At 44.0% G+C, this 115,343-nt stretch carries 97 protein-coding genes, 5 tRNA genes, 3 rRNA genes, 1 pseudogene and 1 riboswitch (1 of these 107 cut by a window edge); of the genes and pseudogenes, 73 read left to right on the top strand and 33 right to left on the bottom strand.

Features of this window, described 5'->3' with window-relative positions; all coding sequences use genetic code 11:
- Window positions 1-518: the 5' portion of a glutathione peroxidase gene (locus BS333_RS12585; RefSeq protein WP_021710741.1), read on the bottom strand. It extends 211 nt beyond the left edge of the window; only the first 518 of its 729 coding nucleotides appear in the window; its start codon is at window positions 516-518; its stop codon lies beyond the left edge, outside the window.
- Between the two features lie 164 nt (window positions 519-682).
- Between BS333_RS12585 and oxyR the strand changes: the two genes are divergently transcribed.
- Entirely contained in the window at window positions 683-1,570 is an 888-nt protein-coding gene (oxyR, locus tag BS333_RS12580; protein ID WP_021710740.1) for a DNA-binding transcriptional regulator OxyR, read from the top strand.
- A gap of 173 nt (window positions 1,571-1,743) precedes the next feature.
- Here oxyR and BS333_RS12575 read toward each other — a convergent pair whose 3' ends face one another.
- Window positions 1,744-4,290, bottom strand: a complete 2,547-nt coding sequence (locus BS333_RS12575) for a penicillin-binding protein 1A (RefSeq protein WP_021710739.1) — start codon at window positions 4,288-4,290, stop codon at window positions 1,744-1,746.
- A 180-nt stretch (window positions 4,291-4,470) separates the two neighbouring features.
- On the opposite strand from BS333_RS12575, the gene pilM reads away from it, so the two are divergent.
- The 14 genes from pilM (at window position 4,471) to rplI (ending at window position 15,646) form a co-directional block, all read left to right on the top strand.
- The gene (pilM, locus tag BS333_RS12570) at window positions 4,471-5,445 is read left to right on the top strand and encodes a type IV pilus biogenesis protein PilM (protein WP_021710738.1); all 975 of its coding nucleotides are present in this window, start codon (window positions 4,471-4,473) and stop codon (window positions 5,443-5,445) included.
- The gene (locus BS333_RS12565; RefSeq protein WP_033004161.1) at window positions 5,429-6,004 is read left to right on the top strand and encodes a PilN domain-containing protein; all 576 of its coding nucleotides are present in this window, start codon (window positions 5,429-5,431) and stop codon (window positions 6,002-6,004) included. The genes pilM and BS333_RS12565 overlap by 17 nt, the downstream gene beginning before the upstream one ends.
- Complete coding sequence (locus BS333_RS12560) at window positions 5,997-6,590, top strand: type IV pilus inner membrane component PilO (RefSeq protein ID WP_021710736.1); 594 nt, start codon at window positions 5,997-5,999, stop codon at window positions 6,588-6,590. The genes BS333_RS12565 and BS333_RS12560 overlap by 8 nt, the downstream gene beginning before the upstream one ends.
- Window positions 6,580-7,095: a pilus assembly protein PilP gene (locus tag BS333_RS12555; protein ID WP_021710735.1), complete on the top strand. Its 516-nt coding sequence runs from the start codon at window positions 6,580-6,582 to the stop codon at window positions 7,093-7,095. Before BS333_RS12560 ends, BS333_RS12555 begins: the two co-directional genes overlap by 11 nt.
- Before the next feature lie 34 nt (window positions 7,096-7,129).
- Complete coding sequence (locus BS333_RS12550; protein WP_033004167.1) at window positions 7,130-8,851, top strand: type IV pilus secretin PilQ; 1,722 nt, start codon at window positions 7,130-7,132, stop codon at window positions 8,849-8,851.
- A gap of 188 nt (window positions 8,852-9,039) precedes the next feature.
- Window positions 9,040-9,558, top strand: a complete 519-nt coding sequence (gene aroK, locus BS333_RS12545; RefSeq protein WP_021710733.1) for a shikimate kinase AroK — start codon at window positions 9,040-9,042, stop codon at window positions 9,556-9,558.
- 30 nt (window positions 9,559-9,588) lie between these two features.
- Window positions 9,589-10,689 carry a 3-dehydroquinate synthase gene (gene aroB, locus BS333_RS12540; RefSeq protein ID WP_021710732.1) on the top strand — a complete coding sequence of 367 codons (1,101 nt, stop codon included), beginning with the start codon at window positions 9,589-9,591 and terminating at the stop codon, window positions 10,687-10,689.
- Window positions 10,690-10,740: 51 nt separating this feature from the next.
- Window positions 10,741-12,270 carry an SPOR domain-containing protein gene (locus BS333_RS12535; protein WP_021710731.1) on the top strand — a complete coding sequence of 510 codons (1,530 nt, stop codon included), beginning with the start codon at window positions 10,741-10,743 and terminating at the stop codon, window positions 12,268-12,270.
- A gap of 78 nt (window positions 12,271-12,348) precedes the next feature.
- A complete protein-coding gene (locus BS333_RS12530) occupies window positions 12,349-13,188 on the top strand; it encodes a Dam family site-specific DNA-(adenine-N6)-methyltransferase (protein WP_021710730.1) in 840 nt (279 codons plus the stop codon).
- A gap of 100 nt (window positions 13,189-13,288) precedes the next feature.
- On the top strand, window positions 13,289-13,960 hold the full coding sequence (rpe, locus tag BS333_RS12525; protein WP_021710729.1) for a ribulose-phosphate 3-epimerase: 672 nt from the start codon (window positions 13,289-13,291) through the stop codon (window positions 13,958-13,960).
- Between the two features lie 255 nt (window positions 13,961-14,215).
- On the top strand, window positions 14,216-14,605 hold the full coding sequence (rpsF, locus tag BS333_RS12520) for a 30S ribosomal protein S6 (RefSeq protein WP_010443890.1): 390 nt from the start codon (window positions 14,216-14,218) through the stop codon (window positions 14,603-14,605).
- Window positions 14,606-14,613: 8 nt separating this feature from the next.
- Window positions 14,614-14,916, top strand: coding sequence for a primosomal replication protein N (gene priB / locus BS333_RS12515; protein WP_021710728.1), 303 nt, complete (start codon window positions 14,614-14,616; stop codon window positions 14,914-14,916).
- 16 nt (window positions 14,917-14,932) lie between these two features.
- A complete protein-coding gene (gene rpsR, locus BS333_RS12510) occupies window positions 14,933-15,160 on the top strand; it encodes a 30S ribosomal protein S18 (protein WP_000090472.1) in 228 nt (75 codons plus the stop codon).
- Between the two features lie 33 nt (window positions 15,161-15,193).
- Complete coding sequence (rplI, locus tag BS333_RS12505) at window positions 15,194-15,646, top strand: 50S ribosomal protein L9 (protein WP_021710727.1); 453 nt, start codon at window positions 15,194-15,196, stop codon at window positions 15,644-15,646.
- Between the two features lie 164 nt (window positions 15,647-15,810).
- On the opposite strand, the gene BS333_RS12500 is transcribed toward rplI, so the two are convergent.
- Window positions 15,811-16,575 (bottom strand): DUF481 domain-containing protein, encoded by a 765-nt coding sequence (locus tag BS333_RS12500; protein WP_021710726.1) that lies wholly within the window; start codon window positions 16,573-16,575, stop codon window positions 15,811-15,813.
- Window positions 16,576-16,845: 270 nt separating this feature from the next.
- On the opposite strand from BS333_RS12500, the gene BS333_RS12495 reads away from it, so the two are divergent.
- The gene (locus BS333_RS12495; protein ID WP_021710725.1) at window positions 16,846-18,246 is read left to right on the top strand and encodes a replicative DNA helicase; all 1,401 of its coding nucleotides are present in this window, start codon (window positions 16,846-16,848) and stop codon (window positions 18,244-18,246) included.
- 4 nt (window positions 18,247-18,250) lie between these two features.
- Complete coding sequence (gene alr, locus BS333_RS12490) at window positions 18,251-19,336, top strand: alanine racemase (protein ID WP_021710724.1); 1,086 nt, start codon at window positions 18,251-18,253, stop codon at window positions 19,334-19,336.
- Between the two features lie 177 nt (window positions 19,337-19,513).
- Here alr and BS333_RS12485 read toward each other — a convergent pair whose 3' ends face one another.
- Window positions 19,514-19,933, bottom strand: coding sequence for a secondary thiamine-phosphate synthase enzyme YjbQ (locus tag BS333_RS12485; protein WP_021710723.1), 420 nt, complete (start codon window positions 19,931-19,933; stop codon window positions 19,514-19,516).
- A gap of 388 nt (window positions 19,934-20,321) precedes the next feature.
- Between BS333_RS12485 and pgi the strand changes: the two genes are divergently transcribed.
- Window positions 20,322-21,974 carry a glucose-6-phosphate isomerase gene (pgi, locus tag BS333_RS12480; RefSeq protein ID WP_021710722.1) on the top strand — a complete coding sequence of 551 codons (1,653 nt, stop codon included), beginning with the start codon at window positions 20,322-20,324 and terminating at the stop codon, window positions 21,972-21,974.
- 97 nt (window positions 21,975-22,071) lie between these two features.
- Here the strand turns inward: pgi and BS333_RS12475 are convergent, their stop codons facing one another.
- Both BS333_RS12475 and zur read right to left on the bottom strand, forming a co-directional pair.
- The gene (locus tag BS333_RS12475) at window positions 22,072-22,533 is read right to left on the bottom strand and encodes a chemotaxis protein CheX (RefSeq protein WP_021710721.1); all 462 of its coding nucleotides are present in this window, start codon (window positions 22,531-22,533) and stop codon (window positions 22,072-22,074) included.
- Window positions 22,534-22,552: 19 nt separating this feature from the next.
- Window positions 22,553-23,008, bottom strand: coding sequence for a zinc uptake transcriptional repressor Zur (gene zur, locus BS333_RS12470; RefSeq protein ID WP_021710720.1), 456 nt, complete (start codon window positions 23,006-23,008; stop codon window positions 22,553-22,555).
- Window positions 23,009-23,740: 732 nt separating this feature from the next.
- Between zur and dusA the strand changes: the two genes are divergently transcribed.
- The 16 genes and pseudogenes from dusA (at window position 23,741) to BS333_RS12390 (ending at window position 38,594) form a co-directional block, all read left to right on the top strand.
- On the top strand, window positions 23,741-24,742 hold the full coding sequence (dusA, locus tag BS333_RS12465) for a tRNA dihydrouridine(20/20a) synthase DusA (protein ID WP_033004166.1): 1,002 nt from the start codon (window positions 23,741-23,743) through the stop codon (window positions 24,740-24,742).
- 160 nt (window positions 24,743-24,902) lie between these two features.
- A complete protein-coding gene (gene pspG, locus BS333_RS12460) occupies window positions 24,903-25,121 on the top strand; it encodes an envelope stress response protein PspG (RefSeq protein ID WP_021710718.1) in 219 nt (72 codons plus the stop codon).
- 94 nt (window positions 25,122-25,215) lie between these two features.
- Window positions 25,216-25,878, top strand: a complete 663-nt coding sequence (locus BS333_RS12455; protein WP_021710717.1) for a TIGR04219 family outer membrane beta-barrel protein — start codon at window positions 25,216-25,218, stop codon at window positions 25,876-25,878.
- A gap of 148 nt (window positions 25,879-26,026) precedes the next feature.
- Entirely contained in the window at window positions 26,027-26,257 is a 231-nt protein-coding gene (locus BS333_RS12450) for a hypothetical protein (RefSeq protein ID WP_021710716.1), read from the top strand.
- A gap of 111 nt (window positions 26,258-26,368) precedes the next feature.
- On the top strand, window positions 26,369-28,240 hold the full coding sequence (locus tag BS333_RS12445) for an assimilatory sulfite reductase (NADPH) flavoprotein subunit (protein ID WP_021710715.1): 1,872 nt from the start codon (window positions 26,369-26,371) through the stop codon (window positions 28,238-28,240).
- The gene (gene cysI, locus BS333_RS12440; protein WP_021710714.1) at window positions 28,240-29,976 is read left to right on the top strand and encodes an assimilatory sulfite reductase (NADPH) hemoprotein subunit; all 1,737 of its coding nucleotides are present in this window, start codon (window positions 28,240-28,242) and stop codon (window positions 29,974-29,976) included. The genes BS333_RS12445 and cysI overlap by 1 nt, the downstream gene beginning before the upstream one ends.
- Window positions 29,969-30,748, top strand: a complete 780-nt coding sequence (locus tag BS333_RS12435; protein ID WP_021710713.1) for a phosphoadenylyl-sulfate reductase — start codon at window positions 29,969-29,971, stop codon at window positions 30,746-30,748. Before cysI ends, BS333_RS12435 begins: the two co-directional genes overlap by 8 nt.
- Window positions 30,749-31,384: 636 nt before the next feature.
- Window positions 31,385-32,937 (top strand): 16S ribosomal RNA (locus tag BS333_RS12430).
- 90 nt (window positions 32,938-33,027) lie between these two features.
- Window positions 33,028-33,103 (top strand) — tRNA-Glu (locus BS333_RS12425).
- Window positions 33,104-33,122: 19 nt separating this feature from the next.
- Window positions 33,123-33,198 (top strand) — tRNA-Lys (locus tag BS333_RS12420).
- 29 nt (window positions 33,199-33,227) lie between these two features.
- Window positions 33,228-33,303 (top strand) — tRNA-Ala (locus BS333_RS12415).
- 70 nt (window positions 33,304-33,373) lie between these two features.
- Window positions 33,374-33,449: transfer RNA gene (locus tag BS333_RS12410), tRNA-Val, on the top strand.
- Between the two features lie 336 nt (window positions 33,450-33,785).
- Window positions 33,786-36,675, top strand: a 23S ribosomal RNA gene (locus tag BS333_RS12405).
- A gap of 110 nt (window positions 36,676-36,785) precedes the next feature.
- Window positions 36,786-36,902, top strand: a 5S ribosomal RNA gene (gene rrf, locus BS333_RS12400).
- Together the 16S, 23S and 5S rRNA genes with 5 tRNA genes alongside form the textbook arrangement of a ribosomal RNA operon.
- A gap of 65 nt (window positions 36,903-36,967) precedes the next feature.
- A tRNA-Asp gene (locus tag BS333_RS12395) sits at window positions 36,968-37,044 on the top strand.
- Between the two features lie 512 nt (window positions 37,045-37,556).
- A pseudogene (locus BS333_RS12390) lies at window positions 37,557-38,594 on the top strand (IS630 family transposase).
- Window positions 38,595-38,869: 275 nt separating this feature from the next.
- Here BS333_RS12390 and BS333_RS12385 read toward each other — a convergent pair.
- Window positions 38,870-40,168, bottom strand: a complete 1,299-nt coding sequence (locus BS333_RS12385) for a cation:proton antiporter (protein ID WP_021709255.1) — start codon at window positions 40,166-40,168, stop codon at window positions 38,870-38,872.
- A gap of 190 nt (window positions 40,169-40,358) precedes the next feature.
- Between BS333_RS12385 and metH the strand changes: the two genes are divergently transcribed.
- Window positions 40,359-44,039, top strand: a complete 3,681-nt coding sequence (metH, locus tag BS333_RS12380; protein ID WP_021709256.1) for a methionine synthase — start codon at window positions 40,359-40,361, stop codon at window positions 44,037-44,039.
- Window positions 44,040-44,109: 70 nt separating this feature from the next.
- On the opposite strand, the gene lysC is transcribed toward metH, so the two are convergent.
- Entirely contained in the window at window positions 44,110-45,459 is a 1,350-nt protein-coding gene (gene lysC, locus BS333_RS12375; protein ID WP_021709257.1) for a lysine-sensitive aspartokinase 3, read from the bottom strand.
- Between the two features lie 122 nt (window positions 45,460-45,581).
- A riboswitch (Lysine riboswitch) is annotated at window positions 45,582-45,760 on the bottom strand.
- A 250-nt stretch (window positions 45,761-46,010) separates the two neighbouring features.
- Between lysC and BS333_RS12365 the strand changes: the two genes are divergently transcribed.
- Window positions 46,011-47,150, top strand: a complete 1,140-nt coding sequence (locus BS333_RS12365) for a pyridoxal-phosphate-dependent aminotransferase family protein (RefSeq protein ID WP_021709258.1) — start codon at window positions 46,011-46,013, stop codon at window positions 47,148-47,150.
- A gap of 36 nt (window positions 47,151-47,186) precedes the next feature.
- Here the strand turns inward: BS333_RS12365 and BS333_RS12360 are convergent, their stop codons facing one another.
- The 4 genes from BS333_RS12360 to BS333_RS12345 all read right to left on the bottom strand — a co-directional run bounded on the left by BS333_RS12360 (window position 47,187) and on the right by BS333_RS12345 (window position 53,807).
- Window positions 47,187-48,974: a PglL family O-oligosaccharyltransferase gene (locus BS333_RS12360; RefSeq protein ID WP_050567981.1), complete on the bottom strand. Its 1,788-nt coding sequence runs from the start codon at window positions 48,972-48,974 to the stop codon at window positions 47,187-47,189.
- 65 nt (window positions 48,975-49,039) lie between these two features.
- Complete coding sequence (uvrA, locus tag BS333_RS12355) at window positions 49,040-51,862, bottom strand: excinuclease ABC subunit UvrA (protein ID WP_021709260.1); 2,823 nt, start codon at window positions 51,860-51,862, stop codon at window positions 49,040-49,042.
- Between the two features lie 145 nt (window positions 51,863-52,007).
- Window positions 52,008-52,880 (bottom strand): UTP--glucose-1-phosphate uridylyltransferase GalU, encoded by an 873-nt coding sequence (galU, locus tag BS333_RS12350; RefSeq protein WP_021709261.1) that lies wholly within the window; start codon window positions 52,878-52,880, stop codon window positions 52,008-52,010.
- 282 nt (window positions 52,881-53,162) lie between these two features.
- Complete coding sequence (locus BS333_RS12345) at window positions 53,163-53,807, bottom strand: LuxR C-terminal-related transcriptional regulator (RefSeq protein ID WP_033003608.1); 645 nt, start codon at window positions 53,805-53,807, stop codon at window positions 53,163-53,165.
- A 292-nt stretch (window positions 53,808-54,099) separates the two neighbouring features.
- On the opposite strand from BS333_RS12345, the gene BS333_RS12340 reads away from it, so the two are divergent.
- From BS333_RS12340 to tldD, 25 genes are all read left to right on the top strand, one after another.
- Window positions 54,100-54,639: a single-stranded DNA-binding protein gene (locus BS333_RS12340; RefSeq protein ID WP_021709263.1), complete on the top strand. Its 540-nt coding sequence runs from the start codon at window positions 54,100-54,102 to the stop codon at window positions 54,637-54,639.
- 560 nt (window positions 54,640-55,199) lie between these two features.
- Complete coding sequence (gene csrD / locus BS333_RS12335) at window positions 55,200-57,209, top strand: RNase E specificity factor CsrD (protein WP_021709264.1); 2,010 nt, start codon at window positions 55,200-55,202, stop codon at window positions 57,207-57,209.
- A gap of 11 nt (window positions 57,210-57,220) precedes the next feature.
- Entirely contained in the window at window positions 57,221-58,672 is a 1,452-nt protein-coding gene (locus tag BS333_RS12330; RefSeq protein ID WP_021709265.1) for a hypothetical protein, read from the top strand.
- Entirely contained in the window at window positions 58,665-59,315 is a 651-nt protein-coding gene (gene gspM / locus BS333_RS12325) for a type II secretion system protein GspM (RefSeq protein WP_021709266.1), read from the top strand. Before BS333_RS12330 ends, gspM begins: the two co-directional genes overlap by 8 nt.
- Entirely contained in the window at window positions 59,305-59,640 is a 336-nt protein-coding gene (locus BS333_RS12320; protein WP_050567979.1) for a hypothetical protein, read from the top strand. The genes gspM and BS333_RS12320 overlap by 11 nt, the downstream gene beginning before the upstream one ends.
- A 19-nt stretch (window positions 59,641-59,659) precedes the next feature.
- Window positions 59,660-61,285 carry a pilus (MSHA type) biogenesis protein MshL gene (gene mshL / locus BS333_RS12315; protein ID WP_021709268.1) on the top strand — a complete coding sequence of 542 codons (1,626 nt, stop codon included), beginning with the start codon at window positions 59,660-59,662 and terminating at the stop codon, window positions 61,283-61,285.
- A gap of 41 nt (window positions 61,286-61,326) precedes the next feature.
- A complete protein-coding gene (locus BS333_RS12310; protein ID WP_021709269.1) occupies window positions 61,327-62,172 on the top strand; it encodes an ExeA family protein in 846 nt (281 codons plus the stop codon).
- A complete protein-coding gene (locus BS333_RS12305) occupies window positions 62,157-63,260 on the top strand; it encodes a tetratricopeptide repeat protein (protein WP_033003593.1) in 1,104 nt (367 codons plus the stop codon). Before BS333_RS12310 ends, BS333_RS12305 begins: the two co-directional genes overlap by 16 nt.
- Window positions 63,257-64,981 (top strand): GspE/PulE family protein, encoded by a 1,725-nt coding sequence (locus tag BS333_RS12300; RefSeq protein WP_021709271.1) that lies wholly within the window; start codon window positions 63,257-63,259, stop codon window positions 64,979-64,981. The genes BS333_RS12305 and BS333_RS12300 overlap by 4 nt, the downstream gene beginning before the upstream one ends.
- 9 nt (window positions 64,982-64,990) lie before the next feature.
- Entirely contained in the window at window positions 64,991-66,214 is a 1,224-nt protein-coding gene (locus BS333_RS12295) for a type II secretion system F family protein (RefSeq protein ID WP_021709272.1), read from the top strand.
- Between the two features lie 487 nt (window positions 66,215-66,701).
- On the top strand, window positions 66,702-67,193 hold the full coding sequence (locus tag BS333_RS12290; RefSeq protein WP_021709273.1) for a prepilin-type N-terminal cleavage/methylation domain-containing protein: 492 nt from the start codon (window positions 66,702-66,704) through the stop codon (window positions 67,191-67,193).
- Between the two features lie 57 nt (window positions 67,194-67,250).
- On the top strand, window positions 67,251-67,490 hold the full coding sequence (locus tag BS333_RS12285; protein ID WP_033003594.1) for a hypothetical protein: 240 nt from the start codon (window positions 67,251-67,253) through the stop codon (window positions 67,488-67,490).
- 84 nt (window positions 67,491-67,574) lie between these two features.
- Entirely contained in the window at window positions 67,575-68,060 is a 486-nt protein-coding gene (locus BS333_RS12280; protein WP_021709275.1) for a type II secretion system protein, read from the top strand.
- A complete protein-coding gene (locus BS333_RS12275) occupies window positions 68,057-68,626 on the top strand; it encodes a type IV pilus modification PilV family protein (protein WP_021709276.1) in 570 nt (189 codons plus the stop codon). The genes BS333_RS12280 and BS333_RS12275 overlap by 4 nt, the downstream gene beginning before the upstream one ends.
- Window positions 68,626-69,342 carry a PilW family protein gene (locus BS333_RS12270; RefSeq protein WP_021709277.1) on the top strand — a complete coding sequence of 239 codons (717 nt, stop codon included), beginning with the start codon at window positions 68,626-68,628 and terminating at the stop codon, window positions 69,340-69,342. Before BS333_RS12275 ends, BS333_RS12270 begins: the two co-directional genes overlap by 1 nt.
- Window positions 69,332-69,766, top strand: coding sequence for a hypothetical protein (locus BS333_RS12265; protein WP_021709278.1), 435 nt, complete (start codon window positions 69,332-69,334; stop codon window positions 69,764-69,766). The genes BS333_RS12270 and BS333_RS12265 overlap by 11 nt, the downstream gene beginning before the upstream one ends.
- 6 nt (window positions 69,767-69,772) lie before the next feature.
- The gene (locus BS333_RS12260) at window positions 69,773-74,110 is read left to right on the top strand and encodes a DUF6701 domain-containing protein (RefSeq protein ID WP_021709279.1); all 4,338 of its coding nucleotides are present in this window, start codon (window positions 69,773-69,775) and stop codon (window positions 74,108-74,110) included.
- Window positions 74,111-74,262: 152 nt separating this feature from the next.
- On the top strand, window positions 74,263-75,306 hold the full coding sequence (locus tag BS333_RS12255) for a rod shape-determining protein (protein WP_021709280.1): 1,044 nt from the start codon (window positions 74,263-74,265) through the stop codon (window positions 75,304-75,306).
- Window positions 75,307-75,457: 151 nt separating this feature from the next.
- Window positions 75,458-76,360: a rod shape-determining protein MreC gene (gene mreC, locus BS333_RS12250; RefSeq protein ID WP_021709281.1), complete on the top strand. Its 903-nt coding sequence runs from the start codon at window positions 75,458-75,460 to the stop codon at window positions 76,358-76,360.
- Window positions 76,350-76,838, top strand: a complete 489-nt coding sequence (gene mreD, locus BS333_RS12245; protein WP_021709282.1) for a rod shape-determining protein MreD — start codon at window positions 76,350-76,352, stop codon at window positions 76,836-76,838. The genes mreC and mreD overlap by 11 nt, the downstream gene beginning before the upstream one ends.
- A 4-nt stretch (window positions 76,839-76,842) precedes the next feature.
- Entirely contained in the window at window positions 76,843-77,412 is a 570-nt protein-coding gene (locus BS333_RS12240) for a Maf family protein (protein ID WP_033003595.1), read from the top strand.
- A 17-nt stretch (window positions 77,413-77,429) separates the two neighbouring features.
- A complete protein-coding gene (gene rng, locus BS333_RS12235; RefSeq protein WP_021709284.1) occupies window positions 77,430-78,899 on the top strand; it encodes a ribonuclease G in 1,470 nt (489 codons plus the stop codon).
- Window positions 78,900-78,911: 12 nt separating this feature from the next.
- Complete coding sequence (locus BS333_RS12230) at window positions 78,912-82,841, top strand: YhdP family protein (RefSeq protein ID WP_021709285.1); 3,930 nt, start codon at window positions 78,912-78,914, stop codon at window positions 82,839-82,841.
- A gap of 28 nt (window positions 82,842-82,869) precedes the next feature.
- The gene (locus BS333_RS12225) at window positions 82,870-83,700 is read left to right on the top strand and encodes a carbon-nitrogen hydrolase family protein (RefSeq protein ID WP_021709286.1); all 831 of its coding nucleotides are present in this window, start codon (window positions 82,870-82,872) and stop codon (window positions 83,698-83,700) included.
- A gap of 2 nt (window positions 83,701-83,702) precedes the next feature.
- The gene (gene tldD / locus BS333_RS12220; RefSeq protein ID WP_021709287.1) at window positions 83,703-85,148 is read left to right on the top strand and encodes a metalloprotease TldD; all 1,446 of its coding nucleotides are present in this window, start codon (window positions 83,703-83,705) and stop codon (window positions 85,146-85,148) included.
- 72 nt (window positions 85,149-85,220) lie between these two features.
- Here tldD and BS333_RS12215 read toward each other — a convergent pair whose 3' ends face one another.
- Window positions 85,221-86,597, bottom strand: a complete 1,377-nt coding sequence (locus BS333_RS12215; protein ID WP_021709288.1) for a PhoH family protein — start codon at window positions 86,595-86,597, stop codon at window positions 85,221-85,223.
- Window positions 86,598-87,170: 573 nt separating this feature from the next.
- Here BS333_RS12215 and rapA point away from each other — a divergent pair.
- Entirely contained in the window at window positions 87,171-90,080 is a 2,910-nt protein-coding gene (rapA, locus tag BS333_RS12210; RefSeq protein WP_021709289.1) for an RNA polymerase-associated protein RapA, read from the top strand.
- A 201-nt stretch (window positions 90,081-90,281) separates the two neighbouring features.
- Here rapA and BS333_RS12205 read toward each other — a convergent pair whose 3' ends face one another.
- Window positions 90,282-91,547, bottom strand: coding sequence for an NRAMP family divalent metal transporter (locus BS333_RS12205; protein ID WP_021709290.1), 1,266 nt, complete (start codon window positions 91,545-91,547; stop codon window positions 90,282-90,284).
- A 281-nt stretch (window positions 91,548-91,828) separates the two neighbouring features.
- On the opposite strand from BS333_RS12205, the gene rluA reads away from it, so the two are divergent.
- Window positions 91,829-92,581 (top strand): bifunctional tRNA pseudouridine(32) synthase/23S rRNA pseudouridine(746) synthase RluA, encoded by a 753-nt coding sequence (gene rluA, locus BS333_RS12200; protein ID WP_021709291.1) that lies wholly within the window; start codon window positions 91,829-91,831, stop codon window positions 92,579-92,581.
- A 32-nt stretch (window positions 92,582-92,613) separates the two neighbouring features.
- Window positions 92,614-93,576, top strand: a complete 963-nt coding sequence (locus tag BS333_RS12195; protein WP_021709292.1) for a D-2-hydroxyacid dehydrogenase — start codon at window positions 92,614-92,616, stop codon at window positions 93,574-93,576.
- A 62-nt stretch (window positions 93,577-93,638) separates the two neighbouring features.
- On the opposite strand, the gene yjgA is transcribed toward BS333_RS12195, so the two are convergent.
- Window positions 93,639-94,166 carry a ribosome biogenesis factor YjgA gene (yjgA, locus tag BS333_RS12190; protein WP_021709293.1) on the bottom strand — a complete coding sequence of 176 codons (528 nt, stop codon included), beginning with the start codon at window positions 94,164-94,166 and terminating at the stop codon, window positions 93,639-93,641.
- A gap of 110 nt (window positions 94,167-94,276) precedes the next feature.
- Between yjgA and pmbA the strand changes: the two genes are divergently transcribed.
- On the top strand, window positions 94,277-95,620 hold the full coding sequence (gene pmbA, locus BS333_RS12185) for a metalloprotease PmbA (RefSeq protein ID WP_021709294.1): 1,344 nt from the start codon (window positions 94,277-94,279) through the stop codon (window positions 95,618-95,620).
- 88 nt (window positions 95,621-95,708) lie between these two features.
- Here pmbA and mgtE read toward each other — a convergent pair whose 3' ends face one another.
- The 12 genes from mgtE to BS333_RS12130 all read right to left on the bottom strand — a co-directional run bounded on the left by mgtE (window position 95,709) and on the right by BS333_RS12130 (window position 104,635).
- A complete protein-coding gene (gene mgtE, locus BS333_RS12180) occupies window positions 95,709-97,064 on the bottom strand; it encodes a magnesium transporter (protein ID WP_021709295.1) in 1,356 nt (451 codons plus the stop codon).
- 51 nt (window positions 97,065-97,115) lie between these two features.
- Window positions 97,116-97,274, bottom strand: a complete 159-nt coding sequence (locus BS333_RS22065) for a hypothetical protein (RefSeq protein WP_156007094.1) — start codon at window positions 97,272-97,274, stop codon at window positions 97,116-97,118.
- Window positions 97,275-97,289: 15 nt separating this feature from the next.
- Entirely contained in the window at window positions 97,290-97,565 is a 276-nt protein-coding gene (locus BS333_RS12175) for an HPr family phosphocarrier protein (protein ID WP_021709296.1), read from the bottom strand.
- Window positions 97,562-98,431, bottom strand: a complete 870-nt coding sequence (gene rapZ / locus BS333_RS12170) for an RNase adapter RapZ (RefSeq protein ID WP_021709297.1) — start codon at window positions 98,429-98,431, stop codon at window positions 97,562-97,564. Before rapZ ends, BS333_RS12175 begins: the two co-directional genes overlap by 4 nt.
- Window positions 98,432-98,445: 14 nt before the next feature.
- A complete protein-coding gene (gene ptsN / locus BS333_RS12165) occupies window positions 98,446-98,892 on the bottom strand; it encodes a PTS IIA-like nitrogen regulatory protein PtsN (protein WP_021709298.1) in 447 nt (148 codons plus the stop codon).
- Window positions 98,893-98,894: 2 nt separating this feature from the next.
- The gene (gene hpf, locus BS333_RS12160; RefSeq protein ID WP_021709299.1) at window positions 98,895-99,182 is read right to left on the bottom strand and encodes a ribosome hibernation promoting factor; all 288 of its coding nucleotides are present in this window, start codon (window positions 99,180-99,182) and stop codon (window positions 98,895-98,897) included.
- Between the two features lie 23 nt (window positions 99,183-99,205).
- The gene (locus BS333_RS12155; RefSeq protein WP_021709300.1) at window positions 99,206-100,678 is read right to left on the bottom strand and encodes an RNA polymerase factor sigma-54; all 1,473 of its coding nucleotides are present in this window, start codon (window positions 100,676-100,678) and stop codon (window positions 99,206-99,208) included.
- A 49-nt stretch (window positions 100,679-100,727) separates the two neighbouring features.
- Window positions 100,728-101,453, bottom strand: coding sequence for an LPS export ABC transporter ATP-binding protein (gene lptB, locus BS333_RS12150; RefSeq protein WP_021709301.1), 726 nt, complete (start codon window positions 101,451-101,453; stop codon window positions 100,728-100,730).
- Window position 101,454: 1 nt separating this feature from the next.
- Window positions 101,455-101,949: a lipopolysaccharide transport periplasmic protein LptA gene (gene lptA / locus BS333_RS12145; protein WP_021709302.1), complete on the bottom strand. Its 495-nt coding sequence runs from the start codon at window positions 101,947-101,949 to the stop codon at window positions 101,455-101,457.
- Window positions 101,930-102,493: an LPS export ABC transporter periplasmic protein LptC gene (lptC, locus tag BS333_RS12140; protein WP_021709303.1), complete on the bottom strand. Its 564-nt coding sequence runs from the start codon at window positions 102,491-102,493 to the stop codon at window positions 101,930-101,932. Before lptC ends, lptA begins: the two co-directional genes overlap by 20 nt.
- 85 nt (window positions 102,494-102,578) lie before the next feature.
- Window positions 102,579-103,550, bottom strand: a complete 972-nt coding sequence (locus BS333_RS12135; protein WP_021709304.1) for a KpsF/GutQ family sugar-phosphate isomerase — start codon at window positions 103,548-103,550, stop codon at window positions 102,579-102,581.
- A 119-nt stretch (window positions 103,551-103,669) separates the two neighbouring features.
- Complete coding sequence (locus tag BS333_RS12130) at window positions 103,670-104,635, bottom strand: calcium/sodium antiporter (RefSeq protein WP_021709305.1); 966 nt, start codon at window positions 104,633-104,635, stop codon at window positions 103,670-103,672.
- A 381-nt stretch (window positions 104,636-105,016) separates the two neighbouring features.
- Between BS333_RS12130 and mlaF the strand changes: the two genes are divergently transcribed.
- The 8 genes from mlaF to BS333_RS12090 all read left to right on the top strand — a co-directional run bounded on the left by mlaF (window position 105,017) and on the right by BS333_RS12090 (window position 110,525).
- Window positions 105,017-105,820: a phospholipid ABC transporter ATP-binding protein MlaF gene (mlaF, locus tag BS333_RS12125; protein WP_021709306.1), complete on the top strand. Its 804-nt coding sequence runs from the start codon at window positions 105,017-105,019 to the stop codon at window positions 105,818-105,820.
- Window positions 105,810-106,601 carry a lipid asymmetry maintenance ABC transporter permease subunit MlaE gene (mlaE, locus tag BS333_RS12120; RefSeq protein ID WP_021709307.1) on the top strand — a complete coding sequence of 264 codons (792 nt, stop codon included), beginning with the start codon at window positions 105,810-105,812 and terminating at the stop codon, window positions 106,599-106,601. The genes mlaF and mlaE overlap by 11 nt, the downstream gene beginning before the upstream one ends.
- Before the next feature lie 2 nt (window positions 106,602-106,603).
- Window positions 106,604-107,101, top strand: coding sequence for an outer membrane lipid asymmetry maintenance protein MlaD (mlaD, locus tag BS333_RS12115; protein WP_021709308.1), 498 nt, complete (start codon window positions 106,604-106,606; stop codon window positions 107,099-107,101).
- A gap of 3 nt (window positions 107,102-107,104) precedes the next feature.
- On the top strand, window positions 107,105-107,743 hold the full coding sequence (gene mlaC / locus BS333_RS12110; protein WP_021709309.1) for a phospholipid-binding protein MlaC: 639 nt from the start codon (window positions 107,105-107,107) through the stop codon (window positions 107,741-107,743).
- Between the two features lie 2 nt (window positions 107,744-107,745).
- A complete protein-coding gene (locus BS333_RS12105; RefSeq protein WP_033003598.1) occupies window positions 107,746-108,066 on the top strand; it encodes an STAS domain-containing protein in 321 nt (106 codons plus the stop codon).
- 3 nt (window positions 108,067-108,069) lie between these two features.
- On the top strand, window positions 108,070-108,324 hold the full coding sequence (ibaG, locus tag BS333_RS12100) for a BolA family iron metabolism protein IbaG (protein WP_021709311.1): 255 nt from the start codon (window positions 108,070-108,072) through the stop codon (window positions 108,322-108,324).
- Between the two features lie 10 nt (window positions 108,325-108,334).
- Window positions 108,335-109,603, top strand: a complete 1,269-nt coding sequence (gene murA, locus BS333_RS12095) for a UDP-N-acetylglucosamine 1-carboxyvinyltransferase (protein WP_021709312.1) — start codon at window positions 108,335-108,337, stop codon at window positions 109,601-109,603.
- 196 nt (window positions 109,604-109,799) lie between these two features.
- On the top strand, window positions 109,800-110,525 hold the full coding sequence (locus tag BS333_RS12090; RefSeq protein ID WP_021709313.1) for a 1-acylglycerol-3-phosphate O-acyltransferase: 726 nt from the start codon (window positions 109,800-109,802) through the stop codon (window positions 110,523-110,525).
- 160 nt (window positions 110,526-110,685) lie between these two features.
- Here the strand turns inward: BS333_RS12090 and BS333_RS12085 are convergent, their stop codons facing one another.
- From BS333_RS12085 to arcA, 6 genes are all read right to left on the bottom strand, one after another.
- Window positions 110,686-111,075: a RidA family protein gene (locus BS333_RS12085; RefSeq protein WP_021709314.1), complete on the bottom strand. Its 390-nt coding sequence runs from the start codon at window positions 111,073-111,075 to the stop codon at window positions 110,686-110,688.
- 151 nt (window positions 111,076-111,226) lie between these two features.
- Complete coding sequence (pyrI, locus tag BS333_RS12080) at window positions 111,227-111,688, bottom strand: aspartate carbamoyltransferase regulatory subunit (protein ID WP_021709315.1); 462 nt, start codon at window positions 111,686-111,688, stop codon at window positions 111,227-111,229.
- A gap of 16 nt (window positions 111,689-111,704) precedes the next feature.
- Window positions 111,705-112,634 carry an aspartate carbamoyltransferase gene (pyrB, locus tag BS333_RS12075; RefSeq protein ID WP_021709316.1) on the bottom strand — a complete coding sequence of 310 codons (930 nt, stop codon included), beginning with the start codon at window positions 112,632-112,634 and terminating at the stop codon, window positions 111,705-111,707.
- A 90-nt stretch (window positions 112,635-112,724) separates the two neighbouring features.
- Window positions 112,725-112,820, bottom strand: coding sequence for a hypothetical protein (locus BS333_RS12070; RefSeq protein ID WP_010450401.1), 96 nt, complete (start codon window positions 112,818-112,820; stop codon window positions 112,725-112,727).
- 85 nt (window positions 112,821-112,905) lie between these two features.
- On the bottom strand, window positions 112,906-113,910 hold the full coding sequence (locus BS333_RS12065; RefSeq protein WP_021709317.1) for an ornithine carbamoyltransferase: 1,005 nt from the start codon (window positions 113,908-113,910) through the stop codon (window positions 112,906-112,908).
- A 145-nt stretch (window positions 113,911-114,055) separates the two neighbouring features.
- Window positions 114,056-115,276, bottom strand: coding sequence for an arginine deiminase (gene arcA, locus BS333_RS12060; RefSeq protein ID WP_021709318.1), 1,221 nt, complete (start codon window positions 115,274-115,276; stop codon window positions 114,056-114,058).
- Between the last annotated feature and the right edge of the window lie 67 nt (window positions 115,277-115,343).

Here is a 115,343-nt window from a genome sequence, read left to right as displayed (position 1 = left end):
ATCGACTCTTGTGCTTGGTAATCCGGTGCGATGTAGTTGAGCATAGTGTCGGCATCAGAAACTTTAAACGGGTCGCCTGGCTCGTTTGGTTCAATGAACATTTTTTCTACGATGCCATTTTTGACCAGCATGCTGTAGCGCCATGAACGTTTGCCAAAGCCTAAATCATTTTTATCAACCAACATGCCCATGCCATCGGTGAATTCGCCATTACCATCAGGAATGAAAGTGATGTTTTCCGCTTCTTGGTCTGCTTTCCAAGCATTCATAACAAACGTGTCATTAACTGAGACGCAAAGAATATCGTCGACGCCATGCTCTTTGAAGACAGAAAACAACTCATTGTAACGAGGCAAATGGCTTGAAGAACAAGTTGGAGTAAAAGCGCCAGGTAAACTGAAGACAATCACGGTTTTGTCTTTAAATAGCTCATCAGTAGTAAGGTTGACCCAAGCATCGTCTTGACGAGTTGGGAAAGTCACTTGTGGGATGGCTTGGCCTTCTTTTGAAGTAAACATAAATATTTTCCTTTGGTTATTCATCGGTAATTCGGGTTAGAGCTTAGCTTGCTTTGCTCAATAATTTCGTTTTGTTGCGCTCATTATTGAAAAAATCCTTTGATAGTTCTAATCATTTGATGCTATGGTTTTGATAGGCAATTTCTATTTTATAAGTGAGAACGATGAACATTCGAGATTTTGAATATTTAGTCGCACTTGCGGAACATAAGCACTTTCGTAAAGCTGCTGAAGCCTGCTTTGTGAGCCAACCTACATTGAGTGGTCAAATCCGTAAGCTAGAAGAGCAGCTTGGAACAACGTTGTTAGAAAGAAGCAGCAGAAGGGTTTTATTTACGGACTCCGGATTGGAGTTGGTTGAACAGGCTAAGCGTATTTTAAATGAGGTCAAAACGTTTAAAGATATGGCCAGTGGGCAAAGTGGTTCTATGACAGGACCGATGCATATTGGCTTTATCCCGACGGTTGGGCCCTATCTCTTACCTAAGATTGTGCCTCAACTTAAAGAAACTTTTCCTGATTTGGCTTTGTTTCTCCATGAAGCGCAAACGCATCAATTGGTCCGTCAACTAGAAGAAGGCAAATTGGATTGCTTAGTCCTTGCCTCAGTCGATGAGACGGCACCGTTTAGAGAAATTGAGGTGTACAGCGAACCTTTGAGTGTGGCAGTACCTTGTGATCATGAATGGGCAGGAAGAGACAGCATCGATATGCTTGAACTGAATGGCAAAACGGTTTTAGCTTTGGGAGATGGCCACTGTCTTCGAGATCAAGCTCTGGGCTTTTGTTTTGCTGCAGGGGCCAATGACGACGAACGCTTTAAAGCGACCAGCTTAGAAACATTACGTAATATGGTTGCGGCTGGAGCTGGGATTACTCTCTTGCCACAGTTATCGATTCCGGCAGAAAGAACCAAGGATGGCGTATGCTATTTACCCGCTGTGAACCCAACGCCTTCGCGTCAATTGGTTTTGGTGTATCGACCGGGCTCACCACTTCGTGAACGCTTTGAAACGTTAGCAGCGGCGATCAAAGGGATCTTAGATGATTAACTGAGTCATGTCTCTAGCTAGGTAAGAGGCTGAGTGTGGTGGCACACAAGAGATGCGAGTAACAAACAATTAAGGGAGCCAAAACGGCTCCCTTAAATTCTATAGGCCAACAACTTGATGTTGCTGGGGGTAATCGACGTGTTGTACTGAGACTTCGTCGCGAGCAGTAAGCGTTAGAAGAGTTCTTCTGAGCTGCCACTGCCTCCAGAATAAATATTGTCTTCTAAACCATGTCTGAAATATTTTGTTGGTTGGGTACCTTTCTCAAAATATTCAAAGGTAGTTGTCCCATCTATTTTATCCGTGAGTAAACCACTCTTGCGGTCGATACGAACGCGGATTATATCATTTGGCATACGTTTGCTCTGCTCTGGTTTGCCATCTAACGCAACGCTCATAAAGTCAATCCACGCTGGTTGAGCCGTTTTGGCTCCAGCTTCAGCGCCAGACACTTGATTTCTTCCTAGGTTTTTATTGACAGTCGTGCGTCCAAGAGAGCGTGAATGGCTATCAAAGCCTACCCATGAAACCACTACAACACCAGGCCCGTAGCCATTGTACCAAGTATCTTTTGAGCTGTTTGTTGTGCCACTCTTGCCACCAATATCGTGGCGTTTGAGTGTTCGAGCTCGCCAGCCTGTGCCTCTCCAATCATCGACCCCCCAAATATTGCTGTACATCATTTCACGTGTGAGGAAAGCGTTTTGCTCAGAAATGACTTGCTTGGCAAGGTGTGGCATGTCTTGTTGTTGTGAGTGATTTGGGTCAACCTCTTCAATTGAAACATCTTCCTCACCAAATTCAGTTGAGAGCTTCTCCTCAGCTTTTTCAACCAGAGGTTGGCAATTGCTTTTACATACTACCGTTGGGTTTGATTTGTAGAGCACTTCACCGAAAGGGCTATTGATATGATCAATATAGAAAGGTTCAACAAAGTAGCCGCCGTTAGCAAAAACAGAGTAACCTTGTGCGACTTGCAATGGCGTTAAGCTTCCTGCGCCAAGTGCAATGGTCTCTGAATGAGGGATATTTTTAATATCAAAGCCAAAGTGAGTTAAGTATTGGCGAGTTTGTTCTAAGCCCACTTCTCGAAGCGTTCTGATTGCCATAACATTCTTTGATGTCGCTAAACCAATGCGAAGACGAGTTGGTCCATTATAGTTCGCTGGAGAGTTTTTTGGTCGCCATGCCGACGCTGAGCCTACATCCCAATGATGAATAGGTGCATCATTAATCAGTGAAGCCAGAGTCAGGCCTTTATCGAGAGCGGCAGAGTAAATAAACGGTTTGATACTTGAGCCCACCTGACGCATAGACATGGTAGCGCGGTTAAACTTGCTATGAGCAAAGTTGAATCCACCAACCAGAGCCAGCACAGCGCCATTATCAGGATTCATTGCAACGAAAGCTGTGTTTACATCCGGAACCTGACTCAACTTCCAGCTATGAGTGATCACACCTTTTGCATCTGTTGTTGCAATTTCACGAGTCCAGATTTGTTGACCAACAGCAAGGACACTTTTTGCGGACGTGGGTGGTTTCCCCTGACGCTCATCATTAATGAATTTTCTTGCCCAGTTGATGCCTTGCCATTCAAGAGTCTGCTGCCCATTGTTTTTGATCGACACCTTGGCTGTTTTGTCTGTGACTTCGGTGACAACAGCAGGGTAAAGCTGGCCGTAGGTTGGTTGGCTCTTAAGGTGTTTCGCGATTTGTTGTTCATTCCACGACGCACTATCTGGTGCCCAAAGTTCTTTTACCGCACCTCGATACCCATGACGTTCATCGTAAGCAAGTAGGTTATTAATGGCGGCATTGTTGGCTGCTTCTTGGAGAGTCGATGTTACTGTCGTGTAGATATTTAGCCCTGATGTGTAGGCATGCTCTTCACCAAACTTTTTCACTGCCCATGAACGTGCAAGCTCGGCCACATAAGGGGCAGAGACTTCAATGTCCGCACCATGGTAGTGTGATTCGATTTGCTCTGAACGTGCTTGTTGATATTGTGCTTGAGTGATGTATTTCTCATCTAACATACGCTTTAGGACGACATTACGACGATGGGTCGCGCGCTCAAGAGAGTAAATAGGGTTCATCGTAGAAGGCGCTTTTGGCATTCCTGCAAGCACGGCAATCTCACTCAGAGACAGCTCATCCAGTTTTTTACCAAAGTAAACCTCGGCAGCTGCACCAAAACCATAGGAGCGATAACCTAAAAAGATCTTATTAACATAGAGCTCCATGATTTCTTGCTTAGTCAATAACTGTTCAATATGGATGGCGATAAATATTTCTTTAATTTTTCGCATCAGCTTCTTCTCATTTGAAAGGAAGAAGTTACGAGCTAGCTGTTGAGTAATGGTACTTGCCCCTTGTTTTGCTGAACCAGAGACTAGAACAACAAGAGCGGCACGAGTGATACCAATAGGATCGATACCCGGATGATCATAAAAGCGGCTATCTTCCGTCGCGATCAGAGCATTGATGAGGTCTTGTGGAATGTCCTCGTAGGTAACTGGAATTCGGCGTTTCTCGCCAAATTGTGCGATCAGCTTTTCATCTTGACTGAAAACCTGCATAGGTGTTTGTAATTCAACATTTTTAATTGTTGCCACATCTGGCAATTCTGGCTTTACATATTGGTAGAAGCCAAAAATTGTAGTGACTCCAAGAATTATGCAAATCAATGTTAAAAGTAATAAACGCTTTATGAACTTCACCGGATAATCCCTGATTAGTTGAGGCTGTATAACGGCAAACCCTAGTACTCTTGGGTTAAAAATTTAGCATATGAGAGATATTAACTCTTATTTAGATATTAATAACAACCTTTGCACGAAGAAAATTCTCGCTGGGTGCACGCCAAGACGGCAGCGGAAGTTTTGGCAACGAGAGTCAATATGGACAAGTTCTTCATTACTGGCATTGATATTAGCCATAACAGTTTAAAAGCCATGGTGTTAAAACCAAAGGGGCATCGTTACGTATTATGCGACTATAAAGAACTCCTAATTAAGGAAAGTATTATCGCTGAAAATAACACATTGAATCATCATGAAATGGTCAATGTACTTAAAGAACTGAAAAAGACCCTGCCTTTACGGGCGAGAAAGGTCGCTATATCGGTGCCAGATAGTGCTGTTATCAGTAAAACGCTGCAAGTAGAACAGAATTTAACCGAGAGCGAAAGGGAATTTGCAATTATTCAAGCCTTTTCACATCAGTCTCCTTTTCCGGTTGAAGAGTTGAGTTTGGATTTTGTCTTACTTGAGCCGAAACAGGAAAGACTTGATAGCGATCAGTATCAAGTCTTTGCAACACGAAAAGAAGTACTTGAGGCACGTATAAAAATGATGCATGACGCTGGCTTTCAAACCGTTTTAGCCGATGTTCATTCCCATAGTTTAGGGCAAGTTTGGCAGTTAGCGGCAACCTCTTTTCCAGATAAAAGCCAATATGCATTGTTGGATATTGGATCGAGTCACAGCTCCTTTACTATGTTCACTCAGCATGACGAACTGTTTTATAAGGAGTTTGTTCATGAATCGTGTCAGATGCCATCCATGTTACAGCCGTTCGCTCAACAAATCGTGGAGCGAGTGAAACGCTACATGCATTTGTATCGTTCACTTAATGGCAGTCGGCACATTGACGGTATTTGGCTTTCGGGTCAAAGCCTTTACCTTGCACAACTTACCGATATTTTATCGGAGCAGCTTGCTTTGGAATGTTGCTTGCTTAACCCTCTGGGCTTGTTTGATGTCAAATCCGTCCACGAGCATGATTTCGAGGCTCAGCAGCAGTTTACGGCAGCGGCAGGGTTGGCAATACGAGGCATTCAGTGGTTGGGAAGTGAGCATGCTCTATCGCGTTAATCTTCTTCCCTGGCGAGAAAAACAGCGCAGATTGCATCAACGTCGATTTATCGGAATGTTGTTGTCCGCGATTGTAATCGTCGTGTTCACTCAGTGGCTCGCAAGTCAATATCTTCAATATCAACAACGAATACAGCAACAACGTCTTACGTATTTAAACGACTATATTACCCAGCTTGATCAACGTCTTGAAACAATGAAAACGGCTCAGCTCGCGTATAACAAAATAATAGAACGCCTCAAGTTTGTGGAAACTTTGCAAAATAATCGTAACAAGACCACTCAACTGATGAACATGCTGCCGTCTGTGGTTCCTCAAGGTGTCTATGTCGATAAGATCAAAATGAATGCTGGCCAAGTTGAAATGACAGGCATCGCTGAAAGTACTCCTCACCTGACTATGATGTTGAATAATCTAGAGCAATCAGAACAATTACATGATGTAAGAATGCATTCCATCGTTCATGACAAGCTTCGTTTTGGTAAAAAGTTTCAGGTGTTTAGCCTCTCTTTTTTATTCAACGCGCTTCAACCTCGGGAGATGACGAAACGTGACTGACTGGCAGGAGCTTGAATTCAATGAAATATTGGATTGGCCACGTTTACCACAATTGATGGCGTTATTACTTATCTTCGTGTTTATTCAAGCAGTGGGTTACTGGTTATATTTGCTGCCGGAAAAGCAGCATTTACAGGACTTAAATCAGCAAGAACAGGTGATTCACGCTCGCCTTCAAGTCAAAGCAAATCAAGTCGCGGCACTGCCACAGCTACAATCTCAACTCGACGATTTAGACCAGCGCTACCAGTTATTATTGCTACAGCTTCCTGAACAAAAAGAGTTAGCCAATTTATTGGCCTCGGTAAACGAAATTGGCGTCAGTAACCATTTGACGTTCACTCGTATCGACTGGGGTCAGAAGCAGCCTGAACATTTTCTCTATCGTTTACCTCTCAATATAGAGCTTACTGGTAACTTTCATGATATTGGGCGTTTTTCTCAGGCTATTGCGGCATTAGGCCGCATTGTCACTTTTCAGAATGTCACTTGGCAACGTGTTAGCCAAGAGAGTGAAACGCTTCATTTTCGTGTTACAGCTAATACTTATCAATCTAAACCAGAGGAACGAACAGGTGCGCAGTAAGAATCGATTAGGTGTGGTTTTTGTAATGGCTTTATCAGGCTGCCAAGCTAATGACCAGCCATTAGATCACGTGATCGATCAAATTGAGCATCAAGCATTTCAAGAGCGGGTGGCGCTTCAACCGAGCAAAAAGTTCGTTGCTGTTACCTATGAGCCTAAACACTTGAGAGTACCTTTTGAACTTCCGCAAGAGGCAAAAATGGCAACTCATTTGACCCTCAGAGCGGATTGCTGGCAGCCGGAGCCAAGAAAAGCGTTGGAAGCATTGGAGCATTTTTCTCTCGAACAACTCGAATTAAAGGGGGTAATAGGTACGAAAACACGCCTTTCTGGCCTGATTCAAGCGCCTGATGGCACGGTTTATACCATTGAGGCTGGGCAATATATTGGTCGTAATCAGGGGCAAGTGAGCTTCGTTTCAAATCAATACTTACTGATTAAGGAATCCTTGCAAGATGGGTTAGGGTGCTGGCAACGGCGTAACGTAAAGCTGACGTTCGGTTAAATAGCGGCAGTGTTTAAGCAACGAAGTAAAAATGATGAAACAAGGATTTATGTCGGTATCAAGGATATTGAAAGGACGCCTTTACTGGCAGTTTGGGGTCTTTTTCAGCGCACTCATGGTATGGAATGTCAAAGCCAATACCTTAACGAACATTGACTTTCGCTCTAATCATAATAAACAGGCGATTATCATCGTTGAGTTTGCATCTCCAATAGGCATTGTTGACATCCAGCAGGGTAAACGTGGGTTGAGTATCAACTTGCTCAAAACGGTGGTAAAAGACGAGCAGATCTATCTTATTGATGTAAAAGACTTTGCCACGGTCGTTGATAGTTTAGAAGTGTTCCGAGAGGGAGTGAACACGCGCATTGAAGTGTTTATTGGAGGGGGGTATCGGCATGATTATCGCGTTATAGGGCAGACACTAGAGGTAACGGTGAGCCCCCGTCAATCCGATGATACTCCATCGAGCCAAGCCTTTATTGATAAGAAGAACAAGCCAATATCAATCAATTTTCAAGATATCCCAGTGCGGAATGTGTTGCAGTTAATTGCCGAGCACCAAGAGTTTAACGTGGTGGTATCAGATTCTGTGGAAGGTCATTTAACGTTACGTCTAGATGGGGTTCCTTGGCAACAAGTGCTGGATATTATTCTTAAGGTAAAAGGGCTAGATAAAAGGGTTGAAGGTAATGTGATTCTGATTGCACCAAAAGAAGAATTAGACTTACGAGAGAAGCAACAACTGGAAAAGCGGCAACTTGACCAAGAAATGGGCGATCTCGCGACTGAGATTATCAAGGTTAATTTTGCCAAAGCTTCCGATATTGCCGCGATAATTAATGCTGAGGGTAAGATGAGCATGCTTTCAGCACGTGGTCGCGTGGCGACGGACGAAAGGACCAACGCTTTGCTGATCCGTGAGTTACCGAGCAATATAAATAGACTTCGTGAGCTGATTGCTTCGTTAGATATTCCAGTCAAGCAGGTGCAGATAGAAGCCCGTATTGTGATTGTCCAAGAAGGCAATATGGATGAATTGGGTATTCGTTGGGGTTTTTCTTCTTCGCATGGTAATAGCAGAATAGGTGGCTCAATAGAGAGCAATATTGCCAATATTGGCTTGTATGGTCGTGGTGAAGATCAGAGTAATGCAAGTCTGGATGATTTTCTTAACGTTAATTTGGCGGCGACAAGCCCAAGTGCGACCAGCATTGCTTTTCAGGTGGCTAAGCTGGGGACTGATACTTTGTTGGATCTTGAACTATCAGCTTTGCAACAGGAGTCAAAAGCTGAAATTATCTCAAGCCCTCGTTTACTGACAACCAATAAAAAGCCAGCTTACATTGAGCAAGGGAGCGAGATCCCTTACTTAGAATCGTCTTCAAGCGGTGCTTCATCAGTGGCTTTCAAAAAAGCAGTGTTAAGTTTAGAAGTGACACCGCAGATTACACCGGACAACCGTTTAGTCCTCGATCTTAATGTGACTCAAGACCGGCCCGGACAAATTGTAAAAACAGGCACAGGGGAAGCCGTTGCGATTGAAACCCAGAGAATCGGTACACAAGTTTTAGTCGATGATGGTGAAACAATTGTTTTAGGAGGAATTTTTCAGCACAGCGTTACAAATTCTGTGGATAAAGTGCCTTTATTGGGCGATTTACCTCTACTTGGTGCACTTTTTCGCAGAAGTTATGAAAGAGCAGGTAAGAGTGAATTGTTGATTTTTGTGACGCCTAAGGTATTGATTCAGTAACTTTCTTTAACGAAAAGGCAGAATAGATAAAAAATAAAGTTGCATTAGTGGCACCATGCTTGGATAATTTCGGGTCTTATCACGAATTATCTGTGAGGAATTGGTGCCACGAGCTTAGTAGAGCAGCAACTTGATTGCGTTTTCTTGTGGCGATCTTATTGAATTAACGTTGTAAATTACTGCTAAATATGGCTGAGAAACGTAATATTTTTCTTGTTGGCCCAATGGGCGCCGGCAAAAGTACAATTGGTAGACACCTAGCACAGCAACTGCATATGGAATTCATCGACTCTGATACAGTGATCGAAGAACGTACCGGTGCAGATATCTCTTGGGTGTTTGATGTTGAAGGTGAAGAAGGCTTCCGCAAGCGTGAAGAATCTGTACTGGAAGACTTAACTCAAGAACAAGGCATTGTGCTTGCAACTGGTGGTGGTTCTGTAAAAAGTAAAGAGAACCGTAATCGCCTTTCTGCTCGTGGTGTTGTTGTTTATCTAGAAACCACTATTGAAAAGCAGCTTGCGCGCACAAATCGCGACAAGAAGCGTCCTCTACTTCAAACGGATAGTCCTCGTGAAGTATTGGAGAGTTTGGCTGACGAACGTAACCCTCTATACGAAGAAGTGGCGGATTATACCGTCCGTACTGACGATCAGAGTGCAAAAGTGGTAGCCAACCAGATCGTAAAAATGCTAGAAGAGAGATAAGTATTATCTTTTTTTAATTGGAGCACACCGATGGAACGGATTACGGTCAATCTAGCTGAGCGTAGCTACCCTATCTCTATTGGCGCCGGGTTGTTTGAGGACCCGGCGTACCTTTCTCAAGTTCTTGCAAACAAAAGTGCAAACCAGAAGGTCGTCGTGATCAGTAATGTCACGGTTGCTCCTTTGTATGCGGATAAGATCCTGAGTCAGTTGAAACAGTTGGGCTGTGATGCCTCATTACTTGAATTGCCCGATGGTGAGCAATACAAGAGCCTCGAAACATTTAATCAAATAATCAGTTACCTTCTTGAAGGTAGCATTGCACGTGATGTAATGATTATTGCTTTAGGGGGAGGGGTGGTTGGTGACCTTGTGGGCTTTTCAGCGTCTTGCTATCAGCGAGGTGTCGATTTTATTCAAATCCCAACCACATTGTTGTCACAAGTGGATTCATCGGTTGGCGGTAAAACAGCAGTGAACCATCCGCTTGGTAAAAATATGATTGGGGCTTTCTACCAACCTAAAGCGGTTATCATTGATACTAACTGTTTATCGACCCTTCCAGAACGTGAATTTGCGGCAGGAATCGCAGAGGTAATCAAGTACGGCATTATTTATGATGCTGCTTTCTTCGATTGGTTAGAAGAGAACCTTGACCGTCTGTACGCACTGGATGAAGAGGCATTGACTTACGCGATTGCACGTTGTTGTGAAATCAAAGCGGAAGTGGTGGCGCAAGACGAGAAAGAGTCAGGTATTCGAGCGTTATTGAACTTAGGTCATACCTTTGGTCATGCAATTGAAGCTGAATTAGGTTACGGGAACTGGTTGCACGGAGAAGCGGTTTCTTCAGGCACAGTGATGGCGGCTAAAACCTCTCACTTATGTGGGTTAATCTCGCAACAGCAATTGGATCGCATTATCACCATTTTGCGCCGTGCCAAGTTGCCAGTGCACACGCCAGAGAGTATGACTTTCGATGACTTCATGACGCACATGATGCGCGATAAGAAAGTGTTATCTGGTCAACTGCGTTTGGTTTTGCCAACTGATATTGGGGCTGCACAGGTGATAACTGGCACACCTCAAGACGTCATCCAACAAGCGATCGATTTCGGTCGTACACTTTAACCTTGTAATGGCGCCATTGAGCGCCATTCTTATTACTATTAAGGTTATAGCATGAGTTTTGCTCACGTCCTGGAACTGGATTCGCAAACAGAATTACTTGAAAGATTAGGCTTGCTGACTAATTTTGGTTCCAACTTAATTGCGATTAATGGCCAGGCTGGGTACGGAAAGTCTTGGCTCGCGCAACGTTATTTGGAAGTTGGGGCAAGTAATAAGAATCAATGTTTGCTGCTGTGTCATACTAATCAGGATGATGCCCAGCGACGTATGCTAATGTTAAGTCAGATAGTGTCCGATACATTATTTAATCAGCACGATACGTTAATCGAGAGCCTTGAGCACATTGTCGGCAATGAAGCGTGTGATATTGCCATTGTCATTGACGATGCGCATTTACTGAGCGAGGGCTTAGTGCTTGAGCTTTGGACACTGGTGCTTGCGGCACAAATGCACCCCAAGTGGCGGATTAACGTGTTGTTATTTACTCAAACTGGCCACTTTGAATCTATCTTAGCCCGCATTAGTTATGGCCAAGATCTCAAGCCAGTGGAGCTCGATATCGATTTGCTATCTGAGATCGAGGCGCGTCGCTTTTTTGAGTCTCTAGTCATACGCTATGTGGATGACAATGCAGAGAAACGAGTGAGAAATGCGTTTAAAAAGGTCAGCCCAACACCGGGCGACATTATGGCGTTGGGGGAGATGAAAGTGGAAAAAAGGATCATTGTACGTTCGATTATCGGTTCACCTCTTAATATAGCTTTGGTTGTGTTACTTTTATTATTGTTAGCTGCGGGGAGCTACTGGCTGATGCAACCGAGCCCAGATGATAAAGCGCAACAAATTACGCGTCACTTTGAACAAACTGCCATTCCCACTATTACCGACCCTGCTGCGTCATCTGACTCAGCGGAATCAATGCAATCAGTCGATATGAAACCGGCTGAAAACACAGTGAATACTCCAAAGGCAGCGGCTCAAGTAGGTGAGGATGATTCTAACGCTTTACCACCGGCGGTGACTGATAATGTGACCAGTGTGGGTAATGAAGATAATCAGCAGCGAGTGGTGATTGATTCAGAAGTAGTTGATGCTTTGTTAGAAGATAAATCGGATTCCTCCCCGGGTAATGAGCCCGATAAAACCGATAACCTAGATAGCACGGAGCAAAGTGAACCTAAAAAAGCGCCGCATCATAGTAATTCCTCTTTGATTAACGTTGTCCCAAAAGCGGAAGTGGCGAAGAATAAAGATGCTTCAGTCACGGCAACGGAAACCTTCTCTTATGCACTCGATGCGTTAAAAGCGCTTCCCGCGCGTTCTTATACTTTGCAATTAGGTGCGATGACCGACAAACGGGATGTTCAAGCATTCTTGGATAAGCATAACCTTAATGATGAAGTCCGTATTTATCCTACACTACGCAGTGGCAAAGAGTGGTTCATTATTACTTACCAAGATTACCCAACGATTCAAGCGGCACGAGATGCTGCCGATGCATTGCCTGAAGCGTTAAAATCGGTTAACCCTTGGGCGAAGTCTCTTTCCCAAGTACATCGAGAAATTGCTCAGGCGAAATAATCCTGAGCTTCCTAGAAAAATATGTTACATTCCGCACCCTCAAATTAGGTTTGTCACTTTTAGCAATAAGAGCAATAGATGAAAAAGCAGAGAGCCTTTCTGAAGTGGGCTGGGGGAAAGTACGGTCTTGTCGAAGATATTCAGCGTCATTTGCCACCCGCACGCAAACTCGTTGAGCCTTTTGTTGGTGCTGGTTCGGTTTTTCTCAATACGGACTATGAACACTATTTATTAGCGGACATTAACCCTGATCTGATCAATCTTTATAATCTGCTTAAAGACAAGCCTCAAGAGTACATCTCAGAAGCGAAACGTTGGTTTGTCGCTGACAATAATCGCAAAGAAGTTTATCTCGATATCCGTGCTCAATTTAACAACACGGATGATGTGATGTATCGCTCATTAGCTTTCCTTTACATGAACCGTTTTGGTTTTAATGGTTTGTGTCGCTATAACAAAAAAGGCGGGTTTAATGTTCCATTTGGTTCGTATAAAAAACCCTATTTCCCTGAAGCCGAATTAGAGTTTTTTGCAGAGAAAGCCAAAAAAGCCACGTTTGTTTGCGAAAGCTACACCGATACATTTCGCCGCGCTCGTAAAGGCAGTGTGATTTACTGTGATCCTCCATATGCGCCTTTGTCCAATACAGCAAACTTTACCTCATATGCTGTCAGTGGTTTTACGTTAGATGACCAAGCGGCTTTGGCGGATATTGCTGAAACAACGGCAATAAAGCGCGGAATACCCGTGCTTATCTCCAATCACGATACTACCTTAACGCGTCGCCTGTACCACGGTGCAGACTTAAATGTGGTCAAAGTAAAGCGCACGATCAGCCGCAATGGCGGTGGGCGAAACAAAGTTGATGAGTTGTTGGCACTTTTCCATGCTGAGGATTCAGACGTTTCGGCTTCATAATTCTTAAACTATTATTCCTAAATAGTGGATCTCATCTCAGGCTTAGGTAGAATCATTGGCGATATAATTTGCTGTTTACTCGCCAAACTTGAGGTCCGGTATGAAAGATTTTCTCATTGCTCCATCCATTTTATCTGCAGATTTTGCTCGTTTAGGCGAAGATGTCGAGAAGGTACTGGCAGCCGGTGCTGATGTCGTTCACTTTGATGTGATGGACAATCATTATGTGCCAAACCTAACCTTTGGCGCACCAGTATGTAAAGCGCTACGAGATTATGGTATCACTGCCCCTATCGATGTTCATTTAATGGTTAAGCCTGTTGACCGTATTATTCCTGATTTCGCCAAAGCTGGCGCATCGATGATTACGTTTCATATTGAAGCGTCTGAGCACGTTGATCGTACTCTGCAGTTAATTAAAGAACACGGCTGTCAAGCCGGTGTGGTTCTTAACCCTGCAACACCACTTGCACACCTGGAATTCATCATGGACAAAGTTGACTTGATTTTGTTGATGTCAGTCAACCCAGGTTTCGGTGGTCAATCATTCATTCCTCACACACTTGATAAGCTACGTGCGGTGCGTAAGATGATCGATGAATCTGGTCGCGATATCCGTCTAGAAATCGATGGTGGCGTAAAGGTTGATAACATCCGTGAAATCGCAGAAGCGGGTGCGGATATGTTTGTTGCAGGTTCTGCGATTTTCAGTGAGCCAGATTACAAGCAAGTGATCGACAAAATGCGTGCTGAACTTGCAGAAGCAAAGTAAGCACGAACAACGCGCTCTGAGAGGTTGTTGCTAACCTATTGATTTAATTGGCTGCTATTTTATTGGTAGCCTTTGTTGTTTCTAGCGCGAGTCTAGAAAAAATATCCATCGTGGTGTGCAAATAATCACTTGCCTATTTTGCGTCCTTTCTGTACTATTCGTGCTCCTTAAACTCAGTCAATTATCTTTAGTTCCTTGCTTCCTCTGGACGACTGAGCCATTTGTGGAAGCTGAATAATCCGTAAGGAGCAACCAATGCGTCATTACGAAATCGTATTCATGGTGCACCCAGATCAAAGCGAGCAAGTTGCTGGCATGATCGAGCGTTACACTGGTTCAATCACTGAAGCTGGCGGTAAAATCCACCGTCTAGAAGACTGGGGCCGTCGTCAACTGGCTTACCCAATCAACAAGCTTCACAAAGCTCACTACGTTCTAATGAACGTTGAAGCTGACCAAGCTGTTATCGATGAGCTAGAAACTGCTTTCCGTTTCAACGATGCAGTTCTACGTAACATGATCATGCGTACTAAAGCGGCTATCACTGAGCAATCTATCATGCTTAAGCAAAAAGAAGAGCGTGCAGAGCGTGCTCCTCGTCGTGAAGAGCGTGCTGAAGCTAAGCCAGAAGCAGCTGCTGAGTAATCGTTCTTATGACCAATCGAATGGAGCTGAGTGGCACCATTGCCAAGCCGCCCATTCGTAGTAAAAGCCCTGGTGGCATTGAACACTGTCGATTTTGGTTAGAGCACCGCTCTACGGTTATCGAAGCTGACCTACCACGACAAGTCTATTGTCGAATGCCGGTAGTTGTTAGTGGGCTTGGGTCACAAGCATTAACTCAGAATTTAGTACAAGGCAGTAACATTAAGGTAAGTGGTTTTGTCGCTTATCAAACCGGCCGAAATGGCGTTGGGAAATTAGTGTTACACGCCGACAACATTACTCAAATTTAAGATCAGGAGATAGCCCATGGCTCGTTTCTTCCGTCGTCGTAAATTCTGCCGTTTCACTGCAGAAGGCGTACAAGAGATTGATTACAAAGACGTAGCAACTCTTAAAAACTACATCACTGAAGCTGGTAAAATCGTTCCTAGCCGTATCACTGGTACAAGTGCTAAATACCAACGTCAACTAGCTCGCGCTATCAAGCGTTCTCGCTACCTAGCTCTACTACCGTACACTGATAAGCATCAGTAATCGGTTCGTTTTATTAAGAAAGAGGATTAAACAATGCAAGTTATTCTACTTGATAAAATCGGTAACCTAGGTGGTCTTGGCGATACAGTAAACGTTAAATCTGGCTACGCTCGTAACTTCCTTATCCCTCAAGGTAAAGCAGTTATGGCGACTAAAGCTAACGTTGAAATGTTCGAAGCTCGTCGTGCTGAACTAGAAGCTAAAGTTGCTGAGCAACTATCTGCTTCTCAAGCGCGTGCTGAGAAAGTTAACGCCCTAGAAGCTGTTGTTATCGCATCAAAAGCTGGTGACGAAGGCAAACTATTCGGTTCTATCGGTACTCGTGACATCGCTGACGCTATCACAGCTGCAGGCGTTGAAGTTGCTAAGAGCGAAGTTCGCCTTCCTGAAGGTGCTCTACGTAACACTGGTGAGTTCGAGATCAGCGTTCAACTTCACTCTGAAGTTTTCGCTACTGTGAACGTACAAGTTGTTGCTGCTGAGTAATTTCAGTATCAAGACGAAATAAAAAGCACCTCTTCGGAGGTGCTTTTTTTATGTTTGTTCTTTTTGTAGCGTGTTTCTTATATCGCTCTGAATCAAGTACCTTGTCCTCATTTGGCGACACTTTTAAGGTAACAAAAAGAAGATTGCTGTATCGGAACTCTCTTTTAGAAGATAAACAGTAAGCTCATTGCAAATACGCTGTCTGCTTTGCTTAGCCCTTCTGGTACCTTGCTGTGGTATTGGCGTGAATGAGTGAATTTTAAGGCGATATCTTCAGTAATGTTATTCGTGATGCTCAAGTCACTATCAAGCCGAGAGTTACTTTTACCGCTCACTAGTGTGACGTTGGCCGTAAAGCCAAGGTTATCTAGTATTTGCCAGGTTGTATTTACATTACTACGTACGATCGCTTCTTGAACGGTGTGTGGAAAAATGATGTCATCATCATCAAGCTCATCCAGGTTTGGCTCCTGATAGCGAAAACCAGGCCCAATTTCGACTTCTAAAATGAAGTCTTGTGTGTAAGCGATTTGATAACCCAGTCCCCCTGATAAAGTGTAGTCTTCAAAGTAGGCACTGTAGCGAGAGTCTGTACCGTTAAAACTGCCATAAAGGTAGGTTTTAGGCCCCAATTTATAGTCGGTCTGCACGTTATAGATTGAAGAACGTTTATCTTCCTCACCATTTTTGTACAGGTTATAGAATTTCCATTCACCATTTGAACGGTGGCGTCCAGCTGTATACTCCATACTCAGTCGAGCATTTAAAGCGCGGGAATCCGTATTGCCAGAGTGGGACTGATAACCAAATTCAACCTCAGTTTGCCATGGCTCAGGCACTTTAATCTCTTGCTTTACTTCAACTGATTCTTCAGCATACGATACCGAAATATATAGTAAGCTTAAGCTAAGTAACCAGTATTTTGACACAGTAACCTCAGAGGCATTAAAAAGGAGCCTGATATTGATATAGAACGTCAGTTAGGTCAACAGAAGGTCAATTTTTCTTGGTTTTTCTGTTTTGAGTCATCTCTGTGTTGATCAATCCAATTCGTTGATGGATGAAAAGAGAATATGACACTAAAGCAGCAGATTATTCTCAAGGGCTGCTCTCTAACTGGGCGAGTATCTTGAGGTTACTTGGGTATAGTGAGGTTTAAGGTTATAATCTTGGGTCATTCGTAGTTATTGAGCAAAGTCATGGCGGAAAATAGAAATCGCAAACCTTCAGATATTCAGGTCGACGCAATTAAAGTCCCCCCACACTCGCTAGAAGCTGAGCAGTCGGTGATTGGTGGCCTTTTATTGGATAATGAACGTTGGGACACCGTAGCCGAACGTGTGGTAAGCAGTGATTTCTACAGCCGTCCTCACCGCCTGATTTTTGAAGGCGTAAAAGCCATTCTTGAAGAGAATAAACCACTTGATTTAATCACCCTATCTGAACATTTAGAGCGCCATGAGCAGCTTGATGATGTTGGTGGTTTTGCCTACCTTGCCGACTTAGCTAAAAATACCCCAAGTGCAGCGAACATTAATGCTTACGCTGATATTGTTGCAGAACGTGCTATTGTTCGTGGCTTGATCGGGGTTGCTAATGAGATCGCGGATGCAGGGTATGACCCTCAAGGGCGTAGTTCCGAAGACTTGATTGATTTGGCTGAAAGTAAAGTATTTGCGATTGCGGAATCACGAACCAGTGAAAACGAAGGTCCGCAAAATGTCGATAATATCCTTGAAAAAACGCTAGAACGTATCGAAATGCTGTATAAAACACCACAAGATGGTGTTACTGGCGTAGATACTGGTTTTACAGACCTGAACAAGAAAACCGCCGGTTTGCAAGGCTCCGACTTAGTTATTGTCGCAGCTCGACCTTCTATGGGTAAAACGACGTTTGCGATGAACTTGTGCGAAAACGCAGCCATGCAGCAAGACAAGCCTGTATTGATTTTTTCACTTGAGATGCCTGCAGAACAATTGATGATGCGTATGCTCGCGTCTCTTTCTCGTGTTGATCAAACAAAGATCCGAACAGGGCAGTTGGATGACGAAGATTGGGCTCGAATTTCTTCGACCATGGGTATCTTGATGCAAAAGAAGAATATGTACATCGATGATAGCTCTGGTTTGACACCGACTGAAGTGCGTTCTCGCGCTCGACGAGTAGCCCGTGAGCACGGTGGCTTGTCGATGATCATGGTCGATTACCTTCAGTTGATGCGCGTTCCAGCGATGTCGGATAACCGAACGTTAGAGATTGCTGAAATATCTCGTTCTTTGAAAGCATTAGCTAAAGAATTGAACGTACCTGTGGTCGCACTATCCCAGCTTAACCGTTCCCTAGAGCAACGTGCAGACAAACGTCCAGTTAACTCAGACTTACGTGAATCAGGTTCTATCGAGCAGGATGCTGACTTGATCATGTTTATTTATCGGGATGAGGTTTACCACCCTGATAGTCCTTACAAGGGAACAGCAGAAATCATTCTTGGTAAACAGCGTAACGGTCCGATTGGTTCAGTTCGTTTGACATTCCAAGGCCAGCACTCGCGTTTCGATAACTACGCAGGCCCAGCATTTGATATTGATGATGAGTAATACCATGAGCTATAAAAAAGCAGCAATTGCATGCGTAGATTTATCGGCATTGCAGCATAACCTGCTGCGTGTAAAACAACAGGCTCCTAACAGTAAAGTCATGGCGGTGGTCAAAGCAAATGGTTATGGCCATGGCTTACGTCACGTTGCTCAACACGCCATTGACAGTGATGCTTTTGGCGTGGCACGCATAGAAGAAGCGTTGCAACTTCGAGCGTGTGGTCTTGTAAAGCCGATTCTACTTTTGGAAGGCTTTTACTCGTCAGGTGATCTACCCGTTCTGGTGACCAATAATATTCAAACGGTTGTTCACTGCGAGGAACAACTGGTCGCGCTTGAACAAGCTGAGTTAGATACACCTGTTGTGGTATGGCTGAAAGTCGACAGTGGCATGCATCGCTTGGGGGTTCACCCAGAACACTATGATGAGTTTGTGGCTCGCTTGGAAGCATGTACCAATGTGGCCAAGCCTATTCGTTACATGAGCCACTTTGGCTGCGCTGATGAATTAGACAGCGATGTCACGACACAGCAAATCGAGCTATTTATGTCTCTCACAACTGGTTGCCAAGGGGAGCGCTCTTTAGCGGCTTCTGCTGGTTTTCTGGCTTGGCCACAAAGTCATCTTGATTGGGTTCGCCCTGGAATCATCATGTATGGTGTTTCGCCTTTCGCGGATAAAACGGCTCAAGACTTGGGGTATCAGCCTGTTATGACTTTGAAGTCTCACTTAATTGCGGTACGTGATGTGAAACAGGGTGAGAGTGTCGGTTATGGCGGTATATGGACCAGTCAACGCGATACCAAAGTCGGCGTGATTGCATTAGGTTATGGTGATGGTTATCCAAGGACCGCTCCTAATGGGACACCTGTACTAGTGAATGGACGCAGAGTCCCAATGGCAGGGCGAGTCTCTATGGATATGCTCACGGTGGACCTAGGGCCTGACGCAACTGATAAAGTCGGTGATGAAGCAATTTTGTGGGGCAAAGATTTACCCGTCGAAGAGGTTGCTCATCATGTTGGCACCATCGGTTATGAGTTAGTGACTAAGCTTACTTCCCGAGTTGAGATGGAGTATCTCCCATAACGGCAGAGTTAAGACTCTTTGCCGCTTAATAAAAGCTAGATTCAACTAACCTCAAGCTACTTGATTCAAAGCATCTTGAGGTTGGTTATCAGGTGTTTGCATAAGCGACAGTACTTGTATACCTGTTGAAACGTACCCAATGACTGGCTCAGTATTTATCTATTATTCACCATGAACCTATTCACCATGAATCGTTGCGATGATTCGTCGGTTCCCACCATGAATACGATGTTCTCCCAAGTAAATACCCTGCCACGTACCCAAAGCTAATCTGCCATTCTGAATTGGGAGCGTGAGGTTGTTACCAAGTATTGATGCTTTTATATGCGCTGGCATGTCATCGTCCCCTTCATAGGTATGCTGATAATAGGGAGCTCGCTCAGGTACAAAGCGATCAAAGTGTGCTTCGAGATCTGCTCGAACCGTGGGGTCGGCATTCTCATTGAGCGTTAAGCTAGCGGAAGTATGCTGAATAAACAGGTGTAATAAACCTACTGAAACAGATTGAATTTGTGGTAAGTGTTGTTCAATTTCATCAGTAATAAGGTGGAAGCCACGCTTTCTAGCCTTCAGCGTTATACTTTTTTGTGTCCACATTAGTTGAGCCTTGTCATGTTAGAAACGATGTTAATCTGATTAGAGCCTAGTAAAAGTAAATGTTACCATCATCATTAATTTGATGTATGTTCTTCAGGATTAAGTCACATTTTAGAGCTTGATTGAACCTTCTTTTAAGATAAGCCATGTTGGATGAATCTCCGCTCTGACCGAGTTATGTTGGTTTGGGAGCAGTAACGTGACCTAACTCAAAGTGGCTTGATAAGGACTCGGTCATAATCAAGGCATGAAAATAAATTACAATACCCTTGTTTTGTGATGTTTCGCCCAAACATGACATATATAGTACTTTTTGCTCAATCGGGAATTCCACAGTTTAAACTAGACTGGTGAGAATAAAACCTACTGTAACATCGGGATAAGAACCATGTTGAAAAATATCAATCCAACGCAAACTCAAGCTTGGAAAGCGCTGACTGCGCATTTCGAATCTGCACAAGATATGGATTTAAAAGAGCTATTTGCTCAAGACGCAGCGCGCTTCGACAAATACTCTGCACGTTTTGGCTCAGATATCCTAGTTGATTACTCGAAAAACCTAATCAATGAAGACACTCTGAAGCACCTTTTTGCCTTGGCTAATGAGACGGAGCTTAAGTCTGCAATTACCGCGATGTTCAGTGGTGAAGCGATCAACAAAACAGAAGATCGTGCGGTTCTTCATACGGCACTACGTAACCGTTCTAATGAACCTGTCATGGTCGATGGCGAAGACGTAATGCCTGCGGTTAATGCGGTTCTAGAGAAAATCAAATCATTCACAGAGCGTGTGATTGGTGGTGAGTGGAAAGGCTACACAGGCAAAGCCATCACAGATATCGTGAACATTGGTATTGGTGGTTCTGACCTTGGTCCTTACATGGTGACGGAAGCACTTGCACCATACAAAAATCATCTAAACCTTCACTTTGTTTCTAACGTTGATGGTACTCACATCGTTGAAACACTGAAGAAAGTCGACCCTGAAACTACATTATTCTTGATTGCGTCTAAAACGTTTACGACACAAGAAACAATGACGAATGCACACTCTGCACGTGATTGGTTCTTAGCGACTGCAGGCGATCAAGCACACGTGGCTAAGCACTTCGCTGCGCTTTCTACTAACGCTCCTGCTGTCTCTGAATTTGGTATCGATACAGACAACATGTTTGAGTTTTGGGACTGGGTCGGTGGCCGTTACTCTTTATGGTCAGCCATTGGTCTTTCAATCGCACTCGCTGTAGGCTACGACAACTTTATTGAGCTTCTTGATGGTGCTCATGAGATGGATAACCACTTTGTGTCGACAGATCTAGAAAGCAATATCCCAGTAATACTTGCTCTGATTGGTATTTGGTACAACAACTTCCATGGTGCTGAGTCAGAAGCCATTTTACCTTACGATCAGTACATGCACCGTTTTGCTGCGTACTTCCAGCAAGGAAATATGGAGTCGAATGGTAAATATGTTGACCGTGAAGGTAATGCGGTAAATTACCAAACGGGTCCAATTATTTGGGGTGAGCCAGGAACTAACGGCCAGCACGCGTTCTACCAATTAATTCACCAAGGCACTAAGCTGATCCCATGTGACTTTATTGCGCCAGCAATCAGCCATAATCCAGCGAGCGATCACCACCAAAAATTAATGTCTAATTTCTTTGCTCAAACAGAGGCATTGGCATTTGGTAAGTCTGCAGACACCGTTAAAGCAGAATTTGCTAAAGCAGGTAAGAGCGAAGAAGAAATGGCGTCACTGGTACCATTTAAAGTATTTGAAGGTAATCGCCCAACGAACTCTATCTTAGTTAAGCAGATCACACCGCGTACACTAGGTAACTTGATCGCTATGTACGAGCATAAGATCTTTGTTCAAGGTGTGATTTGGAATATCTTCAGCTTTGATCAGTGGGGAGTAGAACTAGGTAAACAATTAGCTAACCAAATTCTGCCTGAACTAGCAGGTAATGAAGTGATTCATTCACATGATAGTTCAACAAATGGTCTGATTAACGCATTTAAAGCGTTCAAAGCTTAATCTGCACAAGTCATTATAGAAAAGGTCAGCAAATGCTGACCTTTTTTTGTCTGAGACACATAAAAAATGGATTGGTTTTAGTTAACCTTTCTTGTTTTTATTCGAAACAAATCTCGATAAAGGCATTACCCCACTGGGAAGCAAAAGGCATGATGATGATCGAGCCTTCACATTTATGACGGATAGTATGCCCTTTGCCAGAGACAACAATAGGGGTTGCCATATCAAAATCAAAACCACTTTCAGCGAGAATGCGCTTGGCTCCACCGGTAACCATATTGGTGATTTCACCCACCATATCCGTCACTTCTTCATTAAGTCCACTTGGACGTTCCCCAAGCATTTTTTGCATGATTTCTAAGGCTAATGACTCATCAAAAGTGATCGACATTGAGCCACGAGTTTGTGGGCCAACCATACCAATAAGCCCAGAAACATCACCTCGTGCAATTTCATCTTTCTTAATTCTTGGTTTTTGAGGCTTGAGTTCTAATGAAGCCATGGTTTTTAGTACATTCATGAGAGAAGCTAAAAACGGATTTACAAATTCAGCACGCATAATGTTCTTCTATTTTTCTTTATCTTGTCTTTTCAGAGCAAGCTTGGCACTCACCATGGGTTTCGATGACTTGGTTGGTCAGTTTAAACCCGTGTTTTTCAGCATTACTTGCCAATAAGGATATCAGTGACTCATCTTCAAGTTCAACGACGTCGCCACATTTATCACAAATTAATAGTTGAAAAAAGTGCTGTTTAGCGTTGAAAGAGCAGCAAGTAATAAAGCTATTGTTAGACTCTACTCGATGAATAAACCCTTGTTCCAGAAGAAAGTCTAGTGCTCGATAGACGGTTGGTGGTTTCGCTTGAGGTTCACTTTCTTTCAACTGTTCTAACAGCTCATATGCGCTGGAAGCACGGCGATTAGAGCAGATGAGTTCAAAAACGCGTCTGCGTTGAGGGGTGAATCTTACCCCACGTTCTGCGCAGGTAAGTTCTATTTGCTCAAGTAAAGAGGGGTTCAAATCTTTCACCATAACAATCGAAGGTGTCTTATACAGTAACCGACTTTTCGTTAAGTTGGTCGAGAAGGCTACAGTGTACCTATTATTGAATCGAAAATCATGGCCTAAAGTAGCGAAACAATAATAGTGAACTCACACTAATGACTTAATTTATAAAATATAGAGTATGACCATCATCCAGAAAGGGGGTATTGCCAAGCAGTATGACTCTCATCATTGCCACACTCACAAAAAGACACCAGTAAATTCACTCAAATAAAAGCGAATTAACTTATGTCGGTTCATTGGCTTTATAACTAATTAGATCATGGGTGTCTTTTTACTAGGGAGGCTTTTATAATACAGTGAGGTAAAAAGTATTTACCCATTTAAAATCAACAATATGTGTTCAATTTTTTGTTTTTATTTATTAATTGGAACATAGGTGTACTTTCACTTTTTGACCTTGATGAGAAAATCGAATTAGTGACATGCCTGCACTTTGCCCAAGCGGGATAATTCTTTTTTGAGCGACAGGTGTTCGAGGCGTAACGATGAGCCGTTGCTCTTTTTTATGAATCTTTGGGTTTCAATATGTATAATCGGTGAATTATTTTTACAGTAACGCGAGAAATAGAGTTCCTTTATTCAGTTCGCGTTTTTCAATATTGAATTGTGCCACGAGCATCCATTGCCATAATGGCTGGTAGAAATGGATGAACTTGAGTATGTTCACAGAGTAGTTATATTTTTGAGTTAACCATGATGAACCCTGAAAACTCCAACAAATACGCGCCTTGCCGCTTGTCCGTTGCACCTATGCTCGATTGGACCGATCGTCATTGTCGTTATTTCCATCGTTTAATGACCAAAGAGACCTTGTTGTACACGGAAATGGTAACAACAGGCGCTATCATCCATGGAAAAGGGGATTTTCTGGCGTATAACCAAGAAGAGCATCCATTAGCACTGCAATTGGGTGGCTCAAACCCTCAAGATTTGGCCACCTGTGCGAAATTAGCTCAAGAGCGTGGTTATGATGAGGTGAACTTAAACGTCGGTTGCCCTTCAGACCGTGTCCAAAATGGTCGCTTTGGTGCTTGTTTAATGGCAGAACCACAATTAGTCGCAGATTGTGTCGCGGCGATGAAAGATGTTGTGGATATTCCTGTTACAGTAAAAACTCGTATTGGTATTGATGATTTAGACTCTTATGAATTCTTAACGGATTTTGTCTCGACTGTGTCGGAAAAAGGCGGTTGTGAGCAATTTACTATCCATGCTCGTAAAGCTTGGTTGAGCGGATTAAGTCCGAAAGAAAATCGTGAAATACCACCTCTGGACTACCCACGAGCTTACCAATTGAAAAAAGATTTCTCTGATCTAACGATTGCTATCAATGGCGGGATTAAGTCACTTGAAGAAGCCAAAGAGCACTTACAGCATCTTGATGGTGTGATGATTGGCCGTGAAGCGTATCAAAGCCCATATCTCTTAGCGTCAGTAGACCAAGAACTGTTTGGATCAAAAGCACCAGTTAAAAAACGCAGTGAAATCGTTGAAGAAATGTACCCGTATATTGAAGCTCAGTTGGCTAAAGGTGCCTACCTTGGACATATGACGCGCCATATGCTTGGGTTATTCCAAAGTATGCCCGGTGCTCGTCAATGGCGTAGGTATATCAGTGAAAATGCTCACAAGCCAGGTTCTGGCCTGGAGGTTTTACAAGCCGCTCTGGCTAAAATTCCTAAAGAGTTGGATGTGTAAAAATCGCCACTAGATGGTAAAAATTACCAGATCACGATTTTAAAAAGCCAGAGAATCAGGTGTTCTCTGGCTTTTTGTTTAATAATCAATGCGTTGTGCTTTTCTTTTGGGTTGGTATGAAACCTGCTTGGTGCATACTAAAACTAAAGGGGAACTTGTCATGTTGGAACTGATCTTTATTTTTGTTTTTACTGCCACCTTACTGGTAACTGGCCTAACAATGACGACGGTATTTATCGCTGCAGGTATTGCTGTTGTTGTGATGCTACTATTAGGGATGCTCGGCGTTGTGCTTAAATTATTACCATGGTTAATTGTTATTGCTCTTGGTATATGGTTTTTCAAATATGTTGTCGCCCAGCCTCGCTATAAACCGTAAATTAAGTCGATTTAGTTGATGGCGTGCGGTGAGAGTATGGTAATATTTATCGTATGCCTCACCTCGAAATCAACTATCTCGGAGTAAAAATCACATGACATATAAAGCGAACATCGCTTTAGCGACATTTTCGTTGATCGCGGCTTTACCAAGTTTTGCACAAGATGTTTCTTTCACCACAACCGTGGGTGCAGAGGCTTGGGCGTTTGATACAAAAGTGAACGAAGAAAAAAGAGATAGTCGTAGTACGGGTGTTTTCTTTATTGCCGTTGAAAATAATATTAAATACTTACCTAATGCTCGTTTGCGTTATTCGAGTATTGATGCGAACTATATGGGTTTTGATAAACTCGATTTATCACTTTACTACCCAATTCTTGAGCATGATCTATTGCATTTCGATGCCGGGATCACGTTTAGTGACTTGAGTAATACCAAATATGTGGATGCTGGTACTAATGCTCGCACCGAAAACTTTGATGGTTTAATTTGGGCATGGTATGGCTACGCAGAAATCAACGTACCGAACACGAACGTTGATGTAATTGGTGAAATGAATTTTGGCGATAATAAAGGAATTAAAAGTACTGACCTAATGGCTGGATTGCAGTATCGCGTGCCTATCAAGGAATCGGAATTGGCCTTACGTGCTGGCTATCGTGTCATTGATTTAGAATCGAAGGACTTTGTGTCTAGCGTTGGCGAGGAATATATTTTTGCTAATGGTTTCTTTGCCTCAGCGGAATACACGTTTTAAGGTCAAAAACGAATTTTTAAAAACGTCGCAATCTTAAGCGGCGTTTTTTTATATTACTTAGTTATATAAAATAGAATTTATCTCCTCTTTTTCCACACATCGACCATGCTTATTTAGGAGTGATGTATGAAAGGTCGGGGTAGGTTTTATGACTATAAATGAATTACGCCATCTATTTCGTGACAATCAGTTGGTAGAAGCCATTATCGAGCCATCGATTCAAGAAGGTGGGTGGGTTGTTGAGTTTCGTCATGCTCGTGGTGGATTCGTTTGCCTGACAGATAATCATGGAGAGGAATGCCTCTATGACGATCTTGACACGGCGTCTAAATCGGCTCTGGCTGTTGGCTTTCAGCAAGTTCGCATTGAAGACCGCTGATTGGATGCGCTTCTTACTCCGAAAAGTTATAAAACATTCACTTCTATTCTTTCTTGTTATTAAAAATAGTGGTTAATCTATCGTCACGCACTGAATAGGGATGTCGTGACAATGTCTTTTCAAAATAATGAATATTCTCATCAGAATATGACGGATGATAATCATGGGCAAGGTGAGAAGCCACCTATTACTGGCCCTCTAAATGACCAACAACTGAGTTCTCTTCAGCAAACTATTTCCGAGCTTTCTTCCCATCAATTGGCTTGGGTGAGTGGCTATTTTTGGGGATTAGCCCAGCAGCAACCCAATGCCACAGTGACGCCTATCGCGCAAGCAGTCGCATCAGTGGGAGCAAAACCTGCAGGCAAACTCAGTATTATTTTTGCGTCTCAAACGGGCAATGCAAAAGGGGTCGCTGAGGCTCTAGAGCAAGAGGCTAAAGCTGAAGGCATTGCTGTTGAGCTGTTTGATGCCAGCGATTACAAAGGAAAGCACCTTGCGAAAGAGACGCATGTGATCATCGTGGCGTCGACTAACGGTGAAGGTGAAGCACCGGATAATGCCATTGAATTGCATGAGTTTCTTCAATCCAAGAAAGCCCCTAAGTTACCAAACCTACAATACGCTGTCATTGCATTGGGTGATTCGAGCTATGAGTTCTTCTGTCAAACAGGTAAAGACTTCGATACTTATCTATCTAAGTTAGGCGCAACGGCCTTCTTTGAGCGTATTGATTGTGATGTGGATTATGAAACGCCAGCAGCAGAATGGCGTAAGCAAGCGCTTAGAAAGGTAAAAGAAGCCCTTTCTTCTGCTAATGAAGCAGAAGTGGTTCAACTGCCAGTTGGTCAAGTTGCTCCAGATCATTCTTCCTACAATAAGCAAAACCCTTACACAACGACGCTTTTGGCAAGTCAGAAGCTCACAGGGCGTGACTCGGGTAAAGATGTTCGCCACGTAGAGATTGACCTAGAAGAATCGGGTCTGACCTATCAGCCAGGTGATGCACTAGGTGTCTGGTTTGACAATAGCTCTGAGCTCGCTAATGACATCTTAGCGAAAGTCGGTCTTTCTGGCGTCGAAAGTGTTGAAGTTGATGGCGAAAGCCTTTCTATCCATAGCGCATTGATCAGTAAATACGAGATCACCGCATCAAACCCTCAATTTGTGACTAAGTTTGCTGAGCTGTCTGGGAGTAAGAAGTTACAAAAGCTGGTGGAAGATAAAGACAAACTTCGTCATTACGCAGCAAATACACAAATTGTTGATGTGCTTGCAGAGAAGAAGACCAAGCTCAGTACAGAAGAGTTGATTGGTTTACTTCGTCGATTGACTCCTCGCCTATATTCTATCGCTTCGAGTCAAACGGAAGTGGATGAAGAAGTTCACTTAACCGTAGGCTTGGTTGAATACGACAAAGGTGATGAGAAGCGCTACGGCGGAGCATCGAGTTTCCTCACTCAACGTCTAGAAGAAGGCGGTGAAGTGAAAGTGTTTGTTGAGCACAATAAGAATTTCAAACTGCCACAAGACGACAACACACCAATCATCATGGTTGGTCCTGGTACCGGTATTGCTCCTTTCCGCAGCTTTATCCAAGAGCGTGATAATCGTGATGCGGAAGGCAAGAACTGGTTGTTCTTTGGTGACCGTACCTTTACTCAAGATTTCCTTTACCAAGTGGAGTGGCAAAAGTACCTCAAGTCAGGTTTGCTAACTCGCCTTGATGTTGCGTTTAGCCGTGACCAAACCGAGAAGGTTTATGTTCAACATCGCATCCTAGAAAACGCGGAACAAGTTTGGCAATGGATCAAAGATGGTGCCTATATCTATGTATGTGGTGATGCCACACGTATGGCAAAAGATGTTCACGATGCACTGGTATTTGTCGCCGAGCAACAGGGCAAACTTTCTCGTGAAGAAGCAGAAGCATTTATCAATGATTTACGTAAAGCGAAACGTTACCAAAGGGATGTGTACTAATGAGCGCGAATCAACAAACAAACAGCCAAGAAGTATTAGGTGAGGTGCTTGGTCCACTCTCGGATAACGAACGCCTTAAAAGAGAAAGCAATTTACTGCGAGGAACGATTGAACAAGATCTGCAAGACCGTATTACTGGTGGCTTTACCGCAGATAACTTCCAATTGATTCGTTTTCACGGCATGTACCAGCAAGATGATCGTGATATCCGTAACGAGCGTGCCAAGCAAAAGCTAGAGCCGTTACACAATGTAATGCTTCGTGCACGTATGCCGGGTGGCATCATTACCCCAACGCAATGGTTGGCGATTGATAAATTTGCGACGGAGCATTCTTTGTATGGAAGTATTCGTCTAACTACCCGCCAAACATTCCAGTTCCATGGTGTTTTGAAGCCTAATATCAAATTGATGCATCAAACGCTAAATAGTATTGGTATTGACTCTATTGCGACGGCAGGTGATGTAAATCGAAATGTATTATGTACGACAAACCCTGTGGAATCGGAACTGCATCAAGAAGCTTACGAATGGGCGAAGAAGATCAGTGAACACCTACTACCCAAGACACGAGCTTATGCAGAGATTTGGTTAGACGGTGAAAAAGTAGAAAGTACAGAGGAAGACGAACCTATTTTAGGTAAGAACTACTTACCACGTAAGTTCAAAACTACGGTGGTTATCCCTCCGCAAAACGACGTAGATGTACACGCTAACGATCTTAACTTCGTTGCGATTGCAGAGAACGGCAAGTTGGTTGGTTTTAACGTTCTTGTCGGTGGTGGCCTTGCGATGACCCACGGTGATACATCAACCTATCCACGCCGTGCAGATGATTTTGGCTTTATTCCATTAGATAAAACACTTGATATTGCTGCCGCTGTAGTAACAACACAGCGTGATTGGGGTAACCGTTCAAACCGCAAAAACGCAAAGACTAAGTACACATTAGATCGTGTCGGTAGTGATGTATTTAAAGCAGAAGTGGAAAAACGTGCGGGTGTTGAATTTGGGCAAAGCCGCCCTTACGAATTCACAGAACGTGGTGACCGTATCGGTTGGGTTGCAGGGATCGATGGCAAACATCATCTGGCGCTCTTTATCGAAAATGGTCGTCTGTTAGATTTCCCAGGGAAACCACTTAAAACGGGTGTGGCTGAAATTGCCAAAATCCACAAAGGTGACTTCCGCATGACAGCAAACCAAAATCTGATTGTAGCTGGTGTAGCAGAGAGTCAAAAAGCAGTGATCGAGAAGATTGCCCGTGAGCATGGTTTAATGGATGAGGGTGTCAGTGAGCAGCGAAAAAATTCTATGGCTTGCGTGGCATTTCCTACTTGCCCATTAGCAATGGCAGAAGCAGAACGTTTTCTTCCTCAATTTGTCACTGATGTTGAACAAATTTTAGAAAAGCATGGCTTGCCTGAAGAAGATAATATTATTCTTCGTGTCACAGGCTGCCCAAATGGTTGTGGCCGAGCCATGTTGGCAGAAATTGGCTTAGTGGGTAAAGCCCCGGGTCGATACAACTTACATCTAGGAGGGAACCGTGGTGGTACACGAGTTCCCAAAATGTACAAAGAGAACATTACAGATAAACAAATCTTGGAAGAAATAGATCAACTGGTGTCACGTTGGGCTGTTGAACGTGAAGAAGGCGAAGCATTTGGTGATTTCACCATTCGGGCTGGCATTATTCAAGAGGTGTTGGTATCTAAGAGGGATTTCTATGCTTGATTCTGTAACGTCCAGACTGGAATTATCAGAGTTACTGACATTAACTAAAACGGAGCAGATTCTTCGTCTTGCTCAAATAAATGTCGAACTCGAAAAGCTTTCAGCCTCGGAACGCGTTAAGTGGGCTTTGGAAAACTTGGAAGGTGAGTTTGCTGTCTCTTCTAGCTTCGGCATCCAAGCTGCCGTGATGCTTCATCTTGTGACGCAGCAAAAGCCAGATATTCCGATTATTCTTACCGATACAGGGTACTTGTTTGCAGAAACCTACCAATTTATCGATCAGCTACAAGCACAACTTAACCTCAATCTTAAAGTGTACCGAGCAAAGGAAAGTCCTCAGTGGCAAGAAGCACGCTATGGAAAGTTGTGGGAACAAGGTATAGAGGGAATTGAAAAGTACAACAAGATAAATAAGGTAGAACCAATGCGACGTGCTCTACGTGAGCAAAATGTTGGGACATGGTTTTCTGGGTTACGTCGAGAGCAAAGTCAATCGCGCTCAGGTTTACCTATCTTGTCAATTCAAAATGGAGTATTCAAATTCCTTCCTGTTATTGATTGGAGTAATAAGGATGTTCACTACTACTTGGAAGTGAATGACTTGAGTTATCATCCTTTATGGGACAAAGGGTACCTTTCAATAGGAGATACCCATACGTCAAAAATATGGGAACCCGGGATGTCAGAAGAAGAAACCCGCTTCTTTGGGCTTAAGCGTGAATGTGGATTACATGAAGATGACAGTACTGAACAAGATGGCTCAGGAATCTAATAGTCAACAGCAATAAACCTAGCTCAATAAAAGAGAGTATGTTTCCTGAAGTAAAAAACAGCCCCTACTTTTTAAGTGGGGGCTTTTTTTCAAATGTCTTTAAAAGAAAGTCGCCAATGAGTGTACAAAATGACTCCCCAAAGAATAACTCTGTGGATAACTTGTTTGCAGCTTAGGGGTAAAGTTGAATAAATAAGGCGTTGAGGGATATATCAGCATTTAAGTATTATTTTTGCATTTTTTTCAAAATAACGCTTGCTAATGTGAATGCGATCTCTATAATGCATCTCCGTCGACAGGGCAGAGCTCACAAGGGCTCAAAGCAAAGTCGATAAGGTCGTAAAAAACGAAATAATTAACTGCTTCGTATTTTAAAAGAATAAAATAAAAAGCAAAAAAGTGTTTGACACAACAAATTATATCGTTAGAATGGCCGCCTCTTCTTAAGTAAGGAAGAGATGCTCTTTAAAAATAAGAACCTATCAATCTGTGTGGGCACTCGTTGATGATAATCCAATTAGAAACTTCTCTTAATGAGAGGCTTCAAATTCGATTTCAATGAACTGAGTGACCAATCAAGTCGAAAGACTTGGCACAGTCAATTTATTCAGTATTCATTGAGTCAAACAAAATCTTAAATTGAAGAGTTTGATCATGGCTCAGATTGAACGCTGGCGGCAGGCCTAACACATGCAAGTCGAGCGGAAACGAGTTGTCTGAACCTTCGGGGAACGATAACGGCGTCGAGCGGCGGACGGGTGAGTAATGCCTAGGAAATTGCCCTGATGTGGGGGATAACCATTGGAAACGATGGCTAATACCGCATAACGCCTACGGGCCAAAGAGGGGGACCTTCGGGCCTCTCGCGTCAGGATATGCCTAGGTGGGATTAGCTAGTTGGTGAGGTAAGGGCTCACCAAGGCGACGATCCCTAGCTGGTCTGAGAGGATGATCAGCCACACTGGAACTGAGACACGGTCCAGACTCCTACGGGAGGCAGCAGTGGGGAATATTGCACAATGGGCGCAAGCCTGATGCAGCCATGCCGCGTGTGTGAAGAAGGCCTTCGGGTTGTAAAGCACTTTCAGTCGTGAGGAAGGTAGTGTAGTTAATAGCTGCATTATTTGACGTTAGCGACAGAAGAAGCACCGGCTAACTCCGTGCCAGCAGCCGCGGTAATACGGAGGGTGCGAGCGTTAATCGGAATTACTGGGCGTAAAGCGCATGCAGGTGGTTTGTTAAGTCAGATGTGAAAGCCCGGGGCTCAACCTCGGAATAGCATTTGAAACTGGCAGACTAGAGTACTGTAGAGGGGGGTAGAATTTCAGGTGTAGCGGTGAAATGCGTAGAGATCTGAAGGAATACCGGTGGCGAAGGCGGCCCCCTGGACAGATACTGACACTCAGATGCGAAAGCGTGGGGAGCAAACAGGATTAGATACCCTGGTAGTCCACGCCGTAAACGATGTCTACTTGGAGGTTGTGGCCTTGAGCCGTGGCTTTCGGAGCTAACGCGTTAAGTAGACCGCCTGGGGAGTACGGTCGCAAGATTAAAACTCAAATGAATTGACGGGGGCCCGCACAAGCGGTGGAGCATGTGGTTTAATTCGATGCAACGCGAAGAACCTTACCTACTCTTGACATCCAGAGAACTTTTCAGAGATGAATTGGTGCCTTCGGGAACTCTGAGACAGGTGCTGCATGGCTGTCGTCAGCTCGTGTTGTGAAATGTTGGGTTAAGTCCCGCAACGAGCGCAACCCTTATCCTTGTTTGCCAGCGAGTAATGTCGGGAACTCCAGGGAGACTGCCGGTGATAAACCGGAGGAAGGTGGGGACGACGTCAAGTCATCATGGCCCTTACGAGTAGGGCTACACACGTGCTACAATGGCGCATACAGAGGGCAGCCAACTTGCGAAAGTGAGCGAATCCCAAAAAGTGCGTCGTAGTCCGGATTGGAGTCTGCAACTCGACTCCATGAAGTCGGAATCGCTAGTAATCGTGGATCAGAATGCCACGGTGAATACGTTCCCGGGCCTTGTACACACCGCCCGTCACACCATGGGAGTGGGCTGCAAAAGAAGTAGGTAGTTTAACCTTCGGGAGGACGCTTACCACTTTGTGGTTCATGACTGGGGTGAAGTCGTAACAAGGTAGCGCTAGGGGAACCTGGCGCTGGATCACCTCCTTATACGATGATTATTACGATGAGTGTCCACACAGATTGATACGGTTTATAAAGTAAAAGAGAAAGAACATCCCCCAAGATGTTCAACTCAGTGTCCCGTTCGTCTAGAGGCCTAGGACACCGCCCTTTCACGGCGGTAACAGGGGTTCGACTCCCCTACGGGATACCACTTCTTTTTGAAGTAAAATGGGTCGTTAGCTCAGTTGGTAGAGCAGTTGACTTTTAATCAATTGGTCGCAGGTTCGAATCCTGCACGACCCACCATTTCTTCCTTTAGAAATGATTCTCAAGATGGGGCTATAGCTCAGCTGGGAGAGCGCCTGCCTTGCACGCAGGAGGTCTGCGGTTCGATCCCGCATAGCTCCACCATCTTGAATCTTAAGATATAAAAGAACACTCAGTTTTGTTTATTGCCTTATTTGGCATGAACAAGCATTGAGGGCGATTAGCTCAGTTGGGAGAGCACCTGCCTTACAAGCAGGGGGTCACTGGTTCGAGCCCGGTATCGCCCACCATCTTTAAGCGTACTTTCTTGAAAAAGACGAGTGCTTTTAAAAATGGTTACTTTATCTTAAGTAATTCGCTCTTTAACAATTTGGAAAGCTGACAGATAACAATTTGATTGATTGTTATCTAATAAAAGTTCTCAAATCCTATGTCTTTTAAAGATGTAGGTACCAATACACATTCAAGTGTTCTTGGGTTTTACTTCGTTCTTAACGAATGGAGCAAAACATATTTGAGTCCGGCAAAATCGAACGCTATCTCGCTCATTCAAATAATGAGATAGCAAACTTTGGTTGTTTAAACAACAAACTCAAGATTTCTTCTGAAACTCTTTGGGGTTGTATGGTTAAGTGACTAAGCGTACACGGTGGATGCCTTGGCAGTCAGAGGCGATGAAAGACGTAGTAACTTGCGATAAGCCCAGATTAGGTAGTAACAACCATTTGAGTCTGGGATTTCTGAATGGGGAAACCCACGTGCATAAGCACGTATCGTTATGTGAATACATAGCATAACGAGGCGAACCGGGGGAACTGAAACATCTAAGTACCCCGAGGAAAAGAAATCAACCGAGATTCCGAAAGTAGCGGCGAGCGAAATTGGACTAGCCCTTAAGCTTTTTATGCGTTAGACGAACGGTCTGGAAAGTCCGGCGATACAGGGTGATAGCCCCGTAGTTGACAACGCACATTCAGTGAAATCGAGTAGGGCGGGACACGTGATATCCTGTCTGAATATGGGGGGACCATCCTCCAAGGCTAAATACTACTGACTGACCGATAGTGAACCAGTACCGTGAGGGAAAGGCGAAAAGAACCCCTGTGAGGGGAGTGAAATAGAACCTGAAACCGTGTACGTACAAGCAGTAGGAGCCCACTTGTTGGGTGACTGCGTACCTTTTGTATAATGGGTCAGCGACTTATATTCAGTGGCAAGGTTAACCATCTAGGGGAGCCGTAGGGAAACCGAGTCTTAACTGGGCGCTCAGTCTCTGGATATAGACCCGAAACCAGGTGATCTAGCCATGGGCAGGTTGAAGGTTGAGTAACATCAACTGGAGGACCGAACCGACTAATGTTGAAAAATTAGCGGATGACTTGTGGCTAGGGGTGAAAGGCCAATCAAACCTGGAGATAGCTGGTTCTCCCCGAAAGCTATTTAGGTAGCGCCTCGGACGAATACTACTGGGGGTAGAGCACTGTTAAGGCTAGGGGGTCATCCCGACTTACCAACCCTTTGCAAACTCCGAATACCAGTAAGTACTATCCGGGAGACACACGGCGGGTGCTAACGTCCGTCGTGGAGAGGGAAACAACCCAGACCGCCAGCTAAGGTCCCAAATTACTACTAAGTGGGAAACGATGTGGGAAGGCTCAGACAGCCAGGATGTTGGCTTAGAAGCAGCCATCATTTAAAGAAAGCGTAATAGCTCACTGGTCGAGTCGGCCTGCGCGGAAGATGTAACGGGGCTAAGTAGTAAACCGAAGCTGCGGCAATGCACTTTTGTGCATTGGGTAGGGGAGCGTTCTGTAAGCCGTTGAAGGTGTGTTGTAAAGCATGCTGGAGGTATCAGAAGTGCGAATGCTGACATGAGTAACGATAAAGGGGGTGAAAAACCCCCTCGCCGGAAGACCAAGGGTTCCTGTCCAACGTTAATCGGGGCAGGGTAAGTCGACCCCTAAGGCGAGGCCGAAAGGCGTAGTCGATGGGAAACGGGTTAATATTCCCGTACTTCTTACAATTGCGATGGGGGGACGGAGAAGGCTAGGTGGGCCTGGCGACGGTTGTCCAGGTTCAAGTGCGTAGGCTGAAGAGTTAGGTAAATCCGGCTCTTCTTAAGGCTGAGACACGACGTCGAGCTACTACGGTAGTGAAGTCATTGATGCCATGCTTCCAGGAAAAGCCTCTAAGCTTCAGATTGTAAGGAATCGTACCCCAAACCGACACAGGTGGTCGGGTAGAGAATACCAAGGCGCTTGAGAGAACTCGGGTGAAGGAACTAGGCAAAATGGTACCGTAACTTCGGGAGAAGGTACGCTCTCGACGGTGAAGTCCCTCGCGGATGGAGCTATTGAGAGTCGCAGATACCAGGTGGCTGCAACTGTTTATTAAAAACACAGCACTGTGCAAAATCGTAAGATGACGTATACGGTGTGACGCCTGCCCGGTGCCGGAAGGTTAATTGATGGGGTTAGACTTCGGTCGAAGCTCTTGATCGAAGCCCCGGTAAACGGCGGCCGTAACTATAACGGTCCTAAGGTAGCGAAATTCCTTGTCGGGTAAGTTCCGACCTGCACGAATGGCGTAATGATGGCCACGCTGTCTCCACCCGAGACTCAGTGAAATTGAAATCGCTGTGAAGATGCAGTGTACCCGCGGCTAGACGGAAAGACCCCGTGAACCTTTACTACAGCTTGGCACTGAACATTGACCCTACATGTGTAGGATAGGTGGGAGGCTTTGAAACCAGCACGCCAGTGTTGGTGGAGCCGTCCTTGAAATACCACCCTTGTAGTGTTGATGTTCTAACGTCGACCCCTTATCGGGGTTGCGGACAGTGCCTGGTGGGTAGTTTGACTGGGGCGGTCTCCTCCCAAAGCGTAACGGAGGAGCACGAAGGTGGGCTAATCACGGTTGGACATCGTGAGGTTAGTGCAATGGCATAAGCCCGCTTGACTGCGAGAATGACAATTCGAGCAGGTGCGAAAGCAGGTCATAGTGATCCGGTGGTTCTGTATGGAAGGGCCATCGCTCAACGGATAAAAGGTACTCCGGGGATAACAGGCTGATACCGCCCAAGAGTTCATATCGACGGCGGTGTTTGGCACCTCGATGTCGGCTCATCACATCCTGGGGCTGAAGTCGGTCCCAAGGGTATGGCTGTTCGCCATTTAAAGTGGTACGCGAGCTGGGTTTAGAACGTCGTGAGACAGTTCGGTCCCTATCTGCCGTGGGCGTTGGAGAATTGAAAGGGGCTGCTCCTAGTACGAGAGGACCGGAGTGGACGAACCTCTGGTGTTCGGGTTGTGTCGCCAGACGCATTGCCCGGTAGCTAAGTTCGGGATCGATAACCGCTGAAAGCATCTAAGCGGGAAGCGAGCCTTGAGATGAGTTCTCCCTGATACATTAAGTATCCTAAAGGGTTGTCGGAGACTACGACGTTGATAGGTCAGGTGTGTAAGCGTTGTGAGGCGTTGAGCTAACTGATACTAATTGCCCGTGAGGCTTAACCATACAACACCCAAAGGGTTTTGATGGACTCAAATAGAACATTGAATGTGTAAGAACTGAAACAGCTTTCCAGATTATTTAAATCCTGATAACAGGATTTAAAACAGAATTTGCTTGGCGACCATAGCGATTTGGACCCACCTGATTTCCATCCCGAACTCAGAAGTGAAACGAATTAGCGCCGATGGTAGTGTGGGGCTTCCCCATGTGAGAGTAGGACATCGCCAGGCTTTAATTTATTTTCACTTTTTTGAAAAGTGAAGACAAAAATTTAGACTTTAAGTCTAACCAGTGCGGAGCGGTAGTTCAGTTGGTTAGAATACCGGCCTGTCACGCCGGGGGTCGCGGGTTCGAGTCCCGTCCGCTCCGCCATTTATTCCAGACCCTAGCAGAAATGCTAGGGTCTTTTCGTATTTGCGATATTATTTTGGTCTACGACCAACGAGTCCCGGTTGCCCGCAACCCCGGCCGCTCCGCCATTTATTCCAGACCCTAGCAGAAATGCTAGGGTCTTTTCGTATTTGCGATATTTTGGTCTACGACCAACGAGTCCCGGTTGCCCGCAACCCCGGCCGCTCCGCCATTTATTCCAGACCCTAGCAGAAATGCTAGGGTCTTTTCGTATTTGCGATATTATTTTGGTCTACGACCAACGAGTCCCGGTTGCTTGCAACCCCCGCCGCTCCGCCACTTATACCAATCTGGAAAATTAGCTGATCAGGTCAATCCAATCCTTTGTACACATTTGGGTAACCCTATCAGCACGCTCCAAGAATCAGTGCACACTTTCGACACAATATCTTGGTAGTCGGTAAAACTCTGATACCAATCTAAGTAAAAATATGATCTAATTGAGGTTGTTACTTTATCGTCAAAGGGATGCGATGGACAACCTCGATAACACTGATTTTAAAAAGCTTGCTAGCCAACAAAAATCTATCCAGATGAAGATGCGATTACTCGCATTGGCACACTTTAAAGATGGCCACTCTCGCACCCAAATCGCCAAGTTCCTTAAAGTCAGTAGAACCAGTGTGAACAAATGGGTACAAACATTCTTTGAAGAAGGGCTTGAAGGACTGCAAGAGAAACCAAGAACGGGTCGACCAGCATTCCTCAATACCCAACAACGTGAACAGCTAAGCCTGTTTATAAAGACACGTGCCGAAGATTCATCTGGGGGGAGGTTAACAGGTACTGATATTCATGCTTATATCGTGAAAGAGTTTGATAAACACTACCACCCAGACTCTATCTACTATTTGCTTAATCACATGGGCTTCTCTTGGATAACATCACGCTCCAAGCACCCTCGTCAATCCCAGCAAATCCAAGACGATTTTAAAAAAATTCAAAATTGAAACGATCCTTAAGATCCCCGGCCATATTGGGCTAGAGAGTGTTGATGCCTGGTTTCAAGACGAAGCTAGGTTCGGCCAACAGAACACAACGACACGTCTTTGGACGACTCGTGGAACAAGGCCTCGCGTGGTAAAACAACAGCAATTTGAATACGCTTATTTATTTGGTTCGGTATGCCCTGAAAGAGGAATGGGTGAAGCCATAGTGATTCCTTGGATTAACAAGGACATAATGATAAATCACTTAGAGAGCAGATATCTAAGGCGACTGAAAAAGGACGTCATGCTGTCGTTATAATAGATGGTGCAGGCTGGCATAGCGATGATATTACGAGAGAGTTTAATAATGTCAGTACTATTAAGCTTCCTCCCTACTCGCCAGAGCTTAACCCTATAGAGCAAGTTTGGAGTTGGTTGCGACAACATTATCTAGCGAATCAAAGTTTCATTGATTATAACGACATTGTTTCCAAAGTTTGTCGCGCTTGGAATAGGTGTCTTGAGAGCAAAGATCGTGTCACAAAAATAAGCAAAAGAGATTGGATAAACCTGAACAGTTAATTTTCCGGATTGGTATTATTTCACTCTGCTTTAGGGACTGGACAAGATTAACCACTTAATTAATTTGATTGGTATAATCAAAAATCTCGCAGTGTCACTCAACATTAGCTGTAACTTGCCCCCAGTATGATTTTGGATATTTGCACTCCTTGCAATGGCGATTCAGTTAGTGTGAGAATAAAAAGGGGATGTTTTACCATCCCCTAAATTCATCAACACAAAAGCGTAGCAGCTTGTATGTTAGGTCGCTTTTTATCTATTAGAAATGAGTGGGCTTATTCAGCTTTTTCGCTAGATGCCATGTCTTTTTCCGCCTGTTTTGCTTTTTCTATCATTGGAGTAATGGTCGAGCCTTGAACCAGAATAGAGAAAACGACAACAGAATATGTCATAACCATAATGATCTCCTTAACGTCAATGAGCTTATCAGGGATGACCCATATGCCAGACGGAATAGAGAGCGCCATTGCAATTGCTAGCCCTCCTCGTAGACCTCCCCAAGTAAGTATTTTGACTGACCAAGGGTTGTAAGTACGGTAACGTTTAAAGCCAAGATAAGCTAAGAATACACTGAGGTAGCGAGCGGATAATACCAGCGGAACCGATAGTGCCATCATGATCCAGTCTTCTTTGTGGAATTCAAAGAGCAACATCGACATACCGATAAGAAGAAAGAGGACACCATTTAAAAACTCATCAACCAACTCCCAGAAGTGGTCCAGGTGATCTTCACTTTCTTTGGAAAAGCCAATAAAGCGCGTCCAGTTTCCAAGCATGATACCAGAAACCACCATTGCGAGAGGACCTGATACATGTATGTACTCTGCAAAAGCATAACCTGCAGTTGGAACACCTATTGTTAACAGAAGCTCCATCGAATGGTCATCAGTTGCACTGATAAGATAATGAAAAATCACACCTAATGCAAAACCATACATAATACCGCCAAGAGCTTCTTGGACAAACAGTTTTGTCACAGAACCGACAGTAGGAGCTTCCGTACCAAAAGCAATGGTGAACAGGGTGACAAAGATAACCAAACCAAAGCCATCGTTAAATAGTGACTCACCTTCAATTTGTGTTGAAATACGTCGTGGAGCATGAAGTTTTTTGACAATGGCTAAGACTGCAATGGGGTCGGTTGGAGAGATTAAAGCACCAAATAACAAACAATAGACGAGACCAAAGTTAAGGCCGATTAATTGACAGAACCCATACAGCACAAAGCCGATAAAAAATGTTGAGAAAAGAGTCGCACACAGTGCAAGTATGGTGATTTCCCATTTTTGGTCTTTGAGGTTAGGCAGCTTTATGCCTAATCCACCTGCAAACAATAGGAATCCTAGTATGCCTTTGAGAAGAAAATGCTCAAAGTTAATACTGGTTACGGTTTCAGTGGCAATTTCAGTAAGGTGGAACCAGTCATTTTGACCAGCGATAAGAATTAAAAGTGAAAGGATCATTGAGCCAGCAGTGATGGCGATAGTGGTTTGCATTTTTCCTATCTTACTGTTTACAAATGCAATTAGCATTGCAGCAGCAGAGAGAAAACATAAAGTGTGGTAGACCGACATAGTGCTCTCTAATTGTAACATTTTATGATTCAGATTCTCGGATGATGCTGACTAAATAGCAAACACTTTTTTTGAGTTATTTTATTGCACGAAAATACGAGTAATGGGTATTGCTTTTCTATTTAGACGTCTAGACTCCTTTAATTTGTATGATAGGATGGAAAGATAACCAAAGGAATGAGGCTGTACTGTGGGAATGAAGATAAGACAACAAATTGAAGCTCAATTAAAACAGCGTATTTTGCTGATCGATGGTGGCATGGGTACCATGATTCAGGACTACAAACTGGAAGAGCAAGACTATCGAGGAGAGCGCTTTGCGAATTGGCATTGTGATCTAAAAGGCAACAACGATTTGCTGGTGCTCACTCAGCCTCAATTGATTAAGGAAATTCACAGCGCTTACTTAGAAGCAGGCGCTGATATTCTTGAAACCAACACCTTTAACGCGACGACGATTGCGATGGCTGACTATGAGATGGAAAGCCTGAGTGAGGAAATCAACTTTGCCGCTGCAAAGCTTGCTCGTGAAGCCGCTGATGAGTGGACGGCAAAAACGCCAGGGCGTCCACGTTATGTTGCGGGTGTGCTTGGTCCAACAAACCGTACTTGTTCTATTTCCCCAGATGTAAACGATCCGGGTTATCGTAATGTGTCTTTCGATGAACTTGTTGAAGCGTATTCTGAGTCCACTCGAGCGCTTATTAAAGGTGGCTCTGATCTTATTCTGATCGAGACCATCTTCGATACGCTTAACGCGAAAGCTTGTGCCTTTGCGGTTGATAGCGTCTTCGAAGAATTAGGCATAGAGTTGCCCGTAATGATCTCCGGTACCATTACCGATGCTTCTGGGCGTACCCTATCAGGTCAAACAACGGAAGCCTTCTATAACTCTCTTCGTCATGTTAATCCAATTTCATTTGGTTTGAACTGTGCGCTTGGTCCTGATGAACTACGCCCGTACGTTGAAGAGCTTTCTCGTATTTCTGAATCGTTTGTTTCTACCCATCCAAATGCGGGTTTACCGAATGCGTTTGGTGAGTATGACCTTTCGCCACAAGATATGGCGGAACACGTTAAAGAGTGGGCGGAGAGCGGTTTCCTCAACCTAATTGGTGGTTGTTGTGGTACCACGCCAGAGCATATTCGCCATATGGCAATGGCAGTTGAAGGCGTGAAACCTCGAGATTTGCCTGAGCTTACGGTTGCGTGTCGTTTATCCGGTCTTGAGCCTCTTACGATTGAAAAAGAGACGCTGTTCATCAATGTGGGTGAACGTACTAACGTTACCGGCTCTGCTCGATTTAAACGCCTGATCAAAGAAGAGCTCTATGACGAAGCTTTAGAAGTTGCTCGCCAGCAAGTTGAGAACGGTGCTCAGATCATCGATATCAACATGGATGAAGGCATGTTGGATGCAGAAGCGTGTATGGTTCGCTTTCTAAATCTATGCGCCTCTGAGCCTGAGATCTCCAAAGTGCCTATCATGGTCGACTCTTCTAAGTGGGAGGTCATCGAGGCGGGCCTGAAGTGTATTCAGGGTAAGGGCATTGTGAATTCCATCTCTTTGAAAGAGGGTAAAGAGAAGTTTGTAGAACAAGCCAGACTTATTCGTCGTTATGGCGCAGCTGTGATTGTCATGGCATTTGATGAAGTTGGTCAGGCAGAAACACGTAAGCGTAAGTTAGAAATCTGTACTAACGCTTATCGTATTTTGGTTGATGAAGTCGGTTTCCCACCAGAAGATATCATCTTTGACCCGAACATCTTTGCTGTTGCGACGGGTATCGAAGAGCATAATAACTATGCCGTAGATTTCATCGAAGCGGTTGCCGACATTAAGCGCGACTTACCTCACGCGATGATCTCTGGTGGTGTGTCTAACGTTTCCTTCTCATTCCGCGGTAATAACTACGTTCGTGAAGCGATTCACGCTGTGTTCTTATACCACTGTTTTAAAAATGGTATGGATATGGGTATCGTGAACGCGGGTCAGTTGGAAATTTATGATAACGTTCCTGATAAACTGCGTGAGGCGGTAGAAGATGTGGTTCTTAACCGTCGTGATGATTCGACTGAGCGGCTACTTGATATTGCAGCAGAATACGCAGGTAAAGGCGTTGGTAAAGAAGAAGATGCTTCTGCACTAGAGTGGCGAACTTGGGCGGTAGAAAAACGTCTAGAGCATGCGCTGGTTAAAGGCATTACGGAGTTCATTGTCGAAGATACCGAAGAAGCTCGCCTTAATGCCTCTAAGCCACTTGAAGTCATTGAAGGTCCATTGATGGATGGCATGAACGTAGTGGGTGACTTATTTGGTGAAGGTAAGATGTTCCTTCCTCAGGTAGTGAAATCTGCGCGTGTTATGAAGCAAGCGGTAGCGCACTTAGAGCCATTTATTAATAAAGAGAAGCAAGCGGGTTCTTCCAACGGCAAGATCTTACTGGTTACGGTAAAAGGTGACGTGCACGATATCGGTAAGAACATTGTTGGCGTGGTTCTGCAATGTAACAACTACGAGATCATCGATCTTGGCGTAATGGTGCCATGTGAGAAGATCCTCAAGGTAGCCAAAGAAGAAAACGTCGACATCATTGGTCTTTCTGGTTTGATCACTCCATCTCTCGATGAAATGGTGCATGTAGCCAAAGAAATGGAGCGTCTTGATTTCGATCTTCCGCTTCTGATTGGTGGTGCGACTACATCAAAAGCGCATACGGCGGTTAAGATTGAGCAGAACTACAAAAACCCAGTGGTATACGTCAATAACGCTTCTCGTGCAGTTGGTGTATGTACATCACTGTTATCAGACGAGCTTCGTCCTAGCTTTGTCGAAAAATTGGATGCGGATTATGAACGCGTGCGTGATCAGCATAAGCGTAAGAAGCCTCGCACCAAGCCTGTCACCTTAGAAGCCGCACGAGCCAACAAAGTTGCGATTGATTGGGATGCGTATACGCCTCCTGCTCCTGTGAAGCCCGGTATCCATATCTTTGATGACTTTGAAGTGTCTACTTTGCGTAAATACATCGACTGGACACCTTTCTTTATGACCTGGTCACTAGTGGGTAAGTACCCAACAATCTTTGAGCATGAAGAAGTGGGGGAAGAAGCTCAGCGTCTGTACAAAGATGCCAACGATCTGCTGGATCGTGTTGAACGTGAAGGGTTGCTCAAAGCACGTGGTATGTGTGGTCTGTTCCCTGCAGCAAGCGTGGGCGATGATATCGAAGTTTATACCGACGAATCACGCACAGAAGTTGCAAAAGTATTGCTTAATTTACGTCAACAAACTGAGAAACCGAAAGGCTTTAATTACTGTTTGTCTGATTATGTTGCTCCAAAAGAGTCAGGCAAGCACGATTGGATTGGTGCTTTTGCTGTGACTGGTGGCATTGGTGAACGAGAACTTGCTGATGAGTACAAGGCTCAAGGTGATGATTATAATGCCATCATGATCCAAGCAGTAGCGGACCGTCTGGCAGAAGCATTTGCTGAGTATCTGCATGAGCGTGTGCGTAAAGAAATTTGGGGCTACGCTACGGATGAAGACCTATCGAATGAAGACCTGATTCGTGAGAAATATCAAGGCATTCGACCAGCTCCGGGCTATCCAGCATGTCCTGAGCATACTGAAAAGGGGCCGCTTTGGGAGTTAATGAATGTTGAAGAAAACATTGGTATGTCACTGACATCGAGCTATGCGATGTACCCAGGTGCATCGGTATCGGGTTGGTACTTCTCGCATCCAGAATCTCGTTACTTTGCGATCGCGCAGATCCAAGAGGATCAGCTACAAAGTTATGCTGATCGTAAAGGTTGGAATAGGATCGAAGCAGAGAAGTGGTTGGGGCCAAATATTAACGGTTAACCGGATCATATTGAAATAACAAGGGCTGCTATATGCAGCCCTTGTTTATTAGTGAATGAAAGTATTTTTATTACTCAAATAATTCAGTGTGCAGTTTTTGGATAGCTTGGCGAGATACGGACTCGTGAACCAGAAAGCACAGGTTATGTGGACTTGCTCCGTAACAGATCATACGTAGATTAAAGTCTTCTAATGTACCAAATACTTGCTTTGCATAGCCTTTGCTTTCACTCATGTTGTTGCCAATCAGAGCAACGAGGCATAGATCGTGTTCCACTTCTACTTTACACAACGCTTCAAGCTCTTTACGCGCCGCTTGTGGTAATTGAGGTGCACCACCAGACGTGTCTGTTTGATCAAGCGTGAGTGATACACTGATTTCAGATGTGGTGATCAGATCAACAGAGATTTTGTGCTTCGCTAGGATCTCAAATACTTTGGCTAAGAAGCCGTACGCGTGGAACATGTTAGCACTGCGTAATGTCACCATGGTTTGGTTGCAACGCAGAGCAAGTGCTCGGAATAAAGGTGAGCTTTCTACTTGGTGGCGGATCCATGTGCCGCCTTTTTCCGGCTCTTTAGACGAACCGACAAATACTGGGATGTCGTGACGAAGAGCAGGAACCAGTGTTGAAGGGTGCAGGATTTTTGCACCGAAGTTTGCCATCTCTGAGGCTTCGCTAAAGCTGATCTCTGGGATTGGCGCTGCTTTTGAGGCGATACGTGGATCTGTGGTGTAAATGCCCGGAACGTCGGTCCAAATCTCTAGACCTGCTGCTTTTACACCTTCTGCAATGAGTGCTGCACTATAGTCACTGCCGCCACGACCAAGAGTCGTCGTGTTGCCTTCTTCATCTGAACCAATAAAGCCTTGGGTGATAACGACGTATTCTTGACAAAGGGGCACCAATTTTTCTTGTGCTAGTTGTGAAATGATCTCGACACTAGGTTCAGCACGCCCAAAGTTGCCATCGGTTTTAAGTACGTCGCGAATATCAAAACGAATCGTATTTACGCCACGTTCGCGCATTAACTGCGCAAGAATGTGAGTCGACATTAATTCTCCACAAGCGACCAAATGATCGGTCAGTTTGGTGCTTGCTTGGATTGAAGCCGCTTCTGCTAAACTCGTGACAGTATCAAGAATTGAATACACTTCTGCTGCGGCTTCGGTCGAGTCTTCAAGTTGTGACAGAATCGATTCGTGAATACCTGCGAGTTTCTGTAGAACTCCCGCTCGATGCTCTTGGTCTTGAACACCATTTGCTAGTTCAACTAATAGGTTCGTGACACCGGAGCAAGCGCTGCTGATGACAAGGCGAGTATTTGGGTTGTTTTCTATGATAGTGGAGCAACGGCTCATTGCCTCAAAGTTGGCTACACTGGTTCCACCGAATTTTGCTACGTTAAATGCGCTCACTGCGTTCTCCCACGACTTCCTGAATAATAACAACAATTAATGAGTTGCCCAATACATCCAATGTTTGGTGAGGAAAGGAACAGAGCCAAGAGAGAAGTAATTAAGATAACTTTTTGATATTTACTCTCAGAAGCTCTTCATCAGGCTGCGCTGATGACAATTGATGGGATTCAACCCAAGTCAACCGACAAGTCAAATCCTGCAAATTTGACTCACCTCGGCACTACTCCCCATGAGTGCTTGGTATAGGAATTGCGGTTCCACCAATCACCTGCCTGGGTAGTGCTCCTCTTCTGCATGAAGCTTTTTTATTGAACGGCTTTATCGGGATAATGTCAACCTATATTCTAGAGAAAATGATTGAGTATGAGATGCTACGGACGGTGAGATACGGATTTTTATCAATACCAATGTACTTCTGGGTCATCCTGCAGTGCAGAGCATCTTGAGTTTAATTGAGTATATACTTACTCTCGAATGGTCATGGATGGCATGACTTATCCAATAAAAAGTCTGTCCGATTTATGATCGACAGCAAGTAAGGAGCTAGTATGACAATTTACAGTTTTATCCCCCCTCACCGGACATTGATGGGACCTGGGCCATCAGATATTTCCCCTCCGGTTCTACAAGCATTAGGTCGTCAGACGATCGGACATCTCGACCCTTTATTTATTTCTATGATGAATGAAGTCAAACAGTTACTTAAATATGCTTTCCAAACAGAAAACGAATTTACCATTGCGGTTTCTGCACCTGGCAGTGCGGGTATGGAAGCGTGCTTTGTTAATCTTATCGAACCTGGCGACAAGGTAATTGTGTGTCGAAATGGCGTGTTCGGCGACCGCATGCGAGAAAATGTAATGCGAGCGGGTGGGGAGGCCATCTTAGTTGATGACCCTTGGGGAGCACCTGTTTGTCTAGAAAAAGTGGAGCAAGCACTGCAGAAAAATCCGGATGCCAAATTGCTCGCGTTTGTTCACGCAGAAACTTCAACCGGTGCGCTGAGTGATGCTCAGGCACTTGGCCAACTTGCAAAAAAATACAATGTATTGTCGATTGTTGATGCAGTAACGTCTTTAGCAGGGGTGCCTTTAAAAGTAGATGAATGGCAGCTAGATGCGGTTTACTCCGGTAGCCAAAAGTGCTTATCTTGCGTACCAGGGCTATCTCCTTTGACATTTTCACCAGCTGCGATTGATAAGATAAAGGCTCGAAAAACCCCTGTGCAGAGTTGGTTCTTAGACCAAAGTTTGGTGCTCGGTTATTGGGCTGGGGAAGGAAAGCGTAGCTATCATCATACAGCACCAGTGAACAGTCTTTATGCGCTACATGAAGCATTATTACTTCTAAAGCAAGAGGGGTTGGAATCTTCTTGGCAACGTCATCGGCAGATGCATGAAAAGCTAAAAGCAGGCTTATTGAAATTGGGCTTTGATTTTGTGGTCGATGAAGCCTATCGCTTGCCTCAGCTCAACGCGGTTTATGTGCCTGAAGGTATTGATGAAGCTAAAGTACGTGAGCACCTTCTTAATGTTTACAACTTAGAGATAGGCGCTGGTCTTGGAATATTGGCGGGTAAGGCTTGGCGTATCGGGTTAATGGGCTATGGTGCTCGTGCTGAAAACATAGCACTGTGTCTAAAAGCTTTAGAGGAATCATTATACCCAAGTGACCTCAAGATTAAGTAAGAAAGCGAAGGTTGAGGCCTTCGCTTTACATGCCATCTATTCTGCCTTAATCACTTCTTGAAAGAAATCGGAGGCTCGCTGAGATGGTGGTTGGTATTGGATATCACTGAAATTCATTTGAGGAAATAAGAAGCTTGCTTCCGTCCGAATTTGCTCAGCTTTACTCGATTCTCCCAAACCTTGATAAGCCAAAATGAGGTTGTTATATAGCATTGGACGAGGTTTATCTTTGATCATGTTGAGTGACCAATCAATGTAAGGTTGAATAAAGCGAGGCTCTTGTTCTTGTAATCCCACATTGAGCAAACTGCTGTAAACGTCCCAGTCAAAACGATCCTTCCATACCACGGGATTTGTCACCTGATTTAAGATATCCGGATCGGTAGGTTGAGTGGTTTCAAACTTGGTCAACACATAATTCGTATGCAAAGCACTGAGCATATAGAACGTTAAAGTGAGTGGTAGAACGAGGCTACATACTCGAAGTAAGCTCTTGGTAATACGGCTAAAAGGTGCTTGACGATACTGAGAAGAACGTTGATCAACCCAGTAAAGCAGAATAATAAAAATCAACCAATGTACGAGTGAATGGTAGAACGGGTACTCGAGTTGAGAATGGATTATTATCGGGATAAATAGAGCGAGCAGTGCCAAACGTGTTCCTCGCTTCGCTTGATAGATGCGATAAATGACACAAGATGCAGCCAATAAGATCCCCAAGATAGGTAAAATTCCGCCTTCCGCAGCCCAATAAAGCAGCTCATTATGCGGGTGATCCATAGATGGCAAGCCTGCGGGATAGGTCTCATTGAGAGCATGCTGACGAGCAGTATATAACATGTACTCTGATTCAAACTGACCGTAACCATAACCAGTAAATGGCTTTTCGATCACCATATCGAGCGTTTGTGGAAAGGTATAGGCTCGAGGTGATTCCATATGCACTTTTTCAGACGCTAAACTTCCACCATCTGGGAAAGCTAGCTTCATTACCACTAAAGAAAGGGCTAACCCCATGGCAATAGAAACTATCCAGCGAATAAAGCGAGAGCGGTTCGAAAAGCGCTGCATGTAAGGGATGATCATAATGACGGCGATCGTTGAAGCGAGCCAACCAGTTCGAGATGCAAGCGCGACAATCAAAGGTAAGGTTAAAACAGGGACGGCATACAAAATGGCAGTTGCAGTAAGCTTACGTGAATACTTATGTCGCTGGGGTTGGCGGGCTAATAGGTAGCTGGCAATGATCAATCCTGTGGCGAGAAAACTTGCCATGACATTAGGTTGCTGGAAAATACCATAAGGTCGATTTACAACCGTGTCATAGCCAAATAGGTTATCAGGTTGTAGATAAAGGTACTGGACCAGCCCCCAAACTGCCTCAATGATAACGGCTAGCACAATAAACCAAAGTAAGCGCTGACGGTATTTATTATTAAATTTAAATTGTTGTAAAACAATAAAGAACAGTAGGCCAGCCCATAACGTTATTAATCTATTTGCGGCAATAGCTGCGTTTGCGTTTGGAAACAAGATAGGCAGTGTCATGATGACGCAGCTTATGAATAAGCCCAGTGTCAGCTTAGAATAACGCACAGAGTGATTGGCAGCGAGCTGATAGATGCCGATACCCAGTACCCCACTGAACGCAATCCATGTTGTGGCATTAAATGGTAGGGCGAGGCCAGCTCCGCCAGGGTTGAGCATAAAAAAGTGCATTGCCACTAAGAACAGCATTGCTAGCGCTAAAAGGAATTTTCGATTAAGAGGAACTTGTACCTTATGTTGAGAAAGCTTGGTTCCGTTTACATGTAAAATAGCCATAAATTTCGCACTGTTAAATGAAAAAAGGCCAACCATCAGTTGGCCTTTTACTTTACCTGCTTTTTTTATTTCAACATAGGCTTAAGGAAACGAGCGGTGTGTGAACCTTTGACCTTAGACACATCTTCAGGGGTTCCCTGAGCAATGATGTCTCCGCCTCCTTGTCCTCCTTCCGGGCCTAAATCTACGATCCAATCGGCAGTTTTAATGACATCAAGGTTATGTTCTATAACCACGACCGTATTACCATGATCACGGAGTCGATGTAAGACCGTAAGTAACTGTTGGATATCATGAAAGTGAAGCCCTGTGGTTGGCTCATCCAAAATATACAAGGTCTTGCCTGTGTCTCGTTTGGATAATTCACGAGCGAGTTTAACCCGCTGAGCTTCACCGCCAGATAAAGTTGTCGCTGCCTGCCCTAGTCGAATATAGGATAGGCCAACATCAATCAGGGTTTGTAATTTTCTGGCAATAACTGGGACTGGGTCAAAGAAAGCTCGTGCATCTTCAACAGTCATGGCTAAAACTTCATCAATCGTTTTGCCTTTGTAGTGGACCTCAAGTGTTTCACGATTGTAGCGTTTGCCTTTACACACATCACAGGGAACGTACACATCGGGTAAGAAGTGCATTTCGACCTTGATGACGCCATCCCCCTGACAGGCCTCACAGCGTCCACCTCGAACGTTAAAGCTAAAACGCCCCGGTTTATAACCACGGGAACGTGACTCTTGAGTGCCAGCAAACAGTTCCCTAATGGGTGTAAAGATACCTGTATAAGTTGCTGGGTTGGAGCGAGGTGTTCGGCCAATTGGGCTTTGGTCTATATCGATAACCTTATCGAAGTGCTCAAGGCCTTTGATCGACTTATACGGAGAAGGTTGTGCAGTCGTGGCGCCGTTGAGTTGAGTATGAGCAATCTTAAAGAATGTATCGTTGATTAGGGTAGATTTGCCTGAACCAGATACCCCAGTGATACAACTGAATAAACCAACGGGAATGGAGAGATTGACATTTTTCAGGTTATTGCCTGTTGCCCCTTTGAGTTCAACCGTTTTCTTTGGATCTCTTGGCGTACGTTGCTTAGGTACACTGATTTCTTTTGCGCCGCTGAGGTATTGGCCTGTCAATGAATTAGGGTTAGCAATAATATCGGCCATCGTCCCTTCTGCGACGACATTACCGCCATGAACCCCTGCTCCGGGGCCAATATCGATGACATGGTCAGCACAGCGAATCGCATCTTCATCATGTTCAACCACTAAGACGGTGTTGCCTAAATCACGTAGGTGAGTCAGTGTTTTTAACAGTCTCTCATTATCGCGCTGGTGGAGACCAATTGAAGGCTCATCAAGAACATACATTACCCCAACTAATCCAGCTCCAATTTGGCTTGCTAGACGAATACGTTGTGCCTCTCCTCCTGAGAGTGTTTCAGCACTGCGTGATAAGTTGAGATAATTGAGTCCCACGTTGACCAAAAATTGCAGGCGGTCGTTAATTTCTTTCATCACCTTTTCTGCGATTTGGGCACGTTGCCCTTCTAAGTGTAAGGAATGAAAGAAATCCAATGCCTCGGCAATACTTAGCTTTACAATTTCCGGTAGTGTGGTATCGGCAATAAAGACGTTACGTGCTTCAAGGCGTAGACGTGTACCATTACAACTTGAACAGGATTTGGTTGAAATGTATTTCGCTAAATCTTCTCTAACTGAGTTAGACTCGGTATCACGATAACGACGTTCAAGTGTATTGAGAATCCCTTCAAATGGGTGGCGCTTGACGCGGATGTCCCCTCGGTCATTGATGTATTTGAATTCAACTTCTGAGCGACCTGAGCCTTTTAAAATGATCTCTTGGGTTTTCTTAGGTAATGAATCAAAGGGAACATGCAAATCGAAGCCATAATGCTCGGCTAACGAAGAGAGCATTTGGAAGTAATAATAGTTCTTTTGATCCCAACCCCGAATTGCTCCCTGTGCTAGGCTGAGGCTACCATCTTGAATTACTCGACTTGGGTCAAAGTATTGCTGTACGCCAAGTCCATCACAGGTTTGGCATGCTCCGGCAGGGTTATTGAATGAAAACAGGCGAGGTTCTAATTCTTGCATGCTGTAGCCACAAAGAGGGCAAGCAAAGTTGGCTGAGAAGATCACTTCTTCGCCGTCGCCATCCATTGGGGCCACAACCGCAATGCCACCAGAAAGCTCGAGTGTGGTTTCGAAGGATTCAGCCAAACGTTGCTGCAAGTCTGGGCGGACTTTAAAGCGGTCGACTACCACTTCAATGGTGTGCTTTTTGTGCAGCTCTAGCGTTGGTGGATCGGAAAGGTCGCATGTTTCACCATCGATGCGTGCACGAATAAACCCTTGAGCTGCTAGGTTCTCCAGTGTCTTAACATGCTCACCTTTACGTTCTTTCACGATAGGAGCAAGCAGCATCATCTTGCTGCCTTCTGGCAACTCTAAGACTTTATCGACCATCTGGCTGACGGTTTGTGCTGCAAGCGGTGTATGGTGTGTTGGACAACGAGGTTCACCAACACGAGCGTAAAGCAAACGTAGGTAGTCGTAGACTTCAGTAATCGTGCCGACGGTGGATCTAGGGTTATGCGATGTTGATTTCTGCTCAATTGAGATTGCAGGAGACAAACCTTCGATGTGGTCCACATCTGGTTTTTCCATTAGAGACAAAAATTGGCGAGCGTAAGCGGATAGTGACTCTACGTAACGCCTTTGACCTTCAGCATACAAAGTATCGAAGGCGAGAGAAGATTTACCAGAACCACTCAAACCGGTAATGACAATCAGTTTATCGCGAGGGATAGTGAGGTTGATATCTTTGAGGTTATGGGTGCGGGCACCGCGAACTTCTATTTTGTCCATCGTTTTTGCTCTATGTAAAACCAAGTAACGCAAGTATTACATAGTGTGAGAAATGTTCAAAGAAAATACTGGACAAAAAAACAGTAAAGCTCGACCTGAGCCGAGCTTTACTAGAGACAAGTTTTCTATCAAAAAATTTGGGCGCTTAGGCTTCTTTATGCGTTGCGTGCTTCCCGAGCTCAGATTTCTTTTCGTCTTTTAAATATAGGTTTTCAAAGCAGTAGTTAGTTGCTTCGATGTAACCTTCTACGCTACCACAGTCAAAGCGTTGTCCTTTGAATTTATAGGCTAGAACGCAGCCTGCTTTGGCTTGCTTAAGTAGTGCGTCAGTAATTTGGATCTCGCCACCTTTGCCAGGTTCTGTATTTTCGATCAGTTCAAAAATATCTGGAGTCAGGATGTAACGACCGATGATCGCTAGGTTACTTGGTGCTGTGCCTTGCTCCGGTTTCTCAACCATGTCATCGACACGGAAGATATCATCTTTGATCATCTCACCAGATATTACACCATACTTGTGTGTTTCTTCTTCCGGCACTTCCTGAACAGCAACGATTGAACAACGGAATTGCTTAAACAGCGCCACCATTTGAGCTAGTACGCCCTCTTCTTCGTTGACGCAAAGGTCATCAGCCAGTACTACTGCAAAAGGTTCGTCACCGATCAGCTCACGTCCTGTTAGAATGGCATGGCCTAAGCCTTTCATTTCGCGTTGACGAATGTAGGTAAAGTTGGCTGAGTCAATGATTTCTCGGATATCGCCCAACAATTCTTCTTTATTGGTACCACTGATTTGATGCTCAAGCTCATAGTTTTTATCGAAGTGGTCCATAATGGAGTGTTTACCACGACCTGTTACAATACACATACCATCCATACCAGCTTGGATCGCTTCTTCAACACCATATTCAATCAGTGGCTTGTTCACTACTGGCATCATTTCTTTTGGCATTGATTTAGTCGCAGGTAGGAAGCGCGTGCCGTAACCTGCCGCAGGGAACAAACATTTTTTAATCATCGAGGAATATCCTTTCTCATATCACAGGAGTTTACTCATCATTTTAACATGAACTGGTTGAAGGGGGCACGCTAGAGAGGAGAAAAGTTGCAAACAATAAATGCAAAGTAATATTGTGACTGAAGAAATGAAGAAATGAAGAAATGAAGAAATGAAGAAATGAAGAAATGAAGAAATGAAGAAATGAAGAAATGAAAGCTATCGTTTGGAAATGTTATAAAGGAGTGATGGAAGAACAACGGTTCTTGTCAGTCCCATCACCCCATGGCAAGGTTACGATCATTAACACAATAGATTTTGATCGGCCCAAGCGATCGCTTGCACTCTTCCTTTTACTGACAATTTCTTAAAAATGCCCGAGAGGTGGGTTTTTACCGTAGATTCACTAATGCACATCGCTTCTGCAATTTGGATGTTTGATGTTCCGGATTGAGCGTAGCGCAGCACCTCTAGTTGTCGAATCGTCAAATCACTAATGATTGGTCCTGTATGGGTGTTGACGACCCCACGATAGTATTGGAGTAATTGGCTCGTGACTTCTCTGGGTAACCAATTTTTACCATTGACAATTTCTTTTAAACCAATGGCCACTTTTTGTGAGGATTCTTGTTGATAAAAGACGCCTTTTAGGTTGCCAAAAGCAAGTAAATCGTGGGTACGAAGACGTTTAGGTACATTAATTAATGCGGTTTCAAAATTCTGCCACACGATAGGAAGATTCTTCATTGATTGAATGAGAGCCTGATGTTCATTGAAATCGATTAGCAAGATTTTATTGCGGTGCTCTGGTCTTGCTTCCATTAAATCTTGTGTTGAAATAAGCGGAACTTCAAGATCGGTATCTTCTATAATCTTTTTGATAGAGGGCTCTATTTGTTTTTTCAAACTCACTAGAAATAACTTTCTTGTATAACTGGACTTTCTCATTAGGTTACCTTTAATCGTGTTTTTGTTTCGCGCTTCATAGCGCAACAGGTACGTTGTCATCAACTTGATTAGATAACCATCGGCAAAAAAGATAAATGCGTTGTAATTCAAAGCTTCAGTTACTGATGTATGCAAACTGACTCAAAATTGCTACACCTCGTCGTTAAATGAGATTTGCATTCCACAATCACCTATTCTTAAGCACAATGGTATTGGGCTTTAATCAAAGTATTAAAGCGTGTATTCTTATGAGCTAGAATTTAAATAGATCCAGAGTAAAACGGAGCACATCATGGCCAGCCGTGGAATTAACAAAGTTATCTTGGTAGGGAATCTTGGTAATGACCCTGAAATTCGTTACATGCCTAGTGGTGGTGCTGTAGCAAATATCACGATCGCAACGTCAGAATCTTGGCGTGATAAAGCGACAGGTGAGCAGCGTGAAAAAACGGAGTGGCACCGTGTTGCTCTTTTTGGCAAGCTCGCTGAAGTTGCTGGAGAGTACTTACGTAAGGGCTCTCAAGTGTACATTGAAGGTCAGCTTCAAACACGTAAATGGCAAGATCAAAGTGGTCAAGACCGTTACACAACAGAAGTTGTGGTACAAGGTTACAATGGTGTGATGCAAATGTTGGGCGGCCGTCAAGGTGGTGCACCAATGGGTGGTGGTCAACCACAGCAGCAAGGCGGTTGGGGACAGCCTCAGCAACCAGCTCAGCAGCAGTACCAAGCACCACAGCAACAGTCTCAACCTCAGCAACAAGCTCCTCAGCAGCCTCAACAGCAATACAATGAGCCGCCAATGGACTTCGATGATGATATCCCGTTCTAATGAGATGGCATATTTACACGTGTTAATACGCACGCATTAACCCTATTAACCCGCTCATTTAGCGGGTTTTTATTTTGTACATTAGCGTCATTTATGCAACATTGCCTAAAGCCTAAAGCCTAAAGCCTAAAGCCTAAAGCCTAAAGCCTAAAGCCTAAAGCCTAAAGCCTAAAGCCTAAAGCCAAGATTGAGACTTAGCTTGGACGATTAAAATATATTGTGATAAAGCAAGTTGCTATCTCGTTCTAAACCTTAATGACTTCATGTTGGTCTAGGTCATTTTGGCCTAGGAGAGTATGAATAAATTGGTATTGGTAGAGTCTTTGGAGAGCGTTTGCTTGGATTTGATAGGCGGCACTGATTTTCAGTCAGAGCACGTAGTGGTTTGATCTACTTTTTCCAAGTTATCGATTACTATTGTACTTCTATTGATGAACATTGAGAGTGTTTCTTGATGCTGTTAACTTTTCTCCATTCACTTTCATAAGATTGTTTGCTAGATATTTCTCGAATACATATGTCAGCAAGGTATACGATGAAGTAAAAAGGATTTGGTATTCATGAGATATACCCCAACGCTTAAATTAAGCACTCGTTTAGTTGCGTTTGTTACTATGATTGTGACTTGTGCAATGTTTATCCTGTTTGTCGGTGGCACCTTATCTTTTCAGCGCTTAGGGCAAGAATATCTCAATCATTATTTAGAAGGGATTGTTGAGGTCGTTGATAAAGAACTGGAAGACCCGGATGCGGCGTACTCCATGCAGCGATGGATGCCGAAAATGTTACAGGCAAGTAACATTGTTGAGATGACTTTGGCTGCGAATGGTACCGTCATCTACCGTTTTAAAGATACCTCGCACAAGATGGAAGAGTCAGTACTGTTTGAACGTCAATACCACTTGGCTCATAACCCTGGCTATACCATTGCTTTTAAAGCGATTCCCCCATACCTTGGCTACGGTTACTCAATCCAAGCATTACTATCGATCACAATGGCAGTGCTGTTGATCATTTTTTGTTTAATACGAGGAGTCGCTTGGCTTAAAGCGCAATTATTAGGCTCCGAAATGCTGGAAGAACGTGGGCGAATGATTTTGGCTGGGCAGGTTGAACAACATGCTAAAGGAGATGAGAGAGAGTGGCCCTATACCGCCAGTGAAGCTTTAGATCTATTAATAGAAGAACTGCAAGATGCCCGTCAAGAGCGTAGTCGCTTCGATACATTTATTCGTACTCAGACTTTCCTTGATAAATTAACAGGGACAGCAAACAGAGTGTTATTTGATAGTAAATTAGAGTCTGCTTTGCTTGAAAATGGTTCACGTGGAGCGGTCTTGCTGCTTCGAATTCAAGACTGGAAACTGGTTGAAGGCATGCAAGATAAACGAACTTGCAATGAGTTTATTGTTGATGTCGGAAGCTTATTATCCAACCTAGTTCAACGTTATCCAGATGTTACTTTTTCTCGCTACTATAATGCCGATTTTGCACTACTCTTACCTCATCAAGCGGCTAAGAACATCTCTAATTTAGCTTCTCAACTGTTGCGACAGTTAGAAAAACTGAATCCACCGACTCCGTTAGAACGAGACAATTGGTGCCATATTGGTATTACGATGTACAAAGGTGGAGAGAAGCATGGGCAGATTCTAGATGAAGTTGAAACTGCTTTACGTAGTGCACAATTACAGCACAGTAATAACTGGAGCCGTTTTAAAAAATGGCATGATGATGAAGCGGTTCGGGGAAGTGTCCGCTGGCGGACATTATTCGATTCTGCCCTGACGGCTGAAAAAATCATACTTTGTGCTCAAGCAGTTTACACAATCAATGATCTACCACATAAAAAACAGATATATAAAGAGCTAACATGTCGGCTCCGAGACCCGGAAAATGGTGTGATTAAAGCATCTCGCTTTATCTCCATGGTTCGTCAAGTGGGTTACACAACGCAAATGGACAGATCTGTCTTACAGGCTTTTTTGTCAACATTTAAGCCGGCTGTTGGTTTTGCTGAGCATTATGCGATTTGTCTTAACGTAATGCCTTTTGCTGAACGTGGCTACCTTAAATGGTTTCGTGATGAACTGTTACAGTTGTCAAAAGAGCAGCGACATTGTCTTAACTTTGAATTTGTCGAAGCCCAATTTGTTAAGCACTTAGATTTTATGCGACCCGTAGCAAAAATGCTTGTTGGCCTCGGTTGCCATGTGGTGATTGGGCAAGCGGGGAGAACCATTGTAAGCACTCACTACCTAAAAGAGGTTGAGATTGTTTACCTTAAGCTTCACCGTAGTTTAGTGACCAATATTGACCAAAGGCACGAGAATCAACTGTTTGTTCGTAGCATGCTTGGTGCTACTGAAAACTGCAAAACAAAGCTTATCGCTGTTGGCATTGAGAATAAGCTTGAATTGGACACCTTAGCTGAGCTAGGGGTCTATGCTGGACAAGGGACTTACTTTTCGGTGGAAGAGCAGTACTTTCCTTCAATTAAAGTGCCCACTGCCGTAAAACGTGAAACTCAGGTCCAGTTAGGGAAACGCAACCGTTGGCGAAAAAAGTAAAGACTTAATGTATGGATTTTAAAGCAGCATTAGCTAAACTCAAACGCTCACCTTTAGGGGGCCGTGCTACCTTTCTCGTGATACAGCCTGATGCTGTCTATGTTTCATCGTCAGCAAAGAGTTGTAAGGCAGAGCGATTTGAAGTTGTAGACTCTGATTGGGAAGCTGCTTTTGAGCAAGCTTTAAGTGTTATTGGCAGCTCTAGTGATGTACTGACGGTTGTACTTGCAAATCAATACTATCAAATGTATCAAATTGATAAGCCTGCAATGCCGCGTAATGAATGGCCTTCTGCGTTGCCGTACCTGTTAAAAGAACTGATTTCAGAGCGTGCGGTCGATATCGTTGCAGATGCCGTTGAGTTGCCCAATTCAAATAAAGTCCAAGCCTATGTTCTTTCTCGTAAAGTTTTCGATACCATTTTACGATTGACCAACCAAACCCAAATTTCTCTGGAGAGTATCGTACCTGAAGATGATCTCTGGGGAGATTGCGCAGATGAGTTGGGTAATTTCTTATTATTACAACGAAGTGCGCGTGGCCCTTTTCGGATCAGTGCCTTCGTTGATCATGTTATTGCGTTTCATCGTTCCATTCGAAGCGTCACCCCGCCATTAACTGGGGTGCCATCGAGTGATGTTCAGATGGATAACTTATCACTAGAGCTTCAGCGATCGATCGATTATCTCTCTTCTCAACTGCGAAGTGTGCAACTTCATCAACTAAAAATATGTTGTGATGAAGAAGACACACAAGAGTTAATTGAATCTCTCAATATTCGTTTGAGCTCAAAAGCGTCACCACTTAAATCTGAAGGATGTCTGTATTCGGGATATGTTTTAGCTGAGCAAGCTGCTCATTCTCAAAGTCGGAGAGTGAACCTCTACCCTGACTTTTTAAAACAGAAAAAACACTTTTTAACTTTAAAAAACGTGGCGATTATTTGGGGGGCTACAGCGGCCTCTATGGCGCTGAGTTATGGGTATTTTAGTTGGAAAAGTGAAGGGACCGCAGATGCCGTGACAATTGCTCAAAGTCATGGCGAAATTCTGAAATCAGAATTGGAACGTAACCAAAAGAAACTTCGCCAACATAAGCCTGATCGCCAAAAGTTGGCAATGAAATTACGGTTAGAAAATGAAATCAAAGCTAAGCGAGATTCTTTAAAAGCAGTGGACCGTTTCGGTGATTCTTTAGAGTTGGGCTATTCTGGGGTGATGAAAGCATTAGCGAAACTCGGCAATGGTGATATCTCTTTAGCCGAAATTGTTATTAATGATGAGCAATCACTCGCTCTAAAAGGCCTAGCGAGATCACCTAGTGATGTACCCAATTGGATAAGCCAATTCAAAAATGAAGCAAGTCTTGTTGAACAAACCTTTGATGATGTTTCTATCGGACGGAATAAAGACAACGTAGTGACGTTTGCTCTTAAGACAACGGGAGGCAATAACAGTGATTGAATTTTTGTCTTCATTTGAGGGGCGTTTTGATGACATGACCCCAAGAGAAAAAGTGCTGATCCTCTTGTGTGGCCAAGTCATTGTAATGATGTTGATTTATAGCTTTGTGTTGGAACCTAAAATAAGCGAATTCAATAACAATCAACGTTTATTGGATAACCTAAAGCTGACTAACCAAACGACAGAAAGCAATATTTTAGTTACTCAAGCCAAATTGAATAAGAATCCCAATGCAGAAGTAGACCAAGCGATCAAAGAATTACGCGCGGAAAGTAACAGGTTGTCAGAAAAGTTAGAAGGAGTCGTGGAACATTTGGTTTCACCTTCTCAGATGGCGTCGGTTTTAGAGGACGTTCTTGCTCAACAAAGTGGGATTTATCTGTTGTCATTGCAGACACTACCGACAGAAGCGATCACTGAAAAAGGTGAGGAATCAAAGTATTCCGGCTACTTTGTTCACCCAGTTCGTATGGAGTTGAGTGGCGACTACTTCACGATTGCTAACTATTTAGCCATGCTCGAAAAATTACCTGTGAGTTACTACTGGCGCAGTTTTCACTACAAGGTTGAAGACTACCCTAAAGCTAAATTGGTGTTGGAGGCTTATACGCTTGGTGCTCGAGAGGAGTTTATTGGTGGCTAAATCATTTATTGGGTTGTTAGTGTTGGCTTTACTCATCCCCCCTGCTGAGGCGAGTCAAGATCCGACAGCACCATTGGGTTGGAAGAAACCAGTGGTGAGTGAATCAGTGAAACCAGCAATGAAACGCCCACGTCTACCTAATTTAAATAGCATTGTTTGTCGACAAAGTAACCAGTGTGTTGCTGTATTGAATAACCAAGTTGTCGAGCAAGGGGCAAAGATTCACGGCTATCGTGTGGCCCAGATTAATAGTGAATTTGTCACTTTAAAGCGCGGCAGTGATCAGTGGAAACTGAAGCTTTTTAGTTTGAACGTCAAAAAATAATCACCAGAGCTAGGACAGTATGCGTAAATTAGTTGTCGGAGTTATGATTGCATCTCTAATGGGGTGTTCAATGGGGCATCGTGATCCTGTTGAAATCAAACAGGCTATCAACCAATCAATTAATGAGTCAAGTAGTCGCTCACTTGAAGAGATCCCTTCATCTGTGGAAGCTGACTTAATGCCAAACTTGGAGCGGAATCCTCTTGAGCCGTCAGCAACGGTGCCCCGCTTCAAGGTTGAAGCCAAATCTGTTTCAGCGGCAAGTTTTTTCACATCGTTAGTGAAAGGGACCGACTACAGTGTAGCGATTCATCCTGAGGTTAAAGGAAATATTACTGTTGAACTCACGGATGTGACTTTGGATGAAGTGCTGCAAGTCGTCCAAGACCTTTATGGCTACGAGATTGTGAAATCTGAAAAAGTGATTCAGGTTTACCCAGCTGGCCTTCGTACGGTGACAATTCCGGTGAACTACCTGCAGTTTAAACGAACAGGAAGCTCGCTAACGAGTATTGCGACTGGATCAATATCGTCGATGGCCGATGCAAATGGTGGTGATAACGGAGGCAGTTCAAACAATCAAAGTGCTACCACAGCGACTGGTGGGACACAAATTGAGACCATCACAGAAAGTGACTTCTGGCCGGCGCTGCAGCAAGCGGTGACGAAATTAATTGGTTCGGGTAAAGGGCAAAGTGTTGTTGTGACGCCTCAGGCAGGATTAATCACTGTGCGAGCTTTCCCAGATGAACTGCGTGAAGTTGAAGACTTTCTTGGCGTTTCTCAACAGCGTATGCATCGTCAAGTGGTCCTAGAAGCAAAAATTTTAGAAGTCACATTGAGTGATGGCTACCAGCAAGGAATTAATTGGTCCAACTTGTCTGCATCGATTGGAAATGCGGGCAGTATTATCATTGACCGACCAGCTTCAGTATTGCCTCCACTTGATGCGATAAGTTCTTTGCTAGGTGGGCAAACAAACGTCACTATTTCAGATGGCAGTTTTACTGCTGTGATGAATTTTATGGCAACACAAGGGGACTTAAATGTGTTGTCTAGCCCACGTATTACTGCTGCGAATAATCAAAAGTCCGTTATCAAAGTCGGTACTGACGAGTACTTTGTCACCGATCTGTCTAGTACCGTCGGCAATGGAGAGAACGCGAATGCCGTGCCGGAAGTTGACCTTACTCCTTTCTTTTCAGGGATTTCTCTTGATGTTACGCCGCAGATCGATGACAAAGGAAATGTGTTTCTCCATGTTCATCCTGCGGTCATTGAAGTTACGGAGGAGATCAAGAAATTAAACCTCGGTGGTGATTACAATAACATTCAATTGCCGTTAGCGAAAAGCTCTATCCGAGAGTCAGACTCTGTGATTCGAGCCAAAAGTGGTGACGTTGTTGTTATTGGTGGACTCATGAAGCAAGAAAACCTAGAACAAGTATCAAAAGTGCCTTTACTTGGTGATATTCCTGGTTTGGGTTATTTGTTCCGCAATGTGGCGAATACAACTCAAAAAACAGAGCTGGTTATTCTATTAAAACCGACTGTGGTGGGTGTGAATACTTGGCAGAAAGAGCTCGAGCGTTCTCGTGAGTTGTTACAAGAATGGTTTCCAGAAGAGAACGCCGCCTTTTATTGATAAACGGTAAATGGGTGTTCTATTAGTGGTGTGATGCGATTATGTATCTCTCTCATTTTGGGTTGAGTAGCCCCCCTTTTTCTTTGACCCCAAATACCGACATGTTTTTGGGTTTCCTACCTCATTATGAGGCAATTCAGACCATTATTGCTGCACTGAAAATGGGAGAGGGAGTGATTAAAGTAACAGGGGAAGTTGGGACTGGGAAAACCATGGTGTGCCGTAAGTTAATGGAGCACATTGAGCCACATGTTGCACTGGTTTACCTGCCTAATCCTATATTAAGTGGTAATCAATTACAGTTTGCCGTCGCGCAAGAGCTTGGTTTGAACAATGTTGATTGTCTTAATGTGGTTTCTCTTATTCAGGACAAGCTGATCGAACATCGCGGTCAAGGGAAAAAAACGGTGTTAATTGTCGACGAAGCACAAGCTTTATCCTCTGAAGGACTTGAGACACTGCGTCTGCTTGGCAACATAGAAACGCGGCAGGAGAAACTTCTTCAACTGGTCTTATTCGGCCAACCAGAGTTGGATATTCGATTGGAACAACATGACATGCGTCAGTTTCGCCAGCGAATTACTTTTAACTGCCAGTTGCGTTCTCTCTCTATAGAAGAAGGGGTTGCGTACATTAATAATCGGTTAGACAAAGCAGGAAGCACTGGAAACCTCTTCTCGATGGAGCAGAAAAAAGCCATTTGGCGTTCGGCGATGGGGATACCTAGGCTGATGAATCAAATCAGTCATAAAGCGCTTCTAAGTGCCTTTAGTGACCATTCTACCCAGTTAAAAAACCAACATGTGTTCTTAGCCATTCATGATACCTATGATGCATGTAAACCCAAATTTAAAACCCCTACTTTTTGGGGATGGAGTCAGCTTTGAGTGCGATCAACAAAGCGTTATCAGAACTTAGTGAAAAAAGCTCGTCGATTGAATTAGAGAAAGCTGAGATCCCCAGTATTACTAAGAGCAAACCTTGGTTGTGGCTGATGGGAGGCTTTTTGCTGAGTTTGGCTTTAGGGGGATGGGCTGTTTCGCAAGGCTCCCATGGTTTCAAACAAGACATGACTCCCATTGTGAACAGTGATTCCTTTGGAGCAGTAGAGGGTAAAACTGCACAACCCATGCAGCAAAGTTCACCAACAAGTAAAGTCACGCCAAAATTTGAAGAGGTGGTTTACGTCAAAACAACCGAGCATCTAGAGGCAGATAAAACAGAACAAACTGAGTTATCAGAGGACACCAATCAAATCTTGGGTGCCATCAATCCACCTCAAACAATGAGGCCTTCTCCGCCAGCAGTGACGATGACACTTGCCGTCAATGAGCCCTCTTTGATAGGGAGGGTGCAGGAGAGTTCAATGCACGTGGAGCCGGTGCGCCTGACTCATCAACAGCTTGCTCGTAAAGCACGCCTTCGAGCAGATAAAGCACTTGAGGCGAACGAATTAGATGCGGCTTTGATGGCATTTCACGAAGTACTTCGCCATCAACCCCAAGATATACAAGCACGCCAAAAATTGGCAGCACTTTATTTTGGCAAAGGTGAAACCCGTAAAGCGTATGAGTTACTGCAAGCCGGTATTTCGCTTGATATGGATAATCAAAAGCTGCGCTTAGCCTTGGCAAAAATGTTAATGAGAACGGAGCAACCTGAAGCGGCATTAAGTCCGTTGCTTTATCTTCCAGCTGCAGCCAATCAAGAGTACTTAGCTATGCGAGCAATTCTAGCGCAAAAGAATAAGCAAACCCCGGTTGCATTAGAGAGTTATCATTTACTGGTTCAGCGCCAGCCTGCGAACGCTCGCTGGTGGTTAGGGTTGGCGATTCAGCAGGAACGGGAAAATCAATTTAAGGAAGCCAGATCTTCGTATCTTTCGGCATTAAGGAAAGTGGGGATTTCAAATCAATCTCAAGATTTTATTCGCCAACGGTTACATCACTTGCAACAGCAGGAGATCACACAATGAAAATTCAGCTAAGGAAAAGACTGGGTGATCTTCTCGTCGAAGAAGGCATTGTTTCAGAAATACAGATTAAGCAGGCACTTGCAACTCAACATAATACTGGTCAAAAGTTGGGTGATGTGCTCATTGAATTGGGCTCTATCAGTGAAAAGCAAATGCTGGAGTTTTTGTCACAGCAATTAGGTTTGCCGTTGATTGACCTTAATCGTGTGCCTGTTGACCCTGACGCGGTACACCTACTACCTGAAGTTCATGCTCGGCGCTTGAGAGCTTTAGTGTTTGCACGCAACGGCAATATGCTGCGTGTGGCAATGAGTGACCCTGCCGATCTCTTTACTCAAGAATCGTTGATGAACCTGCTTGGTGAATATGAACTCGAGTTTATTATTGCTCCTGAAAGGCAATTGCTGGAAAGTTTTGATCGTTATTATCGTCGTACCAAAGACATTGCTTCTTTTGCTGAGCAGTTACAAGCAGAACGTCAGGGTGATCAAATCTTCAGTTATGGTATTGATGAAGCGGATAGCGAAGAAGTGACGGTTGTTAAGCTGGTGAACTCGATGTTTGAAGATGCCGTTCAGGTCGGAGCATCGGATATTCATATTGAGCCGGACGAACATTTACTACGCCTGCGCCAAAGGATTGATGGCCTGCTGCATGAAACGATCCTAAATGAGGTCAATATCGCTTCTGCTTTGGTGTTGCGGCTTAAGTTGATGGCCCATTTAGATATTTCTGAAAAACGCTTGCCGCAAGATGGGCGTTTTAATATTAAAGTCCGTGGTCAATCGATTGATATCAGGATGTCAACTTTGCCAAGTCAGTATGGAGAGTCGGTTGTGATGCGTTTGCTCAACCAATCGGCGAGCTTGCGTAAACTGGATGACTCTGGCTTGCCGGTGGATTTATTGGCTCGATTACGTAAGCAGCTTGCTCGCCCACATGGAATGATTTTAGTAACAGGGCCGACAGGATCAGGGAAAACCACCACACTTTACGGTGCACTTAGTGAGTTAAATGAAGCCAGTAAGAAAATCATTACCGTAGAAGATCCGGTTGAATATCGGTTACCACGCATTACTCAAGTACAGATTAACAGCAAGATTGATCTGACTTTTTCTCGCGTACTGAGGACATTTTTACGCCAAGACCCAGACATTATTTTGGTGGGTGAAATGCGCGATCAGGAAACGGTGGAAATTGGCCTTCGAGCTGCACTCACGGGGCATTTGGTTTTAAGTACACTGCACACCAACGATGCTATCGATAGTGCGCTACGCATGATCGATATGGGGGCACCTGGTTATCTAGTCGCAAGTGCGGTTCGAACGGTTGTCGCTCAGCGTCTTGTGCGCCGTATTTGTCCAGATTGCCAAGTTAATCAGGAATTGGATGCTGCTCAGCAACAATGGCTTGCAGGGCGTTTCCCTAATCAAGTCGACGCTCGGTTTATCAAAGGAACAGGGTGCCAAAACTGTAATTTAAGTGGGCATCGAGGGCGAATTGGTGTTTTTGAGATACTCGAGTTCGATCAAAACATGATGGATGCACTACGTAAAAATGATGCAGTAGGCTTTTCTCAGGCGGCGAGGCGGTCAAGCAGCTACAAACCTTTGCTGGCTTGTGCGATGGAATTGGCTTTGCAAGGAAAGGTGAGTTTAGAGGAAGTTATGGCACTTGGAGAATGTGGTGCTTCAGGTACAACCGACCCCATTTTTATATAGGTAACTGACATGGCCGCTTTTCGTTATCAAGGAAGAAAACTGGATGGCACCGCTGTAAATGGTAAAGTCGATGCTGTTAATTCGGAATCGGCCGCAGAAGTGCTGATGCACAAAGGCATTATTCCGTTAAACCTGAGCTTAATAAAAGAAACGTCGATAAGCTCAATCAGTTTGACTAAATGGCTCTCACCAGCGGTTCCACTAGAAGTCATCATCTTATTTTCGCGTCAATTGTTTAGCTTGACGAAAGCTGGTGTGCCTTTATTGCGTGCGATTAGGGGCTTACTGCAAAATTGTGATAATAAACAATTAAAAGATGCACTGGAGGATGTGGTCGCAGAGCTCAGCAATGGGGGAAGCCTTTCAGCGGCAATGCAATCTCATCGGTATGTCTTTAGCCACTTATTTGTCTCGATGATCAACGTGGGTGAGAATACTGGCCGGTTAGATGAAGCCCTTATGCAATTGGCTATCTATTATGAACAAGAACTCGCGACACGCAAACGCATCAAAGAAGCCATGCGTTACCCTAGCTTTGTGATTATTTTTATTGTGATTGCTATGTTTATATTGAATATTTTAGTGATCCCAGAGTTTGCAACCATGTTTACTCGCTTTGGTGTCGAGCTCCCCCTACCCACAAGGATTTTAGTGGCAACGTCCAACTTTTTCGTTGAGTACTGGGTTGGTTTAATCCTTGCCATAGCAGCATTATTCTTACTTTTTCGAACTTGGCTCGCGACCGCAAAAGGTAGAGAGATGTTCGATAAATTTCGTCTCAAAGTTCCTATTGTTGGAAGTATCATCAATCGTGCTCAACTATCACGATTTTCTCGCACTTTCTCTTTAATGCTGAAATCTGGTGTCCCCTTGAATCAAGCTTTGGCTTTAGCGGCAGAGTCATTAGGGAATAAGTTTCTGGAAGGACGAATAATGGAAATGAAGCTGTCCATAGAAGCAGGCAGTACCATTTCGGTGACCGCGATTAACAGTCAAATTTTTACGCCTTTGGTAATACAAATGATTGCAGTGGGTGAAGAAACGGGTCGAATTGATGAACTGTTGCTAGAAGTCTCTGATTTCTATGATCGAGAAGTGGACTATGACCTAAAAACGCTTACGGCAAGAATTGAACCATTACTTTTGGTGATTGTAGCGGGAATGGTGATGGTTTTAGCCTTAGGGATCTTCCTACCGATGTGGGGAATGTTGGATATCATCAAAGGAGGATAGTAGGCTTTCTCGCCGCTAAAATAGGAAAATGTTTAATTATTGTTAATTTGATGTCCATCTTTTATTTATTTTTTACATATTCTAAGCCTCAGAAAGGGCAGTTTTTTTGTTTTAATTGTGCTGTTTTCTCTTGTTTTAGTGTGTTTTTTATTTTTATAACCCTCTGTAATAATTGCTTAAAAATTAATTTTTGAAAACTTTGACAGCATGTTTTTATGAATTAGAATGAGTGTCGGTATAATGAAAAGATAAGCCTTGTGACGTTGCCTTATTTTGGGGGTGTTTACCGCTAAAGTTAACGTGCTGGCTTGTTTTGAACCTTACTTAATGAAGGTAATCCATTCGTTTATTTCAGTAGTGTAGTGAGTGTTCACTTTTCTTAAGTTTATTGCAGCAAGCTATCGTTTGCTTTTATTCCAGGCGGTCATCTGACCCATTATTTATGGTTGCAGTCATTGTTATGCTGACTGAGATAGGAGAGTACAGAATGAAAAAACAAGCGGGTTTCACCCTAATTGAGCTGGTGGTGGTCATTGTAATTCTAGGCATTCTTGCCGTTACGGCCGCGCCACGTTTCCTTAATTTACAAGAGGATGCAAGAAAGGCGTCACTTCAGGGCTTAAAAGGGGCCATTGAAGGTGCATCGGGCATTGTTTTTGGTAAAGCCGCGATTGATGGTATTGAAACAACAGCGCCTGGTGATGGTGTTGAAGTTGAGAACGTTGAGACAGGCTATGGTTATCCTATTGCGGGTAAGGGGGGGTTAGAGAATGCGGTTAGCGGTTTAACGACCGATTGGGCGTTGGCAGCGTCTGGTGCCACAGGGTTAGTAGCGACGTTTGTCAGCGGCACATTAGAGCCTGGCTTTGCTTCTAATCAGTTGGCTAATCTCACCGCAGGAAACTGTTATGTTTCCTATACCCAAGCAACTTCAACTTCTTCTGCTGCCACAACAACCATTGTTGATGAGGGCTGCTAAACAACATCTCACTAAGGCCAGATTACTGGCCTTTTTTCACCGATGGAATATGGATACATGCGTAAATCATTAGGGCTGAGTACCATTGAATGGGTGATGTTACTTGCTGTGCTCGGTGTTTTGGGGTTTATTGTACTGCCCAAGTGGATTAGCTTTGAACCTGAAACCTATGAAAAAACATGGCAACAGACGAAAGAAAAAGCCGAGCATGTCTCTGAGACATTGAGCAACAAAGCGACTTACGATGAAATCGAGCAAGAACTTGAGCATGCGGATAAGTGGCACGAATCTAAATAATATCCGTTTTTGATTATTTCTGCATAGACACAAGCTTTTGTTCCTTATTAAGTAATGACTCTTCCTCATTGACAAAGGTGGGTTATGCAAACTCAGCGTTCCTTCTATGGCTTTACTTTGATGGAGCTGATCTTAGTGATTGTGCTGATGTCAATTTTGTCACTTTATGCCTTCAGCCGCTTTATTGGTAAAGACAGCTTTTCTCCTTTTGCACTGCAAGAACAAGCGATTTCGGTGATTCGTCAAGTACAAGTGAGTCGAATGCAGTCAAATATTTCGGGTGAAGAACCTTATTTCCAGCTTCAAGTTGCCCCTGATTGTTTAGGTTCAGTGGCGGCGTGTTCTGCTACAACTCAAGTCAGAGAAACACGCAGTGATAAAGTGCAAGACCCTACAGCCCGATTCATTCTTAATGGTGCTCAAAACCCAATTCGCTTTAACCTGTTAGGGGACCCTTTAAATGTTGCCTCTGGGGGTATTTCTATCTTAATTCAAAACACGCATGGGGCAGGTCAGTGTGAAGTGAAAATTAACGCTCAAGGTTATGTTTCAAAAGGGGCATGCTCATGAAAAAACAGTGGGGAATCACACTGGTAGAGATGATCATTGCTCTTGTCTTGATGGCGATTGCTATTGCTGCTTTTACTTCTTTTTTGGTGCCTCAAATTCGCGACTCGGCGTTGCCTTCTTATCAGACCCGTGCGGTTGGGTTGGCGCAAAGTTTTCTGTCACAAATTATGGCGCGCAGTTTCGATCAAAATAGTGATCGTGATGGTGGTGGTATTCGCTGTGAGGAAGGTACAAGCGTGTGCACTCCTCCTCAAGCACTTGGCCCTGATTCTGGAGAGAGCAACCCATCACAATTTAATGATGTCGATGACTATATCGGTTGCTGGGGAACCCCGCAAACGTTATCTCAATGCCAAGGCAATGATCGTGGCGATATTACTGATGTGTTGGGTGAAAGTAGTGCTGATAAGTATCGTAATTTTCGCTTAGAAGTATCAGTGGTCTATGACAACCTGAATTCATCTGCTCCTTATTTACAAGTGACCAATTACAAAAAAATTACAGTGGTTATCTTTGCAGGCTACGCCCAACCACTGACGTTAGTTGCAATTCGAGGAAATTACTAATGATTGAACGTGGTTTTACCCTTATGGAGATGGTGATCACCATTGTCATTGGGAGTGTAATCATGTTAGGGATTGCGGGCTATACCAAGCTGGGTATGAGCGGCTATGTCGATACCGTCGAGCGTCAACGTTTACAGACTCAAGCCATATTTGTATTAGAAAAAATGTCTCGAGAAATACGTCATGCCGTGCCCAATAGTTTCTATGTACCAACTGAGAGTACAAATTGCTTGGCTTTTGTAGAAATTGAGTATTCAGGCTTTTATACCTTGGCTCTGAATGATATCGAGTTTCTCTTAGGTAATGCTCCTGCTAGTTTAAATGAGATTCCTGCAGGGCTAAGGATGGTGATTAGCCCTAGTCGTTACGACGACTTATTACCTAATTCGCCACAAAATTTTTCTATTGCTGGTTTGGTGAAGAATAACGGTGTTTATCGTATACCCGATGGCGCGAGTAGCTTGACGGCAAACTCTATCTCGAGCCGTCTTTATGTCTACGGGCCAAATTCTAATGTCCGTTATTGTTTTGAGAATAATCAAGTGACTCGCAATGGTGTCACGATTGGGAATAATGTAGATGTGGCCGTCAGCAGTATGCACTACTTAGAGCCTACCTTACAACGTGGTGGTTTAGTGCACATTGATGTGGAGTTTGAACAGGATGGAGAACGCAGTGTTTACCAGCAAGATATCCAAGTGCTCAATGTTCCCTAGCTCAGCACCAAGAGGCAGTATTTTAATTGTGGTGTTATTCGTCATCTTGGTGATGGGCTATCTCGCGACGTCTTTAATGATGGTGAGATGGTCGAATCAAAGCTCATTGAGTCGCAATGTTCTTGGGGTACAAGCTTGGTTTATGGCTCAGTCAGCAAATGAGTGGGCGCTTACGCAGCTTTATCCTTTGAATGTCTCAGCCCCCGATGTGGGTGAACTCTGTTCTTCTGTTGTCAGCGGAGCTGTCCCCAATGTGACTCAAGGGACAAACTGTCGACTGAATACAATGAGCTGTTCATTGATTGGATCGTTTAACGCTGGGACAGCGGAAGAGGAATCTTTGTTTCGTGTTAACGCTATTGCTATATGTGGTTCGGGCAGTGCACAAGTACAACGTCAGCAAGAAGTTTGGGTAAGGAACTAAATCGCGATGAAATTAATAACCTTTTTTTTTGTATTTATGCTGCTGCCAAGCTTTGTGTTTGCTTCTCAATGTGATGTCGAGGCTAAGAATGACTTTACCGTTTCTTTTAATACTCGAGGGAGTGATGACTATCAAAGTGTTGTCTTGCGAGAAAGAGGCTACGATTTTGTACTTTGGTACACAGGACCGAGACGCTTCGGCGATGAATATCAATTCGCTTTTAATGAGGCCCATTTAAATAATGGCTTGGGCTACAAGATCATCTTGGAGTATGTGGCCGATGCAAAACAGATGAAATACTATCGCCAGCTTATTGGTGAAACGCATTTTGAATTGCTTGCTAGGCAATACATTAACCTTAGCACGACTCAGCCTTGGTCTATTGGCGCTCAAGAACAAATCGAAAATCTTCAATGTGTTGCTCAAGCCCTGCCTGATGGCCCAGATCAGACGATCAACACCTCGCCAAAGTTTGAATTTGGTACGCTAAAAAGCAGCAACTGCAATATGAGTGGTGGACAGTATGTCTGCACCATTGCGTATGAAAAACACTACGACGAAAGTAAACCCAAACCTTTGGTTTTTGTTATGCCAACCATTGATGCTTCGTTAACAGGAAAGCCGCCAAGACGATCAGAGTATCCTTCAACAGTCGCCGTTGTGGAAACGACTCACCAAATGGCAACGGTTGTGCAAGAGTTCGCTCCGCATGCAAGTGCTGACAAAAGAGTTCAATTCCTTGATGGCCGAAGTTCAGAAGTACAAAAAGAGATGGCTAAGGTGGACTACTTTGTGATTGAGCCTGGAGTGTTAGAGTTAGTTAATGGGGCTAAAATTGTTGCTGGCACGCTTGAAACCAATATTGCCGCCTCTCAATATAACGCTAAAGGCAATAATGAGAGGATGAACGGCGTTAAGATTGATTTTGAAAGCTATGGATTGAAACGCTTTAATGATCGACCTGGAGTGTTGGTTCAACCTCAAACTCGCAATAATAACGGCCCTAATAATTGGTTTACGGGTATGGCTCGTGACGCAACAGAACGGTTTTTTACTATTGCGCTAGAAAAATCAGAAGTCTTTCAGAAAAATCGCAGGGGTAAAGAAACCTTTAACACTCTTAGTAAGTTAGAGACTGTTGCTTTTGTTGCGGGTGAAGGGCATGGCTATATTGATGGTCAGCGATTTTGGCTGGGGCAAGGTTTAACGGAATACACGCTTGACCAAAAAGATCCGGTGATCGATCCCATTTCCAAGGGTTGTAAAGTTTACACGCCTTTTCCTGATGATGCCGGATTTGAGAGCCCACCTATTTTGATCGCGAATAAAAACTCTCGTAAAGGGAATAATGGTGGCTGGTTACGACGGTGTAGTATCACTAAAGACTCGGTTGGCTTTATTGTCGAAGAAGATATGCAAAGAGACAAAGAGCGAGGGCATTTGGATGAAGAAGTCGGTTGGTTTATGTTTGAAAAGGCCAATCCCAACCCAATATGTGATGTCTTTCATTCACCAGTACAAACCTGGAAGATTGAAAAGCCAGAAGATGGAGAAAATGGCTTTTTAATATTATCCAACCGCTCAAAAATACATGGTGCTCCTATCATCAAAGACCATAATCAAAGAAGGCGTGTGTTGGGCTTTTTACCTGGCCGAATTTGGGGGCAAAATAAAAGTGACGCTTGTGATGGCTTTGAGTGCTTCGGTGATGAAGGGCTGCTGGTTGGTAAAGAATCTCTGGAAAGTTTTCCTGTAAGTTCGACGTGGCAAGATGTGATCATTACCTCTGAACAAAGGGTCACCTTTCAAGATGGCAAGCAAGTGAAAAACCTTGCAGTTGATGGTGAACTGACGTTGGCGGCTGGTCGTTACTGGTTTGATACGGTGCAGATCAACACTGGGGGGAAATTGTTCGTTACCCCAGGTACCGAAGTCGTGATTAATACTAAAGCGGTCTCCTTAGCCAATCGATCTTTCATGGGAATGAAAGTGGATACCGACCATGATGCTGCATTTAAAGGCAATATGCGGGTGAATGTTTATAACTTGCCAATTGACACAAGGAGTGTCTTCAACTGGGTTGATATTTCGAATAACTCGCAGTTTATTGGTGTTCTTTACAGTGAAAAGAAAGTGTATTTAAGTAATCACAGTAGCGTCTATGGTGCGATTACGGCTCCGGAAGTTGATGTCAATAACGATGCTGAGATACATAGCGCTTCTTCTTGTCTTGCTCCTACTGATGATTATCAATTAACTCTTTCTCCACACAATCAGTATGCATTACTTTGTGGTTCTCAAGGGCCAACTTTTGCGATTGAGACAACCAATCAAGGAAGTGCGCAAAGTACAGGATTGAAAGTCGATATTTTGCCTAAGAGCGCTGAACCTTGGTTTCGGGTTAAAGTTGCGAATAATATTGGACAAGGAACGTATCCCTATTTTACGACTGAGTCCAACTCATCTCATCTTGGTCAATTAGCACTGGCTATTACTGTCGAAGACAGCAGCAAAATCGACTTGAATACGCCTTATGTCCTTAAAGTCACGATGGATGAAGATACCAACAAGTCTCAGGAGGCGACGTTTAAGCTGCTGCCTTTCCAATTTTCTGTTGATGATCAAAATATTGTTGCAGGCCAAGAATACCCATTAACGACAAAGATACTCGCTTGTCTTAAAGGTCAGCAAACCGTTGTCAAGAGTTATACGGGTAAACCAAGCGTGACTTTGAATCTTGACAGGCCACCCTCTGGGAGAAAAGAGCCTTCTTTATTAACTTATGCGCCACAATTCACCTCATCGGAACAGGGGATTTCCAGAGATAAATTGGTGTTGATGGAGTCTGGTCAGTTTACCGTTAAATTAGAAGACGATAATTTTATTTGTGATCCTCGTTATTCCGATCACTGCCCAATGTCACCTGATCAACAACCAACGGGTGAGACGCTAGCATTAAATGGCTCATTTTTGGTTCAATCTCGCCCTTGGAAAATTGTGGCATGTGATATTCATGCGCAACAAACCGGTCAGATGAACCCAGCAACACAAGAATCAGGCGCGGCTTTTATGCCTTCAGCTGAAAGCTTCAGTGTCACGTTTAAAGCTATTATTCACAGAACGCCAACGGGCACCTACGAGCAATCGTGCACCTATCCGAGCACACAAAACTACTTTACCGAAGGTAATCTACAAGCCGCATTTCAAACTGAATTCGCGGTGGCTTATCCTATTGAGGGTGAGTTGGCTAACCTGAGTACTGTCAATGGTGAGTCACTCGAGTTTACTCGCTCAGAAGCGATCAATGGTAAACAAGTCACGTACTCGTGGAATGAGGTTGGTTCCCTGAACTTGGCCACCAATGCGAGTTATTTAGGGATGAATTTGGAGCCCTCTTCTGTCACCGTGGGGCGCTTTTATCCTAAATATTTTCGTGTTATCTCAAGTGAATGGCATTATCCAGGACAGCAAGGTTTTATCTACATGAACCAACCTTTTGAGGGCGTGAAATTTGAAGTTGAAGCTTTAAATGGATTAAATCAACCGGTTCAAAACTATGTGAACTTTATGTCTCAGGCAGAGTTCAATCTTGCAGAACTTGAGCATTATGCTGAGCGATTTGAGGCACCAAAATTTGGTCCAGGAGCATGGAACAACCAAGTTGGACGAAGTGTTGGTCTTTTTTCTATCGGTGGCAGTCATCACTGTTCTGAGGGAGCCTGTTGGCAAAAAGATTTAGTTGGGAGCCATTACCCAGATGGCCCTTTTAATTCCATTGCTGGGGGACAACGATCGCAAATTGGCCTCGTGTACGAAAACAATGCAGATCCTGTCGCATTTTTTGAAACGGGCAACCATCCATTTGAATCTCGTTTGGTTCTGCAACCCGACATTCGTTTTGGTCGCATCGATTTGGATGATGTGGGAGGTAACCAAGGCGATCATTTGCAAGTCCCATTACGGGTTGAGTATTGGAACGGTGAGCGTTTTGTGAATAATATCGATGATGATCAGACGACAGTCATAGGGGCGGTGTCTAAGCAACAAGTTATTTGGCCACTTGGCAAAAATGCGGATCCACAAGATGTGCAATTGATTGATGGTGGACAAGTCTCTTCAGGGTATTTAAATAAGCTCGTTGCTTTTGAAGCTGCGCCATACCGACAACAAACTCGGGTTTGGTTAGGGCTTGAAGAGGCAGGTAATGATCTTCCCTGGCTAAAGTATCGCTGGGAGGGGGGGAAACCTGAAGAACAGGACCCATCTTCAGTGGTTACATTTGGTATTCACCGTGGTCATGACAAAGTGATTTATCGAGCGGAACCAGGAATAACCGAGCCATAAAAACGGTCATAGCTAACATTAAGTAAGCAAACTGAAAGAAATTGAAAGTTTATGCTCATGTTTATGTCCCAATGCCTTGCTGTACAAGCGAGGCATTGGTACATTTAAGACAATTTTTGTCTTCTCAATTTTTTGCAGGATGAGCGAAGCATATGTTTAAAAAACTTCGTGGCATGTTCTCGAATGATCTTTCTATCGATCTGGGTACTGCCAACACTCTAATTTATGTTAAAGGGCAGGGTATTGTCCTAGATGAACCTTCAGTAGTCGCTATTCGACAGGAGCGCACAAGTTCTGCAAAAAGTGTTGCTGCGGTAGGTCACGCAGCAAAACAAATGCTCGGACGTACGCCAGGTAATATTACGGCTACCCGTCCAATGAAAGATGGTGTTATTGCTGATTTCTTTGTGACAGAAAAAATGTTGCAGCACTTTATCAAACAAGTGCATGACAACAGTATCTTGAAACCAAGCCCAAGAGTCTTGATTTGTGTGCCTTGCGGCTCAACGCAGGTTGAGCGCCGTACTATCCGTGAATCTGCACTTGGTGCTGGTGCACGAGAAGTGTACTTGATTGACGAGCCAATGGCTGCGGCAATTGGTGCAGGCTTGCGCGTTTCTGAAGCGACTGGCTCTATGGTCGTTGATATCGGTGGTGGTACCACTGAAGTTGCGGTTATATCGCTCAACGGTGTGGTTTACGCTCAATCTGTTCGCATTGGTGGTGACCGTTTTGACGAAGCAATTATCAACTATGTGCGTCGTAATTACGGTAGCCTAATTGGCGAAGCGACAGCAGAGAAAATCAAACATGAAATTGGTTCTGCTTATCCGGGTGATGAAGTCCTAGAGATTGAAGTCCGTGGACGTAACCTTGCCGAAGGTGTTCCTCGCAGCTTTAGTCTTAACTCCAATGAAATTTTAGAAGCCTTGCAAGAGCCATTATCTGGTATTGTTTCTGCCGTCATGGTGGCGCTAGAGCAATGTCCTCCTGAGCTAGCATCGGATATCTCTGAAAATGGTATGGTATTAACGGGTGGCGGCGCGCTTCTCAAAGACCTTGACCGTTTATTAATGGAAGAAACCGGTATTCCAGTCGTTATCGCAGAAGAACCACTGACGTGTGTTGCACGCGGTGGTGGTAAAGCACTTGAAATGATCGACATGCATGGTGGCGATCTCTTCTCTGAAGAATAATAAAAATACAAAGGGTGAAACTGGCTTCAGTTTCACCCTTTCCCTATCTTTATAATATCGCTCTGCTTCAGGCCTAGAATCGCTTAGTGTCGATCTCTTAGGTTGCCAAATAAGGCTAAAAAGTTATGGTAACCACAGGTTTAACAACAAGATGAAACCAATTTTTGGCAGAGGCCCAGCTCTGCAGTTACGCCTATTTTTGGCAGTTATTATTTCAGCCGGTTTGATGCTGGCTGATAATCGTTTAGATACATTCTCTAATATTCGATACTTTTTAAACAGTATGGTCGCACCGATACAATATGCGGCTAATTTACCTCGCAGTATATTTGACGGTATGTTTGAACGCTTCAATACACGTCAAACTCTCCTCGACGGAAATCGTAATCTAAAACGAGAAGTGTTGCGCTTAAAAAGTGAACTTATTTTACTCGAGCAATATCAAGAAGAAAATCAACGTTTGAGAAAGTTGCTCGGATCTTCTTTTGTTCGTGATGAAAAGAAGGTGGTGACAGAGGTAATGTCTGTCGATACCTCACCTTACCAACATCAAGTTGTGATTGATAAAGGCCAAATTGATGGCGTTTATGTTGGGCAGCCTGTGATCAACGAAAAAGGCATCGTTGGCCAAGTGACCTTTGTTGCTGCACATAATGCGAGAGTGTTGTTGCTGACGGATGCAAAAAATGCCATTCCAGTTCAGGTCATTCGTAATGATATTCGTGTTATTGCATCTGGCAATGGTGAAATGGACAAAATTCAATTGGAGCATATTCCAACCAGTACTGATATTCAGGCTGGTGATTTACTGGTGACATCTGGACTTGGAGGCATTTACCCAGAAGGTTATCCGGTGGCTACTGTGATGGATGTTTCCCATGATACACGACAAGAGTTTGCTTCCATCGTGGCACAGCCAGTCGTTGAGTTTGATCGCTTGCGTTACTTGCTGTTGATTTGGCCAAATGAAGATCGACTGGATAAAGCATCACAGTCTGATGCTAAAGAAGCGCCAAATGCAGAGTTAAAAGAAGAGGTTACAGATGGCCAATAATGTGTTTCGAAGCCGAATGGTCATCGGCATCACTTTTTTAGTTGCATTAGTATTACAAACAATCCCATGGCCAGGCATTTTGGATCAGCTGCGCCCGTCTTGGCTTTTTCTTGTGATTTGTTACTGGGTGCTGGCATTACCACATCGAGTGAATGTCGGTACCGCGTTAATACTTGGATTGTTGTGGGATGTCTTGATTGGATCGACGTTGGGTATTCGAGGCATGATGATGTCGATTGTTATCTATCTCGTCGCTCTGAATTCCTTGGTGATTCGTAATATGGCGTTGTGGCAGCAGTCTATGCTTATTATGGTGTTTACGGTATTGCTCGAGGTGCTGATTTTTTGTGGAGAATACCTCAATCAAGATGTCATTTTTGATCCTTTACCGCTTTGGGCGGCGGTCATTAACGCCGTACTTTGGCCATGGTTGTTTTTATTGATGCGTCGTATCAGGCGTGTATGGCATGTAAGGTAGTAGTGTGAACAAAAAGATCTCCCTTGTGTTGGCCTCCGGTTCGCCAAGAAGAAAAGAGTTGCTTACTCAGTTGGGTTACCAGTTCGACATTGTGTTACCTGACATAGAAGAAAAGCAGCAAAAACATGAAACCGCTTACGAATATGTATCACGGCTCTCCTTGGAAAAAGCGCAAGCAGGCTTGGCGATGTCGCAATCGGGGGCCGTAGTATTAGGTTCTGATACGGTTGTGGTTTGCGATGATTTGGTGTTGGAAAAGCCCACTTGTTTTGAAGATTCAAAACAGATGCTTAGTCAGCTTTCTGATCGTCATCACCAAGTGATGACCGCGGTCAGTGTCGTTTCTGCTGAGCGACAATATTCCCAGGTTGTTGTAACCGATGTGTGGTTTAAGTCATTGACTGATGAAGAAATAGAACAATATTGGCAGTCAGGAGAACCATGCGATAAAGCTGGAAGTTATGGTATCCAAGGTTTAGGGGGGCGCTTTGTGACCCGAATCGAAGGCAGTTATTATGCTGTGGTTGGCTTACCTCTATTTGAAACTGATCAGCTGATTCAAGAATTTTTATAATTATTTGAGGTGTGCACATGAGTGCAGAATTGCTGTTAAACGTCACTCCGAGTGAAACGCGTGTGGCGATGATTGAAGGTGGCGTATTACAAGAAATACATATAGAACGAGAATCGCGTCGCGGTATTGTCGGTAATATTTATAAAGGTAAAGTGAGTCGTGTATTACCTGGTATGCAAGCGGCTTTTGTCGATATTGGCTTAGAAAAAGCGGCATTCCTGCATGCATCTGATATCGTGCCACATACTGAGTGTGTCGCAGAAAATGAAAAGCAACAATTTCAGGTACGCGATATTTCTGAGTTAGTGCGTCAAGGGCAAGATATTGTGGTTCAAGTCGTCAAGGATCCGTTAGGAACAAAAGGGGCCAGACTCACCACGGATATTACTCTGCCATCGCGCTATCTTGTTTTTATGCCCGGAGCAAGCCATGTCGGTGTCTCTCAACGGATTGAATGTGAAAAAGAGCGCGAGCGCCTTAAAAAAGTAGTGAATCACTATTGTGATGAACATGGCGGTTTTATTATTCGGACGGCAGCAGAGGGAGCAGACGACAAAGAGCTTTCACAAGATGCAGCCTTTCTAAAACGATTATGGTCGAAGATCATGGAGCGCCGTGCGAAGTATAAAACTCGCGCCACACTCTATGGAGAGCTGGGTTTAGCACAGCGCATTCTACGTGACTTTGTCGGTACAGAGCTGGATAAAGTCATGGTCGATTCACGTTTAGAGTATGAGAATCTCAAAGAATTTACCTCTGAGTATGTTCCTGAGCTAACGGAGAAGCTTGAGCTTTATGAAGGTGACAAACCTATCTTTGATATGTATGACACTGAGAATGAAATTCAACGCTCATTGGAGCGTAAAGTAGAGCTGAAATCGGGAGGTTACCTGATCATCGACCAGACTGAAGCAATGACGACGGTCGACATCAATACAGGGGCCTTTGTTGGACGCCGTAACCTAGAAGAAACCATTTTCAATACTAATGTCGAAGCGACTCAGGCGATAGCGCGTCAACTACGTTTACGTAATCTGGGCGGTATCATCATTATTGATTTTATTGATATGTTATCTGAAGAGCATCGTAAGCGTGTGTTAGCTTCTCTTGACGCCGCTTTATCTAAAGATCGTGTCAAAACCAACATCAATGGTTTTACTCAACTGGGTTTAGTCGAAATGACGCGTAAACGAACTCGTGAAAGTATTGAACATATTCTTTGTTCGAGTTGTCCTACTTGTGAAGGGCGCGGTAGTGTTAAAACTGTTGAAACCGTTTGTTTTGAAATCTTGCGTGAAATTACTCGAGTGAATCGAGCTTATGATGCCGATAATTTTGTCGTGTATGCTTCCCCTTATGTGGCAGAAGCTTTGCTGGGAGACGAATCACATGCTCTTGCTGAACTCGAAATTTTTATTGGTAAACAAGTTCGTATTCAAGCCGAACCTTTATATGTTCAAGAGCAGTTTGACGTAGTAATGATGTAGTTTGGAACCTGTGTGAATTTTAGTGTTAACCGCTTAGCACGTTTTTGTGCTTGGAGCTTAGTTTTAGTATTGGTGATGTTAGCACTCTTCGTCACCGCTTTACGTGTTACCTTGCCACATCTTAATTCTTTTCAAAATGAGATTACAGCCTGGATCAAACAGGATACAGGCTTAGATGTTTCAATCAGTAATGTGATGGGGTCTTGGCGTAACAGCCACCCCTCTCTTCAACTGCAAGGATTACAGGCGACTTTACCTCAAGAGCCTTCGGCAAACCTTAAGGTTGATAAGATTGATATTGAATTCGATTTACTTCGTTCAGTCTTGCAATTGAAACCCGTTATTTCAGATTTAGATATTGATGCATTGACGCTTGATATTCGTTCTGTCGATCTATTTTCTAAAGAAGAAGTCGCCCCTCAAGCTGTCAGTCACTCTCAAATTACGGTACCTTCTCAAGTTGGGCATAAACGCTCAAAACCGTCAGCGCTAAGCAGACAGATAGATTCGTTACTTTTGCGTCAGTTGCAAGATTTTACGCTCAACCGTTCTCAAATTTGGTATCGCTCTATTTCTCAAGAACCGCGTCGTCTTGACATTGAACAGCTTCGTTGGCGTAACCGAGGACACAAACACCGGGTCGAAGGCGTGGTGAATATTATTGAACCTAGCTTGAACTCACTGCTCGTCAGCGCAAACTTTACAGATTTTGGTTCACTTAGGGATATCTCCGGTGAATTTTTTGCTAGTGCCCAAAATGTATCTATTGGCCCTTGGTTGACCCAGCATATGCAGGCAGAGTCTGGCATTGAATCTGGGGAAATTAGTTTGAACTCTTGGCTGACATTAGAGCATGGGAAGCCTAATGATGCTTACGTTGAAATCCTACCTTCTAGATTAATTTGGAATGAAAAAGGATGTCATGAGCTGGTGATCGAATCGGGCATATTCAAACTTTCTCCGAATCAGAAGGGCTGGAAAGCTCAAGCGAATGCACTGCAAATTTTGACAGATGGTATTGCATGGCCAAATTTGGATATTACTGCCAATATGCAGCCTTCTGAGTGGCTTTTAAACCTTTCGCAGCTCGATGTGGCGGCCTTGAGACCGTTACTGAAATTAGCACCTAGATCTGAATTCAGTAACGAGGCACTAGAGCATCTATCACCAAGCGGGCGCATAGAAGATGTTCGAATCTTAATGAAAGAAAGCCTTGATTCATTGCGGTATTCTGCAACGCTGAGTAATTTGAGCCTCTCTGAATGGGAAACCATTCCTGGCTTTAATCGAGTGAACATGACGCTGTCAGGAAGTCTGAAACAAGCTCAAGCCAAATTAACCGTTATGGACGATGTATTTTCATTTGGGGAATGGCTTCAGGCTCCTCTCGATATTAAGCAGAGTGAAGTAGAGTTATTCTGGCAACAAGATGACAATGGATGGCGTGTTTGGGCAGATAAAACGACAGTGGCAACACGTGATATACAGTTACTTGGTACTTTTGTACTGGATGTTCCGAAAGGAAAAAGTCCGTTTTTGTCACTTTATGCAGAAGCTGATTTGTATAATGCTGGTGAAGTATGGCGTTATTTACCACCACCTGCTCTTGGTCAAGACTTAACAAATTATCTTTCAAGCGCTATTCAAGGCGGTAAAGCAGAGACGGCTAAGCTTTTATGGTACGGGGATCTAGACCGTTTCCCTTACCAAACCAACGATGGCATTTTTCAGGCTAGGATAGGGCTAAAAAATGCTAAGTTTAGTTTTGATACTGCTTGGCCAAGTATTACTGACTTACAACTCGACTTACATTTTCAAAATGAATCGATGCATTTTGAATCTCATTCCGCCAAGTTAGAGGGCATCCAAGCTGATAAGATCATCGGACACATTGACGATCTGGCTGAGTCAGGCCAAGTAGACATTGAGGCAAAAGCATCGGCGCCAGCCAGTGCTGTGCGTGACTATATGATGGCAACACCGTTAATAGACAGCGTCGGTGCAGCATTAACAGCAGTAAAAGTAAGTGGCCCCGTCGCATCTGAATTTAACCTGACCGTCCCTTTCGATGCTAATCAAGAAGTCAGGGTTTGGGGCTATGCAGACTTGAACAACAGTCGGGTTGATATTGATACGCCTGCGATGACATTAGAAAATACCACAGGACGCATTCAATTTGATAATAATGTGGTGACGGGAAAAGGGATTAAGGCTAACCTTCTTACCCAGCCGTTGGTATTAAACTTTGATGGTGCAGCACAACATAAAGGCTATCAAGTCGCTATCCAGTCTCATGGTGAGTGGCAAGTCGAACCCTTGAAATCTTATCTTGGTGAACAGTGGTTAGAGCCATTATCAGGTAAAGCACCTTGGCAAATGAGTATTGACCTGCAGTTGGGAGACATTGACTTTAATTATCAAGTTGATCTTATGGCCCAGCTGGACCGTTTAGCCAGTCAATACCCTTATCCTTTGACTAAGCCTGCTGGAACAGCAGGGCAAGCAAAATTGAAAGCGTCTGGGGACCAAGCTTCGATTACTGCTCAGTTACAGCTTCCTGAAGCTAAATATCAAGCTGAAATTGATATTTCCCATGAGACACCTGTCTTGAACGCAACTAATCTTGTTATTGGTCAGGGTGGCTTCAAAGCAAATCCGATGACTGGCCACTCTGTCTCAGTTAACCTCGACAAGTTAGATTTCAATAAATGGCAGCCTTTTTTGCAAGATATTACAAGTGTGGCAAAGGCTGAAAAAGTCGATGTTAAAGCAGACCCTTCCCCCCTCATTATCCCTTTGCCAACGCAATTTAGTCTAGATGTGGGCGTCCTAAGACTGGGGGAAATTGAACTGAACGATATTGCTTTGGACGCACGTAACCAGAATAACATCTGGCAGGTAACTGTAGATAGTCAGGAAACAAAAGGTAAAGCAAGCTATGACTTACCAAACCATAGTTTGTCGGTTGCTTTAGAACAGCTCCATTTGTACATCCCCAGTTTTGATGACAAGAAAATAAAGCGAAATTCTTTATTGGTACGAGACGATCTTTCTGCGCCGCTTATCTCTAAATTTGAACGCAAATTCTATCAAGAAATGCCAAACTTAACTTTGAGTGTCGAAGACTTTTGGCTGCAAGGTTATAAAGTAGGCCAAGTTAATATCGCTCTGGCTCGTCAAGCTGATCGACTTGAATGGCAACAAATGAGTTTTGCCAGTGGGCAAAGTCATGTTGATATTAAGGGATGGTGGCAATTGACCGAAACTCAAAGCCATTCCCACTTTAATTTGGCTTTTAAAGGGGAAAACAACAGCGATTTAATGGAGCGTTTTGGGATTACTTCAGGGATTCAACAAGCACCGTTCGAAATTAAGGCCAAAGTTGACTGGGATGGTGCACCTTGGTCGATGAAAACGCAAACTTTGCAAGGAGAAGTGACGACTGAGTTTGGCAAAGGGGTGATTTCTCAAGTAAGCGGTGCTGCGCGCCTGTTAGGGTTATTCAGTTTGGACTCCATCATACGCAAGATGCAGTTAGACTTTACTGATGTGTTTGACAAGGGGTTAGCATTTAACTCTATTAAGGGATCTGGGAAAATCCAAGAGGGTGTCTTTGTAACCAATGATATTGAAATGGACGCCTTAGCTGGAGAAATGACGATACGGGGTATCGCAGACATGAATACTCGCTTGGTCGATGCTGAGGTGAGCTTTGTTCCTGATATTACCTCTGGCATCCCGATGTTGACCGCGTTTGCTGTTGCTCCTCAAACTGCGTTGTATGTTCTCGCGATTTCAACGGTGATATCTCCTGTTGTTGAGGTCTTTACGCAAGTGAATTACTCCGTGGAAGGGCCGTTAGACTCACCCACAGTTAAAGAAATCTCACGCAGTAAAGGGAAATACACTTTGCCTGAGCAATTACGTGAAAACGCCAAATAGACGTATTTTGGGGATAAGGAATCATCATATGGAACGGATTGGGATCATACAAATGACGTCAGGCTCTGACGTATGGAGTAACCTCGATTTTATCGAAAACCAATGCAACATTGCGGCTCGGAAAGGAGTTAAACTGGTATTAACTCCAGAAAATGCTGTTCAGTTTGCCAATCGGAATGCCTATCACAAAAGTGCGGAGAAGCTGGGAGAGGGAGCGATTCAAGCTAAATTAGCCGCCATTGCCAAAGAAAATCAATTGACCTTGGTGATCGGCAGTATGCCAATTCGCACTCAACATGGTGTAACCACAACCAGTTTAGTCTTTTCTCCACAAGGCCAATGTCTTGGTCATTATGATAAATTACATATGTTTGATGCGGACGTTGCTGATGGCTACGGCCATTACCGAGAATCTGAAACCTTTCATCCCGGCGAGCGGGTGGTTACGATAGATACAGATATTGGTCGGGTTGGATTGAGTATTTGTTACGACTTGCGTTTTCCTGAACTGTATCAGGCCTTACGTTCTGCGGGTGCTCAAATTATCCTAGTCCCCGCTGCTTTTACGGCGGTGACAGGACAAGCGCATTGGGAAGTGCTGTTGCGAGCAAGGGCGATTGAAACACAGTGCTGGTTTATCGCCAGTGGACAGACGGGCACGCACCCATGTGACAGACAAACCTGGGGACATTCTATGCTGATTGACCCTTGGGGAGAAATTAAAGCCGTGCTTGATGATCAAGTAGGGTTACTTGTGAGTGATATTGATTTGTCACACAACCAGCAAGTAAGGCAAAATATGCCACTGACTCAACATAATCGCTTTCAAATCGAATTGAAACGGAAACCAAAGAGCTAACTATGAGCATAAACCAAATCGAACAGGCACTGCTTGCCCCAAATGGTCTGACAGAGCAAGACATTGCAGAGACACTCGCGAGTATTGCCACTCGTCAGATTGATTATGCGGACATCTATTTTCAGTCCAGTTGGCATGAATCTCTGGTACTAGAAGACAGCATCATTAAAGATGGTTCATTTAACATTGATTGTGGTGTTGGTGTCCGAGCGATAACCGGTGAGAAAACAGGCTTTGCTTATTCTGACCAAATTCAACTTGAAGGCTTGAAGCAGAGTGCGATTGCCGCTCGAGGGATTGCACAGCTAGGACAAAGTGCATCGGTACAAGCTTTTAAACGCACAGACAATCAATCTTATTATCAAGCAACCAATCCTCTGGCGGGTTGGGAAAAGCATCAAAAAACAGAACTATTGATGTCATTGGATGCGTATATTCGAACCAAAGAACCATTAATAAAAGAAGTGTCCATCAGCTTAAGTGGTGTTCATGAACAAATGCTTGTGGCAGCAACGGATGGTACTTTTGCAGGCGACATTCGTCCTTTAGTTCGTCTTTCAATCAGTGTGTTAGCACAAAAAGGTGAGCGCCGAGAGCGGGGAAGTGCTGGAGGTGGAGGCCGTTTTGGCTATGAGTTCTTTTTATCTGAGCAGGACGGTGTAAAGCAAGCGTTTTATTTTGCTGATGAAGCGATTCGTATGGCGTTAGTCAATTTAGAAGCAGAAGCAGCTCCAGCAGGAGCAATGCCAGTTGTGTTAGGTGCTGGTTGGCCTGGTGTCTTATTACACGAAGCCGTTGGACATGGCTTAGAGGGAGATTTCAACCGTAAAGAATCCTCGGTATTCTCTGGTAAGGTGGGTGAAAAAGTCACTTCTTCGCTATGTACTATTGTTGATGATGGCACGTTGAAAGATCTTCGTGGCTCTTTGAATATGGATGATGAAGGAGTGAAGGGCCAATACAATACTTTGATTGAGAATGGAGTATTAAAAGGTTATATGCAAGATAAGCATAATGCACGGTTGATGGGCGTTAACCCAACCGGTAATGGCCGCCGTGAATCCTATGCTCATTTACCTATGCCGCGCATGACCAATACTTATATGTTACCAGGACAACATTCTCCAGAAGAGATTATTTCAACCGTCAAAAAAGGTTTGTATGCGCCAAACTTTGGTGGCGGTCAGGTGGACATTACTTCAGGTAAGTTCGTGTTCTCTGCGTCAGAAGCTTATCTTATTGAAGATGGTAAAATTACGCGTCCAGTGAAAGGTGCGACACTTATTGGTTCTGGCATTGAAGCGATGCAGCAAGTCTCAATGGTTGGTAATGACCTTAGTATTGATAAAGGCGTCGGTGTGTGTGGTAAAGCAGGACAAAGCGTGCCTGTGGGCGTTGGTCAACCTACCCTCAAATTGGACTCACTGACGGTTGGTGGGACCGAATAAGCACAAGTGTAAAAGAAGCAAAATAAAGTAGAGGGAGCCCAAAGTTTGGGCTCCTTTCTCATCTCTCGGTATCTAAAGGTTTTCCTCAGCAAATTCTGCCAGTCGGCTACGAACCACGCCATTCAGGTGGATGTTTGCGCTACCTTCAAAGTTTTTAAAACGCTCAACCATGTAAGTTAAGCCGGAAGTGACAGGGGTTAAGTAATGGGAATCGATCTGAGCCAAATTACCGGAACAGACTATTTTCGTTCCTTCTCCACAACGCGTAATAATGGTTTTTATTTGCGACGCTGTGAGGTTTTGGCATTCATCGAGCAGGACAAATGCATTTTGAATCGAGCGGCCGCGCATGAAGTTAATGGACTTAAACTGAATATTCGCTTTGTCGCAAATATACCTCATTGAGCCTTCAGTACAGTGATCATTTTGGTGTAAGGCTTCCAAAGTATCGGTGACTGCAGCGAGCCAAGGCATCATTTTCTCTTCCTCAGAACCGGGTAAAAAGCCAATGGATTCCCCAATGTCAGGAGTGTTACGAGTGACAATAATTTTATCGAACATTTTCTGCTCAATAGTTTGTTCAAGGGCTGCAGCCATGGCGAGCAGTGTCTTACCGCTACCCGCAGCACCAGTTAAGATCACTAGATCTATTTCTGGATCGAGTAAGGCATCTAAAGCCATTCCTTGGTAGATATTTTTAGGGGTAATATCCCACACTTGACGGTTCATCAGGCGCTCTCGGCTAAGATCGAGTAACGTGACTTTTTCTTCCTCCATAGTCTCAACTCGTCCAGCAAAGTCACTTGCATCATCAATCACATACTGGTTAATGAATGTGGGTTCTAGTGGTTCTCGATCCAGTTTATGGAAGGTTTTTCCGCCTAATGTATAACTTTCTACTTGTTCTATATCACACCAGAAATCCCCACTGCGTTTTTGAAAGCCTTTCGTTAAGTATTGGACATCATCAATGAGTTGGTCTGTGCGGTAGTCTTCAACATAGCGTACGCCAGCCCCCTTTGCGCGTAGGCGCATATTGATATCTTTAGTGACTAATACGACTGCTCGAGGAGCACGTTTATTCTGTAGGTATAAGACCGCATTGAGAATGCGATTATCGCCAGCTTTGTCTGCAAATGCTTTGACGGTTTCTTGTAATTCAAAGTCAGCCAAAATAGAGATCGTCCCTTGTTCGGGGGCGTCTTTGGCTACGGGGATCCCCTCAGAGATCTCGTCAGGTGTGGCTTCTTTAAACAAATCTTCTAAAGCTCGGATAGCGACACGTGCATCTCTTGCGACATCACGTTTACTGTCTTTGATGCGATCCAGCTCTTCCAATACTGTCATTGGAATCACAACATCGTGTTCTTGGAAAGAGAAAATAGCGAAGGGTTCATGAAGAAGAATGTTGGTATCAAGTACAAACAATTTCCGATCGGTATCGCCCATAGCGTCTCCTTGCCGCGAAGCGGCCTGCTTGAAAAGAGTTAAGAATAAAAAACTTCTCTTAGCTCTGATTGCTTGCAACAGAGGTTGTCAGGCTGATCGGTTAGTGTGCAATCGAGTAGCAAGACAACTTACTGCAAACCCGTGTTGATCCTAATCGTTTACTTTAACTTTGCTTGAAGCAAGTTAATGAGTTGAGCATGATTTATATGCCTTATCAATAAGTATAATGAATAATGCTGTCTTTACGCTCAATAATTGCTATGATTTTTTACCGTTTTATTACATAACTGATTTTGAAAAAAAATTCGCTCACTTTTGCGGTTTCATCGTGATCTAAATCACAGCTTCAAGTAAGATTAGCGACCTTTTTCTGCGACTTAGCCTCAGGCGTTTTATCATGTCTTCTTATTGCCTTTTGCACATAGTCAGACTGGTAACAATGACCAGCAATGTCGTAGGAAGCAGAATTAGAACTTAACTCTTATTGGTTAGAATGGCCTGATATGAGCTAGAGCAGCCAACAAAGAGTGATGAGATACACTCAGTAGAATAGAAGAACGAGGTAGTCAATACATGACATTTGCTTTGGGGCAACGCTGGATAAGCGATACGGAAAGTGATTTAGGTTTAGGTACTGTGGTAGCCATGGATGCTCGTACTGTAACATTGATGTTTGCCGCATCTGAGGAAAACCGAGTTTACGCACGTAGCGATGCGCCAGTCACCCGAGTAACGTTTAATGTTGGTGACGTCATCGATTGCCAAGAAGGTTGGTCATTAAAAGTGGAAGAAGTACTTGAGGACGAGGGCTTGTACACCTATTTTGGTACACGTGAAGATACTCAAGAGACGGCAATCGTCTTACGTGAAATATTTCTGAGTCACCAAATTCGTTTTAACAAACCACAAGATAAACTGTACGCAGGACAAATTGATCGCATGGACAATTTTGTATTGCGTTACCGTGCGTTGAAAAATCAATTTGAGCAGCACAAGAGCCCAATGCGTGGCTTATGTGGTATGCGTGCTGGCTTGATCCCACATCAACTTTATATTGCTCATGAAGTCGGGCGCCGTCATGCCCCACGAGTGTTATTAGCGGATGAAGTCGGATTGGGTAAAACCATTGAAGCGGGGATGATTATCCACCAGCAGGTGTTATCTGGACGCGCAGAACGTATTCTGATCGTTGTGCCAGAAACGCTTCAACACCAGTGGTTGGTTGAAATGATGCGTCGCTTCAATTTGCATTTTTCTATCTTTGATGAAGAGCGCTGTATTGAAGCATTTGCCGAAGCAGAAAATCCATTTGATACTCAACAATACGTACTATGCTCACTCGATTTTCTGCGTAAGAGCCGTAAACGTTTTGAACAAGTATTAGAAGGCGATTGGGATCTTTTAGTGGTTGATGAGGCGCACCATCTTGAGTGGAGTCAAGACAAAGTCAGTCGTGAATACCAAGTGGTTGAGGGCTTAGCTGAGCGAACGGACGGGGTGCTGTTGTTGACTGCAACTCCGGAGCAACTTGGTCGTGAAAGCCATTTTGCCCGTTTACGCCTGTTGGATCCGGATCGTTTCTACGACTACGATGCCTTTGTCGAAGAAGAGGCACAATATGCTCCCGTAGCGGATGCGATTGCCTCACTCTTTTCTGGAGAGGTGCTTGCCCACGAAGCGAAAAATCAGATCACAGAGCTACTATCTGAGCAAGATGTTGAGCCGCTGTTCCGTATTATTGAAAGTGACAGTGATGAAGCCGAAAAAGCATCAGCTCGCCAAGAGTTGATCGACAACTTGATGGATCGTCATGGCACCGGGCGGGTCTTATTCCGTAATACACGTGCGGCGATTAAAGGCTTTCCGACACGTAATGTGCATTTATTACCGATGGATATTCCTGCCCAATATACAAACTCGATGCGAGTAGCGGGCATTATCGGCGGTAAAATGACCCCTGAGGCGCGCGCGGTTAAAAACCTTTATCCTGAAGAGATTTTCCAAGAGTTTGAAGGCGAGGAGTCGAGCTGGTGGCAATTTGACTCGCGAGTGAACTGGCTACTTGAAAAGATCAAAGAAAAGCGCAGTGAAAAAGTACTGGTTATTGCTTCTCGTGCAAGTACAGCGTTGCAGCTGGAACAAGCATTACGTGAGAGAGAAGGCATTCGGGCTACAGTTTTCCATGAAGGTATGTCCATTATTGAGCGCGACAAGGCAGCGGCTTACTTTGCTCAAGAAGAAGGGGGAGCACAAGTTCTAATTTGTAGTGAAATTGGTTCTGAAGGTCGAAACTTCCAGTTTGCAAACCAACTTGTGATGTTTGATTTACCTTTCAATCCAGACTTGTTAGAACAGCGCATTGGTCGTCTCGACCGAATTGGTCAAGAACGTGATATCGACATACATGTCCCTTATTTAAAAGGCACTTCACAGGCCATTCTCGCTCGCTGGTTCGATGAAGGCTTAAATGCATTCTCAGAGACCTGCCCGACAGGTCGAGCGGTGTATGACAAATACTCTGATTCATTGATTGAAATGCTGGCATCGGGTGACATTTCAAATCTTGATGAAGTAATTGAAGAATCCGCTAAGCTGAATAAAGAGCTGAAATCAAAGTTAGAACAAGGTCGTGACCGCCTGCTAGAGATGCACTCAAATGGTGGTGAGAAAGCGCAGCAAATTGTTGAAAAAATCTCTTCAACGGATGGGGATACTAACCTTGTCACGTTCGCTTTGTCTTTATTTGATACCATTGGCCTAAACCAAGATGATAAAGGCGAAAACGCGCTAGTGGTCACGCCATCTGAGCACATGATGGTGCCAAGCTATCCTGGACTGCCTTACGAGGGAGCAACGATTACCTTTGACCGAAATACGGCTCTTTCTCGAGAAGACATGAACTTTATTAGTTGGGAACACCCAATGATCCAAGGTGGTATTGATCTTCTGATGAGTGAAGGGGTAGGTACGACGGCAGTATCATTACTCAAAAATAAAGCCTTACCCGTTGGTACGATTTTATTGGAATTGGTGTACGTTGTGGATGCTCAGGCGCCAAAAAGCAGTGGGATTTCCCGTTTCTTACCCAAAACACCGATTCGTTTAATGATGGATGCGCGTGGTAATGACCTTTCTGAACAAGTCGAGTTTGAAGGGTTTAACCGTCAGCTTAGCCCAGTAAACCGTCATTTGGGCAGCAAACTGGTGACTTCTGTTCAGAAAGACGTGCACAACTTGATTGAAGCAGGCGATGGTTTAATTGATCAGAAAGTTGAACAAGTTCGACAGCAAGCACATCAGGATATGCACCATAGCTTGAACTCAGAGTTGGAGCGTTTACAAGCTTTGAAAGCCGTAAACCCAAATATTCGAGATGAAGAAATTGAAGCGATAGAAGCGCAGATCAAAGAGCTAAGTGGCTATATTAATCAAGCTCAGGTTCAACTGGATTCACTCCGTCTGATTGTTGTGAGTCACAACTGATAAAGGTTCTTGTTATTCATAACGAATTGCAATTAATTGAGTTTTTTGAATAAAGTGACTAAAGGCCTTCAACTGAAGGCCTTTTTCTTTGCTTGCTACTTCGCTGTATTAACTTGCTTAATTTGACTCAGTGAAATGGCTCTAAATAGGTATCACTCTGCATCAAATCTCTGAGATCATTTGGGTGGGCTAAAGCGTGAATTACATGATCCATTTCCACCAGATAAACACCGCTAAAAAGCCGAATAGGTAAACTAATCCTGCAATCGAGAGCCACTTTAGTTTGCGACTTAATCTCAGTGATTTAGGTAATTTTGTTTTACTCACCAAAATATAGTTGAGCAAAGCAAAGAATGGTGTCGTGACAAACGCGAGCACCATGGCAAAGTTCAGCATTGGTAGGAGGGCTGATGCCCAAAATATCACAATGCTTAATGCCAATATTGATACTGTCAGCATGATGGCGGAAGTGGTTTTTGGGTTTGTTTTTGTCTGTAAACGCAGCAGACGTTGCGAATCTGAAATGACTCGAGAGTAACCATCAATGACGGTAATCGTACTACCGAAAATACAAAAGAAAGCAATGATAGCAATAAGGTAGCGTGACCATTCACCGATGGTCGATGCGTACAAGCCGACAAGTTGGTGAGAAAACCCTATTCCAGAACTTTTAAGCTCAATGCCGGAGCCATGCAGCGTCAAAGCCCCCAAAGATAAAAATATTAACGCGAGTATTGCCGTACCAATGTAGCCGACGTTGAAATCAAACAATGCGGAACGTGGCGTGACCTTTTGTTGGTTTGTTTGGCGCTTTAGCCAAGCGGACGTTAAACAAGATATTTCGATCGGTGCTGGCATCCAGCCCATGGTTACTACAATAAAACCGATTGCGGCTAGGGACCAAGGGGAGGGTGATTCAAAGCTTGCGACAGGTTCTACAGGGCTGCCGAATGCAATCGTCACAGCAATGAGAGTTGCAATGGTAAGAATTGCCATAATGACTTTGGATAGGGTATCTAAGGCTTTGTAATGTCCAGCAAATAAAATCACTAAACAGGTCACGACAACAATAGTGCTTAGAGAGGCCATCGAGAGAGAAAAAGGCATGAAGTAGCCCAACAAACTTGCACTAAACATCAACAGGGCTGCGGTGTTGATGACGCCTGAAATAGAACTGAGAAGTAAGAACAACCACAGATATGGACGACCAAGATTAGCATAACCTTCAACTAACGTTTTACCTGTTCCCATTGTGTACTGAATTGCCGCCCGAAAAAATGGATATTTAAAAATGTTAACGAGCAGGATAAGCATTGCGAGTTGCCAGCCGTAGATTGCCCCTGCTTTAGTTGATGCCACAAGATGCGATCCTCCAACTGCTGCAGAAGCCATTAAAATTCCAGGACCAAGTGAGCGAATAAGTTGGAATTTTTTTGGATGTGTTGGATGAGATGCGGTTACTTCCATATTCTTTTTTTCCTTTTTTATCAATATAAAATGATAACTATCAGTCTGGTTGAGCATGTCAATTTGATTTTGTGAGCCTTGAGGTCAGCTCTTCATTTTTTATTCACCGTCTTCAAATGAGCTCGAGATGTTGGATTCAAACACCTTGAGCTCATTGAGAGATACAATGGAGTAAAATACGTTTGAAGATTATCGAAGTGGTAAATTAAATGGGTTTATACATGCATCTTATGTGAGCTTGGGTATAATCAGCGCGTTTTTAATTTGTGAAGATAACCACCATGGCGATGCTTGAATATAATCCACCGACAGAACCTTGGATCGATATTGTTTTTGAAGATGATCAACTGCTGGCGGTCAATAAACCTTCCGGTCTGCTGTCTGTTCCGGGAAGACTTGCTGAGCACTATGACAGCATGTGGAGCCGCCTACAGGAAAGGTACCCAGATATTCAAGTGGTGCATCGTCTAGATATGTCGACTTCTGGTTTAATGATTTTAGCCAAAAATAAGCAGGCTGAGAGTGCATTAAAGAAACAGTTTCAGTTTCGTTTAACGCATAAGATCTATTACGCCCGTGTTTGGGGACATGTAGATCAGGAAGAAGGTGAAATTGACCTGCCATTGATTTGCGATTGGCCTAACCGTCCTAGACAGAAAGTGTGTTTTGAAGATGGAAAGCCTTCTAAGACTCTATTCCAAGTGGTCAATCATGAGCAACATTCCGATGGTTCGAAGACCACGGTGGTGCGTTTACTGCCTATCACAGGGCGTTCGCATCAATTACGTGTCCATATGCAGGCATTAGGTTACCCGATTGTTGGTGATGAATTTTATGCCACGGAAGAGGCAAGGGCCTTCTCTGAACGACTTGAATTGCATGCTTCTGAGCTCAGTTTTTATGATCCGACTGATGATTCATTGCGCAGTATTTTTGTCGCTTGTGATTTTTATCCGCAAGCCAAAGAGATGATCTTTGACTATTTTGAACCAGAGCGTAAATTACCCGATTACAAAACACTGCCACGGCCATAAACTTATTTTTAGGCAGTGAATGAGGGTTTATTATGTCATTGCCTAAAATTGTCTTTCTCGACCGTGCAACCATCCCTGCTCAGATTCAGATACCGCGCCCAAGCTTTGCCCATGATTGGGTGGAATACGATCTGACTTCTCCAGAACAAGTGATTAAGCGTCTCACTGATGCGGATATCGTTATCAGTAACAAAGTGGTGCTCGATCAAGCTGTTCTCTCTCTACTCCCTAATCTCAAGATGATCGCCGTGGCGGCCACGGGCTTCAATAACGTTGATATTGATTACTGTGCTGCACATAACATTGTGGTTGCGAATGTTCGAGGTTATGCGACTCGTTCTGTACCGGAGCATGTGATTGCGATGCTGTTTGCTTTGCGTCGTAACTTGTTTGGCTATCACCAAGATATTGCGGCAGGTGAGTGGCAGCGTAATAAGCAATTCTGTTTCTTTACGCATCCAATTGGAGACGTTGCGGGTAGTACCTTGGGTGTGGTTGGCAGTGGTGCATTAGGTCAGGCAATGGCGCAACTGGCACGAGCGTTAGGAATGAACGTGGTGTTTGCGGAGCGTAAAGGTGTCACGAAGTGCCGAGAAGGTTACGTTTCTTTTGCTGAGATGCTTGAGCAAGCAGACGCCATCACATTGCATTGTCCGTTGAATGATGAGACGCAAAACTTGATTGGCGCAGTGGAGCTTAAGCAGATGAAGCCAACGTCCATTCTGATTAATACGGGCCGTGGTGGCTTAGTGGATGAGCAAGCTTTAGTCGATGGATTGATACAAGGTGAAATTGCCGCTGCTGGATTTGATGTGTTTAGCCAAGAACCCGCCGATAAGACGAACCCTCTGATTGCCAATATGCACTTGCCTAACTTGTTATTGACGCCGCATGTGGCTTGGGGGAGTGATTCATCAATTCAACGTTTGGTTAATATTTTGATTGACAATATTAACGCATTTGAGCGCGGTGAAAGGCTGAATCGTTTGGTATAACGCAGAACAAGAAGCACCAAAAGCAGGCACATCGGTCTGCTTTTGGCGTACTCGACGTCGAATTAAATGTCTTCTTCTTCGAGTGCTTTCAGGATTTGGAAGATTTCACGGTAAGATTTTGCTGGTTTACCGGCTTTCTTCTCTTTCGCAGCTTGGCGAGCAAGTTGACGTAGACGTTGACGGTCCGCTTCTGGGTAAAGTTCCATTACGTCATCAATCGCTTTATCGCCTTCTTCGACAACACGATCACGCAGTGCTTCAAGTTTGTGCAGCGCCGCGGTTGCTTGTGAGTGTTTGTTACGTACTTTGTCGAGAGCTGCTTGGATTGGCTCTGGGTCTTCATAACGCATTAATTTACCAATACGTTGTAGCTGACGACGACGTGCCTCGTTTTTAAAACGTTGCGCATCTGCAATCGCTTCTCGCAGGTCTTCGCTTAATGGGAACTTATCGAGAGCAGCTGGTTTGAGGCCAACAAGCTCTTCACCTAGCTTTTGTAGCTCTTCCATGTCGCGTTTCATCTCAGATTTACTTACCCAGATGATCTCTTCTTCTGGTTCCCATGGCGCTTTTTGATTCTTACGTGCCATCTCTATTGCCTGTTTTTTGATGAATAATATGACTATTTTAACAAGAATCGTGGGGAGAAAGCGAAATTCTTGTTATTCTATTCTATATCGAAGACATGATGTGAAAGACAATGGATATTAAACAGCAGGTTACTGAGCAGCGTATCGAGTTACAACAAGCCGTTTCACGTGCATTAGAAATCGCTGCGGCGAAGTCTGATGCCGCTGAAGTCGCAATCACCAAGAGCACAGGGTTGAGTGTTTCCACTCGTATGGGAGATGTGGAAAACGTTGAATTCAACAGCGATGGTGCACTAGGTATTACTGTCTATCGAGGTCAACGTAAAGGCAGTGCTTCGACTTCTGATTTAAGTGAGGCAGCCATCGAACAGACAGTCTTAGCGGCACTTGATATCGCTCAATATACATCAGAAGACCCATTTGCAGGTCCTGCACCGAAAGAATATATGGTGAAAGAGGTACCAGACTTAGACCTTTTCCATCCTGATGCACCCGATCCAGACTATGCAGCACAAGTTGCTATCGCTGCAGAAAAAGAAGCACTCAATTACAGTGATACGATTAAACAAAGTGATGGTGCCAGCTACGACAGCCACTACGGCGTGAAAGTGTATGGTAATAGCCACGGCCTGCTTGCAAGCTATGCATCCAGTCGTCATAGCACCAGCTGTTGTGTGATTGGTGTAGGTCAAAATGGCGAAATGGAGCGTGATTACAGCTATACTGTTGCGCGTCATCGTGATGATCTTTGGACGCCACAAACGGTGGGTCGTAAAGCGGCCGAGAAGACCATCAGCCGCCTAGATGCTCAGAAGTTGAAAACGGGACGATACCCAGTTATGTTTGCAGCTGATGTCGCCACAGGTTTGATTGGTCATTTAGTGATGGCCATTAGCGGTGGTAACTTGTACCGCAAATCTTCTTTCTTATTGGAACATCTCGGTCAACAAGTCTTGCCTGAGTGGTTTAATATTTCAGAACGTCCACATGTATTGCGTGGCCTTGCATCCAGCCCTTTTGACAGTGAAGGTGTTTATACGCAAGACCGTGAAATTATCACCGATGGTGTGCTCGCTACTTACTTATTAACCAGTTATGCCGCTCGTAAGATGAAGATGGACCCTACGGGGCACGCTGGTGGTATCCATAACTGGTACGTGAAATCGACAGGTCAAAATTTCGAGGATATGCTAAAAGAGCTTGGTACGGGCCTACTTGTGACAGAAACCATGGGACAAGGCGTGAATATTGTCACTGGTGATTACTCTCGTGGTGCCGCTGGTTTTTGGGTTGAAAATGGTCAAATCCAGTATCCAGTATCTGAAATTACGATCGCTGGTAACTTAAAAGACATGTTTAAGCAAATTGTCGCCGTGGGGAGTGACGTGGAAACACGATCGCAAATCCAAACTGGCTCTATTCTATTAGATACTATGAAGATTGCGGGTGAGTAGATTCACTCATTATATAGAAGAAAGCCTGATGGAGAGTTTCACTCATCAGGCTTTTTTATTGCTGTCAGTTGAGCATGACAAAAGAGGCTTAAATCATCAGTGTGGCTAGACCAAGGAAGACCGAAAGACCAATTACGTCAGTGACGGTTGTGAGGGCCATTCCACCAGCCAGTGCGGGGTCGATGTTCATCTTTTTGAGCAGGATAGGGATGCTTACACCTGCAACACCGGCGACAAAAAGGTTTGTTAGCATGGCCGCAGAAATAATGCCACCAAGCATCCAGTTTCCTTTCCAGGCAACAACAATACCACCAATGATGAGCGCCCACATGATGCCATTCAACAGACCAATAGCTGCCTCTTTTAAAAGCAATTCACGTTTGTTTGAGTCACCAATATGCCCTAAAGCAAGTCCGCGGATGACGAGCGCGACGGTTTGGTTTCCCGCAACGCCTCCCATGGAGGGTACAATGGTCATTAAGACCGCGATGGCAGCCATTTGATCAAGAGTAGCCTCAAACATATTGGAAACGGAAGCGGCCGCAAGTGCTGCAAGGACATTAGCACCAAGCCAAACACTGCGCTTACGAGCGGATTTCACGACGGGAGCAAACGTATCTTCATCGTCATCCATACCAGCCATACTCATCATTGAGTGCTCTGCGTCTTCACGGATAACATCGACCACGTCATCGATGGTGATACGACCGACAAGGTGTTGGTTTTCATCCACAACCGGGGCTGAGACCCAGTTTCGACGCTCAAACAGACTGGCAACATCCGTATCACTGGTATCGACGGTGATCGCATCGTCGGCATCTTCCATCACGTCGCTGACCTTTACATCAGGCTGAGTCGTAATGAGGATTGTGATAGGCAGCTCACCAATCAGTTTGTTGTCTTCATCGATAACGTAAAGTGCATCTGTTGCTTCTGGTAGCTCCCCTTTTATACGCAGATAACGCAGAACCACGTCGACATCAACGTCACCACGTATAGTGATGACATCGGTATTCATTAAACCACCAGCCGTATCCTCAGGGTAGGACAATGCCGTTTCGACCCGAATACGCTCAGCAGAGTCCATTTGAGCGAGAACTTCACGGGAGATATCGTTGGGTAGGCTACGGAGGACATAAGCGACATCATCGGTGTCCATGCCCTCTGTGGCCTCAGCGAGTGCTTCTGGGGCCATTTTAGACACAAGGCTATCTTTGACATCTTCATTGAGCTCGTCAAGGATTTCCCCGTAGTCTTCTGGGTCAGTTAATTGCCAGAGTACTTCACGGCTCTTACGAGGCGAGGACTCTAGTAGGTGGGCAATATCCTCGGGCTCCATGTCTTGGAGTTGACGTCGGACATGGACGAAGCGGCCATTATCAAGTGCTTCGGTAACTTCTTGGAGGGTTTGGTGAGCTTGATCAAATTCGGTTTGCTCTGCCATTTTTGCCTCCTAATTCCTGAGATTTACAATGTTTTGAATAATAACTTAATTCTAAGCGGCTTTTAATAACAACTTATGAAAGTCATACAAATTATTTTTTTGGCTGCGTTGAATGGTGTAGTGAGTCGTGACCAAAATCGCGTGTTGCTGTGGGCCATTTTGGTTTAGACGACTCAAAAGTGGATTGCCGCGAAAGAAAGGTTTACTCACTGACTCATTGCTTGATTACTCACTTTCATCAAACTTTGCTTCGATTAAGTGACAAACAGCCTCAAGAGCTTGAGTAGACTGAGACCCTTGGGCATGAATGGTAACGTATTGCCCTTGAGCGGACTCAAGCATCAGTAACCCCATTACACTATCTGCTGTTGCTCTTTTATCTTCTTCGTTATCAATAGTGATGACGGCATCAAAGCTTTGCGCTAATTCAACTAACTTTACCGCTGCTCGAGCATGTAAACCTAGGCGATTTTGGATCAGTACCTTGCGGCTCACTTTCACGCTTCATTCCTCAATGTTTTTTCAAGAGAAGTATGACGTATTTGTACTTGATGCCCTTTCTCTGCAAAGTATTCGGCAATTTTTTGCGTTAAGTATACGGAGCGGTGTTTTCCTCCAGTGCAACCTATGGCAACAGTGAGGTAGCTGCGATTGTTTTTTTCCAGCATCGGCAACCAAGTTTCGATAAAGTTTTTAATTTGATCTTTTAACTCGATTACGGGCGGGTGTTGCTCTAAAAAAGCACCAATTGGCGCATCTAAACCTGTTAAAGGACGGAGGGCAGGCTCCCAATGTGGGTTAGGGAGAAAGCGAACATCAAAAACATAATCAGCGTCAGAAGGTAAACCGTACTTAAAGCCAAAGGATTCAAATACCATGACGAGATTTTTACGCTCTCGCCCATTAATACGCATCCTAATGGTCTCGCTTAAATCATGCAGGGACTGACCACTGCTGTTTAATACGAGATCGGCTTGGGCTTTTAAGGGGGTAAGTAGCTGTTGCTCTAGATTAATTGCTTGCTCAAGTGAGAGAGAATGGCTTCCTAATGACAACGGGTGGATGCGTCTTGTCTCGCTATAACGTTTTAACAAGGTTTCCTTGTTGGCGTCCAAGAAAAGCATGGTGACGTCAAATTTAGACTTTAATTTACTTAAAGTGACACTGAGGTCATTGAGTTTTTTCGGCATATTGCGGATATCAATGCTGACGGCAACATTTTGCTGGCTGTCAGAGACCGATTGAACAAAGCTTTCTAGTAAATTGACGGGTAGGTTATCGACACAGTAATAACCTAAATCTTCTAGGACTCGAAGTGCAACACTTTTCCCGGCTCCAGAGTGGCCACTGACAACGATTAAGCGCATAGTGTCCATCCGGATTATTGGTTAACCATAATATTGTAGAGCTCTTCGTCGCTCTGAGCATTACGTAGCATTTTTAAGGTGTTTTTATCGCTTAGGCGTTCCGCCATCGAAGAGAGTGTTTTGAGGTGCTCTTTGCACTGTGATTCTGGAACAAGCAGGGCGAAAAGCAAATCCACAGGTCGATTATCAATGGCATCGAACTCAATGGCTTCATCACATTGTAATAAAATCGCTATGGCTTTATCGCTTGATGGCATTCTGGCATGTGGAATGGCAATGCCATTGCCAATACCAGTACTGCCCATTTTTTCTCTGTTGAGCATACACTCAAACAGTTCTGTAGAATCTTGTCCTGTACTTTCAGCAGCAATGTTACTGATGATTTCCAATGCTCTTTTTTTACTTGTACAGTGGACTGCACTTCGAGTGCAGTCCAATGACAGTATTTCGCTCAGTTGCATGATCAATGACTATTTAATTTTTCTTTATGTTTATTCAGTTGACGAACTAATTTATCCACCAACGAATCAATCGCGGCGTACATGCTTTCATCATGAGATGAAGCATGGATTTCACCTTGATTTACGTGGAGCGTAGCTTCCGCTATTTGGTTGAGTTTTTCAACTTTTAGTACCACTTGAACTTGGTTAATGTGGTCGAAGAACCTTTCGAGCTTCTGAAACTTAGATTGTACGTAGTCTTGCATTGAATCGGTGAGATCAACGTGATGGCCTTGAATATTGATTTGCATAGACTTTCCTTTTAAGTTAGTGCCTAAAGAAGGCGTTTGCGCTGACTCGAAGGGGCAATGCCCAAAGATTCCCGATATTTAGCAATAGTTCGTCTTGCGACTTGGATCCCTTGATCAGCTAAAAGGGCAGCAATTTTACTGTCACTGAGTGGTTTGGCTGTATTTTCAGCGGCAACCAGCTTTTTGATCAGTGCTCGAATTGCTGTTGATGAACATTCCCCACCATTGTCAGTACTGACATGACTGGAGAAGAAATACTTCAACTCAAAAATGCCACGTGGCGTATGCATAAACTTTTGGGTAGTGACTCGCGATATGGTGGATTCATGCATATCGACATCCAAGGCAACATCATTAAGTACCATAGGTTTCATGGCTTCTTCACCATATTCGAAGAAATCATACTGATGTTCAACAATACATTTGGCTACTTTGAGTAGTGTCTCATTTCTGCTCTCTAAACTTTTTATCAGCCATTTCGCATCTTGTAAGTTAGTCCGAATGTATTGGCTGTCCGCGCTGTTGCCTTTGCCAAGTTGTGCATACTGTTGATTGACTTTCAGGCGAGGAACGCTATCAGTGTTGATAGAGACACTCCATTTGCCATGCTCTTTAAACACAGAAACGTCAGGTATGACATACTCTGGATCATGAGGCGTGATGCTACTACCAGGGCGTGGATCGAGTTGCTGAATGAGTTTTAAGACTTCACGAAGGTCGTCTTCTTTGAGCTTAGCTTCCTTAATGATCAATTTATAATCACGATTGCCGAGGTTATAGATATGCTCGTTTAAGATCATTCTTGCTTCGCTAAGCCAAGGCGTATCTTCAGGAAAAACTGCGAGTTGCAGCAGTAAACACTCCTGAAGATTGCAAGAAGCAACACCGAGCGGATCAAATTGCTGGATGCGTTTGCGTACGGCTTCGATTTCATCTAACTCAATTTCTTCTTGGTCGAAGCTTTGATGTATTTCTTCCGGAGATAGCGTGAGGTATCCATAATCATCGATAGCATCGATGATGGTTAAAGCGATAGTACGATCTGTTTCTGAGAAAGGAGTGAGGTCCAATTGCCAGAGTAAGTAATCGTACAAGGATTGGGTGGTCTCTCCCTGATAAAGCGGGATATCGTCATCCAAGGCAAGGCCGGTACTTCCTGTGTTGGCGCTATAAACATCATCCCAAGTCGTATCAATCTCAAGTTCTGCGCTGATTTCAGACTTTTCTATTACATCTGAACTGTCTTGCGTTACAGGTTCTGATTCTGACTGGCCCTCTGTTGCGGTTTCTGCACTTTCTTGAGCCAGTTTATGTTCATTATTTGTTTGAGGCTCTTCATGGCTCTCTTCTACCTCCAGCAATGGATTGGAATCTAACGCTTCCTGAATTTCCTGCTGAAGATCAAGTGTTGATAGTTGCAGCAAACGAATGGCTTGCTGCAACTGAGGTGTCATGGCTAATTGTTGACCTAGCTTGAGTTGTAATGAAGGTTTCATTCAGTATACGGTACCTTTAATGCTCAGAATCTTATCGTTCCTTATGTAATCATAGACGGAATTGTTCTCCGAGATAAACTTGTTTCACTTGCTCGTTATTGAGAACTTCGTCCGGAGTTCCTGAAGCAATCAGGTGACCTTGGCTAACAATATAGGCTTTTTCACAGACATCCAGCGTTTCGCGAACATTATGGTCGGTAATTAAAACGCCCAAACCTCGATCACGTAAATGCTCAATTATTTTCTTGATATCATTAACAGAAATAGGATCAACCCCAGCAAATGGCTCATCGAGCAAAATGAATTTTGGGTTGGCGGCAAGTGCTCGAGCAATTTCTACGCGACGCCTCTCCCCACCGGATAAGGCCATTCCCGCGCTACTACGAATGTGCTGAATATGAAACTCTTCTAGTAAGTCTTCGAGCTTATCTTGACGTTCTTCACGAGTCAGTTCCTGGCGAGTTTGCAAAACGGCCATGATATTGTCTTCTACTGACAGCTTTCGGAAAATAGACGCTTCCTGTGGCAAATAACCAATGCCTAATCGTGAACGGCTGTGCATTGGTAGGATACTAATATCTTGATCATCAATGCGGATTGTACCTTCGTCGCGTGGGACCAAGCCGACAATCATATAAAAAGAAGTCGTTTTACCTGCACCATTGGGACCCAATAAGCCGACAATTTGGCCTGAGCCTACTTCGAGGCTAACATCAGATACCACTTTGCGCTTCTTGTAACTTTTTGCGAGGTTCTTTGCGCTCAGTATTGCCATATTAATTCTCGATTTGATTTGGTTGTAACACGGTTGTCACTCGTTCACTCTTTGAGCTATCAGCAACCAGCTTTTGTTGGCCAATTTGATAACGAATAGAAGAACCTTGGATGGTATTGCCATCTTGTTTAAGCTGCGCTTGTCCTTTCATGGTCAATTCATCGGTTGAGATACGGTAATTAATTTGATTAGCTTGACCGCTTAAGGTTTTACCATCTTCCATCAGTTGTGAGAATGTAGCAGGTGAACCCAAGGCTTGAATTTGTTGAATAGATTCTGTTTTTGGATCGCGTGTGACGACGATCTTCGCAGCATCGATGTTAATGCTGCCTTGTTTGAGAGACACCGACCCTTTGAAAATGACACGATTGGTTTTCATGTCCACCTGCTGGGTGTCTGAATTGATATAGACGGGCTGTTTAGTATCTGACTTTAGCGCCAGAGAATAAGGAGTAACAAAAATCAGAGCCAACAGGCTAAGGTGTAACGATTTCATATCGACCTTGAACTTCATCAGTGAGAGTCGCAGTGTTGGCTTTTAGATTGCCGTGCATTGCGCCTCCAGTAGTTTCAAATTTTGGACCGAGCAACTTCACTTTTTGATCGGCTTTAAAGTCACGACTGGTCAAGTTAATAACCACTTTGTCGGTAGATAGCGTTTTGAAGCTAGCATCGGGTAATAGATTCTGCATCAAGACATCATCATAAAGCGTCAACACTTTTTGTTGATCGAGAACGGCCTTGACTGCGGACATTTTCCACTCAAGAGTGCTTCCTTCACGGTAAACCATTAGTGTCGGTTGAGCAAAAATAGTTTCACCGCTTGCTGAATAATGATCCAACTTTTCTGCTTGGATCGAGTAACTACGAAGCCCATCTTTGCCATAAGTGATATTTTCTAACTTATGACCACTGAAGATGGGTTGTTCTGTATCTGATGCGATTTGAGTAGCATCGTTCGTGCTGGGAGCGAATAAGTAGTAACCACACCAAGCAACAATGACTAACAAGAGCAGATAAATACTGCGAGTAAAGCTCATAAATAAAGGCCTTTATCTTAGCGGTGTACTTCCTTGTCTATTGTTTTAATCTGTTAAAATTACGTTATTTTTCAAGGATGAAAAGCTACATTACTCCTGCTTTTAGGAGGTCATGCATGTTTAGGGCACCAACAAATTTGTTTTGGTCACACAAAATCAGAGCATTAATGTTTTTTTCTTGCATCAAGTTTACCCCTTCTACAGCCAGCATGTCTGGATGTGCCGTGGTCGGGTTTTGGGTCATCACTTCACTGATTGCGGTATTGTGGATATCAATCCGCTTGTCCAAGGTTCGGCGTAGATCTCCATCTGTGAATATACCAAGCATAGCATCGTGTTCGTCGACAATAGCGGTCATTCCCAAACCTTTCTCAGATATTTCAAGTAACGCATCGCGAATAAGGGCGTTGGGAGCCACTTTAGGTAAAGCCTCTCCAGAATGCATAATATCGGCCAGTTTGAGCAACAGCTTTCTGCCTAAAGCCCCACCAGGGTGAGACAAGGCAAAATCTTCGGTAGAAAATCCCCTCGCTTGTAGCAGCGCAACAGCGAGAGCGTCTCCCATCACCAATGTGGCAGTAGTGCTGCTGGTGGGCGCCAAACCTAATGGACACGCCTCTTTCGGCACGGACACTTGCAAATGTATATCGGAGAGCTTAGCCATACTGGATTCGGGCTTACCTGTCATACTGATGACTTTGATGTTCATACGCTTTAAAACTGGGAAAAGAGATAAGATCTCATAAGACTCACCCGAGTTAGAAATTGCGATAACAATATCATCGCGACCGATCATTCCTAGATCACCATGTGCGGCTTCACCAGGATGGACAAAAAATGCAGGAGTACCTGTACTGGCGAGGGTGGCGGCGATTTTATTACCAATGATCCCAGATTTGCCCATGCCCATAACAACGACTTTGTTACGATGGGATAAAATTAACTGGCAGGCTTGTTCAAACTGAGCATCAAAATACTGCCCTAGCTGCTTAAGTGCTTGAGTTTCGATATCTAGCACTTGCTTCGCTGCAGAGCAAAAATCAAATTGAGTTGGCATACCAGTACTCCAATCTATCATTAGTGGTCTTGTTTTTATATTGGTGCTTTTATTAATTTATTCAATGGTATAGTTAATTAAGTGGCCATTTTACTCAATGAAACGGCCGTGCTAGCTTATTAAGCGGTCATGTTCGTTAACAAATAAGCTTGGTAACCCAAGAAACATACTAGCAAGATAAAGCCTTCTAGGCGATTTACACTGCGTGATTTACCTAGGCACATAACGACAAGTAGTAATGAAACCCCTAGCATGACCCAAAAGTCACGGTCCATTGCGTATTCGCTTAAAGCGGAGGGGTTGATGATGCCAGGCAGTCCCATGACCGCCAAAATGTTAAACACATTGGAACCAATAATATTACCAACGGCCATATCATCTTCCCCTTTGAGTACTCCAGCAAGAGAAGCCGCGAGTTCAGGAAGGCTGGTACCAATAGCAATAATGGTTAAACCGATCACCAAGTCACTCATCCCAAAGTATTTGGCAATGATCACAGCATTATCGACGAGCATACCCGCAGCTAAAGGCAGCAAAATAAGGCCGAAGACGACCCACATTAACGCTTTGCGATTGCTGACATCTTGTGGGATTTCTGATTCTTGCTCTTCGATAAAGCTATCGCCAGTCTTTTGCTCTTGGCGGCTGATTTTTAACATCATGTAAAGAAACGCGGCAAACAAAGCAAACAACAGTATGCCTTCATAAAATCCTAGATGATCATCCCAAAGTAAAATACCTGCCAGAATCGTAACCGCAATCATGAGCGGAAGCTCTCTACGAATGACCGCAGAATTAATAGTCAGTGGTTTGATGAGTGCGGTAATACCTAAAATCAGAGCAATGTTTGCGATGTTGGAGCCAAGCACATTCCCGACAGCAGTATCTGTCTTGCCATCCCAAGCGGCCGTTGCTGAGACCATCATTTCTGGAGCAGAAGAACCCATAGCAAGAATGGTCATGCCAATTACAAGGGGGGAAATGCCGACATTACGTGCTAAGGCAGCAGAACCATAAACCAATTTGTCTGCACTCCAAACAAGTAGAATAAGACCGACAATAAGCAAAGCAATGGCTTCGAGCATGATGATTCCTAAACAGTTAAATAAGTAGTATGAGTAACCGCTAATTTTGACCTTTTGTCAGGCAAAAGGGAAGCTATACAGTAAATAAATTCTTTGTATCTGGCGAGTGCACATGAACCTTTTTCAAGGGACTTAAGTAAGGGATTGTTGTGATCAATTTCACTCTATTGGTCGAATTTTGGCGAATGTTGAGCCAATTTGGCGCTCCGGATTAATTGAACAGTGCTTTTAATTCACGTACGAAGTGCTTATTATGGGCGCCTAAAATAAGTGCACTGACGGCACTTTGATATATTCTTGAGTTAATAGCGCGAGGGTAAACATGATTTCACCAAAAGAGAATATCGGTGAAAACGGTTCACGAGCTGCAAAAGAGGTAGTATGTCGAACAACGATTTAGTTACCGTTAAAAACCTGACCTTTTCACGCGGAGAACGCAAGATCTTTGATGGTGTTGACGTCCATGTCCCTAAAGGCAAAGTGACGGCGATTATGGGGCCTTCTGGGATAGGAAAAACAACCCTGTTACGCTTGATCGGTGGGCAGCTTTATCCAGACCAAGGTGAAATTTGGTTTGATGGAGATAATATACCGAAGTTATCGCGTAAAAAGCTGTATCAAGCACGTAAAAAAATGAGCATGCTGTTCCAATCGGGAGCATTATTCACAGATTTGAATGTGTTTGATAACGTTGCTTTTCCTTTACGAGAACACACCGAATTATCAGAAGAGTTCATCCGCACTATGGTGTTGCTGAAACTCGAAGCTGTTGGGTTGCGTGGCGCTGCTCAATTAATGCCTAGCGAGCTTTCCGGTGGTATGGCTCGTCGGGCTGCATTAGCTCGAGCGATCGCTCTTGATCCTGGTTTGATTATGTATGATGAACCCTTTGTTGGACAAGATCCGATTACGATGGGAGTTCTTGTTGAGTTGATCGGTAATCTGAATCGCGCTTTGGGTCTGACGTCTATCGTTGTTTCTCACGATGTGCCTGAAGTCATGAGCATTGCGGATTGGGTTTACTTAATGGCTGATGGTAAAGTTATCGCCAGCGGTACGCCTCAAGCACTCCGAGAAAACCCAGATCCTCGTGTACAGCAATTTTTACAAGGGGACGCCGATGGTCCCGTTCCATTCCGTTTTCCTGCAAAAAGTATTGAAAAGGACTTATTTGATGGTCAATAGTTTCCTTCAATTTGTTGCTTCATTAGGGCGACGAACTTTAGCCATCTGTGAAGCCTTTGGGCGAGCGACGTTAATGTTGCTCGGAGCCTTGCTTTCCCGACCTCAACCACTGAAAAACTTACCACTACTGATTAAGCAATTGTACTCAGTCGGAGTACAGTCTTTAGCGATAATCGTTGTTTCTGGTTTGTTCATCGGTATGGTACTGAGCCTACAAGGTTATGTCGTTTTGGTTGACTATGGTGCCGAAGGTAGCCTTGGACAGATGGTTGCGCTGTCATTACTGCGAGAACTTGGGCCGGTTGTGACCGCATTATTGTTTGCCGGCCGAGCTGGTTCTGCATTGACGGCTGAAATTGGCTTAATGAAAGCAACGGAACAGTTGTCTAGCTTAGAGATGATGGCTGTTGACCCCTTAAAACGGGTGATTGCCCCTCGTTTTTGGGCAGGAGCCATTTCAATGCCATTGCTGGCGATGATTTTTATGGCGATAGGCATTTGGGGTGCAGAGCTCGTCGGTGTTGATTGGAAAGGGGTTGATCACGGCAGCTTTTGGGCGGCGATGCAATCGTCGGTAGAATTAGCTCAAGACATTGGTAATAGCTTAATCAAATGTTTTGTCTTTGCGATTACGGTAACTTGGATCGCTTTATTTAATGGTTATGACGCGATTCCTACTTCGGAAGGAATCAGTCGAGCTACAACACGCACTGTAGTGCATTCTTCTTTAGCGGTACTCGGGCTAGACTTTGTACTGACCGCATTGATGTTTGGGAATTAATCATGCAACAAACACGTAAAACTGAATTATGGGTTGGCAGCTTTGTCTTGGCAGGAATTTGTGCAATTCTTGTGATGATTTTTCAAGTTGCTGACGTGAAGAACTTGGGTTCTGGAAATACTTACACTTTAAAAGCTGAATTTGACAACATCGGTAGTTTGAAAGTGCGCTCACCGGTTAAAGTTGGTGGTGTGGTCGTTGGGCGAGTCAGTGATATCTCGTTAAACCCAGAAACTCTTCTTCCTGTTGTGAGTTTATCAATCAATGGTAATTATCATCAGTTTCCAGAGACATCAAGTGTACAGATCTTGACCTCTGGGCTTATAGGTGAGCAATATATTGGCTTGGTGCCAGGCTTTGTTTTTGATGATGAAGAGATGCTGACTAACGGTGACGTTATCGAAGATACTAAGTCAGCTCTAGTATTAGAAGACCTTATTGGTCAAGTATTATACAGCATTGGTGGCTCTGACAAATCTGATGCGAAAAGTGAGGAATAACCCATGTTTTCAAGAATCTTACTTTCTTTTATTGCAATGTTTACAACCACAAGTGCATTAGCAGCCAAACAAATCGACAAAACTCAGCCGTATCAGATGATGAAAGAGGTTGCTGAAGTGACTTTCGAGCGTCTCAAAGCAGAACAAGATACCATCAAGCAAGATCCTAATGAGCTTAAAGTCATTGTTGAAGAAGAGTTGATGCCTTATGTCAATTATCGTTATGCCGCATTAAAGTTATTAGGCCCTAATTTAAAAGGGGCAAAACGAGAAGATGTGGGTGAATTTATCACTGCTTTTCGTGCTTACTTAGTGACTTCATACGCACAGGTGCTGACTCAATATTCTGACCAGAAAATCCAGTTTGGCCCAGAAGTAAAACTCGATCCGTCTAAACGCATCACCAGTATTAAAGTTGATATTATTGAAGCGCCACGACCAAACATTAAACTGGAGTTCAAACTTCGCAAGGATAAGAAGAGTGGAGAATGGCAAGCCTTTGATATGGTCGCGGAAGGCATCAGCCTGTTGTCCAGTAAGCAGGCGGAATGGAATTCAACAATTCGCCAAAAAGGCATCCTTGTTGCAGCCAAAGACCTTGAAAAGCTGGCCGCTCAGCCAATCCGTTTTGAGGCGAAATAGTGATGAGTCAATCTCATACCCAGTGGCATTTGCAGCCGGACATACTTAAGCTTACAGGAGCACTCGATCATCAAGCGGTTCCAGAGTTATGGAAAGTTGCCCAAGCTTGGCAGCCGGTACAAACAGAGTTTGAGTGTTCATTAGAAAGGGTAGAGCGCATCGACTCTGCAGGTATGGTGATGTTAATCCATCTAATAGAGCATGCAAAAAATAAAAACTGTCATATAATGCTGAGTTTCGTGCCTGAGCAACTGCGCACATTATTTCAATTGAGTAATGTTGAGTCGCTTGTGGCCAAGCATATACAGAATTATCAGAGGTAAATTGTGGATAGCGCAAAAGTACAACAGTTACTAGAAGAAGCACTAAACCTTGAAGAAGTGCACGTAAAAGGTGAAGGTAGCCACTATGAGGTGGTTGCTGTTGATGCTTGTTTCGATGGAATGAGCCGCGTTAAAAAGCAGCAATTAATTTATGGTCCTCTGATGGATTACATTCAGCGTAATGACATTCACGCACTATCGATTAAAGCCTTTACTCCTGAAGAGTGGGCTCGCAACAAAAAGCTAATGTCGCTTTAAGGTTTTTTTGATGGAAAAGTTTCGAGTTATTGGGTCAGATAAACCGCTTTCGGGTAATGTGACCATCTCTGGTGCCAAAAATGCGGCACTGCCGATTTTATTTGCGTCAATTTTGGCTGAAGAGCCAGTTGAAGTTGCCAATGTACCGAATCTTCGTGATATCGATACAACGATGGAGCTGCTTAAGCGCTTAGGTGCCGACGTTAGCCGCAATGATTGTTCAGTTCTCGTTGATCCAAGTCGAATTAATGAATACTGTGCGCCATATGATTTAGTTAAAACCATGCGTGCTTCTATTTGGGCATTAGGTCCACTTGTCGCAAGGTTTGGTCAAGGTCAAGTTTCTTTACCAGGCGGTTGTGCCATCGGTGCTCGCCCTGTTGACCTTCACATCACTGGCTTAGAGCAGCTTGGTGCCACCATCACTCTAGAAGATGGCTATGTTAAAGCAGAAGTAGACGGCCGCTTAAAGGGTGCACACATCGTGATGGATAAAGTCAGCGTTGGTGCAACGATTACGGTAATGTGTGCTGCTGCACTTGCTGAAGGAACGACAACGCTAGATAACGCAGCGCGTGAGCCTGAAATCGTAGACACGGCAGATTTCCTCAACATTATGGGGGCCAAAATCTCTGGAGCAGGCACGGATACCATCACGATTGAGGGTGTTGAACGCTTAGGTGGTGGCAAGCACAATGTGGTTGCAGACCGTATTGAAACCGGAACATTCCTAGTCGCAGCGGCAGTATCTGGTGGTAAAGTGACTTGTCATAACACCAACGCTCATCTACTTGAAGCCGTACTCGCTAAGCTAGAAGAGGCTGGAGCACGAGTTGAAACGGGTGAAGATTGGATCTCTGTTGATATGACGGATCGTGAGTTGAAAGCCGTGAGCATTCGTACTGCGCCACATCCTGGTTTCCCTACAGACATGCAAGCACAATTTACGTTGCTCAATATGATGGCAAAAGGCGGTGGTGTTATTACTGAGAACATCTTCGAAAACCGTTTTATGCACGTACCAGAATTGATGCGTATGGGGGCAAAAGCAGAAATCGAAGGTAATACGGTTATCTGTGGCGATGTAGACTCTTTAAGTGGTGCACAAGTGATGGCAACGGATCTACGTGCATCAGCAAGTTTGGTTATTGCTGGCTGTATTGCAAAAGGCGAAACCATCGTTGATCGTATTTATCATATTGATCGTGGTTACGACAAGATAGAGAACAAACTATCTGCTCTTGGTGCAAATATTGAGCGAGTGACTGAAGCAAGTTAAACTGCTTAACACTGACTTGGTAGCAAGAAGGCCGAAACCCGAGTTTCGGCTTTTTTATGTCATCGACTCCATTTTTTATTATCGATGATTTGAGTAAAAAGAGGGTATGCCCGAGTGACGTGAGATGTTTGATTCAAAGCGATATCACTCGAGATAATGGTTGTATAAGGCTAAAGCCGACTTTTGGAGCACAACAATGATTACACTTTTACGTGTATTGGCCATCGCAATCTTTGCGATTGTGATGTTTATTGGTGGTTGTGGGTATTGTTTACTCAGCCCGAGAAACCCTAAACACGTTTTCACCTTTGGTCGCCTGTTTGCCAAAATGTCACGCGTGTTTGGTATTAAACTTGAGCTACGTATCCCTGAAGACGCTTACTCGCGTGGTCAGCATGTCTATATTGCTAACCACCAGAACAACTGGGATATGTTTACTGTATCTTCAGCAGTGACACCCAAAGTGGTCACAGTGGGTAAAAAAAGCCTAGCTTGGATGCCACTGTTTGGGCAGTTGTACTGGTTAACTGGTAATATCCTGATTGATCGAGGTAATCGCTCTAAGGCGAAAGGAACCATTGATCAAGTCATCAACAGCATTAAAGAAAGTGATGTATCCGTATGGATGTTCCCTGAGGGCACGCGGTCACGTGGTCGTGGCTTACTGCCTTTTAAAACTGGGGCATTTCATGCTGCTATTGGTGCTGGAGTTCCGATTATCCCGATTGTTTGCAGCTCTACGGATAAGATTAAATTTAGTCGTTGGAATAATGGGCACGTTATTGTCGAAATGCTGCCACCAGTTAGTACTGACGGTTATGGAAAAGAAGGCATTCGTGAGTTAGCTAACTTGTGCCGTGAGCAAATGGAAGCCAAGTTAGAAGCCTTAGATGCAGAAGTAAAACAGCGTAACCAAGCTTAAGCTGGTGACTGAGTTGCCACAATACTATCCGTAGCAATGTTGTTAGTAGCAATATTATTATTAGCAATGTGAGTAGTAACGCTGGATCAATAAAAGAAGCAATAAAAATGGGTAGCATCAGAGCTACCCATTTTTTATGCCAGTTCGCTTGCTATTGCGATTACTTGCGTACTGCGATGGCTTCAATCTCGATGCCAACATCTTTTGGTAGGCGTGCAACTTCCACGCAAGAGCGTGCAGGATAATGTGTTACATCGTGCTCATCAAAGAATTTACCGTACACTTCGTTGACCGTGCCGAAATCATTAAGGTCTTTAACGAAGACTGTCATTTTTACAATATCAGTGACCTTAAGTCCTGACGCTTCAACAACCGCTTTTACATTTTCTAGGGATTGGCGAGCTTGCTCAGCGATGTCTGTGGAGACCTCACCTGTCGCTGGATTCACTGGGATTTGGCCTGAAGTTAGGACCATATTGCCAAGGTCGACACCTTGAATGTAAGGGCCAATTGCTGCAGGTGCAGATTCCGTGTGAAGTACTTTGGTCATGAGTGTATTCCATTGTTTGTTAGAGAGTCTGTGACTTCAGTGTGCCCTTAAATCCCTGTTAGGTAAAGGGCAAGCACGCGTAGATAACGGAGCGTTGATCAAGTTATTGAGATTCTTAAAGTAGGGTGCGTAGGCCTCTTTATACTTGAGTTTAGCGCTCGGTCACGATTTCACGCGCAAACACTTTTTCGCAGTATTTACACTTCAGGCGAATGTCTGTTTTTTTCTCGAAGACTTGGAAGCTGCTGATAACGGGCTCATTATGTGTAATGCAGTTACTGTTAGGGCATTCGAAGACATTATTCACCTTCTCTGGTAACTCGAGTTCCAGCTTTTTGACAACTTCATAGTTTTCGATTTGATTGACGGTGGCATGAGGTGCATATAGAGCGAGTTTATTGGCTTGTTCTTCGCTAATAAACACATTCTCAATCTTCAGCAGGTCCTTATGACCCAGAGCTGAAGAAGGCAAATTAAGGCCAATCGTGACTCGTTGAGATGAATTATGCATATCGAAAAGCTTGAGTACTTTAATGCCAATCTGAGCAGGAATATGGTCAATAACGGTACCATTTTTGATAGCTTCTACCTGCAATTGAGTTTCTTTGGTCATGGTTTGTCTCCCTCGATTACAGTGTTTGGTTAAGAACCAATGCCAATAAGGCTTGGCGAGCATACACGCCATTCTCGGCTTGCTGGAAGTAATACGCATGTGGTGTTGCATCCACATCCGTGGTGATTTCATCAACGCGTGGAAGAGGATGAAGGACTTTTAGGTTCTCACGAGCGCCCTCTAATAACGCAGCTGTTAGAATGTAAGCAGACTTAATGTGTGCGTACTCAGATTCGTCAAAGCGTTCCTTCTGTACGCGTGTCATGTACAAAATATCTAATTCAGGAATGACGCTTTCCATGTCAGTGTGGAGGCTGTATTGAATCCCTGCTTCGTCTAGCTCTTCACAGATGTATTCAGGCATGGCGAGCGCTTCTGGTGCCACAAAGAAGAAGCGAATGTTTTTGAATTTTGCTAATGCTTGAGTCAAAGAGTGCACGGTGCGGCCGTATTTTAGGTCACCAACAAATGCGACGTTTAAATTATCTAGGCGACCCTGCGTTTCAGCAATGGTGTAAAGGTCGAGCAAGGTTTGCGTTGGGTGCTGGTTGGCACCGTCTCCAGCATTGATTACTGGCACGCCATTAGAGAACTCTGAAGCCAAACGTGCGGCTCCTTCTTGTGGATGGCGCATTACGAAGGCATCAACGTAAGAAGCGATCACCTGTACCGAATCAGACAGTGTTTCTCCTTTTTTTGCCAGTGAAGTGTTGCCGCCATTGTCAAAACCGATGACATCCCCACCAATGCGTTGAATCGCTGTTTCGAAAGACAAACGAGTTCGAGTTGAAGGTTCAAAAAAGCAGCTCGCGATGACCTTATTACTAATTAATTCGGGGCGAGGGTCTTGTTTAAGCTGACCTGCAGTGCTGACAATAAGTTCCAGTTCTTCTCGCGAAAGCTCTGGAATAGAGATGATGTGCTTCTGATAAAGCGAGTTCGCCATGATCTTCTTCCCTATAACAGTAGTGACTATCTCCAAAATTCACCATGATTGAATTTTGGACATAAAAAAACCTCCCCAAATGGGGAGGTTTTAAAATTCAATAGAATTAACAAAAATAACCGCACGTAAGCGTAGTCGCTTAGCTAGAGCAAATCGCGTTTTTACGTCAGCAATCAGCTTGGTCATTTCGTAATCCTCAGACAAATTGCCGAAGATTATACGCTTAACTTTTGCTAGCGCAAGCGATTACCTTTCGGTTTTATTCAAGGCTCTAGTTACCTAAGGTGGCGACCATAATAGCTTTAATGGTGTGCATGCGGTTTTCAGCTTGGTCAAAAACAATCGAAAATTCAGATTCGAACACATCCTCTGTGACTTCTAAGCCATTCAGATTGTATTTTTCTGCGACTTGTTTACCGATGGTTGTTTCATCATTATGAAAGGCTGGCAGGCAGTGCATAAACTTCACATTAGGATTTCCGACTTTCTTTATCATGTCCATATTGATTTGATAGGGGGCTAAGAGTTTAACCCTCTCATCCCAAGCATGTTCTGATTCACCCATCGATACCCACACGTCTGTGTAAAGAAAATCACAACCTTTGACGCCTTCTTCGGCATTCTCCGTTAACGTGATTCTTGCTCCTGTATGCTCTGCAATCGTCTGACAATGTAAGACTAATTCTTGCTCAGGCCAAAAGGCTTTTGGTGCAACTAAGCGAATGTCCATACCCATTTTAGCGGCGCCAACCATCAGTGAATTACCCATGTTGTTACGTGCGTCACCAAGATAAGCAAAGGTGATTTGACTCAAGGGAGTATGTTGGCTGTGCTCTTGCATGGTAAGAAAATCAGCTAAAATCTGTGTGGGATGAAACTCATCGGTTAAACCATTCCAAACTGGTACTCCAGCAAAGGCGCCTAACTCCTCTACTGTTGCTTGGCTAAAGCCTCGATATTGAATGCCATCATACATTCGGCCAAGCACACGAGCGGTATCTTTCATGCTTTCTTTATGACCAATCTGTGAGCCCGATGGTCCGAGGTAAGACACTTGTGCCCCTTGATCAAAAGCGGCGACTTCGAAAGCACATCGAGTTCGAGTTGAGGACTTTTCAAAAATTAAAGCGATGTTTTTGCCTTGCAGTTTTTTTTGCTCAGTACCTGAATATTTTGCTTTTTTTAGCTCTGCAGACAAATTGAGTAAGAAATGAATTTCTTGAGGTGAGAAATCCAATAGCTTTAGGAAATTACGGTTGCGTAGATTGAAAGCCATGGCGCGTCCTTGTGTCTATTTCTTAAATGAAGATAATGTTATTAAACATTAAAATGCACAAGGTGTGAATAGTTATTTAAATGAGGCAGAGTTTTTTGCTCTGCCCTAGTATCATTTTAGCGATATAAAAGAGGTGACTTAATGCTTAAAGGCCATCGCGCTCGATTGGGCAGCTCATACAACGTGCACCTCCCCGACCGCGTCCTAGCTCATTACCTGGAATCGTTAAAACGTTAATACCTGCTTTGTCATATTTCTCATTGGTATAAACATTACGTTCATAGCCGATGACTGTCCCTGGTTTAACGGTTAGCACGTTATTCGCATCATGCCATTGCTCTCGTTCTGCTTCGTAGCTATCGCCCCCTGTGGTGATGATTTTGAGTTGATCTAGTCCGAGAGCAGACTCAATCGCATGGAGGTAGTTGCGTGACGCTTCGACGTGCATTTCTCCATTGCCTTTTGGTGTTAAGCGCCAAGTTTCTAAGTCTTGACGCATGACTTGTGGGTAAACCGAAAAAGTATCGATATCCATGTGTGTCATAACCGTATCTAAGTGCATGCAAGAGCGATGTTTGGGAAGATCAACGGCAATGACTTCCTTGGCTTGTCCTGAAGCAAATAGGCTTGCTGCTAGGTTTTCTACCCCTTGTGGTGTCGTTCGCTCCGACATACCGATGAGAACGGCACCGTTACCGATGACTAAAACATCTCCGCCTTCTATATTGGCATTATCATAATGCAGATCGTGGTCGCCAAAATATTTAATGAATGACTGACCAGCAAAAGAGGGGTGCCAATGATAAATGGCTCTAAGATGGTTAGTTTCCCGTTGACGAGCCGGCATCATCATTGGATTGAGCGACACTCCACCGTAGATCCAGCAAGAAGTATCTCGAGTAAATAAATGGTTAGGCAGTGGATCGATTACAAAGTCCAGAGGACGCTTCATCTTAGGCAACATAGAAGCCGAGTGGATCGGAAGCTCTGAGTAAGCCAGCCCTCCCAAAAGGATAGAAGCTAAGTGTTCATTGTCCATATCTGAGAAGTAATGACGTAAGTCACGAGCAAACGTTGGACCGTAGCGGAAATCAGAGATTTGAGTATCTAACAGCCATTGCTTTGCTTCAGAAATCTGTAGTGTTTCAACGAGTAGATCGTGCAGCAACAACACTTCGACACCTTGCTCTCTAAGGGTACGTGCAAAGACATCATGTTCCTCCCCAGCCGCTTCAACGCCAAGTACGTCATCAAATAATAACTCATGGCAGTTTGATGGTGTTAAATGGGTGAGAGCTCGCTCTGGGCGATTTAACAGCACTCGTCTTAATTGCCCCACTTCAGAGCCTACGTACAACTTACTCATAATGTATCCTTACTTATGTTCTTAGGACTAGTTATGACAAGCTTGAATCAAAGATGCAAGTAATTCT

The sequence above is a fragment of the Vibrio azureus genome (assembly GCF_002849855.1).
Taxonomy (GTDB): Bacteria; Pseudomonadota; Gammaproteobacteria; order Enterobacterales; family Vibrionaceae; genus Vibrio; species Vibrio azureus.
The sequence above is the reverse complement of the archived record's forward strand: the minus strand, read 5'-3'. Positions and strand labels throughout refer to the sequence as shown.

Bases quoted from the DNA above. Each gene is read 5' to 3' on its own strand.
- BS333_RS12090 (WP_021709313.1), top strand. From the start codon at position 109,800: ATGATTACACTTTTACGTGTATTGGCCATCGCAATCTTTGCGATTGTG.
- BS333_RS12365 (WP_021709258.1), top strand. From the start codon at position 46,011: ATGACAATTTACAGTTTTATCCCCCCTCACCGGACATTGATGGGACCT.
- BS333_RS12285 (WP_033003594.1), top strand. From the start codon at position 67,251: ATGCGTAAATCATTAGGGCTGAGTACCATTGAATGGGTGATGTTACTT.
- rluA (WP_021709291.1), top strand. From the start codon at position 91,829: ATGGCGATGCTTGAATATAATCCACCGACAGAACCTTGGATCGATATT.
- mlaE (WP_021709307.1), top strand. From the start codon at position 105,810: ATGGTCAATAGTTTCCTTCAATTTGTTGCTTCATTAGGGCGACGAACT.
- BS333_RS12265 (WP_021709278.1), top strand. From the start codon at position 69,332: ATGTTCCCTAGCTCAGCACCAAGAGGCAGTATTTTAATTGTGGTGTTA.
- BS333_RS12135 (WP_021709304.1), bottom strand. From the start codon at position 103,550: ATGCCAACTCAATTTGATTTTTGCTCTGCAGCGAAGCAAGTGCTAGAT.
- galU (WP_021709261.1), bottom strand. From the start codon at position 52,880: ATGATTAAAAAATGTTTGTTCCCTGCGGCAGGTTACGGCACGCGCTTC.
- mgtE (WP_021709295.1), bottom strand. From the start codon at position 97,064: ATGGCAGAGCAAACCGAATTTGATCAAGCTCACCAAACCCTCCAAGAA.
- BS333_RS12340 (WP_021709263.1), top strand. From the start codon at position 54,100: ATGGCCAGCCGTGGAATTAACAAAGTTATCTTGGTAGGGAATCTTGGT.
- BS333_RS12300 (WP_021709271.1), top strand. From the start codon at position 63,257: ATGAAAATTCAGCTAAGGAAAAGACTGGGTGATCTTCTCGTCGAAGAA.
- rng (WP_021709284.1), top strand. From the start codon at position 77,430: ATGAGTGCAGAATTGCTGTTAAACGTCACTCCGAGTGAAACGCGTGTG.
- lptA (WP_021709302.1), bottom strand. From the start codon at position 101,949: ATGAAATCGTTACACCTTAGCCTGTTGGCTCTGATTTTTGTTACTCCT.
- mreD (WP_021709282.1), top strand. From the start codon at position 76,350: ATGGCCAATAATGTGTTTCGAAGCCGAATGGTCATCGGCATCACTTTT.
- BS333_RS12435 (WP_021710713.1), top strand. From the start codon at position 29,969: ATGCTTGATTCTGTAACGTCCAGACTGGAATTATCAGAGTTACTGACA.
- uvrA (WP_021709260.1), bottom strand. From the start codon at position 51,862: ATGGACAAAATAGAAGTTCGCGGTGCCCGCACCCATAACCTCAAAGAT.
- BS333_RS12275 (WP_021709276.1), top strand. From the start codon at position 68,057: ATGAAAAAACAGTGGGGAATCACACTGGTAGAGATGATCATTGCTCTT.
- BS333_RS12065 (WP_021709317.1), bottom strand. From the start codon at position 113,910: ATGGCTTTCAATCTACGCAACCGTAATTTCCTAAAGCTATTGGATTTC.
- BS333_RS12310 (WP_021709269.1), top strand. From the start codon at position 61,327: ATGTATCTCTCTCATTTTGGGTTGAGTAGCCCCCCTTTTTCTTTGACC.
- mlaD (WP_021709308.1), top strand. From the start codon at position 106,604: ATGCAACAAACACGTAAAACTGAATTATGGGTTGGCAGCTTTGTCTTG.
- BS333_RS12360 (WP_050567981.1), bottom strand. From the start codon at position 48,974: ATGGCTATTTTACATGTAAACGGAACCAAGCTTTCTCAACATAAGGTA.
- BS333_RS12305 (WP_033003593.1), top strand. From the start codon at position 62,157: ATGGAGTCAGCTTTGAGTGCGATCAACAAAGCGTTATCAGAACTTAGT.
- BS333_RS12330 (WP_021709265.1), top strand. From the start codon at position 57,221: ATGGATTTTAAAGCAGCATTAGCTAAACTCAAACGCTCACCTTTAGGG.
- arcA (WP_021709318.1), bottom strand. From the start codon at position 115,276: ATGAGTAAGTTGTACGTAGGCTCTGAAGTGGGGCAATTAAGACGAGTG.
- BS333_RS12255 (WP_021709280.1), top strand. From the start codon at position 74,263: ATGTTTAAAAAACTTCGTGGCATGTTCTCGAATGATCTTTCTATCGAT.
- mlaF (WP_021709306.1), top strand. From the start codon at position 105,017: ATGTCGAACAACGATTTAGTTACCGTTAAAAACCTGACCTTTTCACGC.
- BS333_RS12070 (WP_010450401.1), bottom strand. From the start codon at position 112,820: ATGACCAAGCTGATTGCTGACGTAAAAACGCGATTTGCTCTAGCTAAG.
- BS333_RS12225 (WP_021709286.1), top strand. From the start codon at position 82,870: ATGGAACGGATTGGGATCATACAAATGACGTCAGGCTCTGACGTATGG.
- BS333_RS12345 (WP_033003608.1), bottom strand. From the start codon at position 53,807: ATGAGAAAGTCCAGTTATACAAGAAAGTTATTTCTAGTGAGTTTGAAA.
- tldD (WP_021709287.1), top strand. From the start codon at position 83,703: ATGAGCATAAACCAAATCGAACAGGCACTGCTTGCCCCAAATGGTCTG.
- murA (WP_021709312.1), top strand. From the start codon at position 108,335: ATGGAAAAGTTTCGAGTTATTGGGTCAGATAAACCGCTTTCGGGTAAT.
- aroB (WP_021710732.1), top strand. From the start codon at position 9,589: ATGGAACGGATTACGGTCAATCTAGCTGAGCGTAGCTACCCTATCTCT.
- BS333_RS12260 (WP_021709279.1), top strand. From the start codon at position 69,773: ATGAAATTAATAACCTTTTTTTTTGTATTTATGCTGCTGCCAAGCTTT.
- BS333_RS12130 (WP_021709305.1), bottom strand. From the start codon at position 104,635: ATGCTCGAAGCCATTGCTTTGCTTATTGTCGGTCTTATTCTACTTGTT.
- BS333_RS12550 (WP_033004167.1), top strand. From the start codon at position 7,130: ATGAAACAAGGATTTATGTCGGTATCAAGGATATTGAAAGGACGCCTT.
- aroK (WP_021710733.1), top strand. From the start codon at position 9,040: ATGGCTGAGAAACGTAATATTTTTCTTGTTGGCCCAATGGGCGCCGGC.
- BS333_RS12530 (WP_021710730.1), top strand. From the start codon at position 12,349: ATGAAAAAGCAGAGAGCCTTTCTGAAGTGGGCTGGGGGAAAGTACGGT.
- BS333_RS12155 (WP_021709300.1), bottom strand. From the start codon at position 100,678: ATGAAACCTTCATTACAACTCAAGCTAGGTCAACAATTAGCCATGACA.
- BS333_RS12280 (WP_021709275.1), top strand. From the start codon at position 67,575: ATGCAAACTCAGCGTTCCTTCTATGGCTTTACTTTGATGGAGCTGATC.
- lptB (WP_021709301.1), bottom strand. From the start codon at position 101,453: ATGGCAATACTGAGCGCAAAGAACCTCGCAAAAAGTTACAAGAAGCGC.
- BS333_RS12105 (WP_033003598.1), top strand. From the start codon at position 107,746: ATGAGTCAATCTCATACCCAGTGGCATTTGCAGCCGGACATACTTAAG.
- BS333_RS12495 (WP_021710725.1), top strand. From the start codon at position 16,846: ATGGCGGAAAATAGAAATCGCAAACCTTCAGATATTCAGGTCGACGCA.
- alr (WP_021710724.1), top strand. From the start codon at position 18,251: ATGAGCTATAAAAAAGCAGCAATTGCATGCGTAGATTTATCGGCATTG.
- pspG (WP_021710718.1), top strand. From the start codon at position 24,903: ATGTTGGAACTGATCTTTATTTTTGTTTTTACTGCCACCTTACTGGTA.
- rpsR (WP_000090472.1), top strand. From the start codon at position 14,933: ATGGCTCGTTTCTTCCGTCGTCGTAAATTCTGCCGTTTCACTGCAGAA.
- hpf (WP_021709299.1), bottom strand. From the start codon at position 99,182: ATGCAAATCAATATTCAAGGCCATCACGTTGATCTCACCGATTCAATG.
- BS333_RS12085 (WP_021709314.1), bottom strand. From the start codon at position 111,075: ATGACCAAAGTACTTCACACGGAATCTGCACCTGCAGCAATTGGCCCT.
- yjgA (WP_021709293.1), bottom strand. From the start codon at position 94,166: ATGGCACGTAAGAATCAAAAAGCGCCATGGGAACCAGAAGAAGAGATC.
- BS333_RS12385 (WP_021709255.1), bottom strand. From the start codon at position 40,168: ATGTCGGTCTACCACACTTTATGTTTTCTCTCTGCTGCTGCAATGCTA.
- rpsF (WP_010443890.1), top strand. From the start codon at position 14,216: ATGCGTCATTACGAAATCGTATTCATGGTGCACCCAGATCAAAGCGAG.
- zur (WP_021710720.1), bottom strand. From the start codon at position 23,008: ATGGTGAAAGATTTGAACCCCTCTTTACTTGAGCAAATAGAACTTACC.
- mlaC (WP_021709309.1), top strand. From the start codon at position 107,105: ATGTTTTCAAGAATCTTACTTTCTTTTATTGCAATGTTTACAACCACA.
- BS333_RS12205 (WP_021709290.1), bottom strand. From the start codon at position 91,547: ATGGAAGTAACCGCATCTCATCCAACACATCCAAAAAAATTCCAACTT.
- pyrB (WP_021709316.1), bottom strand. From the start codon at position 112,634: ATGGCGAACTCGCTTTATCAGAAGCACATCATCTCTATTCCAGAGCTT.
- BS333_RS12475 (WP_021710721.1), bottom strand. From the start codon at position 22,533: ATGCGTGCTGAATTTGTAAATCCGTTTTTAGCTTCTCTCATGAATGTA.
- BS333_RS12195 (WP_021709292.1), top strand. From the start codon at position 92,614: ATGTCATTGCCTAAAATTGTCTTTCTCGACCGTGCAACCATCCCTGCT.
- BS333_RS12215 (WP_021709288.1), bottom strand. From the start codon at position 86,597: ATGGGCGATACCGATCGGAAATTGTTTGTACTTGATACCAACATTCTT.
- BS333_RS12455 (WP_021710717.1), top strand. From the start codon at position 25,216: ATGACATATAAAGCGAACATCGCTTTAGCGACATTTTCGTTGATCGCG.
- rapZ (WP_021709297.1), bottom strand. From the start codon at position 98,431: ATGCGCTTAATCGTTGTCAGTGGCCACTCTGGAGCCGGGAAAAGTGTT.
- rpe (WP_021710729.1), top strand. From the start codon at position 13,289: ATGAAAGATTTTCTCATTGCTCCATCCATTTTATCTGCAGATTTTGCT.
- BS333_RS12450 (WP_021710716.1), top strand. From the start codon at position 26,027: ATGACTATAAATGAATTACGCCATCTATTTCGTGACAATCAGTTGGTA.
- BS333_RS12565 (WP_033004161.1), top strand. From the start codon at position 5,429: ATGCTCTATCGCGTTAATCTTCTTCCCTGGCGAGAAAAACAGCGCAGA.
- pyrI (WP_021709315.1), bottom strand. From the start codon at position 111,688: ATGACCAAAGAAACTCAATTGCAGGTAGAAGCTATCAAAAATGGTACC.
- cysI (WP_021710714.1), top strand. From the start codon at position 28,240: ATGAGCGCGAATCAACAAACAAACAGCCAAGAAGTATTAGGTGAGGTG.
- BS333_RS12290 (WP_021709273.1), top strand. From the start codon at position 66,702: ATGAAAAAACAAGCGGGTTTCACCCTAATTGAGCTGGTGGTGGTCATT.
- pgi (WP_021710722.1), top strand. From the start codon at position 20,322: ATGTTGAAAAATATCAATCCAACGCAAACTCAAGCTTGGAAAGCGCTG.
- ptsN (WP_021709298.1), bottom strand. From the start codon at position 98,892: ATGCAACTGAGCGAAATACTGTCATTGGACTGCACTCGAAGTGCAGTC.
- mreC (WP_021709281.1), top strand. From the start codon at position 75,458: ATGAAACCAATTTTTGGCAGAGGCCCAGCTCTGCAGTTACGCCTATTT.
- lptC (WP_021709303.1), bottom strand. From the start codon at position 102,493: ATGAGCTTTACTCGCAGTATTTATCTGCTCTTGTTAGTCATTGTTGCT.
- BS333_RS12270 (WP_021709277.1), top strand. From the start codon at position 68,626: ATGATTGAACGTGGTTTTACCCTTATGGAGATGGTGATCACCATTGTC.
- oxyR (WP_021710740.1), top strand. From the start codon at position 683: ATGAACATTCGAGATTTTGAATATTTAGTCGCACTTGCGGAACATAAG.
- rplI (WP_021710727.1), top strand. From the start codon at position 15,194: ATGCAAGTTATTCTACTTGATAAAATCGGTAACCTAGGTGGTCTTGGC.
- BS333_RS12535 (WP_021710731.1), top strand. From the start codon at position 10,741: ATGAGTTTTGCTCACGTCCTGGAACTGGATTCGCAAACAGAATTACTT.
- pilM (WP_021710738.1), top strand. From the start codon at position 4,471: ATGGACAAGTTCTTCATTACTGGCATTGATATTAGCCATAACAGTTTA.
- BS333_RS12485 (WP_021710723.1), bottom strand. From the start codon at position 19,933: ATGTGGACACAAAAAAGTATAACGCTGAAGGCTAGAAAGCGTGGCTTC.
- rapA (WP_021709289.1), top strand. From the start codon at position 87,171: ATGACATTTGCTTTGGGGCAACGCTGGATAAGCGATACGGAAAGTGAT.
- BS333_RS12295 (WP_021709272.1), top strand. From the start codon at position 64,991: ATGGCCGCTTTTCGTTATCAAGGAAGAAAACTGGATGGCACCGCTGTA.
- priB (WP_021710728.1), top strand. From the start codon at position 14,614: ATGACCAATCGAATGGAGCTGAGTGGCACCATTGCCAAGCCGCCCATT.
- pmbA (WP_021709294.1), top strand. From the start codon at position 94,277: ATGGATATTAAACAGCAGGTTACTGAGCAGCGTATCGAGTTACAACAA.
- BS333_RS12445 (WP_021710715.1), top strand. From the start codon at position 26,369: ATGTCTTTTCAAAATAATGAATATTCTCATCAGAATATGACGGATGAT.
- csrD (WP_021709264.1), top strand. From the start codon at position 55,200: ATGAGATATACCCCAACGCTTAAATTAAGCACTCGTTTAGTTGCGTTT.
- mshL (WP_021709268.1), top strand. From the start codon at position 59,660: ATGCGTAAATTAGTTGTCGGAGTTATGATTGCATCTCTAATGGGGTGT.
- dusA (WP_033004166.1), top strand. From the start codon at position 23,741: ATGAACCCTGAAAACTCCAACAAATACGCGCCTTGCCGCTTGTCCGTT.